Below are 115,343 nucleotides of genomic sequence, written 5' to 3' on the forward strand. Positions count from 1 at the left end.
GAGGGTTTCGCCGCTTCGAGCCTGTGGTTCAAGGTCTCAATGTTCATGCCAGGCTCCAGACAGCACGGATATTCGGGTCAACAGCGCAGGGCAGGTCCCAAGCCTGGTACAAGCGAGAAGTGCTCAGGGTCTTGGTCAGGTTCTGGTAGTGGTGTGGAAAGCTCATTGTTGTTTGCTCTGCAGCGTGTGGTAACCGAGTGCGGCACGAGCCTCTTTCAGACTTTTGCCATCAGCGATTTGGTCGCGGATCTGCGCTTCGATGTGTTCGATGCGGCGAGCGGTTTCAGCAACCTCCTGGCAACGTGCGCGCGGCACGATAACAACGCCGTTAGCGTCCGCCACGACGATATCGCGGGCACACACCCGTGCGTTACCCACCGAAATCGGCTGGTTGAGCGCAACGACTTCCACACGGTCTTTTCCGGTACGCATAAAGCGGCCCTTGCTGAACAATGGGTAGCCTTCACTGAGCGCCTTATTGACGTCTCGGCACACACCATCAATGACCGTACCGGCAATACCGCGAGCCAAGGCGTACTGGGTCATGATGTCGCCCCACACGGTGCAGTCGGTACGCCCTTCATTGGCGATCACCACAACATCCCCAGGGGCAACGTCATCAATGAAGTCGCCCACCGTGCCTGGGGGCGTGCTGGCACTGACGTACTGCACCGTGAATGCCGGCCCCACTATGACCTGGGGGTAGTTGGCCAGCGGGGCAATATCGAATGCTTGACCTGCAAGTCCCAGTTTGTCCATGGCGTCGGATACGCCAGGGGTGTCCAGGCCTTCGAACAAGGCCACAAGTTCTTTATCTGTCAGGCTCATATCAGTGCTCCACCTTGATGGCTTCGAATTGGGTGTCATGCATGACTTCTTCCACAGAACGGCCTGCGCGGACGGCCTCGACCATGCCGGCCTGGCGTCGGTCAATGCGTTCGGCCAGTTCCAGTACCTTTTCGATGGCCGCTGCCGGGATGAATACCGTGCCGCATTCATCAGCAATCACATAATCGCCTTCGTCGACGTCCACCCCGGCCATGCGCACTTTGACAGCCGCGTCAGTCTGGATCAGTCGATTGCGGGCACTGATCATGGTGATCCCACGCCCAAAGACCGGATAACCAATATCGGCACTGCCCCGGATGTCACGGCTGAACCCATCGATGACCGAACCACGGATCCCTTTGCGCTGGGCGGCATTGGCCAGGATGTCGCCCCAGCTCGAAATGCCGGCGACCCCACCGGCAATCACCAAGACGCGGTCGTCAGTGGTGACTTTCTCGATAACCGGGGTAATCAAGTGAACGGTAGGTGCACTGTCCTGCTTCGGACCCAGTTGCACGGTACTGGCACGGCCAACGATTTTCGGGCAGTTCCACAGGGCGTGCAGGCCGTTGGTAGCGCCGGGCAGGTTCAAAAAATCCAGAGCATCGGAAATCGTGTTGGTATCCAACGCTGCCAGGCGATCAAGCGGGGCTTTCAAGCTCATCGGTTGCAGACCTCGTGTAGGTGAGACACGAGTATCAGCAAACCTTTTTCATACGTATATTACTAAGAAGCTAACCTTGTCATATCCAAAACCTATGGAAGCTAACCGTGATCAACTTCCGTCTGATACGCCATTTGTGGTTGTTCCTGGCCGTTGCCGAGGACCAGAATTTCAGCCGCGCCGCCAAACGTCTGGGCATGTCACAGCCGCCCTTGACCGAGCAGATCCAGGCACTTGAGCAGTCGTTGCGCGTGCAGTTGTTCACCCGTTCTCGTCGCGGCGCACAATTGACTGCTGCCGGAAGTGCAATCCTTCCTGCCGTCCGCAAATTTGCGGAGCAGCTGGAACGACTCGAGCTTGCAGTCCATGAAGCCGTCGCCGGGCACGCTGGGGTGCTCACAATTGGCGCCATCACCTCGGCAATGATTGACGTGCTGCCGCCTTTAATCGAGCGGTTCAAGCAAGATCATCCGTTGATCACTGTATCGATACGCGAGATTGACAGTGCCGATGCCGTTCCAGCGTTGGAGGCGGGGGACATTGACGTCGCTTTGGCACGTCTGGAAGGAAATCTGGGCCGGCATCTACAGTCGATACCGTTGGCTGAAGAGCGGCTGGCAGTGGCGCTACCTAACGATCATCCGCTCGCTGCGCACGAAGCAATCGGGCTATCGGCACTGGCTGACGAAACACTGGTCATGGCTTCAAGGGATGTGAGCCCGGTGTATTTTGACTATCTGGTAGGGCTGTGCAAAGCCAGTGGGTTTGCTCCGCGCATTGTGCATCAAGTTCGCTCTGTTGCTACTCAGGTAGCGTTTGTCAGTTGTGGGCAGGGCGTCGCATTGGTGCCCGCGTCAATGGGCAAACTTGCCCCCAACAACGTGCTGGTTCGCCCGCTCGACCCGGAAGTGAAAGTGGTTACAACCGCTATTGCCTGGCACGCCGGGCATAACAACCCGTTAGTTGAGGCGGTCATTGATCTGGCCAAGCAACGTTCAGCCATAGCTTGAGGATATGACAGAGTTCCTGTTTTCGTACTTTACAAATAGCCGGTCGGGTTCACTATGAGCCGGTCTATAAACAGGAACAATGACCGTGGCTTATTCCGCTCGTTTCACTCACGAAAAATTACCGCTGAACATCGACGGTGTGCAGATTGATTTAGCGGTCATACACCGATCGGGGCCCAAAGCGCCGATCCTGTTCCTGCACGGTTTTGGCTCTACCAAGGAAGATTATGCAGATATCACTTTGCAACCCGCGTTCGAAGGCCATCCCTTCATTGCCTACGATGCGCCTGGTTGCGGCGCGACAGAGTGCCACGATCTCTCGCGCGTCGGCATTGCGTTGTTGGTCAGAACGGCCGAAGTGGTACTGAAACATTTCGATATCGACCGGTTTCACCTGGTAGGGCACTCAATGGGGGGCCTGACCGGTTTGATGCTTGCGCATAATGAGCCTGGGCGAGTGCTCAGTTTCGTAAATATCGAAGGTAATATTGCGCCTGAGGACTGCTTTCTCAGCCGCCAGATCCACGACCACCCGCGCGAGGATGACGAGCGCTTTTTCCATGACTTCATTGAGCGCACCCGTTTGGCAACTGACCCGGCCAGCGCACTTTACGCCGCCAGCCTTGCACATAAAGTGCGACCTGGGGCGGTGCGTGGGATCTTCGAATCAATGGTCGAGCTGTCTGACAATGCGGAGCTGATGAGCAAGTTTCTGGCGCTGCCATTTGCGCGGCAATACATGTACGGCGTCAGCAACTCCCACCTGTCTTACCTTGCCGACATCGCTGCGCAAGGTGTCGATCTGGCGTGCATTCCGGATTGCGGCCACTTTCCGATGTATTCCAACCCAACGCTTATGTGGCAACACATCAAAAGGCTGCAGGACCGCGTTTGAGGCGGCCTATGTTTAATTGACTTCAGCGGGCCGGGTAAGTGAGGCCCGTATGGCCCTTGCCAGAACAATGCGGGACCTCTCACCGCCGCCGCATGTCCCAAATCATCAGCCCTTGCGCGTTGCAACCTCAGTTTGCTGCAGCGCCGCCAGCGTCGCTTCGATCAATACCCGCGCCATATCCAGTTGATGGACCACCGAACGCGCCATTGCCCGGCATTCGATACTTTGGCTGTTGGCGACTTCATCAGCAGCGGCCGAGGCGCATTCCAGATAATCGGCAGCGGCGATTAGCGCATCCTCGGCGTGGATGCCGGGGTTGACGCTGAACAGGCCGGGGCCGGCCAAGGGTAAGGGCAGGGCGAGGGTGGGTATTGGCGGTGGGTGGGGTGTAGATAAGATCATGATAGATAGTCCTCGATGTGGATGAGTGGCCCGCACACCTCGCGACTAAACAAAGGGGTGGTAGCCATGCACGGTTTAGTCGCCGGTACCGAGGACCCGGTGCGCCCGAAAGCACTCCGTGCACAGCCACCATAAAACGACGTCATAGCACCTACGGCGCATAACGGTCATGGGACTTGCTTGTTCGGTACGGAGCGACTAAACCCCATCGCTGCGATGAGCGACGGACAGGACATTAGCGACCGATGGACACCGTCACAAGCGGGGGCGGAGGATAACGCGAAAATTCAGAAGCGTCCTACAGGCTTGGGGTGATTTGGCTGTAGTGCGCTTGTGAATGTGTAACCGACTGTTCTTGAGCTTATCCAAAGCGAGAGTCCATGGCCCGGAAATGCTTCAGGCGGGAAGAGATGGTATCGGTACCCTGCACCATGCCGATCAACGATATCGAACGTGCCCGGTAACCTGCAGAGATGGTGCTTGTATCTTTGCCAATAGGGCGAAGTGAATTGGTCTGTCGTAGACCGGGTAGGGCAATTTGGGAAGCAAAATCGATTTGGATCAGTCTTCGTGGTGTGCTAGTCTTGCCTCGCTTGTGGCATTTGGCCACAAGGTGAATCACAGATTGTCAAGTTCGCATTGGTTCGCCGCGAAGGCTACCAGCAAACTCAACAATGATGCACGGAACCTCTTCATCGAGCACCTCCTAGCATTATACAAACAGTGATACTGACATTATACGTCATCCCTAGCAGTAGCGGCCTAGTTTATATAGCTAACACACGTATATGAATGGATAGTGTGGGGAACATTTAAGATTAGCCGGTGAGGCGCTCAGGACTGTCGCAATCCGAGTCTCACCGGTTGGCTTGAAGAGAAATCATGGAAGACAATACTTGGTTCAAAGCTCGTCACTACCTACATTTTGACCGCCCTGTTGGCGAGAAAACTGCGTGCAGCTATGCGACTGACCCTCGCAAGGTAAGTCGCCACTCTTTTTATCCCTTTATCCGTAATGCCACAGTCACGTCAAAGACCAAACACCACCCGCATTTACGGATGTTTGAAGTGGTCGAAAAAGTTAGGCCGATCTCTTACGCCGCACATATGGACTCCCATATATATGCCTATTACTCTTCAATTCTATCGCGACGGTACGAGAAAAAGCTGGAACGGCTTGGCCTTAGCACTTCCGTACTGGCGTTCCGAGCTTTAGGTGGTCAGAGCAATATTCATCATGCGCACAACGCCTTCCAGGAAATAAAAGCGCGAACTGAATGCAGTGTATTATGTTTTGATATCGAAAAGTTCTTCGACAGATTAAATCATCAGCTTCTGAAGGAAGCTTGGAAAGAAATTTTGGATGTTGCGGCTTTACCGGCTGATCATTACGCAGTCTTCAAGGCTATTACTAAGCATTCTTATGTGGAACGCAAACTGGTTTATGATGCGCTGGGTATTTCTTTGCATAACCCTGTGGTTGCTAATAAACGTCTTTGTGATGCCTTCGACTTCAGAAATATCGTTCGGGGCCAAAGCCTTGTCACGTCCAACTTGATGAAATATGGTATTCCCCAAGGTTCTCCGATAAGCGCAATCCTTTCCAATATGTACATGCTCGACTTTGATCGCGCGATGCTTCATTTCCTCTCCCGCACTGAATCTGTCTATTACCGATATTGTGATGACATCATGATCATCTGTCCAATCCAAGCCCAGAAAAGCATTGAGGCTGAGGTAGTGACTGAGATCAATAAGCTGCTTTTGAATATTCAAGAAGCGAAAACTGACATTCAGCGGTTCACGCGTGATAAATCGGGAAAGCTTTCTTCTGAAAGACCTATTCAGTACCTAGGATTTATGTTCGATGGTGAGCGGGCATTTATTCGACCAGCTTCGCTCACTCGCTATTACCGAAAAATGAAGGTCAGGGTGCGCTTGGCTAAGAAGGCCAAAGATCGTATTAACGGACTTCGTCGCTCGCGGGGAGAGGCAGACAAAGGTCTATTCCTCAGAGCGCTTTACAAAGGATACACCCATCTAGGGAGACGAAATTTCATAACATATGGGTATCGTGCAGCAAAAATTATGGACTCCAAAACCATCAGGCAACAGCTGCGTGCTCACTGGCGCAAGCTCCAGCAGGAGATCAATCTATAGGGCACCTCTAAAAACGTAAGCGAGGCAACGCAGGTAGTTTTTAGAGGTGCCCTATAGCGAGCAGAATCACTCTACGAGCTTCGGTGCTAGTCTATGAGGGGGCTACGGTAAAACCGTTAATCCACTGTTGGACGGTGGTTTTGTAGATTGCACACATTTCAAATATGCCAACTGGGTAGACGAAGGTAAGCCTTTGAATTCAACGTCAAGAGGTAATCGTGGGCGCGTGGGTATCGGCTGTCAGTGGTTGTTGATAGCAGATGGTAGCGAGCTCTTATAAATACGTTATTTAACATAATATACATTATGCGTAACAATGCATTGCCCGTTGTAACCAAGTCCCCAGCACAATCCACCACAGCGAAATCGGATACCTTCGCCTGAACACCGTTTCCAGTCACCAACCTTGCAAGCCTCCCAGACAGCTGCCTGTCTCCACAATCACCAGCATCACCTCATCTGCCATCGAACCAATCGCGCTTGATCGAATCGAAACCGGCTCGGCAGTTCCAATTTCGGATGGATGCCGTCTGTTCAAGTTTTTAAGGACGCAATTCGATGCACAGAAAAATTTTCCCCTTGGTAATTTTGGCCACTGCACTGGTCGGCTGTTCTGATCCCAAGAAAGCATCCGAGAGCAACTTCGAGAAAGCCACACAGGCCTGGCTCGATACGGCGTATCCGAAGTGCTTTCTGATGTCGGCATTCCCGACCGAGTCCAAGGAGTTCGATATCGGCAACAGCAATAAGATGTTGCATGCACTGGCGGGCGCTGGCGTGCTCAAGGAAGTTGAGTTATCCCGCAAAGAGATTCCAGCCTCGATCTTTCAGTCGGCGCGTACCCAGGTGCAATACTCCTATGATCTGACCGACGAAGGTCGCAAGTACTACAAGGCTGATGCCCAGAAGCTGCGTGATGGCTCCACGGCCCCTGGCCTGTGTATTGGCAAGGCCAAAGTCACCAAGATCGAGCAGTTCAGCGAGCCAGGCGACATGATGGGCCAGAAGATCTCCCGCGTGACTTATACCTACCGGGTGGACGATCTGCCCAAATGGGCGAGTGATCAGGCTGTTGTCGAGACGAATCGCGAGCTGGGCCCGATGGTTTCGAGCAAAGACACGCCGATCAAGGAGACCCGTGCGTTTATCTTGACCAACAATGGCTGGGTTCACGAAAGGCTGTTTGGCAAGTAAGATCGACAGATGCAGGGGGTTGCCCCCTGCCCTCTGAAAATATGCGTACGACACATAACTCAACTAAAGAAACATTTAGTTGAGTTATATTAAGCAGCATTCAGCGATGAGTTTCGAGTCTGTCCTCTACTCCTCATACGCCGTCCAACTCAAGCGCTTTCAGGCACTTTTCCAGCCTCAGCCTCCTGAATCACCACCACTCGCTGGCCGGCACGGATCGCACTACCAGGGCTCACCAGCACCTCCCGCACGATTCCGGCGCAGCTTGCCAGCACCGGTATTTCCATTTTCATCGACTCCAGAATCACCAGCACGTCCCCTGCTTCCACGTGCGTTCCCGGTGTGGCTTGCACTTGCCAGAGGTTGCCGGCTATCGGGCTTTCGACGCCTGAGCAGCCTTGCTCCAGGACGTCGTCCTGAGTGAGTTCGGCCACCTCCTCCTGGCTGTCGAAATGCGCCTGGCCGCTGGCGATCCAGCGTTCGCGCTCGGCGCGGAAGGCGGCCTGTTGTTGCTCGCGGAACGCTTCAATGCCGTCGGCCTCTTTCGCCAGGAAGTCCTGGTAATCCGACAGGCGCAGCTCCCCTTCTTCGATCTGCAGGTCAAACCTGCCGAGCGGGAAGTCACGCCGGATGGTGAGCAACTCGTCAGCCGTGACCGGGTAAAAGCGAATCTGGTCAAAGAAGCGCAGCAGCCAGGGCTTGCCGTTGAACGCGGCGACTTGCCGGTAGCGGTTCCACATCTGCAGGGTTCGCCCGACGAACTGATAGCCCCCCGGCCCTTCCATGCCGTACACACACATATAGGCACCGCCGATTCCGACCGAGTTTTCGGCGGTCCAGGTGCGGGCCGGGTTGTATTTGGTGGTCACCAGCCGGTGACGTGGGTCCAGCGGTGTGGCCACCGGCGCGCCGAGGTACACATCGCCCAAGCCCATGACCAGGTAACTGGCCTCGAAGACTGTACGCTGCACGGCGTCCAGATCCGGCAGGTCGTTTATGCGGCGGATGAATTCCAGGTTGCTGGGGCACCATGGGGCGTCCTTGCGCACCGTGGTCATGTATTTCTCGATGGCCAGCTGGCACGCCGGGTCATCCCAGGACAGCGGCAGATGCACAACGCGCGAGGGCACTTGCAGGTCGTCAGCGGCGCAGACCGCGTCCCACTCGCCAGCCACTGCACTCAGCAGTTGCTCCAGGCTTACCTGCTCTGGCTGGTAGTGCACTTGCAGTGAACGGATACCGGGGGTGAGATCGATCACACCATCCAGCGCCAGGCTTTCAAGTGCCTGCATCAGCGCATGGCCGCGAAAGCGCAATACCAGATTGAGTTCCGGGCCGCCGATTTCCAGCAGCAGATGGGTATCGCCGGCCAGCCGGGCGACCAGGCGGGTGTCGGACTCACCAATGTCGAGCACAATCGGCGATGCCAGCACGGCGGTCGCCACCTCGCCGATAACGGCCGGCGGCACCTCCAGCAATTCGCGGGTTGCCAGCTGGCGGGCCTGCACAACGTCGGTCGGGATGAAACGCAGCTTGTCACCGGCCTTGAGCTGGCCCAGTTGCCAGAGGTCAGCTTCGATGACGGTCACCGGGCAGACGAAGCCACCCAGGCTCGGACCGTCCGGGCCGAGGATCACCGGCATGTCGCCGGTGAAGTCCACTGCGCCGATGGCATATGGGTTGTCGTGGATATTGGAGGGGTGCAGGCCCGCTTCGCCGCCGTCGCTGCGCACCCATTCAGGCTTGGGGCCGATCAGGCGTACGCCGGTGCGGCTGGAGTTGAAGTGCACTTCCCAGTCGGTGGCGAAGAACCGGTCCATGTACGACTCGGTGAAGTACTCCGGCGCCCCATGCGGACCATAGATCACCCGGATGGCACGGACCGCAGGCAAGGCGGGTTGTCGCGGCAGAGACGCGCCGGCACTGGAGTCGCTCAGCTCCGTGATGTGCAGTACATCCCCTGCCCGCAACGCACGCCCCCCGTGGCCGCCAAACTGGCCGAGGGTGAAGGTACTTTTGCTGCCCAAGTAGTCCGGCACGTCAATTCCGCCGCGCAGGGTCAGGTAGCTGCGCGCGCCCGCCCCGCTGACGGCGCCCAGGGTCAGCACCGCGCCGGCCTTGACATGGATGGTCGTGTTCATCGGCGCCGCTTCGCCATCCAGGGTAACCGGCAGTGGCGCGCCAGTGACGGCCACCACCGCCTCGGTGTTGAAGCGCAGTACCGGGCCATTGATGGTGATCTCCAGACCTGCCAGCCCCTCCGGGTTGCCGAGCAGGCGGTTGCCAAGGCGCAAGGCGCGGCTGTCCATCGGACCGGAAGGCGGCACGCCCACCGCCCAATAGCCCAGCCGGCCGGGATAGTCCTGCACGCTGGTCTGGGTACCGCCGACCATCACTTCGAAGGTGTGCGGGTGGTAAACAAGCGCTTCCAAGCATCGCGTCCATGGCTGGCCCGTCACAAACGGCCGGCTGGCGAGGATTTCGCCCAGATAGCCACAGTTGGTTTCTACCCCATACAGGCGGGTATCGCCGAGCGCACGTTGCAGGCCGGTACGTGCCTGTTCGCGGTCCGGGGCCCAGGCGATGAGTTTGGCAATCATGGGGTCGAAAAACGGCGGGATTTCGCAGCCAGCCTCGACCCAGGTGTCGATCCGCAAGGCGCGCCCGTGCGCCGCAGGAAAGGCCACCGAGGTGAGCAAGCCAGGGCTTGGCTGAAAGTCTTTGCCAGGATCTTCGGCATACAACCTTGCCTGAATGGCGTGCCCGGTCGGCGTCAGTTGCTCGCGCAGTTCGCTCAGGGGCGGCAGTTCGCCGGCGGCCAGTTGCACCATCCAGCTCACCAGGTCGATGCCCCATACTTGCTCGGTGACGCCATGCTCGACCTGCAGCCGGGTATTGACCTCCAGAAAGTAGAAGCAGCCGGCATCGCTGTCATAGACGAACTCAACCGTGCCGGCACTGCGGTAGTTAACGGCCTTGGCCAGTTGCGCAGCGGCTTCACACAGTGCCTGCTCCATGCCCTGCGGCAGGTTGGGCGCCGGGGTTTCTTCGATGACTTTCTGGTTGCGGCGCTGAATGGAGCAGTCACGCACCCCCAGGGTCAGCACATCACCCTGACCGTCACCGAACACCTGAACCTCAAGGTGCCGCGCACGCTCGATGTATTTTTCAAGGAACACACCGGCGTCACTGAAATTGTTCTGGCCCAGGCGTTTGACTGTCTCGAACGCCTCGCTCAGTTGCTGGCTGTCGCGGCACACACGCATACCGATGCCGCCGCCACCGGCGGTGCTTTTGAGCATGACCGGGTAGCCAACCGCCTGCGCCTCAAGCAGTGCCTGCTCCAGCGTGTCCAGCAGTTCGGTGCCTTCGAGCAGCGGCACGCCCTGTTCGCGTGCCAGCGCGCGTGCGGTGTGCTTGAGGCCGAACAGCCGCAATTGCTCAGGCGTCGGCCCTACAAAGGCAATGCCAGCCGCTTCGCAGGCTTCGGCGAAGGCGGCATTTTCGGAAAGAAAACCGTAACCGGGGTGGATCGCGGTGGCGCCACTCGCCTGCGCGGCCGCCAGGATTTTATCGACGGCCAGATAAGTAGTGGCCGCTGCGCCCTCCCCCAGGCTCAAGGTCTGGTCAGCCTCCAATACATGGCGGCTGGCGAGGTCAGCCTCTGAATAGACAGCGACGCCTTTGACATTCAGTTCACGCAAGGTGCGCAGGATACGGCAAGCGATGGCGCCACGGTTGGCGATGAGCAACGATTCGAACATGACAACGTCCCCTGGAGGTCCATAAGCGCCTCGACTGGGTTGCGGGCCGTCCCGCAGTTGTAAGAAGTCCTGGGGTCGTCCCCGGACAGAAGGTCTTTAGCCACTCAGCGATGGTTGTCGGGGGCCTTGGGCGGCTCGCCTCGATACTGGCCGGCGCGGATCTCACAGGCCTTGAACAGCCACTGGCGGATACGCTCAAGCAGTGGCTTCAGTTCCATATCAGCACCTGCGCAGGGGTCGGGTTGTAGCCGTTGCAGGGGTTGTTGAGCTGCGGGCAGTTGGAAATCAGCACCATCACATCCATTTGCGCCGTCAGTTGCACGTACTTGCCTGCCCCCGAGATGCCGTCTTCAAACGTCAGGCCACCGTCAGGTGTCACCGGCACGTTCATGAAGAAGTTGATGTTCGGCGCGATGTCGCGCTTGCCAAGCCGGCCATCGTGGCAGCAAGCACGCAGGTAGTTGTCGCGGCAACTGTGCATGTGGCGTTTTTCCAGGGCATAGCGCACCGTGTTGCTCTCTTGGGCGCAGGCGCCGCCAAGGGTATCGTGGCGACCGCAGTTGTCCTGGGTGATGGTCAGCATCGGCCGGCCCAGGTTGGAGTAGAGCACGCTGCCCTCGCCCAGATAGACGTTTGCCTGCTTGCGCAGCGTGCGCTGCACGTCGTAGCGCTCGCGGGGGTTGGCCGTACTGTAGAACAGCGTATCGATTGCCTGATTGCCTTCCAGGTCAAGAATGCGCAGGGTCTGCCCGGCCTTGACTTCGCCAAGCCATGGCTCACCGGCCGCAATGGTTGCCCTGAAAGCAGCGGTGTCGGGTTGCAGGTTACGGGTCATGGCAAGTCCTCAAGCAAACAGGCGATGGGTATTGATAAAGCCGCGCTCGTTCTCTGGACGCGAGGTGCGGCAATGCTCGGCCACCGACTCGTCAGCGTTGGCGAACGTGAGCTGGACCGGCTTGGGCGCGTACACAGGTGCCGGGTCCATCGGGTGTTGCAAGGCGGTCACCACAAACAGCGTGTCCATGGGCGCATACAGTTCGATGACATCGCCGGCTTGCGAATGCCCTTGGGCGAAGTGCAACCCGCCCTGCTCGTCCACCTCAACACGACTGAACAGGTTCAGCGGCATGGTCAGATCGGTCAGTTGCAGGTCCCATTTGCCCATTTCCACCAGCAGGTTGTCGGTCCCGTTGCGGTAAAAACCGTTACGCAGTTCCTGGTAGCGGCCGACGCCATATTTCTCTTGCACCTCGTCTGCGTTGAGCACGCCACCGATGCTGTCGCTCCAGCCGGTGCTGTCCTGAGTGATCGCCGCCAGTACCCGGCCCATGTCTGAATACAGGCAATGGCCGCGGGTCAGCTTTGCGGTGTGCTGGCATTTGAGGGAATCGGGCAGGTTCAGCCGCTCGCTTTTCTCATGGGCGTTGAACAGCATCAGGCTGACATTGGCGCCACCCTCAAGGTCGGTAAACCGCACGACTTGCCCGCGTTTGAGCACAAATGACAGATGCCCGCCGCCTGGCAGCAGGTCTTCTGCGATGGTCTGTGTGTAAGACATGATTAGCTTCCTGTGTGCAGCGATAAGGATTCAGGGATAAAGCCCGACATGGCGCTGGTGCGTTGGCTGTTAAGCGGCAGGTCATACGTCACCCGCGAGCCGAAGGCCGTGGGCGCATGTGGGTCCAGACGCACCTTGTCAAAGACCAGCAGGCGGGTGCCGAGGCTGAACCCTTCACTCAGGTCATGGGTCACCATAAACACCGTCAGCCCGGTCTCTTGCCACAGCTCCAGCAGCAAGGCATGCATGTCCTTGCGAATGCCTGGGTCCAGCGCGCCGAACGGCTCGTCGAGCAGCAGCACCTTGGGTTTCATGATCAGCGCCTGGGCAATCGCCAGACGCTGCTGCATGCCGCCGGACAACTGGCTGGGGTACTTGTCTTGGGCATGGGCCAGCCCCACCCTGGCCAGCAGTTGCGCAGCCTGCTCACGGGCTTCACGCTTTGCCCGCCCCAGCAGGCGGCCCAGCCAGGGCGCACGGGGCAGCTCAAGGCCCAGCGCCACGTTGTCCAGCACACTCAGATGCGGGAACACCGAATAGCGCTGGAAAACCACGCCCCGGCTGGAATCGGGCTCGGCCACCAGCGGTTGGCCGTTGAGCAGGATCTGCCCCCGGCTCGGCCGTTCCTGGCCCAGCAGCATGCGCAGGAAGGTCGACTTGCCACAGCCCGAGGCGCCCACCATGGTGCAGAACTCACCTTCGGCAATACTGAGGTTCAGGCCTTCGAGCACGACATGCTCACCGTATTGCTGCCAGACATTGCTGACTTCGATAAAGCTCATGGGCGTGCCCCTTCATACCAAGGGAAAGCCCGGCGTGTGAGGGTCTTGAGCAGCCAGTCGGTCAGCCAGGCCAGCAGCGTGATCCACACCACGTAGGGCAAAATCACGTCCATCGCCAGGTAGCGCCGTACCAGAAAAATCCGGTAACCCAGGCCATCTTCCGAGGCGATCGCTTCAGCGGCGATCAGAAACAGCCAGGCCGAGCCCAGTACCAGCCGCAGCGAAATGAGCAGCCGGGGTAACAGTTGCGGCAAGACCACTCGCAGGATCAGCGTCCAGCTGGTCGCCCCCAGGGTTTGCGCCTTGATCAGTAGCTCCGCCGGGATTTCGCGGACCCGCTGCTCCAGATCCCGGGCCAGGATCGGGGTGATGCCGATCACGATCAGCATCACCTTCGACAGCTCGCCCAGGCCAAAGACAATGAACAGGATCGGCAGGATCGCCAGCGGTGGCACCATCGACAGCACCACCAGCAGCGGCGACAACGATGCGCCGAAGATGGGCAAGGCCCCGGAGGCAATCCCCAGGCACAGCCCCAGCGCCGCACTGATCGCCAGGCCTGTGGCCAGCCGCTTGAGGCTTGAACCGGTGTCCTGCCAGAGCAGGTACTCACCGCTGCGTTTGTCCTCGACAAAAGCCACCCGCTCGATCGCTGCGCCCATCTGCGCTGCGCCAGGCAGTAATTTGTCATTGGGATTGTCAGCCAGCCGCTGGGCTGAACTGACAAAATAGGCAAACAGCACCAACACGAAAGGCAGCAGCATCAGCAGCATGCGTGAGGGGCGGTCCGGGTGGCGATTGATCAAACGCATGATGTGCCCCTTTTCAAAGCGAACCGTCAGCAGCCATCTGCACGTAGGCCGGATCGAACCTCAGCTTGAGGTTGGCCTGGTTGCCAAGCACCTGGCCGCTGGCAAAGCTCATCCCCACGGCGCCGCTGTCTGCGGCGCCGTCGCCCAGCAAACCATGGTCAAAGGAGAATGCAGCAACCTTGTGCATGGTGTTGGCGAGTTCCGGACTGCGCACGAATGCCAGGGCCGACTGGGGGGTGGCGAACAAGTGGGTGGTGGCAAGCTGGCTCTTGAAGCCGTCCAGGCTGGTGCCGGAGGCTTTGGCCATGTGTTCCAGGGCGCGTTGCTGCTCTGCTGACTGGCTGGCCATCAAGGCCATGACTTCATACCAGGCGCCGGTAAGGGCCTTGCCCAGCGCGGGGTTGTCTTGCAGGGTCTGGGTATTGACGACCAACAGGTCAAGAATCTCGCCGGGGATCTTGCTGGAATCGAACACCTGGGTGACATCCGGCTTGGCGGTGATCTCGGCCAGCATCGGATTCCAGGTGGTCACCGCCTGCACATCAGGGGTATCGAAGGCAGCGGCAATATCGGCATCGGAGGTATTGATGACCTTCAGGTCACGCTCTTTGAGCCCGACAGTGTCCAGGCCCCGGGCGAGCAAGTAATGGGAAACCGACAGCTCGACCAGATTGACGTTCATGCCCTTGAGGTCTTGCAGCGTCTTGCCCTTGCCCTTGAGCACCACACCGTCGTTACCATTGGAATAGTCGCCGACGATCAACGCGGTGCTGTCAACGCCGCCCGCGGCCGGAATGGTCAGTGCGTCCATATTGGTCATCGAGCAGCCATCGAACTGGCCAGCCGTGTACTGGTTGATCGACTCTACGTAATCGTTAACCTGAGTGAGCTTGATGTGGATGCCGTATTTGTCGGCCCACTTTTTGATGATGCCCTCAGAGGCGGCATATTCCCAAGGCATCCAGCCTGCATAGATCGTCCAGCAGATGTCGAAGTCGGTTTTGACTGCGGCTTTGGAATGAGGGCTGGCGAACAGCACAAGGCTTGCGGCCAGGACAGCGCTAACAAATGACTTTCGCATGGAGGGACTCCAGTTGACTGTGGACGGACAAGGAGCAGCGCGACACCCGTTGCATCAGGTGGTCTGTCTCCCGGGCTTTTATCCCGCCGTGTAACCTCAACTGGAGGTCGTCAGCTCTCGGACCTGACGCTCGCTTTCGCAAGCCGGAACCCTAGCCAACCATTTTCAGATTTTGGTGCTATAGCTCGCGCTACTCCCGCACACCAAGGCTAATGCCAGAGGCGTGCCAACATGTCGGGCAGGCGCTTTGATCAGCCTGGCAGCCTTGCCAGTCGGCCCTCACGGGCCAACACGAGCGTCGCTGCGCGGTTTTCTGGCAAGCGATCACGCAGGGCCTGTGCGCTCGTGTGGGGCGCACCGCACTCCATTAGGGCGTTGCTTGGCCTGAGTGCTGCGCCGCGCTACAAGACAATACCGCCCATCACAATCTATGCTTGGCTCACACTGCTGAATCAGGGATGTCGCATCATGAATATTCGCCAGAAGATTATCGGTTTCGGCCTGGTCGGCACTCTCGCCGTCTGGTTACTCGGTGCCGCCGGGCTGCTCGGGCAGCATGTCCAGAACACCGCTCTGACCCGCAATGACGACAGCCTGACCGCGATTCGTAATCATATGGAGGGCGACATGATGCACGATGCCCTGCGTGCCGATGTGCTGGCGGCGCTGCTGGTCGATCGTCAGGACAAGGCCGAAGTGCAGCAGGTGCTGGCCGACCTCGATGAGCATGCGAAGTGGTTCCGTACCGTGGTCCGGAACAACCTCGCCCTGCCCCTTGATGCCGATCTGAAGCAGGCGATCGGTGACCTGCAACCGCTCCTTGAAGCGTATATAAACAGTGCCTCTTCGATCATTCGTCTGGCACTGGAGTCGCCTGAGCAGGCACGCGCGCAACTGCCAGCGTTTTTGAATACGTTCAAGGAGCTTGAAGAGCGCAATTCAGCACTCAGCGACCTGATCAGCAACAATGCCGACGCCACCCGGCAACAAAGCCGCGCTGCGCTGCAGCAGAACGTCACCGTCCTGAGCGGCGGGATCGCTCTGGTCACTGTGGTGATGTTGCTGTGCACGCTACAACTGCTGCGTTCGGTGCTGCGGCCACTGGGCAGCACCATGCGTATTGCCGAACGCATTGCCCAGGGCGACCTCACCGGCGAAATTGACGCACACGACCGCGATGAAACCGGACGGCTGCTGCGTGCATTGGCTGAGATGCGCGATAACCTGCGGCAGATGATCCAGGCAATTCAGCAGGAAAACCAGCTGCTGCACAGTGTCGTCCAGGAGTTGGGACAGTCCTCTACCAGCCTGGTACAGCGCGCCAGCCAGCAGTCGCAAAGCGCTTCAAGCATGGCCGCGGCAACTGAACAGATGATCACCAACATCACCAGGATCGCTGAGCATGCCCGGGATGCACAGTCGTTCTCCAGCCAGTCTGAACGCCTGGCCAGTGACGGCGGCGACGTGATTCTCAACGTGGTGGACGGCATGCAGGGTATCGACGTAGCGGTCAACCGTTCTTCAGAAGCCATCACGGCGCTGGGCCAGAGTTCGGAAGAGATTCACTCGATCATCCAGGTGATTAACAGCATCGCCGAACAGACCAACCTGCTCGCGCTCAATGCCGCCATCGAAGCGGCCCGCGCCGGTGAAGCCGGCAGAGGCTTTGCCGTGGTGGCGGACGAAGTGCGCGGTCTGGCTGCACGTACCGCACAATCGACCCGGGAAATCACCGCAATGATCGAGCGCATCCGGCAAAGCACCGGCCAGGCGGTCGACAGCATGCAGACCGGCGTCTCTCGGGTACGTGAAGGTGTGGCACTGGCCACGCAGGCAGGCGATTCGATCAGGCAGATTCGTCAGGGCGCGCGCCAGTCGGCGACGGTGGTCGAAGAAATCTCCCAGACCATCACCGAACAATCCCGGGCCAGTCAGGAGGTTGCGCAACAGGTCGAATTGATCGCCCGCATGGCACACGACAACACCCAGGTCATGAATGACCTGGCTGCCGCTGCCCAGCGGCTGGGCAATATTGCTGAGGGGATGCAGGCAAGCGTGATGCGTTTCCGGCTTTGAATGGTCCGGCGACGCCGTGCGCCGGGGGTAAGGCCAAAAGGCTCAGGCAAAAAGATTCAGCGCCTCGTCATCCCAATCGTGCCCCTTCTGCGACCAACCGTTACCCGCCGGCTCCGGGAAACCGCTGCGGCAATAACCCTGTTTGCTGTCGAAATCGAAAATCGCGTGAGGATAATCATTGATCAGCAGCACCGCCTTGCGATGGTCGGTGGACCAGCCGATTTTCACTGTCGATGGCTGATTACGGTCAGATACATTGCTGACGTTATAGATATGCAAGGCATCCTGAATCGGATTGCCGTCAGCACTGGTGTCCAAGGCGTAGAAGTAGCCTGTGTCCTCATCGTCTTCAAATACCACCACATACGGCCCCTCCTGCGCTGGCGCTTCAAGGACCAAAGGGGTTCCAACCTGCAAGGTGCTTTCGCCAGCCAGGTAGATCGTCATGAGACTGTTCCTTCGAAAATGTCAGTGACATGCTGACCATCGGCGGAGGATTTTTATCCCTTACTGGCCCTTTCGCGACCAGGGTCGCTGCCACAGCGGTGCAGTGCTTATGATCTGCGACTGAACCGCGGAATTTCCAGCCCCAGGCTTTCGCGCAATGTGCTGCCTTCATATTCGCGGCGATACACCCCGCGCTCCTGCAACAGCGGAATCACCTCCTGAGTGAAGCGCTTGAACTGTCCCGGATGGCCGATATAGATGTTGTAGCCATCCACCGCACGCGCCTCGAACCATTCGGTCAATTTCGCCGCCACGGTTTCAGCCGAGCCAACAAACGCCCCCGGCCGCAGTTGTCGGCCAAACTCCACAGCCTGGCGCAAGCTGAAGCCCTTTTCCCGAGCCTGATCGGCAATGCGTTTGGCGTTGGTGAAGAAGCTGCTACGCGCATATTCCAGGCTCTCTTGCGGGAATGGCGCGTCCAGGTCGTATTGGCTGAAATCGTGCCAGCCGAAGTTACGCCCGAACTCTTTGAGCGCCAGTTCGAAGCTGTGGTCTTGCTGATGGTAGTGGCGCTCGATTTCCCGGGCGTGTTGGTCGGTATCGCCCACGTAAATCTCCGCGCCCGGCAGAATCAGGATCTGCTCGGGGTCACGCCCCAGGCGCCGGGCACGTTCTTTTATATCGCGGTAGAACGCCTGGCCCTGCTCGATGCTGGCGGCGTGGGTGAAAATCACATCCGCCGTGGCGGCGCCCAGCTCGCGGCCCTGCTGCGAGTCACCGGCCTGGAAAATCACCGGCTGGCCCTGCGGCGAACGCTGGATGTTCAGCGGTCCGGCCACCGAGAAATGTTCGCCTTTGTGATGCAGGGCGTGCAGCTTGCTGGTGTCGAGAAACTCGCCTGTGCTGCGGTCACGGGTGAAGGCATCGTCCTCATAGGAGTGCCACAGCTTTTGCACCACCTCGACGTGCTCTTGGGCGCGGCTGTAGCGGGTGTCGTAGTCGTAGTGCTCGTCCAGCCCATAGTTGCCTGAGGTGCCGGCGTCGCCGCTGGTGACCACATTCCAGCCAGCGCGGCCCTTGCTGATCAGGTCCAGCGACGCCAGACGCCGGGCGACGTTGAACGGCGCGTTATAGGAAGTGGTCAGGGTGCCGACCAGGCCGATGTGTCTGGTGCTGACCGCCAGCGCTGATAACAGGGTCAGCGGTTCCAGCCGATTGAGGTAATGCGAGGGCGAGCCGGGAGTGATGAACTGGCTGTCGACGATGAAAATCAGATCGAACAGTGCGGCTTCTGCCTGGCGGGCGATGTCGATGTACCAGTCGATGTTCACACTGGCATCGGCCGGCAGCTGCGGATCAAGCCACAGGTTGTGCTTGCCCGGCCCGCCGCAACCCATGGTCAGGGCGCCGAGTTTGATCTGTCGCTTGCTCATTGTGTCCGATCCCTTGCGTCTGGCGATCTATTGGATCGCTCTGAATAACCGATATGGTTATAAGCTAACCACTTGCCGGGATCGTGTGAAATTCGCTTTGGACATAATCTAATTCCAAATCATGCGAATGATTGATTATTTGATTTCCATCAAATGATTGGCGCCACCTCGTAGGAGCGGCCAAGCGGCTATACGCTTGAGCTTTGAGGCCTTCGCGGCTGAAGCCGCTCCTACGAGAAATCTACTGAAGATCAGGTATACACCCGGTCCAGGCGATGTTGGTGGGTGTCGAACTGATCGAGTACGTCCTGGGTGATCTGCTCCTGGGTAAAGCCCATCAGGTCGTACTCCTGGCTGCCGGTAAACAGATACACCTCGGCCCGGTAGAAACGCCTGCGTGGCTCACTGTCGCCGTCACTGCCGAGGTCATTCGGTGCCGCCAGATAACCGTCCAGGCTGACTTCGTAAACGAACGGGTTGCCCTCCTCCAGATCAATGCGCAAACCCATCATCGAGCGCGACTGTCCTACCCGACTGACCACCTCAAAACCCCGCTCCTGCAATTGCAGCACGGCGTCCTTCAGCGCGGGACTGACGTGTTGATCCATGAAGCGCTGCACCGTGGCCTGGTTAGGTTGCAGGTCCATCTGGCCCAACCGCTCGGCAAAACCGCGCCGCCCGCGAGCGGCCAGTTCGGCTTTGGTCTGTTCCTGCAACTGGTCCTGCTGCATGGCCTTGTACAAACCATACATAAACACCGCCAGTACCACCGAGAACGGCAGCCCCGCCAGCACGACCATGGTCTGCATCGCCTCGAAGTTACCCGCCAGCAACAGCCCGATGGTCACCAGAGTGATGATCGTCGACCAGACGATGCGCATCCAGTGCGGTGCGTCTTCGTCCACATCGCCGCCCTTGCAGGAAAGGTTGGCCATCATCACCGCACCGGAATCGGCCGGGGTCAGGAACAGCACGAAACCGACGAAAATTGCCACCCCGACCACCACCTTGGCGGCCGGGAAGTACTCCAGCAGTTTATAGATCGACATGGCCGGCTGTTCCACGGCGATCTTGCCCAGCTCCGCAGCGCCGCCGTTGATCACCAGGTCCAGTGCGGTATTACCGAAAATCGACAGCCAGGCCAGGGTGAAGCCCAGCGGGATCAACAGCACACCGGCGACCAGCTCGCGTACCGTGCGGCCACGGGAGATTCGGGCGATGAACATGCCCACGAATGGCCCCCAGGAAATCCACCACGCCCAATAGAACACGGTCCACAGCCCCAGCCAGCGCTCCGAGCGCGCGGCGGCGTTCTCGTACACGTAGAGATCGAAGGTCTTCAGCACCAGGCCATTGAGGTAGTCGCCGATATTCTGCACAAAGCCGTTGAGCAGGTACTGGGTGGGGCCGGCCAACAGCACGAACAACAACAGGCTGCTGAACAGCACGATGTTCAGGTTCGACAGGCGGCGAATACCGTTTTCGACACCGGAAACCGCCGCAATGGTCGCCACAGTGCTCATCACCAGAATGACGATCAGCAGGTTGCTGTTGCTGTGCTCGATGCCAAACAGATACTCCAGCCCTGAGGCCACCTGCATCGAACCGATGCCCAGGTTGGTGACCAGGCCCAGCAGGGTCACGAACATGCCGAAGATGTCGACGGTGTCTCCCGCCACGCCCTTGACCCAACGTTCACCCATCAGCGGGTACAGCGCCGAGCGCAGTGCCAGCGGCTGGTTGTGCCGGTAGGCGAAGTACGCCACCGCCAGCCCGACCAGCGCGTAGATCGCCCAGCCATGCAGCCCCCAGTGCAGAAAGGTCAATTGCAGCCCCTGCCGCGCCGCCTCCAGGCTGGCCGCAGGGCCCTCGGGCGGATTGAAGTAATGGTCCAGCGGCTCGGAAGCGCCGAAGTACAACAATGAAATGCCGATGCCGGAAGAGAACAGCATGCCGGCCCAGGCGCCGTAGCTGAAATCGGGCTGATCATCCTTGCTGCCCAGTTTGAGTTTACCGAACGAGCTGAACGCGATACCGATCACGAACACCAGGTAAGCGGCAATCATCAACATGTAATACCAGCCGAAATTGCGCGACAGCCAGGCCTGGGCCTGCCCCAGCACACGGCCAGCGGTTTCGGGTGCAGCGATCAGCAAGGCAGTCAATAGCAGGACCAACAGCGCCGAAGTGAAGAACACCACGCGGTTGACCCTTGGCTTCTCGGTGGAAGCCTTTATCAGGGAGGCAGAACTCATTGCACGGCTCCAAGGCAGAGCGAGGTGAATAACGCCGCAGGCTAAAGCCGGCAGCCCATGTGTGCCGGCATCCATGAGTCAGGGCGCATCAGGCGGCGCACGGCTCCCACCTGTCTGCGCAGGTATCGGGAATAGGGAGCCGCTGGCAGGGTTTGAGCGAACGTGCAGCGAAATATCGCGAACGTCTGGCGTCATGCCCTGTCACAAACTTTACGGAATGCCTCTCTGCGACTGCTTGACTGTTCAAGGAAACAGCCAGCAGCGGCAGATTGTCGCAGAGCTTATTTGTTATTGATTGATTGTTCAATATAAAAAAGGTAGGCTGAATTTCGTTAATCACGGCCAGCCATGGCCTGACCTTTGGCGGCCCTATGCGCCGGTGCACTGCACCGCACGAATGAGAAATCGCGCCTGAGTCCTGGCTCCTTGCATCTGGATCAAGACGCGAATCGCCAATCAACCATTTGCCTTGCGAGAACCCTATGGCCCGTTTTGAAACGCAAAAACTCTATATCGATGGCGGTTATGTCGACGCCAGCGGCACCGAGACCTTTGACGCCATCAACCCAGCCAACGGTGAAGTCCTGGCCAAGGTGCAGCGCGCCACTGCCGCTGACGTTGACCGCGCGGTAAAGAGCGCCGAGAAAGGCCAGAAAATCTGGGCCGCGATGACCGCGACAGAACGCTCGCGGATTCTGCGCCGCGCCGTGGACATCCTGCGTGAGCGCAACGACGAGCTGGCTAAGCTCGAAACCCTGGACACCGGCAAGGCCTATTCGGAAACCCGCTACGTCGACATCGTCACCGGTGCCGATGTGCTGGAGTACTACGCAGGCCTGGCGGTCGCCATCGAAGGTGAGCAAATCCCGCTGCGTGACACATCCTTTGTCTATACCCGCCGCGAGCCACTGGGCATCACCGCCGGTATCGGTGCATGGAACTACCCGATCCAGATCGCCCTGTGGAAGTCGGCCCCGGCCCTGGCCGCCGGCAACGCGATGATCTTCAAACCGAGTGAAGTCACCTCCCTGACCACCCTGAAACTGGCCGAGATCTTCACCCAGGCCGGCCTGCCCGATGGCGTGTTCAACGTCCTGACCGGCAGCGGTCGGGATGTCGGTAGCGCACTGACCGAGCACCCGCAGATCGAGAAGGTCTCGTTCACCGGTGGCACCAGCACCGGTAAAAAAGTCATGGCCAGCGCGTCGGCTTCGAGCCTCAAGGAAGTGACCATGGAACTGGGCGGCAAGTCGCCGCTGATCATTTTCGCCGACGCCGACCTGGACAAGGCCGCCGACATCGCAATGATGGCCAACTTCTACAGCTCCGGTCAGGTGTGCACCAACGGTACTCGCGTATTTGTACCGACCGCGCTCAAGGCCGAGTTCGAAGCGAAGATCGTCGAGCGCGTCAAACGCATCCGGGTTGGCGATCCGACCATCGAGACCACCAACTTCGGCCCGCTGGTCAGCTTCGCGCACATGGAAAGCGTGCTGGGCTACATCGCCAAGGGTAAAGAAGAAGGCGCACGGCTGCTGATTGGCGGCGAGCGCCTGACTGAAGGTGCACTGGCACAGGGTGCCTACGTGGCGCCGACCGTATTCACCGACTGCAGCGACGAGATGACCATCGTGCGCGAAGAAATCTTCGGCCCGGTGATGAGCATCCTGACTTACGACAGCGAAGAAGAAGTCATCCGCCGCGCCAACGACACCGACTACGGCCTGGCTGCCGGTATCGTCACCCAGGACCTGACCCGCGCCCACCGCGTGATTCACCAGCTGGAAGCCGGTATTTGCTGGATCAACGCCTGGGGTGAGTCGGCCGCGCAAATGCCTGTAGGTGGCTACAAACAGTCCGGCGTCGGTCGTGAAAACGGCATTTCGTCCCTGGCGCAGTACACCCGCATCAAGTCGGTGCAAGTCGAGCTGGGCGACTACGCGTCCGTCTTCTGAACAACGAGATATTGAGTAAACGCGGTAGGAGCGACCTTGGTCGCGAAGGGGCCGTATCAGGCGCTACATCTCTAGCGCCTTCAAGTCCGTCTTCGCAAGCAAGCTCGCTCCTACAATTGCCCCATGATAGAGGACGCATTTTATGTCCCAAGAATACGATTACATCATCATCGGTGCCGGCTCGGCCGGTAACACCCTCGCCGCTCGCCTGACCGAAGACCCTGGTGTCACGGTCCTGCTGCTCGAAGCCGGCGGACCTGACTACCGCCTCGACTTCCGCACCCAGATGCCGGCAGCACTGGCCTTTCCGCTGCAGGGCCGACGCTACAACTGGGCCTATGAAACCGATCCTGAGCCACACATGAATAACCGGCGCATGGAGTGCGGTCGCGGCAAGGGCCTGGGTGGCTCGTCGCTGATCAATGGCATGTGCTATATCCGTGGTAACGCCATGGACCTCGACCGCTGGGCTCAGCTGCCGGGCCTGGAAGACTGGAGCTACCTGGACTGCCTGCCCTACTACCGCAAGGCCGAAACCCGCGACATCGGCGCCAACGACTGGCACGGTGGTGAAGGTCCAGTGAGCGTGGCGACGCCCAAGCCCAACAACAACCCGCTGTTCGCCGCGATGGTCGAAGCCGGCGTGCAAGCCGGTTACCCGCGCACCGAAGACCTCAACGGCTACCAGCAGGAAGGCTTCGGTCCGATGGACCGCACCGTGACCCCGAAAGGTCGTCGTGCCAGCACCGCCCGCGGCTATCTGGACACCGCCAAACAGCGCGACACCCTGACCATCGTCACCCACGCCATGACCGACCGCATTGTGTTCAACGGCAAACGCGCCAGTGGCGTGCGTTACCTGATCGGTGACAGCAGCGCTGTTCATGAAGCCTGGGCACGCAAAGAAGTGCTGCTGTGCGCTGGCGCGATTGCCTCACCGCAGATCCTGCAGCGCTCCGGCGTCGGCCCGGCCGAACTGCTGGAAAAACACAATGTACCGGTGGTCCACGACTTGCCGGGGGTCGGCGAAAACCTGCAAGACCACCTGGAAATGTACATCCAGTACGCCTGCACCCAGCCGGTCTCGCTGTACCCTTCGCTGTTGTGGTGGAACCAGCCAGCCATTGGCGCCGAATGGCTGTTCAACGGCACCGGTATCGGCGCCAGCAACCAGTTCGAGGCCGGCGGTTTTATCCGTACCCGTCCCGAGTTCGAATGGCCGAACATCCAGTACCACTTCCTGCCCGTCGCGATCAATTACAACGGCACCAACGGCGTCAAGGAACATGGCTTCCAGGCCCACGTCGGCTCGATGCGCTCGCTGAGCCGTGGCCGGGTGCAGATCAAGTCAAAAGACCCGCACGAGCATCCAAGCATCCTGTTCAACTACATGGCGACCGAGCAGGACTGGCAGGAATTTCGTGATGCGATCCGGATTACCCGCGAGATCATTGCCCAGCCGGCACTGGACGCTTACCGTGGCCGCGAGATCAGCCCGGGCCTGGAGGTCAAGACCGACGAGCAGCTCGATGCGTTCGTGCGTGAACACGCCGAAACCGCGTTCCACCCGTCCTGCTCGTGCAAGATGGGCACCGACGACATGGCAGTGGTCGATGGCCAGGGCCGTGTCCACGGCCTGCAAGGCCTGCGGGTCGTCGATGCGTCGATCATGCCGGAGATCATCACCGGCAACCTCAACGCCACCACCATCATGCTCGCCGAGAAGATCGCCGATCGCATCCGTGGTCGTCAGCCGCTGCCGCGCAGCAACGCCAAGTACTTCAAGGCCAACGGCGCCCCGGTACGTCGCGCGCCTATGCGCAAGACTGAACACACCGACGGCATCCCGGCCCTGGAGGCGGTGCAGGAAGCTGTTGTAGCGCCAGAGCCGGTCGCCCACTAAACCCTGGCATCGCGTAGCAAACACGGCCCCCCGTAGGAGCAGCTTCAGCTGCGAAAGGCTTCGCAGCTGAAGCAGCTCCTACGGGAAGGCCTATACCGCCCCCTTCGTCGGTATGCCGCCCAGACCAAGGTCGCTCACAGAATGTCTACGCCACTGCGGCCGTGGCAATCCCAGATGCTCGCGTAACGTCCGCCCTTCATATTGCTCGCGGAACAGCCCGCGCTGGCGCAGGATCGGCAGCACCCCTTCGACAAACGCATCCAGCCCTTCAGGAAAATGCGCCGGCATCAGATTGAAGCCGTCGGCGGCTTCGTTCTCGAACCAGGCAATCATCTCGTCCGCCACCTGTTGCGCGGTGCCCACCACAATCCGATGCCCTCGTGCCCCGGCAGCCAGGTGACAGACCTGACGCAGGGTCAAACCGTCCTTATGGCTCATGTCGAGCAGCAACTGCGCCCGGCTTTTCATGTTTTCCGGTAGCGGCTGGTCCAGGTCGAAACCGCGCACGTCATGCCCCAGCCGATCGCTGACCAGCGCCAGCGCGGCGTCCAGGTCATTCCACTGCTGCAGCCGTTCGAAATGCTCCAGCGCCTCACTCATGGTGCGGCCGATGATCGGCATGATGCCGGGCATCACCACACAATGCGCGGGGTCACGGCCCTGCCCGGCCGCCTGGCGTTTAAGGTCACGGTAGAAAGCCTGGCCGCTCGGCAGGTCCTGCTGGGCGGTGAATACCACCTCGGCAATGCGCGAAGCCAGCGCCATGCCCGGCCCTGACGAACCGGCCTGAACCAGCACCGGATGGCCCTGCGGCGCACGGGTCAGGTTCAACGGACCCGCAATATTGAAGAACTCGCCCTGGTGATCCAGGCGGTGCATCCTATTGGTGTCCAGATACACACCGCTTTGCGCATCGCGCACATAGGCGTCGTCCTCGAAGCTGTCCCACAAGCCGCGCACCACATCAACGAACTCTTCGGCCTGGGCATAACGCCGCTCATGGTCAGGGTGCTTGCCCAGGCTGAAGTTCGCCGCGCTGTCGTAGCCGGTGGTCACCACGTTCCAGCCGGCCCGGCCGTTGGAAATATGGTCCAGCGTGCCGAACTGCCGGGCAATATTGTAAGGCTCGCCATAGGTCGTGGAGGCGGTGGCGACCAGGCCAATACGCTCGGTGACCATCGCCAGCGCACCGAGCAGGGTCAGCGGCTCGAAGCGCACGATCATTGAGGGCGGCTCCTGCGGGCCGGTGACCAGCTTGTCGCCGAAAAACACCAGGTCCAGGCAGGCCCGCTCGGCGCTTTCGGTCAGACGCCGGACCAGCGCGAAGTTTTCGCTGCCGCTCTGCGCGCCAGGGTAGCGCCAGCCAGAGGCGTGATGACCGGCGGCCTGAATGAACAGGCCCAGTCGCATGTGTTTGGGGGTATGGCTCATAAGGTGTTCCGCAGCGATGTGACCCAGGTCAGCCGGCTATATCCTTAGCACTCAAGGTTATAACAGAGCCAAATATATAAAGCCTGCAATGATAAATAAACGTGATGATTCTGGCTATTGGGGGGGCCTTCATCGCAGCCTCGCTGCCTGGCATCCGCGGGCCAGAGCCCGGGCAGCTGAACTTTCTAAGCTAATTCCAATTAATTATTGGATTGGCATTTTTTATAACTTCAATATCTCTTCACCGGATCCTGGCAGCGTGCCCAGCCCTCCGTGATTGCCCTGCATTTCATCTTTACATGCAGCGGCGCCAGCCAAATTCATGAATTGAAGAAGACTCGTCATGGCTCATAAAACGTTCATTCGTCCTTTGCTCACCGCGCTGGCAGCTTCTCTGCTGGCCTTGAATGTTCAGGCAGCTCCACTGGTGGTCGGTTACCAGACCGGTGTCGACCCCAGCAAGGTGCCGCAGGCTGACGGCGTCTATGAAAAAGCCATTGGCGAGAAGATCGACTGGCGGCGCTTCAACAGCGGCCCGGAAGTGGTGACCGCGCTGGCCTCCGGCGACGTCCAGATCGGCAACCTGGGCTCCAGCCCGCTGGCCGCCGCCGCTTCACGCAAGCTGCCGATCGTGGCCTTCATCGTCTCGGCACAGATCAACTCCGCCGAAGCGTTGGTGGTCCGTAATGGCAGTGGTATCAACAACCCGCAGGAACTGGTCGGCAAGACCATAGCCACCCCGTTCGTGTCCACCTCGCACTACAGCCTGCTGGCCGCCCTCAAGCAATGGGGCCTGGAAGGCAAGGTCAAAGTGGTCAACCTGCAGCCGCTGCAAATCGCCGCCGCCTGGAAACGTGGCGACATCGACGGTGCCTTTGTCTGGTCGCCGGCCCTTGGTGAAATTCGCAAGACCGGCAAGGTACTGACCGATGCCGCAGAAGTGGGCCGTTGGGGCGCACCCACCTTCGAAGTCTGGGTGGCGCGCAAGGACTACGCCGAAAAACATCCAGAAGTGGTGGCCAAATTCGCCAAAGTCACCCTCGACTCTTTCGCTGACTACGCCGCCAACAAGGCCAAATGGACCGCTGATTCAGAACAGGTGAAAAAGATCGCCAAACTGACCGGCTCCAACGCCGAAGACGTGCCCGATCTGCTGGCCGGCTCTGAATACGCCGACGCCCAGACCCAGCGCTCTGCCGCATTGCTCAGTGGCGGCACGGTCGACGCCGTGGCCAAGACCGCCGCGTTCCTCAAGCAACAAGGCAAGGTCGAGACCGTACTCAGCGACTACAGCCCCTACGTCAGCGACAAATACATCCAGTAGGAGCGGCTTTAGCTGCGAAGCTTTAGCTGCGAAGCTTTAGCTAAGAAGCTTTAGCCGCGAAGCTTCAGCCGCCAAACCAGTCGATCACAAGGGAGGCCCCATGGCCCTGCTGCAACTTGAACGCGTCAGCGCCCATTATCCTGGCGCTGCCGAGCCGGTGCTGGCCGACATCTCGCTCAACCTCGGTCCTCAGCAGTTGCTGGTGGCCCTTGGGCCATCGGGCAGTGGCAAGACGTCCCTGCTGAACCTGATCGCCGGTTTCGTAGCGCCCAGCAGCGGGCGGATCACGCTCGATGGCGTCCCGGTACAAGGCCCCGGCGCCGAGCGCGGTGTGGTGTTCCAGGATGACGCCCTGCTGCCCTGGCTCGATGTGCTGGCCAATGTCGGCTTTGGCCTGCAACTGGCCGGCGTGGAACGCACCCAGCGCGAGCAGACCGCCCGGCAGATGCTGGCACTGGTGGACCTGGCTGGTTTCGAAACGCGGCAGATCTGGGAGCTGTCCGGCGGTCAACGCCAGCGCGTTGGCCTGGCCCGCGCACTGGCGGCTGATCCACGGGTGTTGCTGATGGACGAGCCATTTGGTGCCCTCGACGCGTTCACCCGCGAACAGGTTCAGGAATTGCTGCTGACCATCTGGCAACGCACCCACAAGCCGGTGCTGCTGATCACCCATGACATTGAAGAAGCGGTGTTCCTGGCGACTGACCTTATTCTGCTGGCGCCTTCGCCTGGCCGGATTGATGAACACCTGAAACTCGACTTTGGCCAGCGCTACGCCGCTGGCGAGCCGGCCCGGGCGATCAAGTCCGACCCTGCCTTCATTGCCACCCGCGAGCACGTGCTTGAGCGGGTGTTTTCACAACGCAGCGCCAGCGCGCGCAAGGAGCTCGTATGAGTGGCGCGCAGATCAGCCAGCAAAGTCTGGCCCGAGCCTCCACCCAGTCGGCAGACAATCCACCCCGCGCACGCGCAAGACTGGGCATCCGGACCATTTCGGCGTTGACCTTCAGCGCACTGTTGGCGCTGTGGTGGGCGGTCACTGCCGCACAGTTGATCGAGCCGCTGTTTTTACCCTCTCCTGCTGCCGTGCTGCAAAAAGCCTGGTTGCTGGCCACCGAGGGATACATGGAGTCGACCCTTTGGCAGCATTTGGGCGCCAGCCTGCAGCGTATCGGCCTGGCGCTGGTGGCAGCGGTGGTGTTTGCCATCCCGGTGGGCATCGCCATCGGCCATAACCGCGTAGCACAGGGCATTCTCGATCCGTTGATCGAGTTCTACCGGCCTATTCCGCCACTGGCTTACCTGCCGCTGATCGTGATCTGGTTCGGTATCGGCGAGTTCTCCAAAGTGCTGTTGATCTATCTCGCGATCTTCGCGCCGATTGCCATTGCCACGGCCACCGGCGTGCGCAACGTCGACCAGACCAAAGTGCGTGCCGCGCAGTCATTGGGCGCCACCCGCCGGCAGTTGATCCGCCATGTGATCCTCCCGGCCGCCTTGCCAGACATTCTGATCGGCATCCGGATCGGTCTGGGGGTTGGCTGGTCGACACTGGTGGCCGCCGAGCTGATTGCCGCCACCAACGGGCTGGGCTTCATGGTCCAGTCGGCTGCGCAGTTTCTGGTCACGGAAGTGGTCGTGCTGGGCATCCTGGTGATCGCCCTGATCGCCTTCGCCATGGAACTGGGCCTGCGTGCCCTGCAACGCAAGCTGGTGCCCTGGCATGGGCGCGGCCATTGAACGAGAGAACCTGCATGAGCCTGCAAATCACCCCCATCAGCCCGGCCCTGGGCGCCCGTGTCACCGGTGTCGACCTGAGCTTGCCATTGAGCGCCGACCATCACCAGCAGCTGCATCAGGCATTGCTTGACCATCAGGTGCTGTTTTTCCGTAATCAGCCGCTGCAGCCGGCTTCCCAGGCGCGGCTGGCCGCGTATTTCGGCGATCTGCATATCCACCCGATCTACCCCAATGTGCCTGAGCAACCTGAAGTGCTGATCCTCGACACCGAGCGCAACGACCTGCGTGACAATGCGCTCTGGCATTCGGACGTCAGCTTTCTCAAAACGCCGGCGCTTGGTGCCGTGCTCAGTGCCAAACAGGTGCCGCCTTATGGTGGCGACACGCTATGGGCCAGCAGCAGCGCGGCGTATGACGGTTTGTCCGAGCCACTCAAGCGCTTGCTCGACGGCCTGACCGCCACCCACGACCTGAGCAAATCATTCCCCGAGTCGCGTTTTGCCGTGACGGATCAAGAGCGGTTGCGCTTCGAAGAGGCCAAACGGCGCAACCCGCCCAGCAGCCACCCGGTGGTACGTACCCACCCGGTCACCGGCCGCAAGGGGCTGTTCGTCAATGAGGGGTTCACCACGCGAATCAACGAGCTGCCTGAGCTTGAAGGCGACGCCATCCTCAGGTTGCTGTTCAGCCACGCCACCCAGCCGCAATACACCGTGCGCTGGCAATGGCAGAAGGATGACGTGGCGTTCTGGGATAACCGGATCACTCAGCATTTCGCCATCGACGACTACCGCCCGCAACGCCGCATCATGCATCGCGCCACGATCCTGGGTGATGCGCCATTCTGAAGGGCACGGTTCTTGTGGGAGCGACCTTGGTCTGGGCGGCACTCCGACGAAGGCGGCGTGAAACCCGCCGCTAGTATGCTGATTTCACCGTCACTTTCGCGAGCAAGCTCGCTCCCACGGGGCAGCAACACGGCAATGAAACAGACCTGAGCCGCCTTAACTGATCGGCATTACCTCTACAGGCCACTAGTTGCCGTCAACCGGCAAGCACTGGCCTGGCATTCATCCATTCTGATCCGCGTGAACGCCAATACCATTGGGGTTGGCCGTGATTGGCATGAAAGCTGCTCCCTCCCCCTCGGCGATACCACTGCCGATCAAGGACTACAGGGAGTTTCAGATGAATATCAATACCTCGAGCATCGCTGCGGCTTACGCCCCGTCGACCCGGACCAGTTCTGGTAACAACGGCCAGCAGGCCCAGGCGAGCTACGCCGCGCAGGCTGCGACCGTGCAAGCTGCCGCTGTGGCCAGTTCACCTGCCGAGAAGCCGTTGCCAGTCCAGGCTTACGCTTTGCCTGCCTGGATGACGGTTACCAGCGCCTCGGTTATCAAGGCTGACAATACCGGCGCAATCACCATAAGTGTCCAGAACCAGGCTCTGATGAACGCCGACCCACAAGAACAGGCGCAGCTTGATGAGCTTTGGCGTCAGCATGCCAGCCAGGTGTATGCCGACAATGGCCTGAGCGACCTTGGCACCCGCTACGAGGCCACCCGCAACAACCCGGAACTCGACACGAAGCTGCACCGCCAATTCAACCAGTCGGTCACTGCCGATCCGCAACTCATGGCCTTGTTGGACAAGTTCGGCATCGCCCTGCTGCCAGTGGCCTGACCGCCGAGGTGCCCTGCAGACGCTCTGCAGGGCATGATTTCGAGGCCCCGCGTTGAATCGTTTCACCTGTCGGCACCCCACCTGGCGATTGTCCTTGGCATGGTTGCCAGCGTGCAGACCCATTACCTGTGAGAAAACCATCCTGCAAGACCTCCTCAAACCATTGAACCGGGCCAGGGAAGCATTGCGCGAGCGCTGACGATAATGATGGCGGATTTGACAGACGCCTCAGTCTCTTCGAAGCTGCATGGCGTCAAGTACTGGATACCGTAATGCCCAACGACTCACCTCAGCCCTCCCGCCGCGGGCGCCAGGCCCTGATCATCGGTTCGCTGGTAGGCGTCCTGGTCCTGACTTTATGGGCCTGGCGAAGCGAAACCAGCCGCCCCGCCGCGCCGGTACGCCCCAGCCAGAGCTACACGCAAACACTCGAGCTGGCCCGCGACGGCAAGCCGGGTGCCGCGCGCCTGCTGTATCAACAGTTGGCCCGCGACGACCTTGCCGACGAGCGGCGCATTGCGTTGCTGGCCGAACTGCCCAACTACCCTAGCCCGCAAGCGCTGAAACTGCTCAAGGCCCAACTCGACCATGAGTCGCCGGCGGTCAGCCTGGCGGCGGTTGAAAGTGCGGTACGGCTGCTGCCCGGTCATCACCTGGCCGTGGTGCTCGGCCCCTTGCTCAATGCCGATGAACCGGCATTGCGCCTCAGCGCGACCTTGGCCCTGACCCGTTTGTCACCGGATGAACTGGGGCTGTATTTCGCCGCCCTGCAACACAGCGCCGAAGCGTTTCAGCACGACTTGGCGCAACAGCCTCCCACTGTCCAGAACCGCATGCAACTGGGCAGGCTCTATCGCCAGACCGGCGATAACGCCTTGGCGCTCAGTGCGCTGGAAGACGCCGTGAAGCTGGCGCCGGACAACGTGCTGGCAGCCCTGGCGCGCATAGAGCAGCTTGATGATAACCAGCAGGCAGACCAGGCCCGACAACTCATGCGACAGTTGCTCGAAAAACACCCCGACTCCGCCCTGCTGCAGCATGCTCTGGGCATCTGGTTGCGCGATCATGGGCAGGCCGAGTTCGCCCTGCTTAGCCTGGCCCGTGCGGCGGAACTGGCGGCGGATAACAATGATTATCGGTATGACCTGGCCGTGACGCTGCACACGCTAGAACAACTGGAGGCCGCACAGAAGCAACTGCAGCAGATTCTGCAGAACCAACCGGCCAACCGACGGGCCAGAGTGCTGTTGATTCAGTACGCCCGCGAAAGTGGTCAACTACAGAATGTTCAGGTCTTGCTGGCGCAACTTGAACAACAGAATCCGGACGATCCGGCCCTGCAACAAGGTCTCTGATACTCGCCCTCAGCTACTGTAAGACGGCGTCGGCGGATACGTCAGCGCGTTACTCGCAACTTTAAAAATCCATACACCAATAACACTCTGCCGACCCTCACCAAGTGCAGCGCACATTAAACAATTGCACAAGATGGTTTTCTAATTGAAAAAAAACGGGCATTATTAATCCGCTACCGATTTAAAACTGCTCGCTGATCAGGTAGTGATGGCTGAAACGGTTAATTCCCCATCGCATCATCGAGCAGAAAACGGAATGAGCGAATCGGTCAAAGTTTTTTGTCTTGTCGCTTTGTTCGGCTGGTAACAGCCAATACACTGTCGGAGTATGTTTTTTGTCCAGACTTGCTGAGTTTCGCGCCGCAGAAAAAGCCCTTCAAGAACAACTGGCTCAGCTGGAAGCCTTGAAGAAAGACGCAGGCCTTCAGAAAGAGATCGAATTCGAGCAGAAGCTCAAGGAGCTGATGGCTAGCTATGGCAAGAGCCTGCGTGATGTCATCGCCATCCTCGACCCTAACAGCGCAACCACCCTGGTTGCTGCGCCTGCGGGTCCAAAGCGCCGCCGCGCCCGTGTCGTCAAGGTTTACCAGAACCCGCACACCGGTGAACTGATCGAGACCAAAGGTGGCAATCACCGTGGCCTGAAAGCCTGGAAAGAACAGTACGGTGCAGACACCGTCGAATCCTGGGTTCGTGCCTGAGACGTGACAGTTCACAAAAGCCCTGCTCTGCAGGGCTTTTTTATTGCCGCCCGAAAGTATAGTCAGCAACCTGTAAACAGCTAAACGAGGCCGTCCGCACAAGGCGAAAAACGTTCGCAATCGCGCTTGGATTTACAGCTTGTAACTGACCATTTTGACCCGGCTGGCTTCCAGTCTGTTTCAACCCGACGATGGCAATGCAAGGAGTTCTTAGAGGTGCCGGTTGGCCTGCAACTCCGTTCGTCGATATACAACTACATCCGGCAAGAATGTCGAACCCGTCACAGATCTGACAGCGTAAGAATACTGACGCCAATAAAATCACATTGCCACTATCGGGATACATGACCCCATACTTCAGCAAGTCCCAGCTTATTATTCTGAAAAATTACAGTCAGATAATTAGTCGTCGCCTGTAGGCTGTTTCCGAATTTTGCTCACCGGCAGTGCCCGCACGACCCGAAAGCACGACGAAAAAAAGCCGCTGGGCTTCACATTTTTTTCACGCAGGATGTTTCAAGCTACACACAGCTAAAGGACTAGCACCCCATGCCCGCACACGCGGGCTTTATTTTGCCCACAGGAAAGCTCAGGGCGCCGTGTCGAGCTTCAGCCCGTCACGAATCTGCTGCACCTGCTGCCTGTTGGCTGCATAGCCTTCTGCCGAGCCCGCATACGAAAGCGACCAGGCCTGCCGGGCATTGGCCGCCGCCACCAGGGTCTGGGTCATGACATGCACGCCGTTCTGGGTCACCGTGCAGGTGCTCTCCATGCCCGGCACACCACCCAGACTGACTTCTCGCACATGAGTGCATGCGCTTTGCAGGCCGCTGCGCGCGAAATTGACCTGCACGGCTTTGCGCATCGCCATCAGCACACCTTGCACATTGACTTCATGACCGGCAACCAGTTGGGAGCGGGTCAACTCCACCACCATGCTTGGCTCGCCTGCGGCATCGTTCTTGATGGCGCGCTGGCGCAGTTGCACCGAAGGCTGCCCTGATGCGCCTTCAACCGTCGGCAATGACTGCACCTCCCAGCCGGGGGGCCAGAGGATCATGGTGTCGTCGGCCTGTGCAGTAGCGGCGGTCAGCAGCAAAGCAGCAACAGGGAGCAAGGGATAGCGAATCATCGGCATGAGCACCGCAGCAGAGAATAAAGATCCAGAACATGAGTCTGCGGCTTTCTGGCAACAATAGGCAAATGCCGGGTTGCATCGACCGCCCTGCCCCGTATCATTGACCGTCTTTGCCCATTCAAGCCGGAGACTTTCATGAGCCTGCACGAACTCAACACTTTCCCGGGCGTGACTGCCGAACCTGACGCCGCCACCCAGGGTTTTGTGTTCAACCACACCATGCTGCGCGTCAAGGACATCACCGCCTCGCTGGATTTCTACACCCGCGTCCTGGGCTTTCATCTGGTCGACAAGCGTGATTTTCCTGAAGCCGAGTTCAGCCTGTATTTCCTGGCCCTGGTCGACAAGGCGCACATTCCGCAAGACGACGCTGCTCGCCATCAGTGGATGAAGTCCATCCCTGGCGTGCTGGAACTGACCCACAACCACGGCACCGAGAACGACGCCGGGTTCTCTTACTACAACGGCAACACTGACTCGCGCGGCTTCGGCCATATCTGTGTGTCGGTGCCTGACGTGGTCGCTGCCTGCGCCCGTTTTGAGCAACTGAATGTACCGTTCCAGAAGCGCCTGCAAGACGGCCGCATGAACCACCTGGCGTTCGTCAAGGACCCGGATGGCTACTGGGTAGAGATCATCCAGCCAACACCGCTGTAAGCACGCAGATTCGCGGCTCAAGCCCGCAAAAAAGCCCCGACTGCGTGAGCAGCCGGGGCTTTTTGTTGGTGCTGCGAATCAGGCTGGCGCGCTGGTGCGGATCAGGTGATCGAAAGCACTCAGCGACGCTTTGGCACCTTCGCCCAGGGCGATGATGATCTGCTTGTACGGCGTGACAGTGACGTCACCGGCCGCAAAAATACCCGGCACCGAGGTTTCACCGCGGGCATCGACCACGATCTCGCCGCGTGGCGACAGCTCGATCACGCCTTTGAGCCACTCGCTGTTAGGCAGCAGACCGATCTGTACAAAGATCCCTTCCAGTTCCACCGCACGCTCTTCGCCGCTGACCCGGTCCTTGTAGCGCAGGCCATTGACCTTCTCGCCGTCGCCGGTCACTTCAGTGGTCTGTGCACTGGTCAGCACGGTGACGTTGGGCAAACTATTGAGCTTGCGTTGCAGCACCGCGTCAGCTCGCAGCTGGCTGTCAAACTCCAACAGCGTTACGTGGGAGACGATACCGGCCAGGTCGATGGCCGCTTCCACACCGGAGTTGCCCCCACCGATCACTGCCACACGCTTGCCCTTGAACAGTGGACCGTCACAGTGCGGGCAGTACGCCACGCCCTTGTTGCGATACTCCTTCTCGCCGGGGACGTTCATTTCCCGCCAGCGCGCACCGGTCGCCAGGATCAGGGTCTTGGCTTTGAGGCTCGCACCGCTGGCAAACTTCACCTCGTGCAGCGCGCCGTCCTTGCCTGGAATCAGCTGGTCAGCGCGTTGCAGGTTCATGATGTCGACTTCGTACTGCTTGACGTGCTCTTCGAGGGCAACCGCCAGCTTCGGGCCTTCGGTGTGCTGGACCGAGATAAAGTTTTCGATCGCCATGGTGTCGAGCACCTGACCGCCGAAACGCTCGGCGGCAACGCCGGTACGAATGCCTTTACGTGCCGAGTAGACCGCTGCGGCGGAGCCAGCCGGGCCACCACCAATCACCAGCACGTCGAAGGCTTGTTTGGCGTTGAGCTTCTCGGCCTGGCGCGCACCGGCACCGGTGTCGATTTTGGCGAGAATCTCTTCCAGGCCCATACGGCCCTGACCAAACAGCTCACCGTTGAGGTAAATGCTCGGCACCGACATGACTTTGCGCTCGGTGACTTCATCCTGGAACAGTGCGCCGTCGATGGCGACGTGCTTGATGTTCGGGTTGAGCACGGCCATCAGGTTCAGTGCCTGGACCACGTCCGGGCAGTTCTGGCAGGACTGGGAAAAATAGGTTTCGAAACTGAACTCGCCTTGCAGGGCGCGCACTTGTTCGATGACCTCATCACTGACTTTGGGCGGGTAGCCGCCTGCTTGCAGCAGCGCCAGAACCAGCGAGGTGAATTCGTGCCCCATCGGGATACCGGCAAACCGCAAGCTGATGTCCTGGCCTGGGCTATTGAGGGTGAACGACGGCCTGCGCGCATCGTTACCGTCAGTGGCCAGGGTAATGTCTTTGCCGACGCTGACTACATCTTGCAGCAGCGCGAGCATTTCCTGAGACTTGGCGCCGTCGTCGAGGGAGGCCTGGATCTCGATGGGGCGAGTGGCCCGCTCCAGATAGGATTTCAACTGGGCTTTAAGATTGGCGTCCAACATGGTTTGGCTTTCCTTTTTTCAGGTAACAGGATTTGTATGAAAAGTCGGCAACCTGGGCCACCTTTCGTACAAAACCTTGAAATAAAAACGCCCAGGCGATGACCGCCCGGGCGTTTGATGGGGCGATGCGGTTTACAGACTTACGCGTGCGGCGCCCCGATCGTTTGCGGCATGCGGATCAGATCTTGCCGACCAGGTCCAGGGACGGAGCCAGAGTGGCCTCGCCTTCCTGCCATTTGGCTGGGCAGACTTCGCCTGGGTGAGCAGCAACGTACTGAGCGGCCTTGATCTTGCGCAGCAGCTCGGAAGCGTCACGGCCTACGCCGCCGTCGTTGAGCTCAACGATCTTGATCTGGCCTTCCGGGTTGATTACGAAAGTGCCACGGTCAGCCAGACCGGCTTCTTCGATCAGCACGTCGAAGTTGCGCGAGATGGTCAGGGTTGGGTCGCCGATCATGGTGTATTTGATCTTGCCGATGGCTGGCGAGGTGTTGTGCCAGGCAGCGTGGGCGAAATGGGTGTCGGTCGAAACGCTGTAGATTTCTACGCCCAGCTTCTGGAATTCTGCGTAGTTGTCAGCCAGGTCTTCCAGTTCGGTCGGGCAGACGAAGGTGAAGTCGGCTGGGTAGAAGAACACCACAGACCACTTGCCTTTCAGGTCGGCGTCCGAGACGTCAACGAATTTGCCTTCTTTGTAGGCAGTCGCTTTGAACGGTTTGACTTGGCTGTTGATGATAGGCATCGATGAATCTCCATGGTGAGTGAATCGAATGAGTTTGGATTCGATGGAAAGAAGCTTACCCACAATCGGCGCACCAGGCTCATTGGTAAAGTCGATGCTGCTGATTGCTTTTGACTATGGCGGATCATTATTAATAGAAGAAATCTTCAATTCGGTGACAGGCACTGCTGCCTTGCCGAACGGTGAGGTTTCAATGTAGCGCATGGCTGACTTCATGTCCTTCCAGCCGACATAACTCATCAGCGACTTCAGATCCCAGCCATTGTGCTGCGCCCAGGTGGCGAAGCCGCGCCGCAGCGAGTGGCTGCTGTAGGCATCCGCCTTGATTGCGGCGCGCTCGAACGCCTGGCGTAGCAAGGTGATGATGCTGTTGGCGTGCAACCCCTCCTCGCCCAGATTGCCCCAGCGGTCAATACTGCGAAACACCGGCCCGTGCTCCAGTGCGGCGCAGTCTATCCAGTCAAGGTACGCCTGCACTGGGCACAAACGCAGCAGCGCCGGCGTCTGGAAACTGCGCCCGGTGAAATCCCGATCACTTTTGCTGCGCGGCAGGTACAGGGTAATCCCGACTCCGCTCACGGCCTTGACATGCTCAACCTGCAGGCGGCACAGCTCGTCACTGCGAAAGCCGCGCCAGAAACCCAGCAGGATCAACGCCGCGTCACGCCGACAACGCATCACCTGCCCATGATCCTGCACCTGGGCGGCCTGACGCGCCTGCTGGTCGAGGCTGTCGACCACCTGTTGCAAGTCTCCCAGCTGCAAAGGCTCGGCCTGCTTTTCCTGGGCCGGGTGCACAGCGCGAATGCCCTTGAGCACCTGACGCACCACCGGCGCCTTGGTCGGATCGACGAAGCCCTGGCTGGTGTGCCACTGCGCTAATGCCGAAAGGCGCAGCTTCAGCGTATTGATCGACAGCACGCCAGCGTAACTGGCCAGGTAGCGCGCCACGCTGTCGCTGGTGGCCGGCAGAAAACCGCCAAACGTCACTTCGAAATGTTCGATGGCCGCCCGGTAGCTGCGCCGTGTGTTGTCGCGCGTGGCGGCAGCGATGTAACGATCAATCTCGCTCATGAGGGTTTCATACCGTACTGAACCGTAAAAAGCCGCCTGACAACGACTGACACGGGATAATACGCCAATATCCCGTGTTAAATAAGATGATATTTACCCTATGAAGATCGTACTATTTAGTATGTAATTACAGGATACATACCACAGTACGAAATCGTAGGAGCAGCCATGGCGCGCGGCGGAATCAATAAGGCCCTGGTGCACAAAGCCAGACAGGCGCTGCTGGCGCGCGGCGACAACCCGAGCATCGACGCAGTACGCGTTGAAATGGGCAATACCGGCTCTAAAACCACCATTCATCGCTATCTCAAAGAGCTGGAGGGGCACGACAGCCCTGCCCCAAGCCTTAATGAAGAGCTGGCCGAACTGGTCGCGGTGTTGGCTGAGCGACTGCAAGGCCAGGCTCAGGAGCGCATTGATGAAGCCGAGCAACACGCAAGTCAGCAGTGCCAGGCTATGCGCGCAGAACTCGCAGGCGTGCAGCAGCAACTGGAGCAATGGCAAACCCGCTTTGATTTGCAAAAAGAAGTGTTGAGCAAAGAAACCCAGGCGCTGGAGCAAACCAAAGACGCTCTGCAGCAGGCCAAAACCGAGAACACTCGGCTGAATCAGGCCAACCAAGACCTGCAATCACGCCTGGAAGATCGCGACCGGCATCTCGAATCGCTGGAAGAAAAGCATCGCCACGCCCGCGACGCCCTGGAGCACTACCGCAACTCGGTGAAAGAACAGCGCGACCAGGACCAGCAGCGCTACGAGGGGCAACTCCAACAGTTGCAAATGGAGCTGCGGCAGTCGCGGCAAACCCTGGCCTTGCACCAGGAATCGATCACCCTGCTCAACCGCGATAACGAGCGCTTGCTGGCTGAGCAACGCGGCACCGCCCGAGAACTGCATGCTTGCCAGACGCAACTGGACAAAACCACCAAGCAGGCTGAAAAAGCCGGCGCCGAACAACACAAAGCCATCAATCGCAGCGCCCAACTGGAAGTACGCCTGCAAACCGCCCAGCAGCAAAGCGCTGCACTCAAGCACAGCCTGAGCGAAGCCACGCAACAAAACCGCATGCTCGAATTACTGCTGAGCAGAAAGGAAGCCGCCCTGGAAACCCTGCAGGCGCAAATTGCCGAACACGACTCGCCCACCCCGTAGGAGCGGCTTTGTACATCAGCCCCTTAAAGGCCCTCATAAACGATCAATGGGGCAGGCTCGACCGACTCTGTGAGCAGTTGGAAATTCCAGTAGTGGCTTGGCACGGCGATATCTCCTCCAGCAGGAAGCACCGATTCCTCAAGTCGCCTGAAGGTGTTCTGCTGATTACCCCTGAATCGCTGGAGGCGTTGTTCGTCAATCGGGGCTCAAGTCTGCCAGGAGTATTTCAGAACCTGCGTTACATCGTGTTGGACGAGCTCCACGCCTTCATAGGCAGTGAGCGTGGTAAGCAACTTCAATCTTTGATGCACCGAGTCGAATTAATCGCAGGTCGGAACCTTCCTCGTGTGGGCCTCTCCGCGACACTTGGAGATATGAGGCTGGGCTCTGAGTTTCTGCGCCCGGGCGCAGCTAATCACGTCACGGTGATTGAGTCGAAAAACTCGAATCAGGAGATCCAGGTACAGGTTCGTGGGTATATCCAGCCACCGATGAGCCATCTGCTCAAAACCGTCCCCCCTGCCCCCGACAGCCAAAATGAAGATCAAGCCAAAGGAGACGGTGAGGCGGATGAGGAAGAAGACAAAGCCAGTCCAGATTTCGCTATCGCCGACCACCTCTACAAAGTGCTGCGCGGCAGCAACAACCTGATTTTTCCAAACAGTCGTGCACAGGTGGAGTGGTATGCCGATCAGTTGCGCCGACGTTGCGAGCACAATGGCGTTCCCAATGAGTTTTGGCCCCATCACGGCAGCCTTTCGAAAGACCTGCGAGAACAAGCTGAGCAAGCCCTGAAGGCTGGAACTCACGCCGCATCCGCTATCTGCACCACCACCCTTGAGCTCGGCATCGACATCGGCAACATCAAGACGGTCGCTCAGATTGGCTCTCCTCCATCGGTAGCCAGTCTAAGACAGCGACTAGGTCGATCAGGAAGACGAGCCGGTGAAAAAGCCACGCTTCGCGTCTACTGCAAAGAATCTCCATTGAAGGATGGATCGAGTCTGTCCGACCAGTTACGCCAAAGTCTTGTTCAGACCATCGCGATGATCAGACTGCTGTCCCGCGGCTGGTTCGAGCCGCCACGGGCTCAGGGCATCCACGCCTCAACACTGGTACAGCAAACCCTGTCTTTCATCGCCCAGTCAGGTGGTGCGTCGGCTGGCGACCTGTGGAAGAGCCTGGTTGCCGAGGGTGCTTTTGAAACCATCGACAAATCGGACTTCATTGCCCTGCTCAAAGCTCTGGGTGAGCACGAACTAATTGTTCAGGACAGCTCAGGGTTACTGCTCCCTGGAGTGATCGGCGAACGCATGATCAACCACTATGAGTTCTACAGTGCGTTTACCAGTGACGAAGAGTTTCGTCTGGTGTGCGAAGGCAAGACCCTCGGATCGGTGCCTGTCAGCCGCCCCCTGACTAAGGATCAGCGCATCATTTTCGGCGGGCGCAGATGGCAAGTCAGGGATGTAGATCTGCAGGCAAAAGTGATCACGGTCTCGGCGGCACGTGCGGGCGCTCCGCCCAGCTTCGATGGCTTGGGTGCCATGGTTCAGGACACTGTACGAGAAGAGATGCGAGCGGTGCTCGCTGAGTCTACGCCCTGCCCGTTCCTCGACTCCGGAGGTCAGCAGCTGCTGAATGAGGCCAGGACACTGTTCGGCGGGCTGGGGCTCGCCGATCGCTATCTGGTCGAAGCTGGGGGCAAGTGTTACCTAGTGAGCTGGTTGGGCGATTATGCAAATGACGCTTTGCGTTTGCTGCTCAACCACGTGGGTACCCCATGTGAAAACGCAGGCTTGTTTCTTGAGATCGGCGCCGAGCTTGATCACGCGAAAGCAGCCCTGGGTACTGTTGCGAATCTAGACATCAGCGATTTGCCCACAATCCTCGCCGACGTCGAAAACATGAACCGAGAGAAATGGGATTGGGCTCTGCCCGAAGCACTGCTTATGAAGTCATTTGCGTCCATATCGCTAGATCTTGATGCTGCAGTTGCATTTGCCCGATCGGTTGGGGCCGCTGAGGCCATCAAGCGCTGAGCCGTCATCTATACGATTTCGTCATCTCGCGTTGCTACCCGATGAGTCTTGCCGCTGCACGTGACGTGTATTGCCGTCAAATCGTTGAGGCTGGAACGGACTGATACCCCGTTACGGGGAAGCGAGCCGCGAGGTAAGTGGGTGTACAGTTGCCCACAAAAATGGACGCCCTTATGGGTAACGAGCCGAGTCTGCTCCTTCGATTTCATGACCGCGTTCCTTTTAAGAATGCATGAGCACAATTTCTCTAATTTAGCGCACGGAATCGGACTTCACACACGGCTACTCCAGACTATGGAGGTGACGGTGAGTAGCGACGCCGGATCATTCAGGGAGCTTCCACAGCTAGGGGCGATTTGGCTTCGCAATGCTGCCGCTTTTAGTACTGCGCCTAGATGAGCTCAAGCGAAATGTCGCACGCCACACCCAAATGGATGCACGACTGTGGCCGCCTCTGAGGGAATTAGTCCGTGCTCAAGATTTTCCTGAAAATGGGCGTAGTAGCGCTGCGATCTTGTCGCTAGCATAGTGCCAGCTTGCTTAACCGGTGAAGAGGATAGGGACGAATGGAATCGAGTGTTGTGACGCGGGCTGAACTGCGAAACTGGCTTCGGGCGTTTTGCAGTGCAAGAGGAGTTGAGCAACCGACAGGTTCCTCACTTTATTCGCTGAAGGTCTCAGATAATGAGTTTGCATCGCTTGGCATTGAGCTCAGACACCATGCCGCAGAGCTCTATCACCTCAGCGAGTCTGCAGCTTACGCAGCATGCTGGTTACTCTATGCTGCCGAATGGTGGAAGCGATGCTATGGCGGCGGCGCCTGGGCATGGAAGCCACTGTTCGATAGCATCAATATGTCCGTACCGTCGCATCAACGTATTCAGCAGCTAGTTGCATCGGGCAGAAAGTATTGGCATCTCACAAGCGAAATGAATGCAGGCAAGCGGTATATTGGTGAGGTAGCCATTCAGGGCGGGCTTCCCCTTCGCTTGATTGAGACTGCGCAAGGAAACGTGTCTCGCCTCCTTCATGCGGTGCTGCGTCAGACTATTTCATTCGACCTGTCCTCAGCCGCAATACGGGCTGAAGTCCAAAGCCTGCACCCTCTTCTTCCTCGAAGCTATCGTCAACCTGCGATCTACGACTTGTTGGGCAAAGTGGTAGAAGTCGTCAAGGATTTGCGCTCGCGCTACGCGCTCAAAGATGCCGATGATCCCATCATGTCTCTTCAGCGAGCCTATCCTGAATGGGCCGACGAATTCCCGCTGCGCATAGACGGGGAAGCAGCATCACAACTGCTTCGTGGCTTGGTACGCGAAGCGGGTGAAACTGAGCGATGTGATCGCCGTATACCCTTTTGGATGCGACGCCAGCTGAGCTTCGATGCTGACGGCTCATGCGTTCTTGAGACCAGGGTAGAAGTACTGCCCACAAGCACGCCCGCCCTAGTCGCGCAGCTGTTCGGATGCGCGCCAGAAGAGCTGCCTGCGTCATTTCAAATCTCGTTGATTTTGGGCGGTAATCGCTTTGCGTTAGCTGAGTGCGTGGTGCGGAGCCAAGGTATACGCATGGCCGTGCAGAACGTTCAGCTTCCCGATGATTGCCATATGTCTTTTGCACAGTTGCAGCTCAGCCGGTATGGAGAAACACTCCACACCGCCATGCTCCCCGGCGGGGAAAGACTGGAAGAAAACGCCCCGTGGGTATTCGAAAACGCATTCCCTGTTGCTAGGTTGCTGAAGGTTGGCAGCTTACGTATTGGCGCACCCTCCGCCCTCGTCTGCATCCCTGACGCCGCATTTTTCTTCAGTGAGGAAGGTGAATGCGAGTCCAGACTCAGCCCCGTGGATGGCAGATCGCTGAAGCTGCTCACTTCTGGCACCTCTCGAATGTCCTACAAGGGGGATGTGTATCGTATCCACTGCGGCGTTCAAAGCAACGAAAGTGAGCTGCTGCAGTGGCGCGGCCGAATTCTCGACGTCCAAGCGGAACCTGCATTTGTATATGCAGGCATGCCAACACTCCACCGCGTTCACAAGGACGGCACCTCCTCGCGCGTAACCGATGGAGAAATAGTGTGGAGCACAGTCGCTGGCGAAGAACGCGTCGTTTCGGACGCACGCCCGGCACTGGGGATGGGTACGTTGTCATGGAAGCTGGATGGGGAAACTCAGATCCGACAGACAGCAGTATGCCTACCCAATAATGCCGTGATCGAATCCGAGGCGGGTTCATCTGCTTCGACCGGACTAATTCACCTGAGAGGCTGGCCAGCACAGGCGGTTATATCGGCAGGGAACGAATGCCATGTTGACGCCGTTCCAGATGGCATGTCCTGGCGAGTGGCAGTGACCGCGCAACCCAACCAGATTCCCTCGCACGTCAGTCTGCAACTGGCGTGGGCGGGTGGAAGAACGCAGAAGATAACCCTGCCGTTTCCTGGAAAAGGCGCCGTATTTCTTGATTCGGCAGGCACGCGCCTTGCGCCTGATGCGGAGTTGGAAGTCAACAACCTCATGGGCTCCCGACTCACACTCATGCCAGGCCGACATGGTGTCGCTTGGAAGGTGTGTTTGTCGTTGAAGTCAAAACGAGGCGGCCAGGAATTGGCAACTCGTGTGTTCAGTTATGGGCGCTCCTGCGAGGTACGCCTCTTTGAGTTCATGAGACCGATCCAACAAATGCTGGCTTGCACCGAAGACCTGGATGCGTATGTTCAGGTAGAAGCCCTGGAGGGCGGCTCCCTGCGTGCGAAGCTGTTGGTCAGACGTTATGCCACACGGCTAGAAGTCGATAGAAGCAGCGGCAGCGTGCACTATCCAGCACATGCACTGGCGCCTGATGAGGATGCGTTGAAGCTGCTTGATGTATTCGCGCTGTGTATTACTCATCCAGAACAAGGGCCCGAAACCCTTACGCGAGCCCGATCCAAAGAAGACAGCCTAGAACGATGGTGGTTTAACCCCCAGACCAAACAAGAAGGCGCATGGCTGATCTATCCGGATACCCAGTCGCGAAATGCGTTCAGGCCCCTCGCCTGGAGTACACATGATCAACCAACCGGGCAACCTGTGATCGCTCATGAAGGGTTGCGCGCAGCACTGGCTATTGAGTCCTCAGGAGCGCGCTTCGCTGCGTTGACAAGTGCCGTGGACACGATGACCAGTAGTCCTGGCCATGCTGACTGGCGGCTGCTGGAGGAATTGCTTATCCATACTTCTCACCTCCCGCTAGCGGGTTTGGATATATGGCGGGTTTTCGCTCGCCGCCCCGCAGCCATGATCACTGCCCTGCTTCACCTGGAAGGATTCGCCGAGCACGTCGCACAGCGGATCACCGAAGAGCTTCCATTCGAATGGGTCTTAGCCTCTCCCCAAGACTGGGTCAGCAGCGTCGCCATACTGAGGCGTTATTACTATCAGGACGACGGCGATCGAGGCGTTCGCGCTCTGAAGCGAAGCCTGGAGGCGATCAAACAAAGCATGAGTATGTCGCAACCTGGCACCGTGCTTGGAATCGACTTGGCCTGTCATGAAGCCATGAGCCTTCCGACTCAGGAAACACGGCTTTTACTAAACCATAACGCTGTACTCGACGACCACCTCTTCCGTGCCTTGGTAGCAATTGAGCACGGCCCGCTCCAATCACTGGTACGTCAGTCTGACCGTGGCGACATGTGGCCTAACGAGCTTCATCAGGACGTTTCCAAATTCATCGGAAGCGCGTCAGGCAAATCGATCCTCTCCAGGTTTCCACCGGTACTGGGAGATTTCAAGAGGCTGACAATCGCCTTTCCCATGTGGGTCGCTTACGAGGTCACCCGGGGAGCTGCCCGCGACTGGTTAGCGCAACCAGACAGGCTGCATGCACTTCGAACCTATCAGAGCTTTGATCCTGCATGGTTCGATGCGGCCTACCACTTCTCGCTCGTTCACTTCTTCAAACCGGCATAACAGCATTCCATCTGGACGGAAAAACCATGGCTTATTTTGAATCGCTGATCACTGAACTCAAGACCCGTAGCACTCGGGCGATCCAGAGTCTTCTCTCGCTCGAAAGCAAACCTCTTCGCGACTTTTTGAGCGAGAAGCTGGCCGCAACACCCGGATCAAAAGATGCTCTGCTGGCCGATTCTGTGTTTGAGCCCACCTTCGGATGGCTCAAGAGCGGCGCAACCTTACAGTCCTTGTCGGGCGGGCTGCTCAGCTCCCAACTGGTAAAGTGCATGCAGCGGCCGCCCGCGGTCTTCGCCGATGAATATACGTTTCCAGGCGATAGGCAGATATTCACCCACCAGCTGGAAGCATGGGAGATCCTAGGTCAAGAAAAACCAGCATCCCTTGTTGTCACCAGCGGCACGGGGTCGGGCAAGTCCGAATGTTTTCTCGTCCCAATTCTGAACAGTCTGGCTCGTGATATCGAACGCAGGGGCAGGCTGCAGGGTGTTCAAGCCCTTTTTATCTACCCGCTTAACGCGCTTATCAACAGCCAGCAGAATCGTCTGGACGCCTGGACAGACGGGTTTAACGGTGATCTGCGCTACTGCCTTTATACCGGTGCTCTAGAGAACGAAGTCAAAAGCACAGCAAAACAGTCTGCGGGCCATGTGGCAGATCGTACCTCCCTTCGCGCCAGCGCTCCTCCGGTTCTCGTCACCAACGCAACCATGCTTGAGTACATGCTGGTTCGTAAGGAAGATGCCCCCATTCTTGAGCAGTCCAAGGGGCAGCTTCGCTGGATCGTTCTAGACGAAGCACACACTTATGTTGGCTCGCAAGCCGCCGAAATGGCGCTCCTGCTACGTCGGGTCATGCTCGCATTCGACGTAGATCCGCGTGACGTCCGTTTCATCGCGACATCCGCAACGTTTGGTTCGGATAAAAAGACCGTCGAGTCGCTGCAGTCCTTCCTTGCTGACATGGCCGGCATTGAACTTGACCAGATCCATGTCGTTCATGGTTCCCGACACGTTCCCGACATTGCGCCGCTACAGACGCAACATTCCTCGAATAAGTCCACAGATGAGCTGATGGAAATAGGGAACGGTCAGGAGATCAGTAGAGAGCGGTATCACGCGCTTACGCAGCATCCAATGGCACGCCAAATCCGAACTGCATTCCTGAAGCCAGGGGGTACTCGCGTAAACACGCTTGCAGATCTTCATCGCTCGCTAAATGGAGATGTAAGCCCCGCTGATATCCTGAACATGCTGGACATACTTTCAGGTACGCGAAGTGGTACCACGGATGATGACCCGTTCTTCCTTCCTCTGCGCGTACATCTGTTTCATAACGTGTTGTCAGGCATTAAGGTCTGCATCGATCCCAAATGCGCTCACAAGCTTCAGACTGTCTTGGACACGCCCGAATGGCCTTACGGAATGGTCTACACCGCCGAGCGGTTGAGCTGCGACTGTGGCTGTCCGTTGATTGGCCTGGTCAGTTGCAACGATTGCAACCAGCCATTTTTGCTTGCGCATCGACGTGGCAATCTTTCACTAACAGCTGCTGACGATCATTCGGAAGATGAGTTTTCCATCAACCTCGATGCAGAAGTCGAGTTGGAGGGGGATGAGACCTCCGGCGCCACTTCGGACGTGCATATGCTGATCGTCAACCGTATCGCTGGCGTTCAGACAGAACGGCTTTGGTTCAATCCCACGAAGAAGCAGGTGGAAGGCCACGCGTCCACACCCGATTCCATCGAGATGAGGGTATTCAATCAGATACAGCGCGACCAATGCCCTTGTTGTACGCAGGAGTCAGCTTCAGGCCGACAATTTCGCAGAGCGTCAATTGGCACCCCGTTCATGCTGAGCACCGTTATCTCGACGGTGCTGGAGTTCTGCCCCGAAGACAAAATTGATCCTCTCAACAAACCCTTCCGCGGTCGGAAAATGATTTCGTTTACCGACAGCAGACAAGGCACTGCCCGCATCGCGGTGAAGCTACAGCAGGACTCGGAACGGAACCGAATCCGCAGTCTGGTGTACCACTCGCTGCTAGGCGCTACGCCATCAGCATCGCTGTCCGAAGAAGACGAGCAGGATTTGCACGATTATCTGGATGAAGAGCGCGCAGGTACCATCCGACCACGTGATGTTCGCCGGCTGCAGGAGTTGAAGGATCGCAAGGCCAGTCTGTCCAAAGGCGTTGAACTGCCTTGGACAGAGATGGTGAGCAGCTTGACCACCAACAAGGATTTGCAGGAGGGATTGCTGCGCTACTACAGCACACTGTCGAAGATCGCATTTCCTGAAACCAGCGGTGCGAGAACCCTTGCAGGGGTGATGCTTGCGAGGGAATTTGTTCGTCGCCCCAAACGACAGAACAACCTGGAAACCATGGGCTTGGTAGAGATCACCTACCCAGCTCTTGCGCACGTCGTCAAAGCCCCCCTGGAGTGGCCCACAGGCAATATTGTGAGCTGGCGAGCCTACCTCAAGATTCTGCTCGACTTTTATGTTCGTGAGAACAGCTTCCTGCACCTTGATCAGGAATGGCAACGTTTCATCGGTGCAAAGATCAGCCCTAAATGGCTCCTCGCGCCAACCTCCAAGGAAAAAAACACCTCTAGGATCAAGACTTGGCCACAGGTTAATCCAGGTTCTAAGCGCCAATCGCGACCAATCCAGCTCCTCTGCAATGCGTTCAGCTGGGACGCGCAAGATAATCAGGACAAGATCAACCACCTTCTTCAAGAGGCCTGGATTGCCCTGACGACGACTTCGACGATTCTGCGAAGCAGTGAAACAGGCTATCAACTGCACCTTGAGTCCCTCCATTTTCGACTGAGCTCAGACGTGTTTCTGTGCCCCATCACCCGCCGACTCCTGGACACCTCGTTCAGCAACCTCTCCCCTTACTCAGCGCCTGGCGGGCAGAATCCTTTGCGGCCGATACGGCCTGTCTCGATGCCTCGATACCCTCAGGCGTTTGGCGGGGATGTGGATGCTTCAGAGAAAATCCTCAACGCCCGCGCCTGGCTAAACTCAGAACCAAAAGTGATCGGACTGCGCGATGAGGGTCTTTGGTCGGACTTGCATGACCGGATTATCGAGGGGGCGTCTTACTTCCGTACTGCGGAGCACTCTGCCCAACAACCGAAAGCGAAGCTCAAGTCCTACGAGACTCAGTTCCGTTCAGGTCACATCAATCTGTTGAGTTGCTCGACCACCATGGAGATGGGGATCGACATCAGCGGTATCACGGCCGTCGCAATGAACAACGTGCCGCCCCAGACGGCAAACTACTTGCAACGGGCAGGCCGGGCGGGACGACGCGGGGAAGGACGCGCCGTTGCGTTAACCATTTGCCGCAAGACACCCCACGACCAGCACGTGTTCGCCAAGCCCCGGTGGCCGTTCGATACAAACATGATCATTCCGGCGGTCTCACTGCGAAGCCCTGATCTGGTCGCGCGCCACGTCAACTCCTACCTTTTGTCTTACTGGCTCAAGACAGTCTTGGGGCGAGAGGAACTCAAAAGCATGACTATAGGCCCCTTCTGCATTGAGGAAGATGGCGATTCCCTGGCGGGTCGATTCGAAGCGTGGTGCACGAATACCGCGGGCAGTTTGCCGGCAGTCATCAAAGGGATCGAGAAGCTGGTTCACCGCAGCCCGCTCGTGGACATGAACCCTGAAACGCTAACCCGCCACACCGCAGCCGCAATGCGAGATGTCGCGCAGAGCTGGAGGGAGGATTACAACAACGCCAGTCAGGAGCTCGGCTACTTCAAAGGCTGCTCAGAAAAGAAGAGCGCGGCATTGCGTGCGCTGAATGCTCAGCTGGAGCGAATCACCGGAGAGTACCTGCTGAGTGAGCTGGCAACTCGCCGGTTCCTGCCAGGTTACGGTTTTCCCACGGACATCGTCAGCTTTAACAACATCATCAGACAGCCCCCAGACAAAGCGCGAGAATACTCGCGCGAAGATAACCGCGGGCGCTATTTGGATCTTGCGACACGAGACCGTGTAACCGGACTGAGGGAATATGCACCCGGCGCCGAAGTGGTCATGGACGGTTTGGTTTATGAGTCGCGGGGTATCTCACTCAATTGGAGGCTTCCCGCGTCCGAAGAAATCCTGCGTGAAGCGCAGCTTTTCAAGTATGCGTGGCGTTGCTCCCATTGCGGCGCAAGCGGGAGTACCTTTGCGCAACAACCGGGCGACTGCGGGCAGTGTGGAAGTCCCTTGGACGAGCAGGAAGATGTTCTGCGCTATCTGGTGCCTTCAGGATTCGCGGTGGACTTCTACGGTAAGGATCCGCACACAGATATCAGTAAGCCTACCTATATCCCCGTCCAGCGGCCTTGGCTAAGCGTAAACGAGCCTTGGTTGACACTCGCCAATCCAGCCAACGGCGCATTCAGAGCAAGCGCTAAAGCTCGCTTGTTCAACCATACCAGCGGGGATGGCGGACAAGGGTTTGCACTCTGCCTGGAGTGTGGTCGTGCCGAGGCAATGCTCAAGGACCCTGACGAGCAAGCTGCCAAGAACGAGAAATTTCTTCCGCACAAGTTTCGCAGCGGCCAACAACACAGAAGGCTCAGGGGGGGCCGCACCGACGATGGTGAGAGCATTTGCGCTGGCAGCTCCGACAGCTGGAAAATCCAACGCAATGTTCATTTGGGACATGACAGTGTCGCAGATGCTTTGGAAGTAATGATCCGGAACCCTGTGACGGGTGAGTATCTCAATGACGAAATTGCCGCCTTCAGCATTGCGGTTGCTCTGCGCGATGCCATTGCCGACCAAATGGGAGTAATGTCCGACGAGCTCGGTTTTGGTACCAAGCACGTTCAGTGGCAACGAGAGCCCGTTCGACTCATTCAAGTTTTCGACCTGCGCAGTGGCGGCTACACGTCCCAAGCTGCTCACCTGATGAACAGTCCAGTTCTGTGGGACAAGGTCTTGGATAGCCTTTCATGCCATTGCACCGGCGCCTGCCAAGAATGCTTGATCGGATTTGACACCCGGTTTGATGGTGAAAAGCTTGATCGCCACAAGGCGTTGGAATGGATATCCAAGGATTGGAGGGCATCCCTCGCCCTTCCCGATGACGAAGCGGTGTTCGGAGCGGACTCTGTCGCTGAAACCTCAACGCTTCTTGAAGCCGTAGAGCGGTATCTTGCTCAGGATAAATACAGTGCAGTCACCCTCTACCTTCAAGGGCCTACTTCACTTTGGGATCTGCCCATGGCCACTGTGCTGAGGGATAAAGTACTCGGTTGGCAATGCCACAGAAGGATCGATGTAACGCTCATTGCCGAAAACGGCACCCTTGCCCATCTCGATGAGGCCAGTCGTTACAGCCTGGCATCGTGGGTCGACGCAGGTATTACCTACGTGGAAAGCGATCCAAGCCGCATGAGTCTTCAGGGCGGCCATCACTTGTTAGTCGGGCTGACTGGTAAAGATGGCGAACTCACCTGGGCAAGCAGGCAAACCCTCATAGGCATAGCCAACCCTCACTGGGGAGAAAGCGATGGGGAAAGCCCACTGGTGCGAGGATTGCTCAGCCGCGGATTCGAACCTACCCGCCCCTACTCCCAGGGTGAAATCAGACCCAAAACCGGTGACATCGAGGTCGATATTCACAAGGATCTGGATGGAACCATCGCGCGATTCGGCGACCGACTCTGGGCACTGCTTTGTGATAAATCGCCGGGACTACGTGCGGCCCTGGAGGGGAACGATCCCCTCCAATCCGTGGCATACACTGACCGCTATGTTGTCTCGCCATTGGCAGCCGCGTTGCTGCTTGAAGCCCTGACAGCCCTGAGAGAACGCGCGACAGTGGAGTCTGGAGCGTTACCTGTCGCAATAACCGGCAGAGAATTTGAATCGAAAAGCCGCGCTCCTCAGCGGATTTGGCACGACTGGCTCAATGATGTCGATCGTGATCACGCGCTTCAGGAAGCTTTGGACTATGTAGGTTTTGAGGCTCAGGTCAGGAGTGAGCCAGGAATCGAACATGGGCGCATGTTGAAGCTGGTTTTCGAGTCTGGCAAACAAATCCGGATTCGTCTCGATCAAGGCTTCTCATATTGGCAGGTGGATCGCAACATGAGCCACCGGCAACAGCAGCTTTTCGACTTTAAGAAAGACTCTGTAACGCAGGGCAAGGCGCTTCATGACGTTGCGGCCGTATTGACTGCCCCGGAGATCGGCAACACGCAGATATTTATTGGACTGTAATCCACGAATTGCCGTTGAAAAGTGGGTTGGTACTCTTCAACGGCATCTCGACCGATCAGCAAGTCTGGCGTGCCGCGGCGAAAGTAAGTAGGTAGTGGCCGTTAGGGTGCTCGAACTACCCGCAGTGCACGCACACCGAAAAATGCTGCGAAAAGTGTGATGCGCCAATGATCCGAGCAGGCCGTTTCAAAATTTGCGTGAATGAGAACTGCAACTGGTGGATTCCGGTCTGCCCGGTAAGTGGTGGTGACATGTCCTATAAGACAGGTTTCTGGGGTTGCTCGCATTACCGTAGCAATGACCCCGGCTCCTGTCGTCATATTGAAAAACGGATCGGTGATCCGCCCTTGAGACCGTCCCATGTGCCCATGACAAGGACGCAGGCCACTCCATGAATCAAACTGCCCTAACCGCGCGAGAAGCCGGCCACGTGCTGCGCGACATTGCGCTGGGTGAACGCATCATGCGTCGCCTGGGTGATCAAAGCTGGCGTACGATCTATTGCGGTCTGATGACCGTCGAAGTCGATGGCTGGGTTATTACGTTCTGCAACGACTGCGACAGCTTGGACTACTGTGACAGTTGCTACAGCCCTTTAGCCGCAATACTGTTCAGATAAGCACTGCATGCCTTTGTGGGAGCGACCTTGGTCGCGAAGAGGCCAGTAAAAAAACTACATCTGCTGCGAATGTGCCGCCGTCTTCGCTAGCAACCGGAGCGCCGGCCGGCTGCTCCCACCGGGGGCATGCAGTACCCCCTTAACTGATCGGCATTAGTCCTACAACAGTATTCAAGCGGCCCTTTCAAGCATCCAGCGCACCCGCGCCGCCAGCTCATCGACATTGAACGGCTTGGTCAGCACGTCTTTTTCGACGGCCTGTGACACCTCGTCGATCTGAGGACTGCCGGCATAGCCCGTCATGAACAGCACGTTGAGCGCCGGCCGGAACTGACGGGCAATCCCGGCCAGCTGACGACCATTGAGGCCCGGCAGGCCGACATCGGTAATCAGCAAGTCGATACGAGCCGAGCCCTGCAGACGTTTGATAGCGCCTGCAGCATCGCCGGACTCCAGGGTTGAGTAACCAAGATCGCGCAACGCATCGACCACCAGCATCCGCACCGCGCTTTCATCCTCAACCACCAGCACGCACTCCCCCGCAACAGCGCGAGGCGCCTGCCGGGCATCACTGACATCGGCCACCCGCTGGCTGACCTGAGCCACACAAGGCAGATACAGCCGGATGCAGGTGCCCTCGCCCTCACGACTGTCGACCCGCACATGGCCGCCGGTCTGCTTCATGAAGCCGTAGACCATCGACAATCCCAAACCCGTACCCTGACCTACTGGTTTGGTGGTGAAAAATGGGTCGAAGACCTTTTCGATGACATGGGCAGGAATACCGCAACCACTGTCCTCGACGCTCAACTGCACATACTCGCCTGGCGCCAGGTCCTGATGCAGGGTGTCGATGGTCGTGACCTGGCTGCGCACCCGCAAACGCCCCCCTTCAGGCATGGCGTCCCGCGCATTGATCACCAGATTGAGTAACGCATTTTCCAACTGGTGCTCATCCGTACAAATGACCCTGTCATGCTCTTCAAGCTCGATCTGCAACTGAATGCTCTCGCCAATCGTGCGACGCAACAGCTCCTCCATGGACAGCACCATAGGATTGACGGGCATGATGCTGTTGCTCAACGACTGACGCCGGGCAAACGTCAATAAGCGCTGAGTCAGGGCCGCAGCGCGATTGGCCGCGGTCGTGGCTGCATCAATGTACTTGTCAACCTCAGCCACACGCCCGGCGGCAATCCGCCGCCGCGTAAGGTCCAGCGCCCCGAGCACACCGGTCAGCATGTTGTTGAAGTCATGGGCAATGCCTCCGGTCAATTGGCCAATGGCGTCCATCTTCTGCGCGTGGCGCAGTGCTTCTTCGGCCTGGGCGCGCTCGGCGATCTCCACCTGCAGGCGCTGATTGGCTTCGGCCAGCTCGCGGGTACGCTCTGCCACCCGCAACTCCAGACTGTCATTGAGTTCGCGCAACGCCTCTTCGGCATTGACCTGTGCGGTGATGTCGGTGTGAGTACCAAGCCAGTGGGTGATATGGCCCTGATCATCACGAATCGGCAATGCCCGACACAAAAACCAATTGAATGTGCCGTCCTTGCTGCGCAGCGGAAAGGTGTCTTCCCAGACCGAGCCCGTGGAGAAGCAATGTTTGAGTCGCGCAGTGACCCGCTGATAATGATCCTGATGATGCACCGCTCGCCAACCCAACGCCTGCATCGACTCCAGCGACGCGCCGGTATAGTCATACCAGCGCTCGTTGTACCAGCGGATACAGCCCTCGGGGTCAGCCGTCCAGGCCAACTGACTCATGTTGTCGGCCAGCGTGCGAAACTGTCGCTCGCTTTCACGCAGCGCATCGATCTGCCGCAGGGCGTTATTGTCGGGCGGCATGCAACTCAGTGGCATGACCGGCGTCGGGGTCTGCTTGCTCAACACAGGACTCCATCCTTGAATGCGGATTTTGCCCGGTTCTCATCCTGAAAACCGGGCATGGTAACAACCGTTAGCGCGCCACCGGACTGCGCATGGTGACGAACTCCTCCGCCGCCGTCGGATGCACGCCCAGGGTATCGTCGAACACCTGCTTGGTCGCACCGGCCTTGAGCGCGACCGCCAGGCTTTGCACGATCTCACCGGCATCCGGGCCGACCATATGGCAACCGAGCACCCGGTCACTGGCGCTGTCGACGATCAGCTTCATGAAAGTCCGCTCCTGATCATCGGTCAGGGTCAGTTTCATTGGCCTGAAACGGCTTTCGAACACCTGTACCGAGTAGCCCTCTTCAATGGCTTGCTCTTCGGTAAGGCCCACGGTGCCAATGTTCGGCAGACTGAAAACGGCTGTCGGGATGTGATTGTAGTCTACCGGGCGAAACTGCTCGGGCTTGAACAGACGACGGGCCACCGCCATGCCTTCTGCCAGCGCCACAGGCGTCAGTTGAACACCACCAATGACATCGCCCAACGCAAGAATCGACGGCTCGCTGCTCTGATAATGCTCATCGACCTGGATATAGCCCTGCTTGTCGAGTTTGACGTCGACAGTCTCCAGCCCCAAATTGTCGAGCATCGGTCGCCGGCCAGTGGCATAGAACACGCAATCGGTGTCCAGCGTGCCGCCATCCTTGAGACAGACCTTCAGACTACCGTCTGGCTGCTTGTCGATCCTTGAGATATCGCAATTGAAACGCACATCCATGCCATGCTTGAGCAATTCTTCATGCAAGTGCTTGCGCACCCCGCCGTCAAAACCGCGCAGGAACAGCTCGCCACGGTACGCCAGGGTGGTCTGCGCACCCAGGCCGTTGAAGATCGAGGCGAACTCGACCGCAATGTAGCCGCCGCCCACCACGATGATGCGTTTGGGCAACTCGGCCAGATGGAAAGCCTCGTTAGAGGTGATCGCATGCTCACGCCCCGGTACATCGGGCACTTGTGGCCAGCCACCGGTGGCGATCAGGATGCGTTCGGCGGTGTATGACGTGCCATCGACCTGCACAGTATGCGGGCCGGTGATCCGCCCATGCCCTTCGAGCAGGGTCACGCCACTGTCGACCAGCAGTTTGCGGTAAATACCGTTAAGACGCTGGATCTCCTTGTCTTTGTTGCCGATCAGGGTGGCCCAGTTGAACTCGGGCTGCCCTACATTCCAGCCAAAGCCTTTGGCATTGTCGAAGTCATCGGCAAAGTGCGCACCGTACACGAGCAGTTTTTTCGGCACACAGCCCACGTTGACACACGTACCGCCCAGATAACGGCTTTCCACAACCGCAACCCGCGCCCCGAAACCCGCAGCAAAGCGCGCTGCCCGTACACCACCGGAACCGGCGCCGATGACAAAAAGATCGAAGTCGTAAGCCATTACTGCCTCCATGAATAGGTGCTCAGCATAACGGCTATGCGAACCCCGCAGAAATGAAAAAGCCACCCCGGTGCGAACACCGGGATGGCTTTGGGTGGACAGGCAGGTGAAGTCAGAACGCTTTGCCGGTCTTGTAGAAGTTTTCGAAGCAGAAGTTGGTCGCGTCGATGTAACCCTCGGCGCCGCCGCAGTCGAAACGCTGGCCTTTGAACTTGTAAGCCAGCACGTTGCCTTGGGCAGCCTGCTTCATCAATGCGTCAGTGATCTGGATCTCGCCGCCTTTGCCTGGCTCGGTCTGTTCGATCAGCTCGAAAATGTCCGGCGTCAGGATGTAACGACCGATGATGGCCAGGTTCGACGGTGCGTCTTCAGGCTTCGGCTTCTCGACCATGTCGTTGACACGGAACAGACCCGGCTTGATTTCCTCACCGGCAATCACACCGTACTTGTTGGTTTCCTGCGGATCGACTTCCTGAATGGCAACGATCGAGCAGCGATACAGTTTGAACAGCTTGACCATCTGTTGCAGCACGCCGTCGCCTTCGAGGTTGACGCACAGGTCGTCGGCCAGTACCACGGCGAACGGCTCGTTGCCGATCAACGGGCGACCGCTGAGGATTGCGTGGCCCAGGCCTTTCATTTCAGTCTGACGGGTGTACGAGAAGCTGCACTCGTCGATCAGGCGGCGGATGCCGACCAGGTATTTTTCCTTGTCGGTGCCTTTGATCTGGTGCTCCAGCTCGTAGCTGATGTCGAAGTGATCTTCCAGCGCGCGCTTGCCGCGACCGGTGACGATGGAGATCTGGTTCAAGCCCGCTTCAAGTGCTTCTTCCACACCGTATTGAATCAGTGGCTTGTTGACCACTGGCAGCATCTCTTTGGGCATGGCTTTGGTCGCTGGCAAAAAGCGAGTGCCGTAACCGGCTGCAGGGAACAAGCATTTCTTGATCATATAAGTCCTTAGTTAAGGGCTGGGGCATTGTCGGCGCAGTCTAATCAGGCGGCGGTCACCTTACAATGCCCCACCACTGGCCTTCCGATGCCATGGTAGAGGAATCCTTGGGCAGATAGTTCCGCGCTGTCGTAGATATTGCGACCATCGAACAATACCGGCATGCGCATCGATGCGCGAATTCGCAGGAAATCGGGCTGGCGAAACTGCTTCCATTCGGTGACCAGCACCACCGCATCGGCGCCCTGCGCACAGCCGTAAAGCGACTCGCACAAGCGTAGCTGACCGCGGCCGATTGCATCGACATAACGCTCGGCCACCGCAACCATCGCGGCAGGATCAGTGGCCTGGACCTGGACACCGGCAGCCAACAGCGCGTCGATCAACACCAGGCTGGGGGCCTCGCGAATATCGTCGGTGCCCGGTTTGAAGGCCAGCCCCCAGACGCCGACCACCCGGCCTTGCAGATAGCCACCGAAATGCTGACGCAAGGCGCTGAACAACAGGGTTTTCTGGGTCGCATTGCGCGCCTGCACGGCTTTGAGAATCTGCGCCTCGAAGCCTTGCTGCTCGGCGGTCTTGATCAACGCCCGCACATCCTTGGGGAAACAGGAGCCACCGTAGCCGCAACCGGCATAAATAAAATGCGTACCGATCCGCTGATCACTGCCAATCGCGCGTCGAACCTGCTCGATATCCACGTCCAGCGCGGCGCACAGCCCGGCCATTTCGTTGATGAACGAAATCTTGGTGGCCAGGAAGGCGTTGGCCGCGTACTTGCTGAACTCTGCGGCGCGCAAGCCCATCACCAGGACACGCTCGCGGTTGCGCAAGAACGGGCTGTACAGCCGTTGCAACAACTCGGCCGACTGCATCTCGGCTGCACCAACGATCACTCTGTCCGGTCTCATGAAGTCGTCGATGGCCGCCCCCTCCTTGAGAAACTCCGGGTTGCTCGCCACCGGGATGCGCAGCTTCATGCCGCGCCGGACCAAGCGCTGATTGATACGCTGGGCAATTTTTTCACAGGTGCCCACCGGCACCGTGGACTTGTTGACCACCAGGCATGGACGAGCAAGGCACTGCCCCAACTGATCGGCCACTGCCAGCACATGGCGCAGATCGGCCGAACCATCTTCCTGGCTGGGCGTACCGACGGCAATGAACACGATGTCTGCCTGGCGCACGCCCTCGACGAGACTGCCAGTGAAACTCAACTGACCGCCGCCAGCGTGCTCTTTGAGCATCACTTGCAGGCCTGGCTCGTGAATCGGGCAATCTCCACGCTGCAAGGCCGCCAAACGAGCCGGCTGATGCTCGACGCAGATCACATGGTTGCCCATTTCGGCAAAACAGGCTGCGCTGACCAGCCCGACATAGCCGGCACCGATGATGCAGAGTCGCATAGTCGTGTCTCCTGACAAGATTTGCGACAATTGCACCGTCAGCCGGTTGCAGCATCGTGACGGGCACAAGACAGCCCTGTGACCGCCGACAACCCGGTAATTTATGGCGGAACGATGGCACCGCACCTCAGTCCAAGTGCATTATCCGGTTTTTAGCGCGCCCCAGACCTCAAGCACTGCGCATTCGAGGCAAGGCGCCGCAACTGAAACCACTCCTTCCAGAGCCAATAGCCGAAGCGACCATCATGATCAGACTGCTGCCCCTTATCGCTGTACTGGGCCTTACCGCGTGCGCCACTGCCTCCCCGACCTACATGAAAAACGGCCAACAGGGGCTGAGCATCGACTGTTCCGGCGAAGCGATGTCGTGGGCCAAGTGCTATGAAAAAGCCGAGGACTCTTGCGCTGGCACCGGTTACGAAATCGTCGGCACCGACGGCACTCCACAGCTTGACGCTGAAGAAAAGACCTTGGGCATGGACGTGGGTAACTTCAAGCACCGCAGCGTGCTGGTGGTCTGCAAGTAGGAGCGACCTTGGTCGCGAAGAGGGCGGTACATCCGCAGCAGATGTAGCGTTTTTATTGGCCTCTTCGCGAGCAGAGCTCGCTCCCACAGAGATACAAGTATTGCCTTAACCGGAGATGCACGCCTCAGCGGCCTTTTGCACGGCACCGCCACGGATCGGCAGGTTGTTGAGGTGTTCATGAACCTTGATCGAGCTGCCGCTGGAACGTTCGTCAATGTCGACAATCGCCGCCGGCGCATCGCTGAGCTTTTGTGCAACGATCAGGCGCACACCGTCGTTACGGGCTTCTTTCATCGGCGGCTGACGGCTGTCACCCAGCTTGTCGATAAAGCAATCGGCGTATTGGTCAGGCTTTTTGCCGGAAATAACGCTCAGGGTCGCGGGTGAATGCTCGATATCCTCGACTGTTGCGCACCCGGCCAATGTCGCCAGGGCCAGGATTACCACGGCCAGTTTCATGCTTTTTTCTCCAAAATAAAGCCGCTATGACCAGCACGGAGCGAATAAGATCCCGAGCGCGAAAACTTTTTGCCATCATAGGCAAATAACTGTGCGCCACTGCTCAAAACCTTTGCCGGGTCGTGTTATCGTCTCGCTTTTGCGATGCCGCCTGTTCCGGAGACACCCATGAAGTTCGTACACCAGCGTGAACACCTCAATGAAGACGATCTGGTCGTCATTGAATGTTCGCGTACCTGCAACATCCGCCTGATGAACGATGCGAACTTTCGCAGCTTCAAGAACGGCGGTCGGCACACCTATCATGGCGGCGCCTTCGACCGGTTCCCGGCCAAGATTACCGTACCGAGCAGCGGCTTCTGGAACATCACCATCGACACCGTCGGGCGCAAACCCGACAAAGACCCGGGCCACAAGCCGACCTTTAGCCACTCGATCAAGATTGTGCGCCGCTCGCCTTCACAGCTGCGCTGAACCCAGATCCGCCCAGGAGTCACCGTGACCAGCCCTGCCCCGACCATCAAGTTCGCCATCAGCTACAAACTCAATGGTGAGCGCCGCTTTGAATTCGCCTATCTACAGTCTGCCTGCGTGGACGAAGCCCGTGCGGCACTGGAAAAAATGCACGACCAGAGCGGCGACGTAATCAGCGACGTCAAGGTCAGCAAGGCGCTCTGACCGGCATCAAAGCCAGCGTGCACCAGGTCAGTCTGGCGGATGCCAGACCGGCCGCGAACCTGCAAAGATCAGCGGCCATGCCGCCCGGCGCTGGCGCCAGGATCCTGCGATGAATTTCGATCTGTTTGCCGACGACACACCCAAGGGCCGCGAAACCATCGGCCCGTCCGCCGTGGTGTTGCGCGGCTTCGCTTTGCCTGAAGCGCAGAGCTGCCTGGCACTGCTGAAGCAACTTCAGGCTGCCGCCCCCCTCCGGCACATGTCCACCCCTGGCGGCTACCGGATGTCAGCGGCGATGACCTGCTGCGGCGCGCTGGGCTGGATCACCGATCAGCATGGCTATCGCTACACCGCTGTCGACCCGTTGACCGGTCAAGCCTGGCCGACGATGCCCGACGCCTGGCGCATTCTGGCTCGTGAAGCCGCCGCACAGGCAGGCTTTGCCGGCTTCGAGCCGGATGCCTGCCTGATAAATCGCTATGTGCCCGGCGCGAAAATGTCGCTGCACCAGGACAAAGATGAACGCGACCACCGCTGGCCGGTGGTTTCGGTCTCGCTGGGGTTACCCGCAGTGTTCCAGTTCGGCGGCCTGAAGCGCAGTGACAAGCCCCTGCGCGTGCCGCTCTTTCATGGCGACGTGCTGGTCTGGGGCGGTGCCGACCGCCTGCGCTTTCATGGCATCCTGCCGGTTGCCGAAGGCGAACATCCGCTGCTGGGCGCGCAGCGGATAAACCTGACATTTCGCAAGGCGGGCTGACACCAAGACTGTTCAGTTGGACCGGTGGGAGCCAGCTTTACAGCTACACCACCTGCGCACAGCTACGCGCCTTTATCGGGCAACGGCTGGCAGCACGGTGCAAATTCAAGGCGGTGTTGATGATGCCGATATGGCTGAACGCCTGCGGGAAATTACCCAGCATGCGCCGGTCTTTGACGTCGTATTGCTCAGCCAGCAGGCCGACGTCATTGCACAACCCGCACAGCCGCTCGAACAATGCCCTGGCCTCATCAACCCGGCCTTGCAACACATACACATCGGCCAGCCAGAACGAGCAGACCAGGAAGGTGCCCTCGCCGCCCTTGACTCCATCGGCCGCCCGTTCACTGTCGTAGCGCAACAGCAAGCCGTCTTGCAGCAGCTTGTTTTCGATCTCGCGCACGGTGCCTATAACGCGCGGGTCGTCAGCAGGCAAAAAGCCGGTCAGGGCGATCTGCAACAAGCTGGCGTCGACCTCTTTGGCACCGTATGACTGCACAAAGCTGTTGAGTTGCTTATCAAAGCCTTTGCTGCAGACATCGGCATGGATTTGATCAGCGACTTCCCGGCAGCGGGTCGCCAGCCGGCGGTCGCGTTCGCTGGTTGCAGTGCTGGTCAATTGCCGGGCGTTACGGTCGAACGCCACCCAGGCCATGACTTTGGAATGGGTGAAATGGCGTGGCTCGCAACGGATTTCCCAAATGCCGGCATCAGGCTGGCGCCAGATCTTTTCCAGGTACGGCATCACCAGCCTGGAAATACCGATACCACGCGGGTGTTGCGCCATGCCGCTGGCCGTAGCCTGGCTCATGGCGTCGGCCACCTCGCCGTAGACGTCGAGCTGCATTTGAGTGGCCGCACCGTTTCCGACCCGCACCGGCCGCGAACCTTCATAACCTGCCAGCCAGGGCAACTCATACTCCTGAAGACGCCGCTCACCGCCCAGGCCGTACATGATCTGGATCTGCTCCGGGTTACCGGCAATCGAGCGCAATAGCCAGTCGCGCCAGGCGGTGGCTTCTTCAAGGTAACCGAGGTTGATAAAGGCCAGCAGGGTCATGGTCGCATCACGCAACCAGCAGTAGCGGTAGTCCCAGTTACGTTCACCGCCCAGTTCTTCGGGCAGCGAGGTGGTCACCGCCGCAACGATGCCGCCGGTAGGTGCGTAAGTCATGGCTTTAAGAGTGATCAGCGAGCGCTTGACCTGTTCACTCCATGGACCAACGTCAGGACAGTGCCCGGAAAAATCACGCCAGAAGCGTGTGGTGGCCTCCAGAGCCTGCTGGGTATCAAGCGCCGGATACAGGCTTTCGTTGGAGGGCTGCCAGCCCAGGCAAAAGGTCAGGACCTCTCCCTCAGTGACGGCAAACCGGCTGCCGGTGTGATGGTCCCTGGGGTGCAGATCGACCGGGCTGCGCAGCACCAGCATTTCCGGGCCGGCAACCGCGGTCAGCGTATGCGGCTCACGCTTTTCAACCCACGGCACGGTACTGCCATAGTCGAAGCGGATCGCCAGGTCCATGACAAACTCCAGCGTTCCTTCGAGCCCCACCACACTGCGCACCACATGACCGGTGGTGTCCATAGGCATGAAGTCGACCAGTTTGGCGCGGCCGCTGGCGGTGCGGAACTCGGTCTCCAGAATCAAAGTACCGTCCTGGTAACGCCGCTCGACGCCTGACACTGCTTCAACCGGCGCAATTTTCCAGCAACCGTTGTCGCTGTCCCCCAGCAACGCGGCGAAACAGGCACCGGCGTCGAAACGCGGAAAACACAACCAGTCCAGTGAACCATCCCGCGACACCAATGCCGCCGTCTTGCAGTTGCCCAACAAGGCGTAGTCTTCGATCAGCGCAGCCATGGTTTTCCCCCGTCTTGCTGACCGGAGGCTCCACAGCCGGAGCACTCCTGTCAGCGGCCTGGCAGCAGATAGCGATCAATCGCCTGCACCACGCCCTCTTCTGTATTACTGCCGGTGACCCGGTCAGCCTGAATACGGACATCCTCCTGCGCCTGGCCCATCGCAATCGACAAACCGGCCACACGAAACATGGCCACATCGTTATGACCATCGCCAATCGCTGCGGTTTGCTCGATGTTCACCCCAATGTGCGCAGCCAGGCTCTGCAAGGCCTGACCCTTGTTGGCCTGTATGGCCGTGATATCGAGGTAGTAGTCCTGTGACCGCGCGGCCAACGCCTGGCCTTGCAACAATTCGCCAAGCTGGTGTTCAAGAGCCTTGAGCAGCTCGAAATCAGCGCTTGAAGCGACCATTTTGTCGATGCGAGGCAGGAAGGGCTCGAAGCTGTCGACCGGGACCGGGTCATAGCCCAATGCGCTGCGCTCGTGCCCGACATAGCTGCCGTTGAGGTCGCGCAGCAACCATTGGTCGTCAGCAAACACCCAGACATCCACGCAGGCCCCGGCAAATACCTGCAAGCAAGTGCGTACCGCATCGGGGTCGATATGATGCGCGGCAAGCACGCGACCGTCCGTACCAATCAGGGTGCCGCCATTGAAGCCGGCATAAGGCACGTCGATGCCGAGCATCTCGACGATCTCGCGCATGGCCCGTGGCGGACGGCTGCTGGCCACACTAAAGGCAATCTCAGCCTGGCGCAGACGTCCGATCGCCGCGATGGTCGCGGCACTCGGGCGGTGGTCAGGCTGCAACAAGGTGCCATCCAGGTCACTGAGCAGCAGGCGGATCGCTGGCTGAAGGTCTTCAGCCATCGATCTGCCGCCATTCACGACCATCGTTGCGCAGCAGCTCATCCGCCGCTTCAGGCCCGCTGCCTCCGGCAATGTAAGGTTGCACTTCAGGGTGCTTGTTCCAGGCATCAAGGAACGGCTGCACCGCACGCCAGCCGTTTTCAATGTTGTCAGCACGCTGGAACAGGGTCTGGTCACCGGTCAGGCAGTCGTAGATCAGCGTCTCGTAGCCAGTGGACGGGTGCATTTCGAAGAAATCCTTGTAGGCAAAGCCCAACGCGATGTCTTCCATGTCCAGGGTTGGCCCGGGACGCTTGGCGAACAGGTCAAACCACATGCCCTCGTTGGGCTGGATCTGAATCCGCAGGAAATTGGGCCGCAGGCGGTCGACGTCGGTGTCGCGGAACTGCGCGTAAGGCGCCGGCTTGAAGCAGATCGCGATCTCGGTGCTGCGGGTGCTCAAACGCTTGCCGGTACGCAGGTAAAACGGCACGCCCACCCAGCGCCAGTTGTCGATCATCACCTTGAGGGCAACATAGGTTTCGGTGTTGCTGTCCGGCTCGATACGCTCTTCTTCGCGGTAACCGACCAGGTCAGCACTCTTGTTGGCGGTGTACTGACCGCGCACCGAGTTGGCCAATGCCTCCATCTCGCTCCAGGGCCGGATAGCGCCGACCACTTTGGCCTTTTCACCACGCACCGCATCGGCGCCGAACGCGGCCGGCGGCTCCATGGCCACCATCGCCAGCAGCTGGAACAGGTGATTGGGCACCATGTCACGCAGTGCACCGGTGTTCTCGTAGAAGCCGGCCCGGGTGCCGACCCCGACCGTTTCAGCGGCGGTGATCTGCACGTGGTCGATGTAATGGTTGTTCCAGAATGATTCGAACAGGCCGTTGGAAAACCGACTGACCAGGATGTTCTGGACGGTTTCCTTGCCCAGGTAATGGTCGATGCGGTAGATCTGCTTTTCGCCCATGACCTTGAGCAGGCACTCGTTCAGCGCCACGGCGCTGGCCAGATCCGAGCCAAAGGGCTTTTCGATCACCACCCGGCGAAACGCGCCTTCACGCTCGTCAAGCAGCCCGGCTGCGCCAAGGCGCTGCGCCACCTCGCTGAAAAAGCGTGGCGCCGTCGCCAGGTAGAACGCCGCGTTGCCGGTCCCGGTACTCTCGATCTTGCTGGCGATATCGCGGTAGGTGGCGTCGTCCAGGAAGTCACCCTGAATGTAACTGATGCGCCCGGCAAGCCGCCCCCACAGTTGCGGGTCAAGGACCTCGCCGCCCTCGGCATTTTTTTTCGCGCCTTCTTCACGGATGAAGGCTTCGAGCTTGGCGGTGTATTGCTGATCGGTCGCGGCGTTGTGGTCAACGCCGACGATGTGCAGGTTGTCATCCACCAGCCCGTCACGGGTCAGGTTATACAGCGCCGGCATCAGCAGGCGCTTGACCAGGTCACCATGGGCACCAAACAGAAACAGCGTGGTTGGCGGTGCGACTTGCGGAGTCTTCTCGGCCTCGGAACGCTGCGTCAAACCCATTTACTTGACCTCCTTGTGACCACCAAAACCAAAGCGCATGGCAGACAGCATCTTGTCGCCATAAGTGGCTTGCTGACGCGAACGGAAGCGCGCGAACAAGGCGCTGGTCAGTACCGGGGCCGGTACCGCCTGCTCAATGGCGGCCTCAATGGTCCAGCGCCCTTCACCGCTGTCAGCGACCGAGCCTGAGTAGGCGTCCAGGTTCGGATCACTGGCCAATGCGTCGGCCGTCAGGTCCAGCAGCCAGGACGAAACCACGCTGCCGCGCCGCCAGACTTCGGCAATGTCAGCCACGTTAAGGTCAAAGCGCTGCTCTTCAGGCAGTTGCTCGGAGTTCTTCTGCTTGAGGATATCGAAGCCTTCGGCAAAGGCCTGCATCATGCCGTATTCGATACCGTTGTGAATCATCTTCACAAAATGCCCGGAACCGGCCGGCCCGGCATGGATATAGCCTTGCTCAGCGCGATGGTCCTCAGCCTTGCGGTCGCGGGTGCGCGGGATATCGCCAATACCCGGTGCCAGGGTGGCGAACAGCGGGTCGAGCCGGTCGACGATGGCTTTCTCGCCGCCGATCATCATGCAGTAACCACGCTCCAGCCCCCATACGCCGCCGGAGGTACCGACGTCCACGTAGTGCAGGTCCTTGAGGGCCAGGCTGGCGGCGCGACGAATGTCGTCTTTATAGAACGTGTTGCCGCCATCAATGATCACATCATCGGGTTCGAGCAACTGGCTCAGGGCTTCAATGGTCTGCTCCGTAGCGTCACCGGCTGGCAGCATGACCCAGACCGCACGTGGTGCCTGCAAGCCCGCCACCAGGCCGGCCAGATCGGCCGCTGCACTGGCGCCTTCGGCGGCCAGGGTCGCGCGCGAGGCCTCGTCACGGTCGTAGACCACGGTGCTGTGGCCATTTTTCATCAAACGTCTGGCGATATTGCCGCCCATGCGGCCCAAACCCACGATCCCGAGTTGCATGAGGTGCTGCTCCTGATACAAATTCAAAGTAAGAATGCTTCACGTTATACGAAGCTTCGAGGCATGCAACTTAGTGTTACAGGCTGATGTATCGGTTCCCGCCAATCAAAAAGCCGGGCTTAGCGGCGTAGTCATTGGGGTTGGTGCCAATAGCGGTAAAAGTCACGCGACAATCAAAAATAAAAAAGTTCCAATCACACGCAAAAGAAATCAGAATCCCGGCCGACAAAGGTGTCAGGCAAGGGCGGATCAGGGAGTTCGACAGTCATTGCCACAAGCCTTTCTGACGTTGAATCCGCCATTTGCGAGGTGAGCAATGGGCACTGTACTTCAAACACTTGCACCACAAACCCTGTACGTCACTATCCGTCGCGACGAGCTGCGCGCCCTGAAAGAAGAACGCGCCCAATTGCAGCACAAGCTGGCGCAAATGACCCGTTTGCTGGAGCAGGCCCAGTTTGGCGGCCAGGGCAAGCAGATCGCCTGATCGCTGACCCGCTGTCGCGGTGGCAGATCCCCTGCGTTGATCTGCCACTGAAGCACTGCCCGCCTCTGCCTCACCCAGCCCTGCCAGCAAGGCGCGCAAGTCTCCGGGTTTGCAGACAGCCTGGCAACCCGAAAAACATCCGTTACAGCACCTTTTGCCAGAACATCGCACGCCCCATCTGCGGATCGAGCTGATACCCGTCAAAACCCTGCTTCTGGTAAGCGGCCTTCGCCACCTCATTGCCTTCCAGCACTTCGAGCGTCAGCTTGCAGCAGCCACGCTGCCGGGCAATCTCCTCGACCTTGGCAAGCATTTTCTGGCTGATGCCCAGGCCACGATGGGAAGACAGCACCACCACATCATGAATGTTCACCAGCGGGCGGCAGACGAAGGTGGAGAAACCCTCGAAGCAATTGACCAGCCCTACCGGCTCACCGGCAATGAACGCCAACACACTGAAGGCATGGGGACGCTTGGCCAGTTCACTGGCCAGTTGCTGACGGGTGTCGAGAGACAAGGATTCACCACCGCCCATGACATCTTCGGCGTAGTGATTAAGCAGCGTGCCGAGCGCTTCGGCATGAACCGGATTGGTATAGCTTGCTTGCAGGACCAGGACCTCTGGGGTTTGCATTGGCATCCTCGTTAAAACAATCGTTCGCGTCTGACAGACGTAGCCGGGGATTCTACCGCTTCGTAGATGAAAGTCGTTCAATCGGTATGCAGGAATTTTCAGACAATGTTCTCGCAGGCCGATTTCGGCGCCAGATGTGCCTCCAGCAACAGGACTTCAACAGCCCGCCTGTTCAACTGCACCAAAGTGAATTAAACAGCGCACCCTCATTTGGCATTCGGGTGCCTGACGGTGCAAACAGGGTCCGAAAACGCCCTGTTAGCAGGCAGCGCGCGGTGCGCCAGCAACTATCCGACGACCGGTAACAAGCCTCTGTTTCTCAGCATCCGGGCGTCTGGCCAATCAGTTTTTCCCCTCTCAATGCCAAAGATGTCGTCAATCTGAATGCGCCGCAGCCTCGGTCCAGACATTTCCCGGTAAAAAAGTCGAAACTTCTGAAAAACGGCCGGGTCATCTGATAAGACCCGCCTATGCTGAGCAATGACCTCATAAACGGCGTCATCACCCTGTCCTTGAAGCTGCGTCAGACAGTAAATGGGTACTGATCTTGCGTGAACTTGTGCGTCCGGCCGCAGGACATGGTCCGGAGCAACTTCAGAACTGCACCGACACTGTATTAATTGGGAGAACACGATGATAAGCGCCGCTGTAAAAACCCAGCAGGGAGAGAGTTTTGGTCAGCCGGCCAGCGAGCTGAATCATCCGGTTCTGAGCCGGTCGCAAATGCCTTTATTGCATTTGCCGACCACACCAGCATTGCCTCAGCACACCATTTCCCAGGTCAACCGCCGCAAGGTGCTGTTTGTGACCTCGGAACTGGCTGATCTGGTCAAGACCGGCGGCCTGGGCGATGTTTCAGCGGCACTGCCGAGGGCCATGCGTCACCTGCACGATGTCCGTGTGCTGATTCCCGGCTACCCGCAAGTGATCAATAGCGGCAACCCGATCCACATCATCAGTGAACTGGGCGGCTATGCGGCACTGCCGCCGTGCAAGGTCGGACGCATGGACATGAAAGACGGTCTGGTCATCTATGTGTTGATCTGTCCCGAACTGTACGAGCGCGAGGGCACGCCCTACGGCGATGTCAACGGCCGCGACTGGTCCGATAACCACATCCGCTTTGCCCGCCTGGGCCTGGCAGCCGCCGACTTCGCCGCCGGTTCAGTCAAGACCCAATGGTGCCCCGAACTGGTGCATGCCCACGACTGGCCGGCAGGCCTGGCGCCGGCCTATATGCGCTGGCGCGGACAGACCACACCGAGCATTTTCACCATCCATAACCTGGCCTACCAGGGCACGGTCAGCCCGACCACGGCACGTGAGCTGGGTTTGCCCGAACAGGCACTGACCCCCGAAGGCATGGAGTTCTACGGCAAGCTGTCGTTCATCAAGGCCGGTATGGCTTATGCCAGCCACATCACCACGGTCAGCGCCACCTATGCCAAGGAGATCACCACGGCCGACTTCGGTTGCGGGCTGGAAGGTTTCCTGCAGAGCAAGGCTGAACAGGGCAAGCTCAGCGGCATCCCGAACGGGATCGATTCGAGCTGGGATGCCGCCACCGATAAACACTTGATCTGCCACTTCGCACCCAATGAATGGCTGCGCAAGGAAATCAACGCCGACTACGTGCGCGAGCTGTTTGAGCTGGAACCCTCCAAAGGCCCGCTGTTTGCCGTGGTCTCCCGGCTGGTTTACCAGAAGGGTCTGGACCTGACCATTGGTGTGGCCGAACACATCGTCGCCAACGGCGGGCAGATCGCAATCATCGGTCGTGGCGAGCCGGAAGAAGAACAGGCCATGCGTGATCTGGCGGCACGCTTCCCCGGCCGGGTCAGTGTCCGGGTGGGCTTTAACGAGACCGATGCACGGCGCATGTTTGCCGGTAGCGATTTCTTGCTGATGCCGTCGCGGTACGAACCTTGCGGCCTGAGCCAGATGTACGCGCAGCGCTTCGGTTCGCTGCCGGTGGCGCGTAACACCGGCGGCCTGGCTGACACCATCGAAGACGGTGTGACGGGCTTTCTGTTCAACGAATCCACGGTCGAGAGCTACACCGACGCCCTGACCCGGGCCTTCAAAGTCTTTGAAAACACCACCCTGCTCAACGCGATGCGCTGCCGCGCCATGGCCGCACCGTTCAACTGGCAGCAGGCGGTCGAACCCTACGCTGAGCTTTATCAGGACCTGTTGAAGAAAAATCTGGGCGTTGCCCTGCACTACTGAGAAATGAGGTCGCGGATGCCTTTGCGTACAGAACCTGCCTGGCGCCACGGCGCCGTTATGCAGGACCGGCAACACACACGATTCGCCCTCTGGGCACCGGATGCACAAAACGTTTCCCTGCTGCTGGACAACGCTCAGGCGCTGGCAATGCCGGCGCAGGGCGATGGCTGGTTCGTACTGGAGACGGCCTGTCCTGCCGGCACCGGTTACCACTACCTGATCGACAATCAACTGCAGGTGCCCGACCCGGCATCGCGCGCCCAGAACGGTGACGTGCACACCTCCAGCCGGGTCGTCGACCCGGCTGCCTATCATTGGCAACACGCCGGCTGGCAAGGCCGCCCGTGGCACGAGGCGGTCATCTATGAACTGCACGTGGGTGCACTCGGTGGCTATGCCGGCGTCGAAAAACACCTGCCACGCCTGGTAGAGCTGGGAGTGACCGCCATTGAACTGATGCCGCTGGCGCAGTTCCCCGGTGATCGCAACTGGGGCTACGACGGCGTGCTGCCGTATGCCCCGCAGACCTCCTACGGCACGCCCGAACAGCTCAAACGGCTGATCGATGCCGCCCACGGCTACGGCCTGATGGTCATCCTTGACGTGGTGTACAACCACTTTGGCCCGGACGGTAATTACCTGGGGCAATACGCCAAAGCATTCTTCCGCGAGGACGTGCACACACCGTGGGGCGCGGCCATCGATTTTCGTCGTCCCGAGGTGCGCAGCTTTTTCATCGACAATGCACTGATGTGGCTTAACGAGTACCGCTTCGACGGCCTGCGCATGGATGCAGTGCATGCCATCAACGACCCGGACTTTCTTCAAGACTTCGCTCGCCAGGTGCGCGCCGGTATCGAACCAGGCCGGCATGTCTGGCTGAATCTGGAAAACGAGTTCAACCAGGCCAGCCTGCTTGAACAGGGCTTTGATGCACAATGGAACGACGACGGGCACAACACCCTGCATGTGCTGCTGACCGGCGAGACCGATGCTTACTATCAGGATTTCGCCGAACAGCCGACCCACAAACTGGTACGCCTGCTCAGTGAGGGCTTTGTCTATCAGGGCCAGACCAACCGGCACGGTGCCGCGCGCGGCGAAGCCAGCGCGCACCTGCCGCCCAGCGCCTTCGTGCTGTTCTTGCAGAACCACGATCAGATCGGCAACCGCGCCCTGGGTGAGCGCCTGCCACGCCTGGCCCCTGCCCCGGCGCTGCGCGCCGCCACCGTGCTGTTGTTGCTGTCGCCGATGATTCCGCTGCTGTTCATGGGGGATGAGTGGGCCGCGCGCGAGCCGTTCCTGTTTTTCACCAGCCATCATGGCGAGCTGGCCGATGCGGTGCGTGAAGGCCGACGCAACGAGTTTGCTGACTTTGCCGCGTTTGCCGACCCGCATCAGCGCGAACGGATTCCGGACCCGAACGACGCGCAGACCTTCGAGGCCTCCAGACCGGCTCTGGCGGCCCTGGAGCTGGACACCGAGCAAGGGCTGGAACACCGCCAATGGCTGGCTTTCTATCAACAACTGCTGGAAACCCGCCACCGCGAGATCGTGCCACGCCTGCCCGGTGCCTTTGCTCTGGGCGCTGAAGTGCTGGCCGACGGGGTGGTCAGTGCACGCTGGAAAATGGCAGACGGTCAGATCCTGCGCATCGACCTGAACCTTGCTGAACAGCCGGTCGAGCTGCCACCGGCCAGCCCTGCCGAGCTGATTTTCGCCAGCACCCCAACGTCGATCGAACCTTGGCATAACGGCAGCCTCGAACCCTGGACAGCCATTGTCAGCCTGTCAGCCCATGACGTTGCGGAGATTCAGGATGAGCAATGAGCAACTGGAAAAATTGGCAACCGAAGTCGGCCTGTCGGTGCATTGGGTCGACGCCAATGCCAGGCCACAGACCGTCAGCCCCGAGGTGTTGCGCAAGGTACTCGACGCCCTTGGTTACCCGGCGCATAGCCGCGAGGCCATTGATGCCAGCCTGCTGCGGGTGCAGACCGAACACCATGGTCGTCAGGCACCGCCGTTATTGACGGTTGATGTCGACAGGCCGCTGGACCTCTCGGCCTGGTTCGAGCCCGAGACCCCTTTTACCCTGCATCTGGAAGATGGCACCTCGATCCAGTCCTGCCTGGACGCGGATGCCAACCTGCCGGCCATTACCCCGGTGGGCTATCAGCAGCTCGATATCGTCGGCCAACAGCTGACGATCGCGGTTGCGCCGTTGACCTGCTACAGCATGGCCATGGCCTGCCAGAATGAGGTGCCGCGCGCTTGGGGCCTGACCACTCAGGTGTACAGCCTGCGCCGCGAGGGTGATGGCGGTTTTGGTGACACCCAGGCGCTGGAAGGCCTGGCCCGCACCGCCGGCGAACGTGGCGCCGATGCGCTGGCGATCAGCCCGCTGCACGCCATGTTTGCCGATGACCCGCAGCGTTATAGCCCCTACTCGCCGTCCAGCCGGCTGTTTTTCAACAGCCTGTATGCCTCTCCCGCCTTGCTGTTGGGCGAGCGCGCCTGGCGCCAGGCCATTGAAGACAGCGGCCAGCGTGAAACCCTGGAGCAGCTTGAGCAACTCACGCTGATCGACTGGCCAGCGGCGGCGAAGGCCAAGTGGCAGGTGCTGCGCAAGCTCTTTGAAGGCTTCAGTGCCGGTGATCATCCGCTGCAGGAAGACTTCAACAGCTTTCGCCATGCCGGCGGTGAAGCGCTGGAGAATCACTGCCGCTTCGAGGCGATCCGCGAAGCATCCGCGCAACTGGGCATCAGCGCCAACTGGCACGAGTGGCCAGAAGATTTCAAGCAGCCGCGCAGCCAGGCAGTGGCCTTGTTTGCCGCGGCCCACGCCCATGACATCAGCTTTCATGCGTTCACCCAGTGGCTGGTGGCAAGGGGTCTGGAGCGTGCCCAGGTCGCGGCCAAAAGCGCAGGCATGCGCATCGGCCTGATTGCCGACCTGGCGGTCGGCGCCGATGGCGCGGGCAGCCAGGCCTGGAGCCGTCAGGATGAACTGCTGTCGGCGCTGACCGTGGGCGCACCACCCGACATTCTCAACCGTGCCGGCCAGAGCTGGGGCATTTCTGCCTTCTCGCCGGAGGGCCTCAAGCGCAACGGTTTTCGGGCCTTTATCGAAATGCTGCGTGCCAACTTTGCCCACGCAGGCGGCCTGCGCATCGACCACGTGATGGGCTTGCAACGCCTGTGGGTCATCCCGCTCGGCGCCTCGCCCAAAGAAGGTGCGTACCTCAACTTCCCGCTAGACGACCTGCTGCGCCTGCTGTGCCTGGAGTCGGTACGGCACCAGGCAATCGTGCTCGGTGAAGACCTGGGTACTGTCCCTGAGGGGCTGTCCGACAAGCTGTCAGCGCGGGCCATTCTGGGCATGCGGGTGCTGTTGTTCGAACAGCACAACGGCCAATTCAAGCCAATTCTCGATTGGTCGCCAGACGCGCTGGCCACCACCAGCACTCATGACCTGCCGACCCTGGCCGGCTGGATCAACGAGCTGGATATCGAATGGCACAGCCGCGTGGGCCATGTCGATGAGCAGGCAGAACATCACTGGCGCGAGGAGCGTGGCCGCGAATACGACGGTCTGCGCCAAGCCTTGAGCCAGAACAATCACAATTTTGCGCCAGACACTGACGACAGCGGCCTGATTATCGACGCCAGTATCCGTTACCTGGGCCATACCCGCGCACCACTGGTATTGCTTCCTGTGGAAGATGCGCTGGGCGTGCTCGAACAGGCCAACCTGCCTGGCACCATCGACAGCCACCCCAACTGGCGACGTCGGCTGGAGCCGCTCAGTAATCAATTGCTGGACCAGCAAGACGCTGCACGCCGCCTTGAACTGTTATCCCAGGCGCGTCAGCAAGCTGCGGAGCGTGACCGATGAACCACCCGATTCCCTTGCGTGCTACCCAACGCTTGCAGTTCCACAAAGATTTCACCCTTGATGACGCGATTGCCCTGGTGCCCTATTTCGCCCGCCTGGGCATCAGCCATATCTACGCATCACCGCTGCTCAAGGCCCGGGCAGGCTCGATGCACGGTTACGATGTGGTCGACCCGACTGTCATCAACCCCGAGCTGGGCGGTGAACCGGCCTTGCGGCGACTGGTTGCCACGTTACGTGAACACCAGATGGGCCTGATCCTCGACATCGTTTCCAACCACATGGCTGTCGGCGGCGCCGACAATCCCTGGTGGCTGGACCTGCTGGAATGGGGGCGCGGCAGCCCGTACGCGATTTTTTTCGATATTCAGTGGCATTCGCCAGACCCGCTGCTCAAGGGCCAGCTGTTGCTGCCATTTCTGGGCAATGACTACGGCCCAGCGCTGCAAGGTGGGGAAATTCCACTGCGCTTCGATGAAACTGATGGGCGCTTCTATATCGAGCATTACCAGCACCACTTCCCGATCTGCCCGACCAGCTATGACGCGATTTTGCAGCATGCCCAGGATCCGCGCCTGGAAGAACTCAGCGAGCGCTTCGCCAAACTTGCGCAGTACCCTCAGGCTTACGAGCGTGCCCGGCAACTGCGTACGCAACTGGTTGAGCTGGTGGCTGATCAGTCCCTGCTCAAAACCATCCACAAGGCGCTGAAAGCCTTCGACTCGACTCAGCCTGATGGTTTTGCGCGTTTGCACGCGCTGCTTGAAGACCAGCACTACCGGTTGGCCAGTTGGCGCACCGCCGGTGACGACATCAACTGGCGGCGCTTCTTCGACATCAATGAACTGGGCGGCCTGCGTGTTGAGCGCCCGGCGGTGTTCGAAGCCACCCATGGCAAGATTTTCCAGTTGATTGCCGAGGGGCTGGTAGACGGCCTGCGTATCGACCACGTCGACGGCCTGGCCGACCCACGCGGCTACTGCCGCAAGCTGCACCGCCGGGTACAGGGCTTGTTGGCGCAGCGGCCCGCCCATGCGCCCCTTGAACACCTGCCGATCTTTGTCGAGAAGATCCTGGGGGCCGATGAGCAACTGCGCCATGACTGGAGCGTCGACGGCACCACCGGCTATGAGTTCATGAACCAGGTGTCACTGCTGCAACATGATCCTGCCGGCGCGCAGCCGCTGGCCGAGCTCTGGAGCCGGATCAGCGAACGTAGCGCGGTATTTGCCGACGAAGAGCGCCTGGCCCGTGACCTGGTGCTGCACGGCAGCCTGGCCGGCGACTTTGAAAATCTCGCCCAAGGGCTGCTGCAACTGGCCCGCAGCGACCTGATGAGCCGTGACCTGACCCTGGGCGCGATCCGCCGCGCGCTGCTGGCGCTCATCTGCCACTTTCCGGTGTACCGCACCTACATCAGCGTTTGCGGGCGCAGTGCTGAAGACGAGCGCTTCTTCGAGCAAGCGATGCAAGGCGCACGCAGCAGCCTGAACGAAGGTGACTGGCCGGTGCTCGACTGGCTGCAACGCTGGCTGGGCGGCACCACATGGCGCTCGCTACCGCGCGGCAAGCTGCGCAAGCTGTACCGCAATGCCTGTGTACGCTTTCAGCAGTTGACCTCACCAGTGGCCGCCAAGTCTGTGGAGGACACCTCGTTTTATCGCTCGGCGGTGCTGCTGTCGCGCAATGATGTGGGCTTTCATCCGGGCCATTTCAGCGCGCCGCCGCAAGACTTCCACCAGGCCTGCCAGCAACGTCACCAATTCTTCCCTGACAACCTGCTGGCCACCGCCACCCACGACCATAAGCGCGGTGAAGACAGCCGGACCCGTCTGGCGGTCTTGAGCGAATGTTCCGGCTGGTACGCCGAACAGGTCGAGCGCTGGCGGCAACTGGCGCAGCCGCTCAAGGACGGCGAGAGCGTTATCAGTGGCGGCGACGAGTTGATGCTCTATCAAGCGCTGCTCGGCAGTTGGCCGCTGGATCTGGAAGGCGAAGAGGCAACCGCTCAGTACCTCGAACGGCTGATACGCTGGCAGGAAAAAGCCCTGCGCGAAGCCAAACTGCAAAGCAGCTGGGCTGCGCCCAACCAGGCGTATGAGAGTGCCTGCCGGAGCTTCCTCGAACGCCTGCTGCTGGCTGACGAGGCGCAGCCGCTGCGCCAGTCGCTGGGTGCCACTGCCCTGCGCATCGCCCCCGCCGGCGCGCTGAACAGCCTTGCCCAAGTGCTGCTGCGCCTGAGCGTTCCAGGTGTGCCTGATTTGTATCAAGGCGCCGAGTTCTGGGACTTCAGCCTGGTCGACCCCGACAACCGTCGTCCGGTGGACTACGCTGCACGAAGCCGGGCATTGACGCAGCAGCCTGGCATCAGTGATTTGCTGCTCAACTGGCGTGACGGTCGCCTCAAACAGGCACTGATCGCCAGGGTGCTGGAGGTTCGCCGCCAGCACTCGGCACTGTTTGCCAGAGGGACTTATCAAGCCTTGCCGGTCAGTGGCCAGCAGGCGGATCGGGTGGTGGCTTTTGTTCGCGAACTGGACGGGGTGCGTGCGATTGTCGTCGTGCCGCGCATCTTCTCTGAACTATTGGGGACCGCACCAACTCCATTCATACAAGCCGGTGATTGGAGCGACACGCGGATCACCCTGCCGTTTGCCGAGCCCGGTCAGACCTGGCAAGGCCTGTTTGGCGAAAGCCTGACACTGGATGGCAAGCAACTGCCAGTCAGTACAGCGCTCAAGGAATTTTCCGTAAATTTGTTTGTTCAAAATTAGTAAAAGCCGGGAGTGTCGAAGAATGAGTGCCGACGAAAAAAGAATCCGCGAGTTTGCCTACCAGATATGGGAGTCCGAGGGCCGGCCCAACGGCAATGACCAGCGCCATTGGGAAATGGCGCGCAAGCTGGCCGAAGCCGAAGCCCTGGCGCCTGACAAAACCGCTGCACGCAGTGCCAGCAAACCGAGGTTGCCCAAAATCGACGGTGCTCTGGATGCCAAGGCAGATGCCAAGCCGGCCGGCAAAGCGTCGGGCAAAGCAGCGCCAGCGAGCAAGCCGGCTGCTAAACCTGCGCCCAAGGCTGGCAAACCCGCTACTGCCAAGCCCGCAGCCAAACCAGCACCCAAGCCAGCACCCGCCGCTACTACGGCGACGCCGCAAAGCGAGCCTGCCAGCAAGCCCGCCGCCGTGAAAAAGCCGCGCAAGCCGGCCGCTTCATAAGCCCATGGCGCGCAGCGTCGAGCACCACCACGGTTGCTCGACGCCTGCGCAGCCTCGGCTACACCCGATAACCCCGACATTTTCACGCGTATCGCAGCTTCTGGTTGCGGTAGCGGCACTGATCGCCCGCAAATCAACGTTTTCAGGAAACAACCATGAGCACGTCGTCGAATAAATCCGCCCCTGACAGCAGCGAGTACAAACCACTGGGCCCACGCATCCGCGAAGGCCTGCCCTTCCCTCTGGGCGCCAACTGGGACGGCCTGGGGGTCAACTTTGCGCTGTTCTCGGCCAACGCCACCAAGGTCGAGCTGTGCCTGTTCGACTCCAGCGGCGAGGTCGAACTCGAACGCATCGAACTGCCCGAGTACACCGACGAGATCTACCACGGCTACCTGCCCGACGCGCACCCCGGGCTGGTCTATGGCTATCGGGTCTATGGTCCTTATGACCCAGGCAACGGTCATCGTTTCAACCACAACAAGCTGCTGATCGACCCCTACGCCAAGCAATTGGTCGGCGAACTGAAATGGTCTGAATCACTGTTTGGTTACACCATCGGCCATCCCGATGGCGACCTGAGCTTCGACGAGCGCGACAGCGCGCCGTTCGTGCCCAAGAGCAAGGTCATCGACCCGGCCTACACCTGGGGCCGCGACCAGCGGGTCAGCACCCCGTGGGACAAGACCATCCTCTATGAGACCCACGTGCGCGGCTACACCAAACTGCACCCGGCGGTCCCGGACGACCTCAAGGGCACCTTCCTGGGCCTCAAGGTCCCGGAGGTCATTGATCACGTGCGCAAGCTGGGCGTGACCTCCGTGGAGTTGCTGCCCATCCATGCGTTCGTCAACGACCAGCACCTGCTGCAAAAAGGCATGACCAACTACTGGGGCTACAACAGCATCGCCTTTTTCGCCCCGGACCCGCGCTACCTGGCCCACGGCAAGATTGCCGAGTTCAAGGAAATGGTCGCCCACTATCACAAAGCCGGCCTGGAAGTGATTCTTGACGTGGTCTACAACCACACCGCCGAAGGCAACGAACTTGGCCCGACCCTGTCGATGCGCGGCATCGACAACGCTTCGTACTACCGTCTGATGCCGGACGACAAGCGCTTCTACATCAACGACTCCGGCACCGGTAACACCCTGGATCTCAGCCACCCTTGCGTGCTGCAAATGGTCACCGATTCGCTGCGCTATTGGGCGTCGGACATGCATGTCGACGGCTTCCGCTTCGATCTGGCAACCATTCTGGGCCGTTACCACGACGGTTTCGACGAGCGTCACAGCTTCCTGGTCGCCTGCCGCCAGGACCCGGTGCTGCGCCAGGTCAAACTGATCGCCGAGCCTTGGGATTGCGGGCCGGGCGGCTATCAGGTCGGTGGTTTCCCGCCGGGCTGGATGGAATGGAACGACAAGTTCCGCGACACGGTACGGGCCTTCTGGAAAGGCGATGAAGGCCAGTTGGCAGACTTCGCCGCACGCCTGACCGCATCGGGCAACATGTTCAACCAGCGCGGTCGGCGGCCACAGGCGTCGGTAAACTTTATCACTGCCCACGATGGTTTCACTTTGCACGACCTGGTGTCGTACAACGACAAACACAACGAAGCCAACGACGAAAACAATCAGGACGGCAGCAACAACAACCTGTCCTGGAACCATGGCGTGGAAGGCCCGACTGACGATCAGGACATCAACACCCTGCGTCTGCGCCAGATGCGCAACTTCTTTGCCACCCTGCTGCTGGCCCAGGGCACGCCGATGATGGTCGCCGGTGACGAGTTCGCCCGGACCCAGCACGGCAACAACAATGCCTATTGCCAGGACAGCGAAATCGGCTGGGTAAACTGGAACCTCGACAGTGATGGCGAGGCCTTGCTCAAGTTCGTCAAGCGCCTGATCAAATTGCGCCAGAGCTATCCGATCCTGCGTCGTAGCCGGTTCCTGGTTGGTGATTACAACGAGGAGATCGGGGTCAAGGACGTCACTTGGCTGGCACCGGATGGCAGTGAGATGAGCATCGAGCAGTGGCATGACCGCCATGGTCGCTGCCTGGGCATGCTCATGGATGGTCGCGCCCAGGAGACCGGTATCCGCCGCCCCGGTGCCGACGACACCCTGCTGCTGGTGGTCAACGCCCATCACGAAGACGTGGACTTTACCCTGCCGGAAGTCCCGCAAGGCACCCACTACACCTGCCTGATCGATACCCGCCAGGACGATGCACCGCGCAAACAACGTCTGGAGTTCGGTACGCAGTATGGCGTCGCCGCGCGGTCGCTGTTGCTGTTCGGCCTGCAGCGTGAAGATCAGGAATGATCGACGCGCTGGAGCGTTTGCTCAGCCAGCATGAGCTCGCCCGGGCCGGCAGTGCCGGGCTGGGCGAGTGCCTGCGAGCGATGGTCAGCCAGGGGCTGGATCAACTGCCCTTGCCTGCCAGCGGCCAGACGCTGGCTCGCTGGCAGGCACTGGCCGAGGTGGCGGGCCATAGCCTGGGTCTGTGCAAGCTGTATGAAGGGCATACCGACGCGCTGGCAATTATCCAGGAGCTGGATGCCCCTGCGGTGCCTAACGGCAGCACTTGGGGCATGTGGGCGGCCGAGCCACCGCAGGCCCGCTTGCGGGTCAGCGCTGCCGGCGCCGGGTTGCGGGTCGACGGCCTGAAAGCCTGGTGCAGCGGCGCTGCGGTGCTCAGCCATGCACTGGTGACCGCCTGGGATGAACAGGATCGCCAGCAACTGGTGGCCGTACCGCTGGCGCAAACGGGTGTACAGGTCACTGAGGATGGCTGGCATGCGGTCGGCATGGCGGCAACAGCAAGTGTCGAGGTGCGCTTCGACCAGGCCAGCGGCTGGGCGGTTGGCGGGCCGGGTGATTATCTGCAACGCCCCGGTTTCTGGCAGGGTGCGATTGGCATCGCCGCGTGTTGGTATGGCGCGGCCAGTGCGCTGGCGTTGTCGCTGCCAGCGCAGTTGAGCAAGCGCCCCGAGCCCCACGGGTTGGCACATCTGGGCGCGGTAGATGCCGCATTGTCCAGTGCCAGCCTAGTTCTGCAAGACGCCGCCAAACAGCTTGACGACCGAACGGTCAATAATTGCGAACTGCTGGCCCGCCGCTGCCGGGCCAGTGTAGAAAACACGGTCGAGACCGTGATCCAGCATGTGGGCCGGGCGCTGGGTGCCGGCCCTTACTGCAAGGACGCCGGGTTTGCCCGGATGGCCGCCGATTTGCCGGTATTCATCCGCCAAAGCCATGCTGAACGTGATCTGGCAACACTGGGTGAACAGGTTGTACAGACCAGAGCGCACCGCGGGTGGCGGTTATGAACGACGGATTTGTGGTCAGCGATGACGCCCAGGGCCGTGGCACTGCGCTGCACGCCTGGCAAGCCTCGGAGAAACTGGCCGCCGTGGCGGCGATCAGTGCCGACCTGCTGGTGCCCTTCGCCCATCGCGCCGTGATCGTCGCGCCCCACCCGGATGACGAGGTGCTGGGCTGCGGCGGGCTGTTGAGCCAGCTACATCAATTGCAGCGTGACCTTTTGCTGGTCTCGGTCACCGACGGCACCGCCAGCCATCCCGGCTCCTCCAACTGGTCGGCCCAGCGCCTGGCCATTGAACGCCCTCAGGAAAGCGTCCAGGCCCTGGCTCGTCTGGACTTGCCCGCCGATCTGGATTGGCAGCGGCTGGGCATCAGCGACACCGCTGTGGCCGAGCAAGAAGCCGACCTGACGAGGTTTTTGACCGATCGGTTGCATACCACCGATGTGGTGTTCAGCACCTGGCGTGGCGACGGTCATGGCGACCATGAGGCAGTGGGTCGCGCCTGCGCAGCCGCCTGCCTGCAAAGTGGCGCCCGCTTGGTTGAAGTGCCGATCTGGGCCTGGCACTGGGCTGAACCGGACGATCAGCGCCTGCCCTGGGAGCGGGCCCGCAAGGTATTACTCGACCCGGCCACCCTGCAACGCAAACGCGATGCTGTCGGCGCGTTCGTCAGTCAACTGCAGGGCGATCCGGCCGTGGGACTTGCGCCCATCCTGCCGGACTGGGCCTTGCAGCGGCTGCTGCAACCTTTCGAACTGGTGTTTATATGAGCGTGACCGACGACTACTTTGAGCACCTGTTTGAAGACAATGACGACCCTTGGGCATTTCGCCAACGCTGGTACGAACAACGCAAGCGCGCCCTGACTCTCGCCGCATTGCCGCACCAGCACTACCGGTCGATCTTCGAGCCCGGCTGCGCCAATGGCGAGTTGAGCGCCCTGCTCGCGACCCGCTGTGACCGCTTGCTGGCCTGCGACACGTCGGCCCGTGCGGTCACCCTGGCTCGTCAGCGCCTGCAGGACAGCCCGCATGCGACTGTCATGCACGGTCGCCTGCCGCAAGACTGGCCATCAGAAAAATTCGATCTGATCGTGTTCAGCGAGGTGGGTTACTACCTTGATGAAGCCGACTTGCGCACCTGCATAAAACGCATGGACGACTCGCTCAGTGACAACGGCCACTTGCTCGCCTGCCACTGGCGCCCGGTTATCGATGGCTGCCCGCTGGATGCTGAGCAAGTCCACCGCCTGGTAGCTGAGCAACTGCCGTTGCAGCGCGTTTGCCTGCACCGCGAAACGGATTTTGTGCTGGAAGTGTTCGCTCGCCGGCAGGATTCAATTGCCCAACAGGAGTTTGACCGTGATCGGCGTGCTGATTCCCGTCCACAATGAAGAGCAGCATCTGGACCAGTGCCTGGCAACGATCCAGCAAGCGGCTCGCCATCCGGGGCTTGAGCATGAGCCGGTGAGCATCATTGTGGTGCTCGACAGCTGCACCGATGGCTCGGCACAGATCGCCCGTGACCGCGGGGTGATGATCCTTGAATTGCAAGCCCGTAATGTCGGCCAGGCCCGCGCTGCCGGTGCGCGGCAACTGATCGGCCTGGGCTCGCGCTGGCTGGCCTGCACCGACGGCGACAGCAATGTCGCCGAGGACTGGCTTTACCAGCAACTGGCGTTACAGGCCGATGCGGTCTGCGGCACGGTGACGCTGGGTCAGTGGTCTGAAGGCTATTGTGAAGCCGCCAGGATCGAGTACCACCGCCGCTATCAGCACCGTGAAGGTCACCGTCATGTACACGGCGCCAATCTGGGAGTCAGCGCGCAGGCCTATCAGCGGGCCGGTGGCTTTCCCGCGCTGGCCTGCCATGAAGATGTGCATCTGGTCCGCGAACTGGAGCTCAGCGGCGCCCGGATCGCCTGGAGCTGCCGCCCCAGAGTGACCACTAGCGCCCGCCTCGACCCCCGTGCCCAAGGCGGGTTCGGCGACTATCTGCGGTCATTGGAAACATCCGCGTAGGAGCAGCTTCAGCTGCGAAGCGGCGAATTCGCAGCTAAAGCTGCTCCTACGGGCATTTGATGATTATTGGTGCCGTGCGGTCTGCATTCCGGAGCTGTCACTGTTTGCCGCGCCCAGTACATCGCTGAAGAACTTCCCGGCCTCGGCACTCAGGGTGCGATGGATACCCTCGCGATCGACCCCGTCGGGGTCGTTGCACAGCACCGGCGTGGTCGCGCGTTGCTCATCGGTGCACGGCGCCATGAACACGAAATGCCCGGCACCGGCCAGGCGCTTGTAATCCGGCGCATTGGGCAGCTTGCGCGCCAGCGCTTCAGCGTTCTTGTCCAGCGGCAACAGGCGGTCCTCTTCGCCGGCATACATCAACACCGGCACATGGACGTCGCTGAGGGTCTGGCGGCCGAACATCAGGCTCAACGGCGCCATCAGCATCAACGCACCGACCCGCGGATCGGCCTCGGCTTGCAGGTCGTCACGGTCCGCCACCAGCCAGCCCTGGGTGCGGCAGGCATCCTGATCATCGGGGCGTTCGAGGCAATAGGTGCGCAAGCGCTGCGGGTCCGGGCGGGCACCGGCCAGAATCAGCGCGGTTTCACCACCGGCAGAATAGCCAATCACCCCAACCTGCTCGGCGCTCAGATAAGGCGACAGCAACGGGTCGTCGAGGGTGGCGGTAATCGCCGCAGAAATCTGCAACGGGCGACCGTACAGATTGCTCAGGCTGCCCAGGCGGCTATGGTCGCGGTCGTTGTCGCCAGGGTGCACCACCGCGACCACCACAAAGCCCTGGCGCGCCAGCGCTGTGGCCAGGTCATGCATCGCCAGTGGCGTGCCGGTATTGCCATGCGACAGCATCAGCAGCGGAAACCGCCCCATGGCGACCGGCGCATCCTTGCTGGCCTGAAGTTGGTAGCCACGCACCGGGCTGACCTGATCGTCCGCACTGGAGGGGTAAAACGCGATGGCCTGCATCGCCTGCTCGTCGAGCGGGTCAGCGATGGTCAGCACGTGAAAGCCCACACTCCAGTCGCTGTCAGCCCTGACCTGCACCGCAACGAGGCCATCGAGCAGACACAGCAGCATTACTGCACACAGACGCAGCATGGTGAACTCCCCCCCTCGTGGCACGTACCCGCCCTCAACGCCGATATAGACGGCAAAACGTGTCATTAAGACACTCAATAGCGAAGATAGTGCACAAGACGGGCCAGATCGGCTTGATCGCCAGCGACCTGGCCGCGACCAGCAGCGTCCGCTCAGCGCGATGCGGTCACAACGCAGGTCCTGAAGGTGCAACACGGTGGTTATCGCCCGGCACTGCTGGTTTGGTTTGCGGGGCCTTGAGTGAGCCGATGTACACCGCCAGCACCGTCAGCAGCGCGCCGCTGATCTGCAACAGCGTGCTTGCCTTGCCCAGCAGGGTAATGTCGATGAAGTAGGTGATCACCGGTTCCAGCAGCAGGATCAACCCGGCCAGCCCCAGGCTCAGCGCACCGATCGAGCGGTTGACCAGCAGCCAACCGATGAACTGCACCAGCACGCCATAGATGATCAGCATCACCAGAGTCTGGGTATCGACGATTGCCAGGCTTTCACCGTTGACCAGCGCATAGGCCAACAGCACCAGGGCCGCCCAGAGACTGAGATTGAGCACCTGCGCGATTGAATCACCGCCGCCGTCGGCCAGCTCCCGGCTGATTTTCAGGAAATACACGCATACGGCATAGGCAAGGCCCGAGAGCACGCCGTACACCACGCCTTTGACACCGGCAGCGCTGGCCATTTCCGGCAGCAACAACAGGTACAGTCCAGTGAAGGCCAGCAGCATCGACAGCACAAACAACCCCGACGGTTTTTCACGCAACAGCAAGAACCCCAACAGGGTCATGAAAAATACCTGACAGTTGGTCAGGATCGAGCCAATGCCTGGGCCGACGATGTAGATACTTTCGTGCCACAGGGCCAGGTCGATGGCCAGAAATATCCCGGCCAGCGCGGTATACAGACGCGCTCTGGGGTTGGCCAGGCGGGCCGGCATGCGCCGCCATTTGAGCAGGATGTAAAACAGTACCGAGGCAATCAGCATGCGGTAGAAGCCCGCCCCGCCGGCGCCGATATTGGCAAATGCGACGGCCAGGGCCGAAAGGCTGAGCATCAGCCCGCCAAGGGTAAGTTCGATAATGGCCCGGTTGCGGGTGCTGGACATGTGAAACCTCATGTTGATCAAAAGCCGAAAAGTCCGTATCAATGCCGGGCCAGCGTATCGCGCTGGCCTTGAGGCGTATTGGACAAAACTGGACTGTTGATGGATGACCTCTGCGCTCAGGCGCAACCGAGCGCCGCGAAGGATTTCATGCATTTCCAACGCCTCCCCGAGGGTGGCTGCGAATTGCTGTCGGCCCGTTTCAGCCGCCAGGCCTTTGGCCGGCACTCACACGACTATTACGCATTCGGGGTGATCAGCAGCGGTGCGGAAAAGCTGTTTTACCGGGGCGCTTATGCACTGGGCGGGCCCGGTAGCGTGGTAACCCTGAGCCCCGGCGAAATTCATGATGGGCTGCCGGGCCACGATAGCGGCTGGGCCTACCGGATGCTGTATCTGGACCCCGCCTGGGTCAGTCGGCACCTGTTGAATGACGCCGGATCCGGTCAAGCCATTCACCTGTTCACCAGCGCCATGCAACACGCGCCCGCACTGGCCCGGCATTTCGTCCAGCAGCACCGCCTGCTGGAGCAGTCAGACAACCCGCTTGAGCGCGAAACAGCCCTGCTCGACCTGCTCAGCCAGTTGTTCGAACGCAACGGCGTCCAGCCTGTTCGAGCAGCCGCCAACGCTGCCGAGCCTTGGGCGGTCAGCCAGGTCCGGCACAAGCTTGACGCCGACTTTGCCCAGGACATCAGCCTGGCGGATCTGGCTGCGCTGGTCGGGCTTGATCCGCTCTACCTGATTCGGGTATTCAAAAAACACACCGGCGTATCGCCGCACAGTTACCAGATCCAGAAGCGCGTGGGCCGGGTCCAGACGCTGCTACGGGCCGGCCTGAGTCTGGCGCAGGCCTCAGCGGCCTGCGGCTTCTGCGACCAGAGCCACATGAATCGGGCCTTTCGCAAGGTTGTCGGCCTGACGCCGGGCAAGTTTCGCTAGGCAGGCGCAACGACACCAATCCGGCCCTCGCGCCTGCTGCTTGGCTCAGTAGCCGGTCAGCAATCGAAGCGCTCGGCCAGACTGCGCAGGGCCAGCAGCTGTTGGCCGATCTGTTGGCTGATCCGCTGACCGTCGACGGCCTTGGCGGCGCTGTGGCGTGACAGTTCGGCCACGCTCATCACCTATTGGTTGAGAGCATCGGCCACCAGGCCCTGCTGCTCCATGGCACTGGCGATCTGCGCGCTCATCGCCGCGATCTGCTCCAGCGCGTGGTTGACACCGCTGAAGCTGTCGTTCACCGAACCCACCGCAGCGGTGCTCTGCGCGGCCAGCCGTTGCCCCTCATGGGCCAGACGGACGCTGAGTTCGGTGCTCTGCCGAAAGCTGTGCAGCAGCGGCTGGATATCTTCAGTGGCCCGCTGGGTGCGACTGGCCAGTTGCCGGACCTCATCGGCGACCACACTGAAACCGCGCCCGGCGTCACCGGCCCTTGCCGCCTCAATGGTAGCATTGAGCGCCAGCAGGTTAGTCTGCGCGGCGATCGAACTGATGGTCCCGGTCATCGCCCCAATGGCCTCGGTGGCCGCGGCCATCTGCCCGGCGGCCGCGCGGATATCCGCCACTGAGGTGACCAAGTGTTGCATCGACTGCAGGCTCTGAGCGGACAATTGCTGGCCCTGGGCAGAGAGCGTTGCCGCCGCAGAAGTCGCGGCGGCACTGTCATGCAGGTTGCGTGACACCTCCTGAATAGTCGCGGCCATCTCGGTCAGGGCCACCACCGACTGGTCCGACTCGCTGCGCTGTCATCGCTGCACTGGACGATATTGCCGGCAAGATCAACGCGGCAGATCAGCGCCGTTGCTGCGGGTTCGGTATTCATCACGGTGCTCCTCACAGTACTTCGCCTGAACAAAAAAGCCCGCCACGAAGGCGGGCAAACCAAGGGAGCGGTATAACGACTGATCGGTCAGAAGTGGTGCACGTAACGCACTTGCAGACGGCTGCCCTCGGGGCGGTTTTCCACGTCCTGCTCGAAATAGGCGTTGGCGAACAAATGGTCATGGGGCGAAAAGCTGTACATCACACCCGGCCCGATGGCCCAGACTTTCTCCCGCCGACCGGAGACGTCGTGGCCGTCGAAACGACTGTCGCTGATCTGCTTGAGCCAATAGCCGTTGATGCCCAGGCGCAGGTGCTCGGTGACCGCATACTCGGTAGTGAAGTTGGCGTGCAGCGCCTGGCCGGCCTGGACATCGTCGATATCCCCCAGCGAACGCACCGGGTCGCTGTTCTTGCCGTTGTACAGGTAGTGCGCCCGCAACGAGGCGGTCCACTTTGGGGTGAACCAGTAAGTGGCGGCCCAGTAGGGGTTGAACGACCAGGCGTTGTTGCCGGGGTTGATGTCGCGGTCGCGGTCATACTCGCCGGTGGGCAGGTTGACCTGCAGTTCGATGCGGTGCACGAAGCGCGGACCGTTGTCGCCCATGATCGGATCGAACTGAATGAACGGCCCGACCAGCAGGTCACCTACCCCGCTCTGGCCCTTGAGCGCCAGATTGTCCAGGCCGTCGTCGACCTTCATCCGGGTAATCACTGGCAGCACCAGGTTCAGGCCCAGATTGCCGTTGCCCAGGCGCAGATCAGACAGGTAACTCAGTTGGCTCAGCCACAGTTGGTAGTCCACGGCATGCTTGGGCAGGCCCAGGTCCTTGCCGTTCTGGTCGCGCAGGTGGTTGGCCGAATAGTTCTGGAAGTACTGCTGCAAGTACCAGCCACCGCCGGCCGGCAGGCCGCCGTCCATGAAGCTGGTCAGGCCCAGGTTGAGGGCCGGCAAGTCGTAGGCACCGGCCAGCGGAGCGCTGGCCAGGCCGACAGCCATTACACAGGTCGAAAGGGTTGTTCTGCTCATCATTGGCGTCCCCGTTACAGCTGAAAATGGAGGCAGTGCTTCACTGACCCAGCGCCGGATGCACTGAGGCGACCCGATACCTGCCAGCGTGAAAGACCAGCGGTTCTGCGCCGCTGTATCGGTATTGCTCGATTTCACCAATGAAAATCAGATGATCGCCGCCTTCATATTGGGTGACGTTACGGCACACCAGCACCGCGACCACGTCGTCGAGTACCGGCATGTCGGCCTTGCCCAGGGCGTAGGGCACGCCGGCGAACTTATCAGTGGCGGGCCTGGCGAACTGGCCGGATATCTCGTGCTGGTCGGCACCGAGGATGTTGATGGCGAAGTGGCTGGCGCCCAGAAAGTCATTCATGCTCAAGGCCGAACGCGCCAGGCTCCAGAGCACCAGCGGCGGGTCCAGCGACACCGAGGAAAACGAATTGGCGGTCATGCCGACGTTGCGCCCGTCGGCGGTGCGGGTGGTGATCACGGTCACGCCGGTGGCGAACTGGCCCAGCAGGTTGCGCAATTCGCGCACATCGCGGCCCTGCACTTCAGTGAGTTCAGCAGGGGTGGTGGCGGCTGCATTCATGGTCGGTGCTCCTCGTTGTTATCGTTGTATTGATCAAGCGGCCTGCTGGCTCATGCTCTGGATAAAGTGCTGGCACTGGCTGGCGTCGAACCACCAGGGCGCGAACCGGCGTGGGTCGTCAAAGCCGTTGGTGATGGCGCTGGCCAGCGGCTGCACCGCGCTGGCAGCGCCGAGCAGTTGCAGCAGGTGCGGCGCCGGCGGTTGCAGCATGCTGTTGGTCCACTCCACGACGTGGCGGGCGTAGCTCCAGTACTGCTCGAAGGTCTGTTCCATCCACTGGCCGCTGAACGGCTGGCTACCCTGGGCAAGAATTGCGTCCAGATAGACCTTGCTGCACTTGGCGGCGTTGTTGGCGCCCTGGCCGGTAATCGGGTCGTTGACCACCAGCGCATCGGCCATGCCGAACACCTGGCGACCGGACGGCAAGGTCAGCACCGGGCGGCGCACCATCGGCGTGAAGCGTCCGGCGAGAAAGCCGTTGTCGTCGGTCAGGCGTAAGTTGGCGCAGCGTTCGGCTTCCCAGGGCAGGTAACGGCGCACCAGTTCCAGGCTCTTTTGCAGATGCTGGTCGGGGTCGTTGATGCCCTGCCAGCAATCCAGCGGGCCGCCGGGGATGCCTTCGAACACCATGATTTCGCAGGGGCCATTGACGGTCAGGGCCGGGAACACAAAGTATTCACCTACCCCCGGAATAAGGTTGAACGCCACCCGCGAGTACGGCGACACCGGGGTCATGCCTTGCACGTAGGTCAGTGCCAGCGCCCGCTGCGGGGTGCTGAATGCGGTGCGCTGCGGGTCCTTGGCGAACAGGTTGACCACCTCACCCTTGCCCGCCGCCAGCAGTACCAGGTCGTGGCTGGCCGACAGGCGCTCCAGCTCAGTGATGCCGACGTCTTCGATCAGCAACTCGCCGCCACGCTTGACGAACGTGTCCATCCACACCGGCATCTTCAGACGCTGGTCCACCGATTGCGCGTAGCGCTCCAGCCGCGCACTCCAGCTGAACAACGACTGGCCCGGCACCTCGGGGTTGAGCACGTTGAGGCCAATGCCTTCTACCGCAGGGCATTGCTCTTCCCAAAAGTTGATACCCAGGTCGCGCTCGGTCTGCAGCGCGGTGTTGAACATGCACTGGCTGGACATCACTTTGCCGGCCTGGATTTGCTCAGCCGTGCGATTGGTGGCCAGGGTTACCTGATATCCCTTGGCCAACAGACCCAAGGCAAGTTGCAGCCCGGCCTGGCCGGCTCCGACGATAGCGATTCGACGCATTGTTATTCTCCACGGCTTATTGGGACGGCGCTGACGGGCGCCGCTGTTGCTGTTTGCGGCTGCTGTTCGCGGCTCAAGCCGCTCCTACATAGCCAGGCGCGCGATGGCCGGGCGGTTCTGTTCCGGGCCCATCACCGAGTAACCACCATCGACGGCGTAATCGGCACCGGTGACGAAGCTGGCCGCAGGCGAACACAGGAACGCCACGACACTGGCGACCTCCTGCGGCTCGCCGAGCCGGCCCAGCAGGTGGTAGTCGGCCGCGACACGGTCGGCCTTGCTGCGCTCGCCACCACTGACCTCGGCGATGACTCGCGACCAGGTCCAGCCCGGCGACACCGAGTTGACCCGGATACCGTCCGCGGCAAAATCCATGGCCATGCTGCGGGTCAGCTGACGCATCGCGGCCTTGGACACCGGGTAGATCCAGCGCCCGGTCTGCGCGCAACTGGCCGAGATCGAGCTGAAGTTGACGATGGCACCGCGGCGCGCCTTGAGGTCCGGGTGCAGTGCCTGCGCCAGCGCCACGGCCGAAACCAGATTGACGTCCAGGGCGCGCAACCAGTCCTGACGCGGCGAAGCAAAGCCGTCGTCCAGATAGGTGCAGGCCAGATTGATCAGCAGGTCCACCGTGCCAAAGCGTTCACGGATATCTGCGGTGGCACGGGCCAGCGCAGCATCATCGGTGATGTCCAGGGCCACAAATGCGCCGCCCTCGCCCAACAGCTCGGCCGCTCGCTCACCGGCGCCGGCATCGATGTCCAGCAGTACCACTCTGGCACCGGCGTCGATCAGTGCGCGGGCCACGGCCATGCCGATCAGGGTTGCGCCGCCACTGACCAGTGCCAGCTTGCCGTTGAGGGCGTCGTTACGAATGAACTCGCTCATCTCAGGCCTCCACACTGGCGGCCCAATTGGGCATCAGGGTGTTGGACGGCAGGCGCTCGTCGCGCAATTTGTCGGCGGTCTCGCGTCCGGCCACCGGCAACCCGGCGGGGTCCAGCAGGCCAATCTGGACCAGCACGCTGGCCTGGTCCCAATAGATGTGCTCATGGCACAGTTTCGGCCCGCGAAACCGCACCACACCCAGCATCGGGATCTCGACCTTGCGCCCGGTGGGCGGCACGCCGGGCAGCATCCAGTCGATGACGCTGTCGTGGGTGAAGGTCATGATGAACTCATCGACGATCTGGGTCTGGCCGACGGTGCGCGAGATCGGCGTCAGGGCCATGTCGGCGGGGTTACCGTGCACAAAATGGTGCTGGTAGAAGCGGCTGAGCTGGGCGTAACCCACCCCGCCGGTCATGGTTGGAATATGGTTGACATAGGGTTCAGCAACCATGGTGGCCATGGTCGCGGGCACGTCGCGGGTATCGAACTCATGGCGAATGTGCTCTTCCCACAGCGCCGACAGGTCGTAATCCGGGCCGATGCTCAGGCGCAGCGCCGCCACGGTACGCTCGTGGGCGATCTGCGCCGCGCCCTTGTCGAAGTGATGACCGGCAGGCCGGGCAAACGCATGGTCGACGCCGGGGTACAGGTGGCAGGTCAGGCCGGTTGTCTGGGCAGCCGCGGCCTGGATCTGTGCCTGCGCCGCTGGCGGGCAAAACTGATCATTGCCGGCCAGGTGCAGCACCAGCCGCCGGCCTTGCAAGCCTTCGAGTTCAGCCAGGGCATTTTCGATGCCGACCCCGTAGTAACCCACTGCGCAGGCCACTTGCGGCAAGCGGCAGGCGGCCAGATAGGCCAGCTTGCCGCCCAGGCAGTAACCGACCACCGCTTGGGCGCCCGGCGTGCACTCCGGCAACTGCACCAGGGCCGCCAGGCTGCTGGCGATATCGTCAACACCAAGGTTTTCAGCAAAGCCCTGGTACAGCGAGTAGGCGATGGCGAAGTCTTTGTCGGTGTAACCCAGCTCGATGCCCGGCACCTGCCGCCAGTACAGATCCGGCACCAGCACCGTATAGCCCTCTTCGGCCAACTGATCGGCCACTTCACGCATGGCCAGGTTGACGCCGAAAATCTCCTGGCACAGCACCACACCCGGACCTTTACCGCCCACCGCAGGCGCCAGGTAACCACTGAACCTTTCGCCGCCTGATGCGCTGATCTCGATATAGCGACCTTTCATGTGCATGTCTCCAACATGGGGAAGTTGGAAACATTCTTGCGGCGGGCGGCTGCGGCTAACTATCCACCCAGCGCAGGGCTGTCCGCTGCGTGCAGGAAACTGAAAATCGACGAACCCCGGCAAAACTGGCGCAGCTATTGCTAATTCTGGTGTAAAGGCCGCTTCAAGTGGTCATAAGAAACAGCAGAAGTGCACCGCTGTCCGCTGGCTGCATGCAGTATCCGGATAGTGCAAAAGCCCGGTAACAGGGTTGCACACTCTGCTCGCAAACCGTGCGTGCGAGAGGTACCCCATGAACTCCGAGACCCGATTGGCGACCGGCAGCGATCGTTTTGCAGACACCCGGCTGTTCACCCCGGCGAACAGGCTGTTTCTGCTTAATGATGCCGACAGCATCCGCAATAACGTCAGCACCGTGTTCAAGGCCCATGAATTGCGCTCGGCCAGGGCGTCACAGGCAATCAGCGCCTCGATGCACCACCTGCGGCGCGGTAGCCTGTCGCTTAGCCGCCTGGAATACGGCGCGCAGGTCATCATCGACCCCGGTCGGCTGGAGAGCTTCTTTTTACTGCAGATGCCGATGCGTGGCAGCGCCGAGATTCACTGTGAAGGCCAGACCTTCACCTCATCGCCCGCCTGTGCTTCGCTGATATCGCCAGACAGCCCGGTGCAGATGCGCTGGGCAGCGGACTCACCGCAATTGACCTTGCGCCTGGAGCGCAGCGACCTGGAACGCCATTGCCGCCAGCACCTGGGCCACCACCTCGATCGCCCGCTGCAGTTTGCCCCGCAAATGTGCCTGGACACGCCTGGGGGCAGTTACTTTCTGCAATTGCTCGCGACCCTGATCGAGGCGCTCAGTTGTGACGCCCACCCGATCCACCAGCCACTGGTGCTCAAGCAGTTCGAGTCGACCCTGCTCAATGCCCTGATCTATGGTCAGCCAAACAACCTGCGCAGCCTGGAGACGCCGGGCGACCGGCGCCGGGTGTCGCCCTGGTTCGTCAAGCGCACCGAGGAGTTCATCCGCGCCCATGCCCACGAGCCGTTGAGCATCGAGCAACTGGCCGAACAGGCGCAGGTCAGTGTGCGCAGCCTGTTCGCCGGTTTTCGCGAGTTCACCGGCACCAGCCCCATGGCGTACCTGCGCGATGTGCGCATGGAGCGGGTGCACAGTGAACTGTGCGCCAACCATGAGGCATCAGTGACCGATATTGCGATGAAATGGGGCTTCGCCCATCTGGGACGCTTCTCGCAGGAGTACCGCAAGCGCTACGGTGAGTTGCCGTCAGCGACCCTGCGTTTTCGCGCCCAGTGACATCAGGCCAGCAGCGTCTCTTCAATGTCTTGCTGCGCCGCGTGCAACGCCTGCGCGCGCGGTTCATCACCGTAAGCCAGGCCATGGGCACGGACGAACTTCACCTCTGTAATGCCAATGAAGCCAAACAGCGCCTTGAGCAGTTCTTCATGACCGACGCCGGTGGGTTGGCCGACATGCAGACCACCGGCGGTAGAAACCACGATCACCTTTTTGCCGGTGCACAGACCTTCAGGCCCGCTCTCGCTGTAACGAAAGGTCTTGCCCGCCACCATGATGCGGTCGAACCAGGCCTTGAGCTGGCTGGGAATGGTGAAGTTGTACATCGGCGCACCGACCACCAGCACGTCGGCGCCGAGGAACTCGTCAAGAATGGCCTGATTGTGCGCGGCCTCTTGTTGCTGCGCCGCGCTACGGCTTTGCTCAGGGGTACCGGCGGCTGCCAGGCTGGCAGCGGAGAAATGCCCCAGTTCATCACGGGCCAGATCGCGGTACACCAGCTGGCTGTCAGGCTCAGCGGCCTGAATTGCCTGGGCGACACGCAGGCTGAGCTGGCGAGAAGCCGAGTGCTCGCCGAGGATGCTCGAATCGATGTGCAGAATAGTCATGATGCCTCCGAAATGAAATTCGCCTGATGGCGATACGTGGGCAGCATCCTAGCGGCAGTAACAATAATTGATTAGTCGGGGTAAATGCGACGCTTCGTTCTACTGCCGGAACAATCAACCTGGATATCGGCAAACACTTGGGCAAAGGCATCCAGCAGCCCCCGAACGGCTGGCAGCAAGCCGCGTCGGGAAGCGAATACGGCATGCACGACGCCGCAGGCAGGTGGATGATCGGCAAACAACTCCACCAAGCGCCCTTGCTCAATGTCTTGTTCGATCATGACTTGCGGCAACTGGGCGATGCCCACCCCCTGCAAAGCCGCATCGCGCAGGATATTCAGGTCCGAGCTGACCAGCCGCGGGCTATGCCGCACCTCGCGGTACCGGCCTGGTCCGGTCTGCAGCCGCCAGCAATACTCATGGCTGGCTGCGCCCTGACTGACACTGGGTAACCCGGACAACGCCTCAATGCCCGCATCGGCCGCCAGCAGGGCGGCCAGATCCGGATGAGCGACCAGCGCCTGGCCGCTGTGGCCGAGGGTCTTGACCACCAGCCCGTCGTCCTCCAATGGCGGGAAGCGCACGCGCAGCGCGATATCCACCTGCTCAGCGAGCAGATCGACGCGCCGGTTAGTGCTTTCGACATGGACCTCGACTTTGGGATGTTCGGCCATAAAGCGCGCAATCGCCTGATTGACCCCGATGGTTGCAAGCATTGGCGGGCAACTGATGTTTACCCGCCCCTGTGGCTCGGCGCGCGAGCGCATGATCGACTCTTCGGCCGCCTCGGCTTCGACCAGCATCGCCAGGCAATGGGCGTGATAACTGCGGCCACTCTCGGTGACCGCGAACTTGCGCGTGGAGCGCTGGATCAGACGTACACCCAAGCGCTCTTCCAGCCCGGCAATGCGCCGGCTAAGCCTGGATTTGGGAATGCCCAGCTTGCGGCTGGCAGCGGCAAAGCCCTGGCAGTCGACCACCTGGACGAAATAGTAGAGATCGTTGAGATCGAACACCGCAGCACCTTGAACAGGTCGAAGCGGCCATTATGCCAGCGGCCTGCCCGGACAGGCAGGCCTGGCGCGCGCGTTCACTGCGCGGTGAGGAACGCCAGCACCGGCTCACTGAATGCCGCACCGGCTTCGACGCTGGACAGGTGCGCGGCATGCAGGTCGACCTGCTGCGCACCGACGATGCGCTCGCTCATGAAGCGGCCATGTTCAGGGGTGGTCACTGCATCCTGAGTGCCACAGACCACCAGCACCGGCAACCTGATCGAGGCGATCTGCTCACGGTAATCGGCGTCGCGTACCGCCGCGCAGTTGGCGGCGTAACCCTGCGGCGAGGTCTGGGCCAGCATGCCGACCACCGGTTCGACCTTGCCCGGCTCACGGCTGGCAAATTGCGCAGTGAACCAGCGGGCAATCGAGGCATCACGTAGCGCAACCATGGCCGCCGGCCCGTCGCGCAACACTGTCTCGATACGCGGATCCCAGATCTCGGCACTGCCGATCTTCGCTGCGGTGTTGCACAGCACCACCCGGTGCAGGCGCTGCGGGGCGTTGATCGCCAGCCATTGGCCGATCAGGCCGCCCATCGACAGGCCACAGAAATACACCTGGCGGATATCCAGCGCGTCAAGCAAGGCCAGTACGTCACGGCCGTTCTGCTCGATGCTGTACGGGCCTTCGGTGACCAGCGAACGGCCGTGCCCACGAGTGTCGTAGCGCAACACGCGAAAGTGCTCGGTGAACGCCGCGATCTGGTTGTCCCACATGTGCAGGTCAGTGCCCAGTGAATTGGACAGCACCAGCACCGGGGCATTGGCCGGGCCTTCGAGCAGGTAGTTGAGTTCGCCATCGGCAAGTTGCACGGCAGACATTCGCGGCTCCAGATCAGTCAAAAGCTGCACACTAGCGAGGGCACCGGGCTGAGACAATCCACGGGGCGATTATTCGTGCGACTATCGAACAGCTTCGACGCCTGGCAGGTCAATCGGCTTCAGACCAGCAAAAACGCCGACAGCTGCCGCTCCAGCAATACCCAGTCAACCCAGAAGATCTGGTGCGCGATCACGATCAGCCAGAATACGATCTGGAAGGACAGTTTGCGGGTCTTGTGTCGATACAGCTGCTGGGCCAGCAACGCACCGGGCCAGCCACCGAGCAGTTCAATGAGGTGCAAGGTATTTTCGGCAACGCGCTGACCGCCCTGCCCGGCCTGACGCTTGTCGTGCCGATACAGCAGCAAGGCAAGCAGGCTCATCAGCAGGTACAGCGCCGCGCAGACCAGCATGGCACTTTGCGGCCACCTGCCGGCGATGCCTACCACCGGCAGCGCACACAACCCCAGCCCCACCAGCAGTTTGATGCGTAGCGCACGCACTGGCTGGTGGGGCTGTTGGCGTGGTTGCTGACGCGCAGGCGCCGGGCTGCGTGTGCGGCTCATCAGCCTTGCGCCGTGGACCAGTCGACCCAGCCGAACAGCCAGGTGGCCAGGATCAGCAGACCAAAGGCGATCCGGTACCAGGCGAACAGCGCGTAGCTGTGAGTGGCGATGAACTTCAACAGACCGCGCACGGCGATCATGGCGAAGATGAACGACACCACGAAACCGATGGCGAACACCGGAAAATCAGCCGGCTGGAACAGGTCACGGTACTTGTAGCCTGAATACACCGCCGCACCGACCATGGTCGGCATGGCCAGGAAGAACGAGAACTCGGTGGCAGCCTTGCGCGACAGGCCAAACAGCAGGCCGCCGATGATGGTCGAGCCGGACCGCGAGGTGCCCGGAATCATCGCCAGGCACTGGGCACAGCCGATCTTCAGTGCGTCGGTCCATTTCATGTCATCGACCTGCTCGACCTTGATCACATGCTCACGGCGTTCGGCCCAAAGCATGACGATCCCGCCAAGCACCAGCGCCACGGCCACGGTAATCGGGTTGAACAGGTAGTGATGGATCAGGTCGGCAAACAGCACGCCCAGCACCACCGCTGGCATGAAAGCAATCAGCAGGTTGCCGGTGAAGCGCTGCGCCTGGCGCTGACGCGGCAGGCCGAGAACCACCTCGAAGATCTTGCTGCGAAACTCCCAGACCACCGCCAGAATCGCACCGAGCTGGATGATGATGTTGAACGCCATGGCCCGTTCACCACCGAAGCCGATCAGGTCAGCCACAATGATCTGGTGACCGGTACTTGAGATCGGCAAAAATTCCGTCAAACCTTCCACAATGCCCAGAATCAACGCCTGGACGGCGGCCCATACATCCATCATTCCCCCATAGCGGCGCCGCCTGTCGGCACGCCGGTCAGTCTTGTGGTTGGTAAGCAATAGGCGAGCGCCGGACTGCCATGGCCGGCGGCGCGCAAAGCGGGCAAATCCTAGCAGAGGCTGAATCAGTTCGCCTGTCGGCTGGCTGTACGACTGTTACCACACATTTGGGTGCGGCAGGCTCCCTCAAAGTCTGACAACGGCTTACAATCGCCGCCCGTTTCCATTTACCCGCCTTCTGCAAGGAGCCTGCATGTCCGGGATTGAACTGTTCGCTGCCGCACTGGGCGCGCTTGCGGTCTGGCTGACCGTGCGGCAAAACCCGCTGTGCTGGCCGATCGGCCTGGTGATGGTGCTTATCTACAGCTGGATCTTTTTCGATGTGAAGCTGTACTCGGACATGCTTTTGCAACTGGTGTACGCCGTACTTCAGGTGTATGGGTTCTGGCAATGGACCCGGCATGGCGAGGGGCTGCCGGTGCGTGCAGTCACTGCGCTGGGTAATGGCGCCGTGTGGACGGGCTTGGCAATCGGGGCGTTGATCAGCGCCGCACTCGGCGCCGGCATGGCCCACTTTACCGACGCTGCCCAGCCGTGGCTGGACGCTGCGCTCACCGGCTTCAGCCTGGTGGCACAAGTGTGGATGGCCCAGAAGCGCCTGCAATGCTGGCCATTGTGGATCGTCCTTGATGTCATTTTCGTTGGTTTGTTCCTTTATAAAGCGCTGTACCTGACCGCAGCGCTGTACGCACTGTTTACCTTGCTGGCCATCCAGGGCTGGCGTGAGTGGCGCATTGCGATGGTGCCGGCGCGATGAAGGTTCTGGTATTGGCAGGCCCCGAGTCCAGCGGCAAAAGCTGGCTGGCCGGTGAAATTCACGCGCGTTTCGGCGGTGTACAGGTGGGCGAGTACGTGCGCCACTTCATCGACCGCGAAGGCCGTGACACGGTTTATGCCGACATCACGCCCATCGCGCAAGGCCAGCTGGCCTGGGAGGATGCCGCCCGCGCCAGTGCCCCGGCGCTGTTGATTCTCGACACCCACCTGCTGAGCAACATGCTCTGGAGCCGCACGATCTTCAATGACTGCCCGGCCTGGCTGGAAGCTCAGTTGCTGGCCCGCCAGTACGATCTGCACCTGCTGCTCAGCCCCAAGGATGTGCCCTGGTGTGACGATGGTCAGCGCTGCCAGCCCGACCTGAACGAGCGCCTGGCATTCTTCGAGGCCAGCCGCCAGTGGCTGCACGCCAACGACCAGCGTTATCAAGTGATTGAAGGTGACTGGCAACTGCGCCATGAGCGGGTCATGCAGGCCGTCAGCGAACTGCTGGGACGCTGATCAGCGAATCTGGTGCTTGTGCAGCAACCGGTAGAAGGTCGGTCGCGAAATGCCCAACACCTTGGCCGCCACGCTGAGATTGTCACTGTGGCGGGTCAGCACATCGCACAGCGCCTGACGCTCGGCCCGTGACTTGTAATCATCAAGGGTGCCCATGGTGCTGGAGATCTCTTCCTCGCCCAGCAGCCCCAGGTCGCTGGCCTCTACCTGCCGCCCTTCGGCCAGCACCAGACCCCGTCGCACCCGGTTGGCCAGCTCACGAACATTGCCCGGCCAGTCATGCTTACCCATTGCGATCAATGCGTCCTGACTGAAGTTACGCGCCCGACGCCCGGTTTCCTGGCTGTAGAAGTGCGCAAAGTAGTTGGCCAGCATCGCCAGATCGCCATGCCGCTCGCGCAACGGCGCGGTGCCGACCTGCAGCACATTGAGCCGGTAGTAGAGATCTTCGCGAAAGCGCTTCTTGCGAATCGCGGCTTCCAGGTCGACATGGGTAGCGGCAATCACTCGGACATCCACCGCGACCGGTTCGCTGGCACCTATCCGCTCGATCTGCCGGTCCTGAAGAAAACGCAGCAACTGCCCCTGCGCCTCAAGCGGCAGGTCGCCAATTTCATCCAGAAACAGCGTGCCGCCATTGGCCGACTCGATCTTGCCGATCTTGCGCTCTTGAGCGCCGTTGAAGGCGCCCTTCTCGTGGCCGAACAGTTCGGCATGCACCAGATGCTCGGCAATCGCCCCGCAATGCACGGCCACAAACGGCTGGTTACGGCGTTGTGACTGGTTGTGCAGGGTTCGCGCCACCAGCTCCTTGCCGGTCCCGCGCTCACCGCGCACCAGCACCGGAGAGTCGGTCGGTGCCAGCTTGCCGAGCAGCCGCCGCAACTCGCGAATCGGCCGGCTTTCGCCAAGCATTTCCTGGTCAGAAACCTGAACCTGCGCCGCGCCCTGCGCACGCAAGCGGGCCATCCCGTATGCCCGCCCCAAGGTAACCTGCATCCGGGTAATGTCGAACGGCAAGGTGTGGAAGTCGAAAAACCATTCGCAGACGAAATCACCGACCTTCTCGCGGCGCAGATCTTCGGCGGTCAGCACCGCGATCCATTCGGTATTGCTGCGGGTAATCAGCTCCCGCACGGCTTCAGGATGTTCAAAGTGATATGGCATCAGGCGGATCAGGCCGACATCACAACCCAGGTTCAGCGCAGACTCCAGTGAACTGCTGTCAACCGCCCAGCCCGCCGCGTGCAGCACTGGAATCAGCTGATGACAATCGTCACAGGGATCTACGATCAACAGACGTCGCGTAGGGGCCGGTTCATTCATGGGGTGTATTCCTTGGCGCACGGCGTCGCTGAGATTTATCAAAATTCGCTTTGTAAACAGGATGTTGAAGCTTTGGATTGTTACATTAGCAAAAATTTGACAGTGCCTTGTACCGTTTGGATCTAAGCCTCATAACCAGCGACTGTTTGTGCGCTTATACACTTGTGCGGCGGGGAACCTTGCGCGATAGCCACAGTCTTAGTTGCGCCAGCACAAGCGATAAAATTGCGTAGGATTACTACATGACGCTACTCACGTAAAAAATCTGAAAATAAATCGCGAGATGTGTGACTTGTGATGTTCGACAGACATCAACATCAATAAGCAGCCGATTGGTGAGCCCACCGACGAGACTGCATTGGACTGATTGGGCTCTTTTGAGGAATAGACCATGAACGCCCCACTGCGCTTTAATGATGCACTGTTGATTGCTGGCAAAGCCTTCCATCCCTTCAAATGCGTGGCCTGGGGCCCGCAAGATGGCAGCGGCGAAATCAGCCTGACCGTGCTCGACCGCTTCAGCGCACGTATCGGACGCCAACAACTTCCACGCGGCACCTACTCCGATCCCGTGCAACTGGCCAATGCCTTGCAACAGGCTCGTGAAGAACTAAGCCGCGATGGCCACGCACTTCAGCCTTGGACCATGCCAGCCTGAAGTTCAAGTAACTGACGACTCGGTTACTTTAAAAGTGGCGTTTGGCAATGATCAAACGCCACTTTTAGTGCCACGTTTACGCGCCATCAAACAGCACATTGCTGGACAAAAAGTACCCCCCCCATCATCGACAGCACTTATACCTGAGGCGAACCACGCAGCGCGACGGTGAGTCTGCGTTACGATTTCTGATCACGACTGCCTGTGTGCAACAACGTAAAACAGGGCGAACTTGAATCGCATCACCCAAGACGCCTTATCTGCCAGCGCACCATCAAAGGTGCGCTGCAATCATTGCGTATCCTCGGATCTCATCCCATCCAGCAACAGCCAGCTTTTGCAAGACAATCCACTGCCAACACTCAAAACCTGTTGGATCGCGCATTGGCGGCTTGATTGACCTGCTTATCCCTGAGCCCTACAGTGAGAAGCACCTTATGAAGGTCCTCACCGTCAGAGCACGGCGATGATGCAGAAGCCGACTGAAAAACCACTTGCCCGACTGGCACAGTTTTACAAATACACCTCTCATGCCGAGCGCGAAGCGTTTTATGCCGAGGTGCAGCGTCGTGCCGCGGCTGAGCAGCAGCAAATCATCGATAAGGCTAACGCTATCCGCGCAGCACACAACACCAACTCGCCGGTCTGACGCCCTTGTTACATACCCTCGCCATCGAAAACTATCGCTCCCTGCACAGCCTGCAACTCTCGCTGGGCAAATTGACGGTGGTCACCGGAGCCAACGGCAGCGGCAAGTCCAACCTGTATCGCGCCCTGCGCCTGCTGGCAGAGACCGCCCAGGACGGGGTGGTGCAAGGTATTGCTCGCGAGGGTGGGCTGGATTCATGTTTCTGGGCGGGACCGGAGACGTTTTCCAAGGCCGTGTTACGCGGTGAGGCTCCGGTGCAAGGCCTGCACCGCCGTACGCCACAACGCATGCGCCTGGGGTTTGCCGGTGAGGACTTCAGTTACGCGCTAAGCCTGGGTCTGCCGGAGTCCAATTCCGGCGAGGGCCGTCTCAGCCCGTCACTGTTCAGCCGCGACCCACAGATCAAGCGCGAGGTGATCTGGGCAGGTCCCGTGTATCGCCCGGCCGCCGTACTGGTGGAGCGCAAAGGCCCGAACGTGCGGATGCGTGACAACCGCGAATGGCGCAGCTTGAGCAACCGCCTGCCAGAGTTTTACAGCCTGTTCGATACCGGTGGCAGCCTGGACTGCCCGGAGATCGAAGCCCTGCGCAATCAGCTGCGCGACTGGCGTTTCTACGATCATTTCCGCACCGACAACGCGGCGCCGGCACGCCAGCCACAGGTGGGCACCCGCACCCCGGTGTTGCACCACAGTGGCCGCGATCTGGCCGCCGCGCTGCAGACCATTCGTGAGATTGGCGATCCGCAAGCGCTGGATGCCGCCATCAACGATGCGTTTCCCGGCTCCACGATGCAGATCCAGGTGCGCGATGGTCTGTTCATCCTCGCGTTGCAACAACCGGGCATGCTGCGCCCGCTGCTGGTCAGCGAGCTTTCCGACGGCACCCTGCGTTATCTGCTGCTGGTCGCCGCCCTGCTCACCCCGCGAGCGCCCGCGCTAATGGTGCTCAACGAACCGGAAAGCAGCCTGCATCCGGACTTGCTTCCAGCATTGGCCCGGCTGATCGCTCAAGCGGCGACGCGCAGTCAGGTCTGGGTGGTGTCGCACTCCAGCCGCCTGGTAGAGGCGCTGGAGCAATCGCCGGATTGCGTCAGCCTGGTGCTGGAAAAGGAGCTGGGCCAGACCCGAGTGCAAGGGCAGCATGGTTTGCTGGATGGGCCGGCGTGGCTGTGGCCGACCTGAACGCCGGAATGGACCTTGGTGTGGCGGCACTCCGACGCAAAAGCCAGTAAAACCAGGACATTTGCTGTGAATGTCATGCCCCCTTCGCGACCAGGGACGCTCCCACATGTGCACTATCTGATATACGAGGACGCGGTATCAGGCATATCGCAGATCCTCTACGTGCCGGTACTCGACCCTCAATCCATCCGCCAGCGCCCTTGCCCGCCCCAGCCGGATCGGCCCGGTTTCGATATCCACCAGCAACCCCGGGCAATCGAACACCGGCAAGGCTGGCAACTGCGCGAGACGTCCATCGGTCAGCACCAACAACCGTTGCTGCTCTGCAGGATGACGCTTGCGCCGTTGGCTCAGCCACTGCGCCGCTTGGTGTAGCGCTTCAGCCAGCGGGGTACCGCCGCCCGCGCCCAGGCTGTCGAGCCAGGGTTGCAAAGCGCGTGAAGCCTTGAGCCCTTGATGCTGCCAGCGTGGCTGACTGCCGCTGGCGGTAAGCAATGCCAGGCGAGCCCGGCGGCGGTAGGCATCGTCGAAGGTCTGTGCCAGGACGCCTTTGGCCAGGCTCAGCCCCTGATTGCGCCGGGTCGAGGCGGAGGCGTCGACCACCACCAGCAGCAGTTCTTGCGGGCGCTGGCTGCGCGGCTGGCGGATCAGGTCGCGGGCGGCTTTGGGCCGGCCGCGCAGCAACGTCGGCAGCCAGGCAATTGGCCCATGCTGCCCTGCCCGTGCGGCGCCAAGTCGACCACCGGCCAGTGTGCCGCGCCTGGGGCTGGCATCCGCCCCCTTGGCCTGGCGGGGACGAATGCCTAGGGCTTTTTTGGCCAGCTCGGCACTTGCCGGCGCTGCGCGGTGGGCACATTCTGCGCCGGTAATTCACCCCAACTGCCCTGGCCTGAATCCTGCTGTTCTGGCTGATTACCGGGGTTGGAATGCGATCTGGACTCGGTAGCAGAATCTTCGATGGGGGTGGTATTACGACGACGATGACGCAAGGCGAACTCGGCCACTGCGTCGATATCTTCCTCGCTAATCGCCTCGCCGCCGCGCCAGGCGGCGTGAGCGCGGGCAGCGCGCAGCCAGACCAGGTCGGCCCGCAAGCCATCGACCCCGGCGGCAAAACACCGTTGGTTAATCTGGTTCAGGCTCTGTTCGTCCAGCTCAATGCGGTTGAGCCGCTCACGGGCCGTTGCACAGCGTTGTTGCAGCGCCTGTTGCTCGCCTTGCCATTGAGCGCAGAAAGCCTGCGGGTCGCTGTCGAACTGCAAACGGCGGCGGATGATCTGCCCACGCTCGGTCGGTGGCGTCTGGCCACTGAGGGCTACGTTAAGGCCAAAGCGGTCGAGCAGTTGCGGACGTAACTCGCCCTCCTCCGGGTTCATCGTACCGATCAGGATAAAGCGCGCTGCGTGGCGATGGGAAATGCCGTCACGCTCCACCAGGTTAGTGCCACTGGCCGCGACGTCGAGCAGCAAATCCACCAGGTGATCGGCCAGCAGGTTGACCTCATCGACATACAGCACCCCGCCATCGGCCTTGGCCAATACACCGGCAGAGAACTGCGCCCTGCCCTGGCCCAGCGCCGCGTCCAGGTCGAGGGTGCCGACCAGACGCTCTTCACTGGCGCCCAGCGGCAGCGTGACAAACGCACCGCCTGCCAGCAGGTCGGCCAGGCCACGGGCCAGGGTCGATTTGGCCATGCCCCGTGGGCCTTCGATGAGGACCCCGCCGATTTTCGGGTCGATGGCGGTCAGACACAACGCCAGCTTTAGCTGATCGGCCCCAACCACCGCCGCCAGCGGGAAGTGTGGGGCGACATCGGCCAGATCAGTAGGGGTGGTATTAAGCACGATTCAATTCTCTTCAATATCCAGCAGCAAGGTTTCCAGCGCTTCACGATAGTCGCCCGGCGCCTGCCACAGGCCGCGCTGCTGGGCTTCGAGCATGCGCTCGGTCATGTCGCGCAGCGCGTCAGGGTTGTGTTGCTGAATGAACTCACGGGTTGCGCCGTCCAGCAGATAAGCGTCGGCCAGCAACTCGTACTGGTGGTCGTCGATCAGTTCAGTGGTGGCATCGAAACCGAACAGGAAATCCAGGGTCGCAGCCATCTCGAAGGCGCCTTTATAACCGTGGCGCTTCACGCCGTCGATCCACTTCGGGTTAGCCGCCCGAGAACGGATCACCCGGTTCAGCTCCTCTTTGAGGGTACGGATCTTCGGCAAGTCGGGCTGGCTATGATCGCCGTGGTAGCTGGCAGTCTTGGCGCCGCGCAGGGTGTCGGCGGCGGCGAGCATGCCGCCCTGAAACTGGTAATAGTCATTGGAATCGAGCAAGTCATGCTCGCGATTGTCCTGATTTTGCAGCACCGCCTCGACCTGCGACAGGCGTCGGGCAAAATCCTGGCGGGCCGGCGTGCCGTCATCACTGGCGCCGTAGGCGTAACCGCCCCAGTTCAGGTATACCTCGGCCAGGTCGTCACGGCTCTGCCACAGGCGACCGTCAATAGCACCCTGCACGCCTGCCCCATAAGCGCCGGGCTTGGCGCCGAAAATCCGCCAGCCGGCCTGACGTGCAGCCTGCTCGGCATCCATGCCGCTGGCTTGCAGCTCAAGACGCTCCTGGCGCACCCGGGCAGCGAGCGGGTTCATGTCGTCAGGCTCATCCAGCGCCGCCACCGCCTGCACGGCGGCATCGAACAGCTTGATCAGGCTGGCGAACGCATCGCGAAAGAACCCCGATACCCGCAGGGTCACATCCACCCGCGGCCGATCAAGCAAGCTCAGCGGCAGGATTTCGAAGTCATCGACCCGCTGGCTGCCGGTCGCCCACACCGGACGTACGCCCATCAGGGCCATGGCCTGGGCGATGTCGTCGCCACCGGTGCGCATGGTCGCCGTGCCCCATACCGACAGGCCCAGTTGGCGCAGGTAGTCGCCATGGTCTTGCAGATGCCGCTCCAGCAACAGGCTGGCGGACTGAAAGCCGATGCGCCAGGCGGTCGGGGTCGGCAGATTGCGCACGTCGACACTGAAGAAATTGCGCCCGGTCGGCAGCACGTCCAGCCGCCCGCGACTCGGCGCACCGCTGGGGCCGGCCGGCACGAAACGCCCGGCCAGGGCGTCGAGCAGCCCTTGCATCTCGGCAGGCCCGCACGCATCCAGGCGCGGCGCCACCAGCTCGCGCAGGTGCTCCAGAATCAACTGCAGATCTTCGTGCTGCGGCACATCAAGCAGCGCCTGGCCGGCGCTGACCCGCTCGATCAGGCCGGCGGCGTACAATTCGAGCCGCTCGCGACTGTCACCCAAGGTGCGCCATGGATCATCACTGAGCGTCAGCAAGGCGGCCGGGCGCGGATGCTCGCACGGTTCGGCCAACGCACAGTCGAGCGGGTCAAAGCCCAGGCCGAAGGCCTTGGCCAAGGCGCGCAACAGGCTCGAGCGTGCGCCGCGACCGTCACCCCGCGGGATGCGCAGCAAAGCCAGTAAAGTGTCAGTCCGCAGGCGGCCACTGGGCGACTCGCCAAACACATGCAGGCCGTCGCGGATCTGCGACTCCTTCAAGTCACACAGATAAGTGTCCAGCCGCGGCAACCACAGCGCGGCATCCTCTTCGGCGTTGCTCGACGCCTCCAGCCCCAATTCCTGATCCAGACGGGTGTCACGCACCCGTTGCAGAATCTGCTTTTGCAGCTCGCGGGCACGGCGCGGGTCGAGCAGTTGCGCTTCGTAGTATTCGTCAGCCAGCAGCTCAAGGTCGCGCAACGGCCCGTAGGTCTCGGCGCGGGTCAATGGCGGCATCAGGTGATCGATGATCACCGCCTGGGTACGCCGCTTGGCCTGGGCGCCCTCGCCCGGGTCATTGACGATGAACGGATAGATATTGGGCGTAGGGCCAAGAATCGCATCAGGCCAACACTCGGCCGACAGCCCTACGCCTTTACCCGGCAGCCATTCCAGGTTGCCGTGTTTGCCGACATGAATGACCGCATGCATGCCATAGGCCTTGCGCAGCCAGAAGTAGAACGCCAGATAACCATGCGGCGGTGTCAGGTCGGGGTCGTGGTAAACGGCGCTCGGATCGACCTGATAACCCCGCGCCGGCTGAATACCGACGAAGGTCAGGCCCAAGCGGATGCCGGCGATCATCATACGCCCGCTGCGAAACATCGGGTCAGCCTGCGGCGCGCCCCAGCGCTCAGTCACGGCCGCCTGATTGGCGCTCGACAGTTGCGCAAAGGCCTGCAGGTACTCGTCCAGCGCCATGCTTTGCTGGCAGGGGCGCAGGTCCAGGGTTTCCAGGTCGTTGGTCACGCCACCGAGCAACTGCTGGATCAGTTCGGTACCGCTGGCGGGCAGGTCCTGCACCGGATAGCCCTGCTGCTGCATGGCGCGCAAAATATTCAGCGCCGCCGCCGGGGTATCCAGACCGACACCGTTGCCGATACGCCCATCGCGGGTCGGGTAGTTGGCCAGAATCAGTGCAACACGCTTGTCGGCATTGGCCAGCCGGGCCAGTTGCGCCCAGTTGTGCGCCAGGGCAGCGACAAAGTCCATGCGCTCTGGCTGGGCGCGGTAGCAGACCACATCAGACTGGCTGCGCTCACTGCGCCAGGCCAGGTCCTTGAAACTGATCGGTCGGCTGATGATGCGCCCGTCCAGTTCCGGCAAGGCGATGTGCATGGCCAGGTCACGGGACCCCAGGCCCAGCTCGCTGGCCTGCCAGGCCGGCTCGTTGTCTTGTGCGCAAATGGCCTGGATCACCGGGATATTGCGGCGAAACGGGCGCAGATGCGGCGCTTCCGGGCTGGACTGGGCAAACCCGGTGGTGTTGAGGATCAGTGCTGTATTGCTCTCATCGAGCCAGTCTTCGACCACACTCAGGCAGCCAGGCTCCTTCAGGCTGGCGACGGCAATCGGCAGCGGATTCAGGCCCTGGGCCTGTAAACGGGCGCAAAACAGGTCGATAAAACCGGTATTGGCTGCCTGCAAGTGCGAGCGGTAGAACAGCAGCGCCGCCACCGGCGCGTCGCTGTCCCAGTCGGCTTGCCAACCGGCAAGCTCGGTGGTGCCGTGCTGCGGATGATAAATCGCGGTGCGCGGCAAGGCCTGCGGTTCCTGCCAAGGGTAACGGCGCTGCAACCAGTGGCTGGCCACGCAATGGAACAGGTTCAGCGCGTTATCCAGCCCGCCTTGACGCAGGTACTGCCAGAGTCGGTCACGCTCGGCGGCCGGCACCGTGGAAAGATCGGCAAGCTCAGGGTCCGGGCGATCATCACCGGGCACCAGGATCACCTGCACGCCGCGCCCGGCCAGCTCCATCAGCCGCTCGACGCCGTAGCGCCAGTAGCCAATGCCGCCGTGCAGCGAGATCAGGATCAACCGTGCATGCTGCAGCACGTCTTCGACATACAGATCGACCGACGCATGGTTCTGGACCTGCATCGGGTTGGCCAGGCGCAGGCTTGGGTAGTCATCCGGCAGTTGCCGGGCGGCTTCGGCCAGCAGCGCGAGGCTGGAGTCGCCGCTGCAGAGAATCACCAGCTCGGCGGGGGTCTGGCCGAGATCGGCAATGCTGTCGTCGGGTACAAAGCCGCCGGGCTGGGTTCGCAGCAGGTGCATGGGTCAGCCGGCCAGTGCCGCGTTCAGACGCGCTTCAAGCTGAGCGGCGTCCAGTTCCTGACCGATCAGCACCAGTTGCGTGGCGCGCTCTTCATCGGCTCGCCAGGCGCGGTCGAAGTGTTTGTCAAAGCGCGTACCCACGCCCTGAATCAGCAAGCGCATCGGTTTGCCAGGGATGGCCGCGAAGCCCTTGACGCGCAGGATGCCGTATTCGACCACCAGTTGATTAAGGGCACTGAGCAACACAGCCTCTTCGGCTTGCGGCAGCTTGATGGAGATCGAATCGAAAGCGTCGTGATCGTGATCGTCATCCTCCTCACCGTCATGGTGAGAATCATGGTGAGTCTTGCGCCCGTCAATGTGCAGTTCAGACTCGGCGCCAACCCCCAGCAGAACGTTGAGCGGCAGGCGGCCGTTGCTGGCTTCGATGACCTTGACCGCCGGCGGCAGTTCTTCAGCCACTTCGGCGCGCACGGCGGCCAGACCGTCAGCGTCGATCATGTCGGCCTTGTTGAGGATGACCAGATCAGCGCTGGCCAGTTGGTCGGCAAACAGCTCGTGCAGCGGCGACTCATGGTCCAGGTTAGGGTCGAGCTTGCGCTGCGCATCGACCTGATCGGGGTAGGCGGCAAAAGTGCCGGCCTTGACCGCCGGGCTGTCGACCACGGTGATCACCGCGTCAACGGTGCAGGCGTTGCGGATTTCCGGCCACTGGAAAGCTTGTACCAACGGCTTGGGCAGCGCCAGGCCGCTGGTTTCGATCAGGATATGGTCCAGATCGCCACGCCGCTCGACCAGTTCGCGCATCACCGGGAAGAACTCTTCCTGCACGGTGCAGCACAGGCAGCCATTGGCCAGTTCGTAAACCCGACCGCTGGCTTCTTCTTCGGTACAACCGATGGTGCACTGCTTGAGGATTTCACCGTCGATGCCCAACTCGCCAAATTCGTTGACGATCACCGCGATACGGCGCCCTTCGGCGTTGTCGAGCATATGCCGCAGCAAGGTGGTTTTACCCGAGCCGAGAAAGCCGGTAACGATGGTGACGGGGAGCTTGGCCAGTGTTTTCATCGGATGCCCTTTGGCAATACGGCGGGCAAGCAGGACGACAGCGGCGCATGGCTCGCTGGAGATCGCCACCGGATCACCCCGCCCGGTTGTAGTGAGAATGCTTAGAGGCAGGTCTCCTGGCTTGCGGGGAGCCTTGAACTTCAAGGCATTCACTGCGCCTTCCCGCTCGTTGAGCAGTGGCACGGCAGCGAACATGACCGCTTACAGTTGCGGGGGCAGCTGCGGACTTTCCAGATCTGGGACCGCATTCCCGTCTTAGCCTCACTCGCGTAAGGAACCTCAAGGCCGCAAGGCTACGCAGTGGGCACCGACAGGTCAACGCCGAGATTGACGTTACTGAACGCCCATGCTCTGCTACACACCTTGTTACGGGTGCCCCTCACGGGGTGAAACGGGAAACCGGTGCTGCTCAGGTCCATTGACCAGACAAAGTCCGGTGCTGCCCCCGCAACGGTAAGCGAGCGAAAGGTCTATCCACTGTGCATACGCGCGGGAAGGCGATCTTTGTCAGACACCCTGTGTGTCCCTCGCAAGCCCGGAGACCGGCCCGCAATCACTTTATTGGACAACCCCGCGGTGGGCGGGCGCCGTCGATGCCTGCCATTTTCATGGTGGGGTTGGTGCGCATGCCTGCCCGTTTCACAACAAGAGGCCAGTGTCATGTCGAGCATCAGCAGCAGCCAGTCGGTCACCACCCCCGCCACTCTCAGCCAGCGCCTGACAGCCGCCATCGGCGCTGTCGTCATCGGTTGCAGCCTGGTGTATTTCGCCGGTTTCTCGCATATCGATGCGGTGCACAACGCCGCCCACGATACGCGCCACAGCGCCGCCTTCCCGTGCCATTGATCGAGAGCCCGTCATGTTCAAGCGCATCCTGCACACCGCAGGTTTCAGCGGCCTGCTCGCCGCCCTGCTGCTGACCCTGGTGCAAAGCCTGTGGGTCACGCCGCTGATTCTTGAGGCAGAAACCTTCGAGCAAGCCCCAGCCGCCCAAGAGCACAGCCATGCGGGCGAACCAGTGGCGGCCCATAGCCACGAACACGACGCCGAAGCCTGGGAGCCTGAAGACGGCTGGCAGCGGCTGCTGTCGACCACCGGCGGTAATCTGGTGGTGGCGGTCGGGTTTGCCCTGATGCTGGCAGGCCTGTATACCCTGCGCGCGCCGAACAGCACGGCGCAGGGCGCGTTCTGGGGACTGGCCGGCTTTGCCGTGTTCGTCCTGGCCCCGACCCTCGGCCTGCCGCCTGAATTGCCGGGGACCGCGGCGGCCGAACTGGGCCAGCGCCAGACCTGGTGGATCTCCACCGCTGCCGCCACGGCCGCGGGTCTGGCACTGATGGTGTTTGGCCAAAGCCTATGGCTGAAACTGCTGGGCGCTGCCTGGCTGATCGCCCCGCATCTGTTCGGTGCGCCGCAGCCGGTCGAGCATTCGAGCCTGGCACCCGAGGCGCTGGAATCGCAGTTCATCATTGCCTCGCTGGTGACCAACGTAGTGTTCTGGGTTGCCCTGGGCACCGTCAGTGCCTGGCTGTTCCGCCGCGGCCATGCCCGCCAGTCCTGACAGCTGCATGGCGATCGGGCTGGGCTGTCATCAGGACTGCCCGGCCGAGGCGCTGCTGGCGTTGATTGAAGCCAGCCTGGCGCAACACGGCCTGACCCTGGACGCCGTCAGCGGCCTGGCTTCAATCGACAAACGCCGCCAGACCCCAGGCTTATTGCAATTGGCCGGGCAGTTGCAGTTGCCTCTGGTATTTTTCAGCGCTGCGCAATTGCAGGTGTTCGAGCCGCAACTGACTCATCGTTCTGCACTGACCTTGACCCATACCGGCTGTTATGGGGTGGCTGAAAGCGCGGCGCTGGCCCTTGCCAGCCAGCTGGGCAATGCCCCTGCGCGGCTGTTGATCGAGTACCGCAAGACTCGCCAGGCGACATTTGCCTTGGCGATTAGCGCCTTTGACCAGCACCCTTGAATTTCTATAGCCTGTGAGGGCCCTTTCGCGAGCAGAGCTCGCTCCCACAAAGCACTCGCCGTCTTGTTCTGGAGTAACGATTGACTGTCTATTTCATCGGCGCCGGCCCCGGCGATCCGGAGCTGATTACCGTCAAAGGCCAGCGTCTGATTCGTAGCTGCCCGGTCATTATTTATGCCGGCTCACTGGTGCCGGTGGCGGTCCTGGAGGGGCATGGCGCCAGCCAAGTGGTCAACAGCGCCGAATTACACCTCGAACAGATCATTGCCTTGATGAAATCTGCTCATGCACAGGGCCAGGATGTGGCCCGCGTGCACTCCGGCGACCCGAGCCTGTATGGCGCGATCGGCGAGCAGATTCGTTGCCTGCGCGAACTGCAGATTCCATTCGAAATCATCCCCGGCGTCACCGCCACCGCCGCCTGCGCGGCGTTGCTGGAAACCGAGCTGACGCTGCCGGACATTGCCCAAAGCGTGATCCTGACCCGCTACGCCGACACCTCACCGATGCCGGCCGGCGAAGCGTTGGCCGACCTGGCACGCCACGGCACGACCATGGCGATCCACCTGGGGATCAAGAATATCGGGCGGATTGTTGAAGAGCTATTACCGCATTATGGCGTCGACTGCCCGATTGCAGTGGTGCACCGTGCCAGCTGGCCGGACCAGGACTGGGTGCGCGGCACGCTGGCCGATATCGAGGCAAAGGTGCAGGCCAAAGGCTTTCGGCGCACCGCATTGATCGTTGTGGGGCGGGTGCTGGCGGCAGACAACTTTGCCGAATCGGCGCTGTATCGGGCCGGGCATGCGCATCTGTACCGGCCTTGAGGGCACGGAAGTAACGTCAATACTGTTTATTTGGACCGGTGGGACCAGCCGGGGGCATTCAGTGCTTAAGCGAACTGTATTGAGGCTGACGTAGGAGCTGCTTTAGCAGCGAAAACATGCTTAATGCTTCGCGGCTGAAGCCGCTCCTACGAGCATGGGAAACACCAGACAACAATCAGTAGTAGGCGTTTTCTTTCTGGGTGTGGTCGGTCACGTCGCGCACGCCGTGCAGCTCGGGAATGCGCTCGAGCAAGGTGCGCTCGATACCTTCCTTGAGGGTTACGTCCGCCTGGCCACAGCCCTGGCAGCCACCGCCGAATTGCAGCACGGCAATGTTCTGCTCGCCCTCTTCCACCACGTCGATCAGGCTGACCTGGCCGCCGTGGCTGGCGAGCCCCGGGTTGATCTCGGTTTGCAGGTAGTAGTTGATGCGCTCGTTGATCGGGCTGTCGGCATTGACCATCGGCACCTTGGCGTTGGGCGCCTTGATGGTCAGCTGGCCGCCCATGCGGTCGGTGGCGTAATCGACCACCGCATCGTCCAGAAAGGCTTCGCTGAAGCCGTCAATCCAGGCGGTGAAGCGCTTGAGGCCCAGAGCCTTGTCTTCTGGCTTCTCTTCGCCGGGCTTGCAGTAGGCGATGCAGGTCTCGGCATATTGAGTGCCGGGCTGGGTGATGAAAACACGGATGCCTATACCGGGGGTATTCTGCTTTTCCAGCAGATCAGCCAGGTAGTCGTGGGCAGCATCAGTTATGGTTATGGCGGTCATGAACATTCCTCGCAGACTTGCCGGGAGTTTACGCCAATCGAGGGCGGCGCACAAAACCTAGTGCTGTTGTCAGGAAAGCACCGATTCATCAAACGGCCTGCGCCTGGCGCCCGCTGCGCCGTGCATCCAGCCTGGCGCGCATGCGCTGATACAGGCCCTTCTCGACCCACTCGTAGCTCAGCCAGGCCCCCACCGCAATCACCGGCACGCAGCAGGCAAACACCACGTACGGGTTGAGGCTGTAACGCTGGGCCAACAGCAGCCCGCCATACAGCACCAACACGTGCAGCAAGTAGACCGAATAGGAACAGTCGCCCAGGCTCTTGAGCAGCTTGCTGCCGCGAAACAGCGGTTCGAGCGATACGCAACACAGTACGATCAAGGCACTCGGCAGCCCCCAGTGCAGCAGGCGCTGGCTATTGTCGAGGTTCTGGATCAGCAACAGCCCCAGCGCCACACCGGCCAGCGGCAGCCACACCGCCTGGCGAATCCAGCCACGCTGATAGGCCATGCCAATACCGATACCCAGCAGAAATTCATAAACGATGTCGTTGCCGTAGAAGCGGCTGATCAGACCGCTGCGCGCCAGCACCTCGGTCACCACGAACAACGCACTGGCAATGATCAGTGGCCGATGGCGACGCTCGAACAGGAACACCATCGAGAACAACAGGTAGAACAGCATCTCGTAATTCAGCGTCCAGCCGACATTGAGGGTCGGATACAGGCCGTAGCCGCCGGGGTTTTCCGAAGGAATGAAAAACAGCGACAGCAGAAAGTTCTGCCAGCCGATCACCTGATGCGGCAGCCACGGCGCAGCGAACAGCAATAACAGGCCCATGGCCAGGGTGTACAACCAATAGGCCGGCACGATACGTAACAGGCGCAAGGCAATGAAGCGCGAGGCAGGCATGTCCCGCTCGTGGGTCGACAGGTAGATGACCAAGCCGCTGATGACAAAAAAGATATCGACGCCTACCGCGCCCTTGGCGACGAAAAACTCGCCGATCGGCCCGCTGGCCTTGAAATCAAAAAAGATCTGCATGAAGTGATGACATACCACTACCCATGCCGCGACTGCCCGCAGGGCCTGAACCGAAATCAGCATTCCTGAACCTCGTGTGTGCGCTGTGCTCTCACTGAATCGTCCGCACCGGGTTGGCGGGACACGCAGGTTTACTGACAGCCGCAAATCACAAAAGGTCTTGAAAAACCCGTACCGCCGGTCAATCGATAATGGCTGCAGGCCATGTCTGGCAAGGCCTGCAGCTGAAAACCAGCGATCAGAACCGGACCTCAGAGGTTCTCGTAACGATTCATATCCAGCACCCCGAACTCTCGCGGGTCATGCTCCTGAATGTAGCGGCTCAGGTCATGGAACAGGCTCCAGAACTGCGGGTGGGTACGCCTGACACCCCAACGCTCGACCAGCCTCTCGAAGCCTGACTGATCGCTGACCTGGCGCATCGCCTCGACAAAGGCCTCAACCTCGCCGGCCGGCACGTTGAACATGAAGTTCGGGTAGCTGCTCAGTACCCCGGGGTAGATCGTCAGGGTGTCGAGCCTGGGTTGATAGCGATACGATTCCCCCAGCAGGAACGCCACATTACTGTGGGCGCGGTTACGCAGTACGCTGTACACCTCGCGCTGGCCGCTGCTGTCGGCCACCCGCAGCATGGTGGCCTCGGGCATCCACTCGATGACCTTCAGTTGCCCCGCAGGTTTTGCCGCCAGCCGGCTCAGCACCTGCTCGGCATGGGCCAGTTGCGGTGCCAGCCCGGCACGCACACAGGCACCGGAAGCCGGGCAACGGTTGATCGGGTCCGCAGCCGCATTCAGCGGCCCCATGCGCTGGATCAATTGCCGGGCAAAGTCGCGCACCGTGTGCTTTTCATCGAGTTGCAGACGGCTCGGCGTGTCGTCATCGATGCGCTGGTAATCGAGCCACATCTTGATCTTGCCCGAATCCTGATACAGGTCGCTGAGCAACGCTTCACGCCGGTTGGCCGGCATCAGGCGCAGGAAGTTGATTTCCGCGCCGTTGCGGATCAGATCGAAATACAGCCGGGTCTGGGCCTGATGGGCGATATTGCCGTACACATCGAAGTTGACCACCAACTGGTAATAGGTGCGCTCCAGCAGCGGATAGTCGAACAGCCAGGTGGATTTCGGCACATCGCCAATCAGGCCCTTGCTTACCGTGGCACTGTCGAAGTGGCGAAACACCGTCAACAAGGCATTGTCGTTGCCCTTCCACAGCGTCGACCAATCGGCCGGCGGCGCATCGGCGTAGTGATCGCGCCGCAGGTTTTCATAGTCGTTACGCCGATCCTTGTAGGACAGCCACAGACTCAGAACACTGCCGACGTCATCGTTCTGCCCCGGCATGGCCAGCAGCGGTGTAGCTTGCCCCTGATAACGGGCATCGTCGACGTACAGGTCGCTGGCCGGCTCCTGGAACAGCACCCAGAAGTGGTCGCGGATCACATCGGTGGCGATCTGCCCCCGGCATACTGGCCCGCGAATGAAGCTGTTCACAAAGTATTGGGCGTTATCGAGCATGAACTGATAGCGCGCCCTGGCCGGAATTGCCTCGAAGGTCAGGAACGGATTGGCCCGATGCCCTGGGCCGTAACCCGGCACAGCGCTGGCGTGCCAGTCGTTGTTATAGAACAGCTCCTGCACACGCTTGAGCTTCTGCGCACTCAGCGCGTAGGTGATGTGGGTCTTGTGGACGATCACACCCTGCACCGGCACCAGACGGTAGTAGAACTCGGTGCGACCAGGATCGTCGTTGGGCCGCCGGGTAGCGATGATGTCCACCGGTTTGCCGCTTGGGGTGCGCGAGCGCACCCACTGAAAGAAATGTCCGGGGTCGCCATTGTCGAAGTAAATGTGCGCCAGAAACAGATGCTCATACAGCCAGCGGCCGACCAGCGCCTGGCTGGCACCGGGGCGGTTGAGCAGCGCTTCCCACTCTTTGATCTGCGCCGCTTCCACGGCATTGGCCTGCAGCGGCTGCTGGTCTATCGGCGCGCCGGCCGCCAGCCAGCGTTGCAGGGTCTGGTGCTCAGTGGCGGTCAGGCCGGTCACCGCCAGGGGCATGCCCTGGGTCGGGTGCGCGCCAGCGTAGCCGTTGAACTCCTCCGGCGACGGGCAAAGGTTTTCGCGGTTCAGGCCCAACACGATGTCATCCGGAATCTTGCTGTTGGGCGGCAACGGCTTTTGTTGACCCAACTCCAGCATCCGGGTCATCAACGCCGCTTGCCCGCCGTGTGCCTCAAGCACCGAATAAAAGCCCTTGCGCTGCCAGGCCGCCGTGCCATTGGCATCGTAAAACAGCCGGGTCGGGTCAACCGCCCGAGAGCGCTCGCCCTGATACACCGGCACTTTATTGGCCCCGCGCAACACGCCCTCGCCGCTGCCCAGATTAAGCTGGCACGGCGCATCGTTGCAGGCGTGGCAGGCCACACACTTGTCGGTGAGGATCGGCTGGATATCACGGGTGTAGGAAACAGGTGAGGCAGCAGGTGCAGGCAAATCACGCGCCTGGAGCGTGCAGCATGACAGCAACAAGGCAAGTCCTGCCAGCAGACGGTACGGCATATCCGGTTGATTCCCCAAGGCCAATGGCCATCAGTCTATAACGGTTCAAGGTCGCCAAGATGAGCAATTTTCATGTAAATGCCCGAGCAACGCTAAAACGGTCGTGCTTTGGTATTATTTCGGCCTTTCTTTATACGGCCTTTTCATCTGTGGCCTTTGCTAGGTAGCCCTCAATGTCTGATCGCAGCGCCCGCCATCAAGCTCTCCTGAATGCTCTGCAACAGAGGATCCTGAT

Annotated in this window: 93 protein-coding genes, 6 pseudogenes and 3 riboswitches (2 of these 102 cut by a window edge); of the genes and pseudogenes, 47 read left to right on the top strand and 52 right to left on the bottom strand. The window is 60.3% G+C overall.

All coding sequences use genetic code 11. The annotated features are described in order from the left end of the window. The 4 genes in view from NRB16_RS05725 to NRB16_RS05740 are tightly spaced (at most 1 nt apart) and all read right to left on the bottom strand, a layout consistent with a single transcriptional unit that may run on beyond the window. Positions 1-47, bottom strand: partial view of a pyridoxal phosphate-dependent aminotransferase gene (locus NRB16_RS05725; RefSeq protein WP_257105674.1) — the beginning only. Its footprint begins 1,162 nt before the window's first position; only the first 47 of its 1,209 coding nucleotides appear in the window; the start codon lies at positions 45-47; its stop codon lies beyond the left edge, outside the window. After that, on the bottom strand, positions 44-166 hold the full coding sequence (locus NRB16_RS05730) for a hypothetical protein (protein WP_257105675.1): 123 nt from the start codon (positions 164-166) through the stop codon (positions 44-46). The genes NRB16_RS05725 and NRB16_RS05730 overlap by 4 nt, the downstream gene beginning before the upstream one ends. Then, positions 163-828, bottom strand: coding sequence for an RraA family protein (locus NRB16_RS05735; protein WP_257105676.1), 666 nt, complete (start codon positions 826-828; stop codon positions 163-165). Before NRB16_RS05735 ends, NRB16_RS05730 begins: the two co-directional genes overlap by 4 nt. Before the next feature lies 1 nt (position 829). Then, the gene (locus tag NRB16_RS05740; RefSeq protein WP_045491192.1) at positions 830-1,492 is read right to left on the bottom strand and encodes an RraA family protein; all 663 of its coding nucleotides are present in this window, start codon (positions 1,490-1,492) and stop codon (positions 830-832) included. A 107-nt stretch (positions 1,493-1,599) separates the two neighbouring features. On the opposite strand from NRB16_RS05740, the gene NRB16_RS05745 reads away from it, so the two are divergent. Together NRB16_RS05745 and NRB16_RS05750 are read left to right on the top strand one after the other, a co-directional pair. Beyond that, a complete protein-coding gene (locus NRB16_RS05745; protein WP_045491190.1) occupies positions 1,600-2,502 on the top strand; it encodes a LysR family transcriptional regulator in 903 nt (300 codons plus the stop codon). A gap of 85 nt (positions 2,503-2,587) precedes the next feature. Then, positions 2,588-3,397, top strand: coding sequence for an alpha/beta fold hydrolase (locus tag NRB16_RS05750; RefSeq protein ID WP_257105677.1), 810 nt, complete (start codon positions 2,588-2,590; stop codon positions 3,395-3,397). 105 nt (positions 3,398-3,502) lie between these two features. Here the strand turns inward: NRB16_RS05750 and NRB16_RS05755 are convergent, their stop codons facing one another. Continuing rightward, positions 3,503-3,799 carry a DUF6124 family protein gene (locus NRB16_RS05755; RefSeq protein ID WP_144403306.1) on the bottom strand — a complete coding sequence of 99 codons (297 nt, stop codon included), beginning with the start codon at positions 3,797-3,799 and terminating at the stop codon, positions 3,503-3,505. A gap of 882 nt (positions 3,800-4,681) precedes the next feature. On the opposite strand from NRB16_RS05755, the gene drt2 reads away from it, so the two are divergent. Both drt2 and NRB16_RS05765 read left to right on the top strand, forming a co-directional pair. Further along, the gene (gene drt2, locus NRB16_RS05760; RefSeq protein WP_257105678.1) at positions 4,682-5,959 is read left to right on the top strand and encodes an antiviral reverse transcriptase Drt2; all 1,278 of its coding nucleotides are present in this window, start codon (positions 4,682-4,684) and stop codon (positions 5,957-5,959) included. 558 nt (positions 5,960-6,517) lie between these two features. Continuing rightward, positions 6,518-7,153: a hypothetical protein gene (locus NRB16_RS05765; protein WP_045491148.1), complete on the top strand. Its 636-nt coding sequence runs from the start codon at positions 6,518-6,520 to the stop codon at positions 7,151-7,153. Positions 7,154-7,302: 149 nt separating this feature from the next. Here NRB16_RS05765 and uca read toward each other — a convergent pair whose 3' ends face one another. The 6 genes from uca to NRB16_RS05795 form a co-directional block, all read right to left on the bottom strand. Next, positions 7,303-10,917: an urea carboxylase gene (uca, locus tag NRB16_RS05770; RefSeq protein ID WP_257105679.1), complete on the bottom strand. Its 3,615-nt coding sequence runs from the start codon at positions 10,915-10,917 to the stop codon at positions 7,303-7,305. A 208-nt stretch (positions 10,918-11,125) separates the two neighbouring features. After that, on the bottom strand, positions 11,126-11,752 hold the full coding sequence (locus tag NRB16_RS05775; RefSeq protein WP_253140815.1) for an urea amidolyase associated protein UAAP2: 627 nt from the start codon (positions 11,750-11,752) through the stop codon (positions 11,126-11,128). A gap of 9 nt (positions 11,753-11,761) precedes the next feature. Beyond that, on the bottom strand, positions 11,762-12,475 hold the full coding sequence (locus tag NRB16_RS05780; protein ID WP_045491140.1) for an urea amidolyase associated protein UAAP1: 714 nt from the start codon (positions 12,473-12,475) through the stop codon (positions 11,762-11,764). Positions 12,476-12,477: 2 nt separating this feature from the next. Beyond that, positions 12,478-13,257, bottom strand: a complete 780-nt coding sequence (locus tag NRB16_RS05785) for an ABC transporter ATP-binding protein (RefSeq protein ID WP_253112319.1) — start codon at positions 13,255-13,257, stop codon at positions 12,478-12,480. After that, positions 13,254-14,069: an ABC transporter permease gene (locus NRB16_RS05790; protein WP_257105680.1), complete on the bottom strand. Its 816-nt coding sequence runs from the start codon at positions 14,067-14,069 to the stop codon at positions 13,254-13,256. Before NRB16_RS05790 ends, NRB16_RS05785 begins: the two co-directional genes overlap by 4 nt. A 13-nt stretch (positions 14,070-14,082) precedes the next feature. Next, positions 14,083-15,150: a putative urea ABC transporter substrate-binding protein gene (locus tag NRB16_RS05795; RefSeq protein WP_257105681.1), complete on the bottom strand. Its 1,068-nt coding sequence runs from the start codon at positions 15,148-15,150 to the stop codon at positions 14,083-14,085. 65 nt (positions 15,151-15,215) lie between these two features. Further along, positions 15,216-15,316: riboswitch (guanidine-I (ykkC/yxkD leader) on the bottom strand. Positions 15,317-15,618: 302 nt separating this feature from the next. Here NRB16_RS05795 and NRB16_RS05800 point away from each other — a divergent pair. Further along, on the top strand, positions 15,619-17,226 hold the full coding sequence (locus NRB16_RS05800) for a methyl-accepting chemotaxis protein (protein ID WP_257105682.1): 1,608 nt from the start codon (positions 15,619-15,621) through the stop codon (positions 17,224-17,226). A gap of 42 nt (positions 17,227-17,268) precedes the next feature. Here NRB16_RS05800 and NRB16_RS05805 read toward each other — a convergent pair whose 3' ends face one another. From NRB16_RS05805 to NRB16_RS05815, 3 genes are all read right to left on the bottom strand, one after another. Next, a complete protein-coding gene (locus NRB16_RS05805) occupies positions 17,269-17,673 on the bottom strand; it encodes a DUF2251 domain-containing protein (protein WP_045491126.1) in 405 nt (134 codons plus the stop codon). A 107-nt stretch (positions 17,674-17,780) separates the two neighbouring features. Beyond that, the gene (locus NRB16_RS05810; protein WP_257105683.1) at positions 17,781-19,106 is read right to left on the bottom strand and encodes an LLM class flavin-dependent oxidoreductase; all 1,326 of its coding nucleotides are present in this window, start codon (positions 19,104-19,106) and stop codon (positions 17,781-17,783) included. A 251-nt stretch (positions 19,107-19,357) separates the two neighbouring features. Beyond that, positions 19,358-21,304, bottom strand: a complete 1,947-nt coding sequence (locus tag NRB16_RS05815; protein ID WP_257105735.1) for a BCCT family transporter — start codon at positions 21,302-21,304, stop codon at positions 19,358-19,360. Positions 21,305-21,843: 539 nt separating this feature from the next. On the opposite strand from NRB16_RS05815, the gene betB reads away from it, so the two are divergent. Further along, positions 21,844-23,316: a betaine-aldehyde dehydrogenase gene (gene betB / locus NRB16_RS05820; RefSeq protein WP_257105684.1), complete on the top strand. Its 1,473-nt coding sequence runs from the start codon at positions 21,844-21,846 to the stop codon at positions 23,314-23,316. A 142-nt stretch (positions 23,317-23,458) separates the two neighbouring features. After that, positions 23,459-25,138, top strand: a pseudogene (gene betA, locus NRB16_RS05825) (choline dehydrogenase); the annotation flags it as partial. Between the two features lie 171 nt (positions 25,139-25,309). Here betA and NRB16_RS05830 read toward each other — a convergent pair. Next, positions 25,310-26,650 carry an LLM class flavin-dependent oxidoreductase gene (locus NRB16_RS05830; RefSeq protein ID WP_257105685.1) on the bottom strand — a complete coding sequence of 447 codons (1,341 nt, stop codon included), beginning with the start codon at positions 26,648-26,650 and terminating at the stop codon, positions 25,310-25,312. 343 nt (positions 26,651-26,993) lie between these two features. Here NRB16_RS05830 and tauA point away from each other — a divergent pair, with 343 nt between their 5' ends. From tauA to NRB16_RS05865, 7 genes and pseudogenes are all read left to right on the top strand, one after another. After that, positions 26,994-27,974: a taurine ABC transporter substrate-binding protein gene (tauA, locus tag NRB16_RS05835; protein ID WP_045491116.1), complete on the top strand. Its 981-nt coding sequence runs from the start codon at positions 26,994-26,996 to the stop codon at positions 27,972-27,974. Between the two features lie 100 nt (positions 27,975-28,074). Next, positions 28,075-28,869 (top strand): taurine ABC transporter ATP-binding subunit, encoded by a 795-nt coding sequence (gene tauB / locus NRB16_RS05840; protein WP_257105686.1) that lies wholly within the window; start codon positions 28,075-28,077, stop codon positions 28,867-28,869. Between the two features lie 86 nt (positions 28,870-28,955). Then, positions 28,956-29,714: pseudogene (tauC, locus tag NRB16_RS05845) on the top strand (taurine ABC transporter permease TauC); the annotation flags it as partial. A gap of 14 nt (positions 29,715-29,728) precedes the next feature. Next, complete coding sequence (tauD, locus tag NRB16_RS05850; protein ID WP_253112371.1) at positions 29,729-30,562, top strand: taurine dioxygenase; 834 nt, start codon at positions 29,729-29,731, stop codon at positions 30,560-30,562. Between the two features lie 340 nt (positions 30,563-30,902). Then, entirely contained in the window at positions 30,903-31,400 is a 498-nt protein-coding gene (locus NRB16_RS05855; RefSeq protein ID WP_257105687.1) for a hypothetical protein, read from the top strand. A gap of 272 nt (positions 31,401-31,672) precedes the next feature. Beyond that, positions 31,673-32,755 (top strand): tetratricopeptide repeat protein, encoded by a 1,083-nt coding sequence (locus NRB16_RS05860; protein WP_257105688.1) that lies wholly within the window; start codon positions 31,673-31,675, stop codon positions 32,753-32,755. A 335-nt stretch (positions 32,756-33,090) separates the two neighbouring features. Further along, entirely contained in the window at positions 33,091-33,456 is a 366-nt protein-coding gene (locus tag NRB16_RS05865) for a histone-like nucleoid-structuring protein, MvaT/MvaU family (RefSeq protein ID WP_253112380.1), read from the top strand. A gap of 589 nt (positions 33,457-34,045) precedes the next feature. Here the strand turns inward: NRB16_RS05865 and NRB16_RS05870 are convergent. Continuing rightward, positions 34,046-34,594, bottom strand: coding sequence for a DUF4946 domain-containing protein (locus NRB16_RS05870; RefSeq protein WP_045491094.1), 549 nt, complete (start codon positions 34,592-34,594; stop codon positions 34,046-34,048). 135 nt (positions 34,595-34,729) lie between these two features. Here NRB16_RS05870 and gloA point away from each other — a divergent pair, with 135 nt between their 5' ends. Then, entirely contained in the window at positions 34,730-35,251 is a 522-nt protein-coding gene (gloA, locus tag NRB16_RS05875) for a lactoylglutathione lyase (protein ID WP_257105689.1), read from the top strand. Between the two features lie 78 nt (positions 35,252-35,329). Here the strand turns inward: gloA and ahpF are convergent, their stop codons facing one another. From ahpF to NRB16_RS05890, 3 genes are all read right to left on the bottom strand, one after another. Then, positions 35,330-36,892, bottom strand: a complete 1,563-nt coding sequence (gene ahpF / locus NRB16_RS05880) for an alkyl hydroperoxide reductase subunit F (protein ID WP_253140832.1) — start codon at positions 36,890-36,892, stop codon at positions 35,330-35,332. Between the two features lie 178 nt (positions 36,893-37,070). Next, positions 37,071-37,634, bottom strand: a complete 564-nt coding sequence (gene ahpC, locus NRB16_RS05885) for an alkyl hydroperoxide reductase subunit C (RefSeq protein ID WP_045491089.1) — start codon at positions 37,632-37,634, stop codon at positions 37,071-37,073. A gap of 114 nt (positions 37,635-37,748) precedes the next feature. Next, on the bottom strand, positions 37,749-38,708 hold the full coding sequence (locus tag NRB16_RS05890; protein WP_253112390.1) for a site-specific integrase: 960 nt from the start codon (positions 38,706-38,708) through the stop codon (positions 37,749-37,751). A 168-nt stretch (positions 38,709-38,876) separates the two neighbouring features. On the opposite strand from NRB16_RS05890, the gene NRB16_RS05895 reads away from it, so the two are divergent. Together NRB16_RS05895 and NRB16_RS05900 are read left to right on the top strand one after the other, a co-directional pair. Further along, the gene (locus NRB16_RS05895; protein ID WP_257105690.1) at positions 38,877-39,860 is read left to right on the top strand and encodes a DNA-binding protein; all 984 of its coding nucleotides are present in this window, start codon (positions 38,877-38,879) and stop codon (positions 39,858-39,860) included. Then, positions 39,848-41,902 (top strand): annotated as a pseudogene (locus tag NRB16_RS05900) (DEAD/DEAH box helicase); the annotation flags it as partial. The gene NRB16_RS05895 and the pseudogene NRB16_RS05900, both read left to right, overlap by 13 nt. An 8-nt stretch (positions 41,903-41,910) precedes the next feature. Here the strand turns inward: NRB16_RS05900 and NRB16_RS29575 are convergent. Then, complete coding sequence (locus NRB16_RS29575) at positions 41,911-42,111, bottom strand: Mu transposase C-terminal domain-containing protein (protein WP_373568433.1); 201 nt, start codon at positions 42,109-42,111, stop codon at positions 41,911-41,913. A 357-nt stretch (positions 42,112-42,468) separates the two neighbouring features. Here NRB16_RS29575 and NRB16_RS05905 point away from each other — a divergent pair, with 357 nt between their 5' ends. The 3 genes and pseudogenes from NRB16_RS05905 to NRB16_RS05915 all read left to right on the top strand — a co-directional run. Next, entirely contained in the window at positions 42,469-45,855 is a 3,387-nt protein-coding gene (locus tag NRB16_RS05905) for an STY4851/ECs_5259 family protein (protein WP_257105691.1), read from the top strand. Positions 45,856-45,881: 26 nt separating this feature from the next. Then, complete coding sequence (locus tag NRB16_RS05910; protein WP_257105692.1) at positions 45,882-52,103, top strand: DEAD/DEAH box helicase; 6,222 nt, start codon at positions 45,882-45,884, stop codon at positions 52,101-52,103. A 391-nt stretch (positions 52,104-52,494) separates the two neighbouring features. Next, positions 52,495-52,698 (top strand): annotated as a pseudogene (locus NRB16_RS05915) (hypothetical protein); the annotation flags it as partial. A gap of 195 nt (positions 52,699-52,893) precedes the next feature. Here NRB16_RS05915 and NRB16_RS05920 read toward each other — a convergent pair. The 5 genes and pseudogenes from NRB16_RS05920 to NRB16_RS05940 all read right to left on the bottom strand — a co-directional run bounded on the left by NRB16_RS05920 (position 52,894) and on the right by NRB16_RS05940 (position 58,396). Then, a complete protein-coding gene (locus NRB16_RS05920; protein WP_257105737.1) occupies positions 52,894-53,328 on the bottom strand; it encodes a response regulator in 435 nt (144 codons plus the stop codon). Then, positions 53,323-54,609 (bottom strand): annotated as a pseudogene (locus tag NRB16_RS05925) (ATP-binding protein); the annotation flags it as partial. The pseudogene NRB16_RS05925 and the gene NRB16_RS05920, both read right to left, overlap by 6 nt. Before the next feature lie 70 nt (positions 54,610-54,679). Then, positions 54,680-56,038 carry a glutathione-disulfide reductase gene (gene gorA / locus NRB16_RS05930; RefSeq protein WP_257105694.1) on the bottom strand — a complete coding sequence of 453 codons (1,359 nt, stop codon included), beginning with the start codon at positions 56,036-56,038 and terminating at the stop codon, positions 54,680-54,682. 112 nt (positions 56,039-56,150) lie between these two features. After that, positions 56,151-56,990, bottom strand: coding sequence for a UTP--glucose-1-phosphate uridylyltransferase GalU (gene galU / locus NRB16_RS05935; protein WP_045491081.1), 840 nt, complete (start codon positions 56,988-56,990; stop codon positions 56,151-56,153). 44 nt (positions 56,991-57,034) lie between these two features. Next, the gene (locus NRB16_RS05940) at positions 57,035-58,396 is read right to left on the bottom strand and encodes a UDP-glucose/GDP-mannose dehydrogenase family protein (RefSeq protein ID WP_257105695.1); all 1,362 of its coding nucleotides are present in this window, start codon (positions 58,394-58,396) and stop codon (positions 57,035-57,037) included. A 245-nt stretch (positions 58,397-58,641) separates the two neighbouring features. Between NRB16_RS05940 and NRB16_RS05945 the strand changes: the two genes are divergently transcribed. Beyond that, positions 58,642-58,923, top strand: coding sequence for a hypothetical protein (locus NRB16_RS05945; protein ID WP_045491076.1), 282 nt, complete (start codon positions 58,642-58,644; stop codon positions 58,921-58,923). A 105-nt stretch (positions 58,924-59,028) separates the two neighbouring features. Here NRB16_RS05945 and NRB16_RS05950 read toward each other — a convergent pair whose 3' ends face one another. Continuing rightward, positions 59,029-59,382, bottom strand: a complete 354-nt coding sequence (locus tag NRB16_RS05950) for a hypothetical protein (protein WP_045491073.1) — start codon at positions 59,380-59,382, stop codon at positions 59,029-59,031. 168 nt (positions 59,383-59,550) lie between these two features. Between NRB16_RS05950 and NRB16_RS05955 the strand changes: the two genes are divergently transcribed. From NRB16_RS05955 to alkB, 3 genes are all read left to right on the top strand, one after another. Continuing rightward, complete coding sequence (locus NRB16_RS05955) at positions 59,551-59,856, top strand: DUF1883 domain-containing protein (protein WP_045491071.1); 306 nt, start codon at positions 59,551-59,553, stop codon at positions 59,854-59,856. 24 nt (positions 59,857-59,880) lie between these two features. Beyond that, positions 59,881-60,060 (top strand): hypothetical protein, encoded by a 180-nt coding sequence (locus NRB16_RS05960; RefSeq protein WP_045491068.1) that lies wholly within the window; start codon positions 59,881-59,883, stop codon positions 60,058-60,060. A 109-nt stretch (positions 60,061-60,169) separates the two neighbouring features. Continuing rightward, positions 60,170-60,817, top strand: a complete 648-nt coding sequence (alkB, locus tag NRB16_RS05965; RefSeq protein ID WP_253112399.1) for a DNA oxidative demethylase AlkB — start codon at positions 60,170-60,172, stop codon at positions 60,815-60,817. 43 nt (positions 60,818-60,860) lie between these two features. Here alkB and NRB16_RS05970 read toward each other — a convergent pair whose 3' ends face one another. Genes NRB16_RS05970 through gnd form a run of 4 tightly spaced genes read right to left on the bottom strand, consistent with a single transcriptional unit; the run spans position 60,861 to position 66,065 of the window. Next, on the bottom strand, positions 60,861-62,678 hold the full coding sequence (locus NRB16_RS05970; protein ID WP_045491063.1) for a glycoside hydrolase family 15 protein: 1,818 nt from the start codon (positions 62,676-62,678) through the stop codon (positions 60,861-60,863). Positions 62,679-62,728: 50 nt separating this feature from the next. After that, positions 62,729-63,550 carry a Cof-type HAD-IIB family hydrolase gene (locus NRB16_RS05975; protein WP_045491060.1) on the bottom strand — a complete coding sequence of 274 codons (822 nt, stop codon included), beginning with the start codon at positions 63,548-63,550 and terminating at the stop codon, positions 62,729-62,731. After that, positions 63,543-65,069 (bottom strand): glucose-6-phosphate dehydrogenase, encoded by a 1,527-nt coding sequence (gene zwf, locus NRB16_RS05980; RefSeq protein WP_045491057.1) that lies wholly within the window; start codon positions 65,067-65,069, stop codon positions 63,543-63,545. The genes NRB16_RS05975 and zwf overlap by 8 nt, the downstream gene beginning before the upstream one ends. Further along, a complete protein-coding gene (gene gnd, locus NRB16_RS05985) occupies positions 65,070-66,065 on the bottom strand; it encodes a phosphogluconate dehydrogenase (NAD(+)-dependent, decarboxylating) (RefSeq protein ID WP_257105738.1) in 996 nt (331 codons plus the stop codon). A gap of 295 nt (positions 66,066-66,360) precedes the next feature. Between gnd and NRB16_RS05990 the strand changes: the two genes are divergently transcribed. Then, positions 66,361-66,531: a DUF6026 family protein gene (locus NRB16_RS05990; protein WP_144403304.1), complete on the top strand. Its 171-nt coding sequence runs from the start codon at positions 66,361-66,363 to the stop codon at positions 66,529-66,531. A gap of 142 nt (positions 66,532-66,673) precedes the next feature. On the opposite strand, the gene NRB16_RS05995 is transcribed toward NRB16_RS05990, so the two are convergent. Beyond that, complete coding sequence (locus tag NRB16_RS05995) at positions 66,674-67,165, bottom strand: GNAT family N-acetyltransferase (RefSeq protein WP_045491051.1); 492 nt, start codon at positions 67,163-67,165, stop codon at positions 66,674-66,676. Positions 67,166-67,798: 633 nt separating this feature from the next. Here NRB16_RS05995 and glgA point away from each other — a divergent pair. The 10 genes from glgA to NRB16_RS06045 all read left to right on the top strand — a co-directional run bounded on the left by glgA (position 67,799) and on the right by NRB16_RS06045 (position 81,860). Next, positions 67,799-69,394: a glycogen synthase GlgA gene (gene glgA / locus NRB16_RS06000; protein ID WP_257105696.1), complete on the top strand. Its 1,596-nt coding sequence runs from the start codon at positions 67,799-67,801 to the stop codon at positions 69,392-69,394. A 15-nt stretch (positions 69,395-69,409) separates the two neighbouring features. After that, positions 69,410-71,224, top strand: coding sequence for a malto-oligosyltrehalose trehalohydrolase (gene treZ / locus NRB16_RS06005; RefSeq protein ID WP_257105697.1), 1,815 nt, complete (start codon positions 69,410-69,412; stop codon positions 71,222-71,224). Further along, positions 71,214-73,292, top strand: coding sequence for a 4-alpha-glucanotransferase (gene malQ / locus NRB16_RS06010; protein ID WP_045491039.1), 2,079 nt, complete (start codon positions 71,214-71,216; stop codon positions 73,290-73,292). Before treZ ends, malQ begins: the two co-directional genes overlap by 11 nt. Continuing rightward, positions 73,289-76,066 carry a malto-oligosyltrehalose synthase gene (locus tag NRB16_RS06015; RefSeq protein WP_257105698.1) on the top strand — a complete coding sequence of 926 codons (2,778 nt, stop codon included), beginning with the start codon at positions 73,289-73,291 and terminating at the stop codon, positions 76,064-76,066. The genes malQ and NRB16_RS06015 overlap by 4 nt, the downstream gene beginning before the upstream one ends. Positions 76,067-76,088: 22 nt before the next feature. Further along, positions 76,089-76,508 (top strand): DUF2934 domain-containing protein, encoded by a 420-nt coding sequence (locus NRB16_RS06020; protein ID WP_257105699.1) that lies wholly within the window; start codon positions 76,089-76,091, stop codon positions 76,506-76,508. A 155-nt stretch (positions 76,509-76,663) separates the two neighbouring features. Continuing rightward, entirely contained in the window at positions 76,664-78,835 is a 2,172-nt protein-coding gene (gene glgX / locus NRB16_RS06025; RefSeq protein WP_045491030.1) for a glycogen debranching protein GlgX, read from the top strand. Next, entirely contained in the window at positions 78,832-79,842 is a 1,011-nt protein-coding gene (locus tag NRB16_RS06030; protein WP_257105700.1) for an acyl-CoA dehydrogenase, read from the top strand. Before glgX ends, NRB16_RS06030 begins: the two co-directional genes overlap by 4 nt. Next, positions 79,839-80,609, top strand: coding sequence for a PIG-L deacetylase family protein (locus NRB16_RS06035; protein WP_257105701.1), 771 nt, complete (start codon positions 79,839-79,841; stop codon positions 80,607-80,609). Before NRB16_RS06030 ends, NRB16_RS06035 begins: the two co-directional genes overlap by 4 nt. Continuing rightward, positions 80,606-81,232: a class I SAM-dependent methyltransferase gene (locus NRB16_RS06040; RefSeq protein WP_257105702.1), complete on the top strand. Its 627-nt coding sequence runs from the start codon at positions 80,606-80,608 to the stop codon at positions 81,230-81,232. The genes NRB16_RS06035 and NRB16_RS06040 overlap by 4 nt, the downstream gene beginning before the upstream one ends. Next, positions 81,201-81,860: a glycosyltransferase family 2 protein gene (locus tag NRB16_RS06045; protein WP_045491020.1), complete on the top strand. Its 660-nt coding sequence runs from the start codon at positions 81,201-81,203 to the stop codon at positions 81,858-81,860. The genes NRB16_RS06040 and NRB16_RS06045 overlap by 32 nt, the downstream gene beginning before the upstream one ends. A 63-nt stretch (positions 81,861-81,923) precedes the next feature. Here NRB16_RS06045 and NRB16_RS06050 read toward each other — a convergent pair whose 3' ends face one another. Both NRB16_RS06050 and NRB16_RS06055 read right to left on the bottom strand, forming a co-directional pair. Further along, on the bottom strand, positions 81,924-82,964 hold the full coding sequence (locus NRB16_RS06050; protein WP_257105739.1) for a dienelactone hydrolase: 1,041 nt from the start codon (positions 82,962-82,964) through the stop codon (positions 81,924-81,926). A gap of 166 nt (positions 82,965-83,130) precedes the next feature. After that, complete coding sequence (locus NRB16_RS06055) at positions 83,131-84,066, bottom strand: DMT family transporter (protein ID WP_257105703.1); 936 nt, start codon at positions 84,064-84,066, stop codon at positions 83,131-83,133. Between the two features lie 99 nt (positions 84,067-84,165). On the opposite strand from NRB16_RS06055, the gene NRB16_RS06060 reads away from it, so the two are divergent. Then, positions 84,166-85,005, top strand: a complete 840-nt coding sequence (locus NRB16_RS06060; protein ID WP_045491011.1) for an AraC family transcriptional regulator — start codon at positions 84,166-84,168, stop codon at positions 85,003-85,005. A gap of 182 nt (positions 85,006-85,187) precedes the next feature. Here the strand turns inward: NRB16_RS06060 and NRB16_RS29580 are convergent. From NRB16_RS29580 to NRB16_RS06090, 6 genes and pseudogenes are all read right to left on the bottom strand, one after another. Continuing rightward, positions 85,188-85,556 (bottom strand): annotated as a pseudogene (locus tag NRB16_RS29580) (methyl-accepting chemotaxis protein); the annotation flags it as partial. Positions 85,557-85,972: 416 nt separating this feature from the next. After that, positions 85,973-86,914, bottom strand: a complete 942-nt coding sequence (locus NRB16_RS06070; RefSeq protein ID WP_257105705.1) for a transporter — start codon at positions 86,912-86,914, stop codon at positions 85,973-85,975. 40 nt (positions 86,915-86,954) lie between these two features. Continuing rightward, positions 86,955-87,491 carry a flavin reductase family protein gene (locus tag NRB16_RS06075; protein WP_257105706.1) on the bottom strand — a complete coding sequence of 179 codons (537 nt, stop codon included), beginning with the start codon at positions 87,489-87,491 and terminating at the stop codon, positions 86,955-86,957. A gap of 33 nt (positions 87,492-87,524) precedes the next feature. Beyond that, positions 87,525-88,763 carry a styrene monooxygenase/indole monooxygenase family protein gene (locus NRB16_RS06080; protein ID WP_253140860.1) on the bottom strand — a complete coding sequence of 413 codons (1,239 nt, stop codon included), beginning with the start codon at positions 88,761-88,763 and terminating at the stop codon, positions 87,525-87,527. An 84-nt stretch (positions 88,764-88,847) separates the two neighbouring features. After that, a complete protein-coding gene (locus tag NRB16_RS06085) occupies positions 88,848-89,651 on the bottom strand; it encodes an SDR family oxidoreductase (RefSeq protein WP_257105707.1) in 804 nt (267 codons plus the stop codon). A 1-nt stretch (position 89,652) separates the two neighbouring features. Beyond that, positions 89,653-90,894, bottom strand: coding sequence for a dienelactone hydrolase family protein (locus NRB16_RS06090; protein ID WP_045490999.1), 1,242 nt, complete (start codon positions 90,892-90,894; stop codon positions 89,653-89,655). Positions 90,895-91,186: 292 nt separating this feature from the next. Here NRB16_RS06090 and NRB16_RS06095 point away from each other — a divergent pair, with 292 nt between their 5' ends. Beyond that, positions 91,187-92,212 (top strand): AraC family transcriptional regulator, encoded by a 1,026-nt coding sequence (locus tag NRB16_RS06095; protein ID WP_257105708.1) that lies wholly within the window; start codon positions 91,187-91,189, stop codon positions 92,210-92,212. Positions 92,213-92,214: 2 nt separating this feature from the next. Here NRB16_RS06095 and NRB16_RS06100 read toward each other — a convergent pair whose 3' ends face one another. From NRB16_RS06100 to NRB16_RS06120, 5 genes are all read right to left on the bottom strand, one after another. Beyond that, complete coding sequence (locus tag NRB16_RS06100; protein ID WP_045490993.1) at positions 92,215-92,820, bottom strand: FMN-dependent NADH-azoreductase; 606 nt, start codon at positions 92,818-92,820, stop codon at positions 92,215-92,217. A 71-nt stretch (positions 92,821-92,891) separates the two neighbouring features. After that, the gene (locus tag NRB16_RS06105) at positions 92,892-93,836 is read right to left on the bottom strand and encodes a LysR substrate-binding domain-containing protein (protein WP_045490990.1); all 945 of its coding nucleotides are present in this window, start codon (positions 93,834-93,836) and stop codon (positions 92,892-92,894) included. A gap of 74 nt (positions 93,837-93,910) precedes the next feature. Then, a complete protein-coding gene (gene pcaD, locus NRB16_RS06110) occupies positions 93,911-94,702 on the bottom strand; it encodes a 3-oxoadipate enol-lactonase (RefSeq protein ID WP_253112486.1) in 792 nt (263 codons plus the stop codon). A 119-nt stretch (positions 94,703-94,821) separates the two neighbouring features. Further along, the gene (locus NRB16_RS06115) at positions 94,822-95,268 is read right to left on the bottom strand and encodes a DUF1294 domain-containing protein (protein WP_257105709.1); all 447 of its coding nucleotides are present in this window, start codon (positions 95,266-95,268) and stop codon (positions 94,822-94,824) included. After that, on the bottom strand, positions 95,268-96,098 hold the full coding sequence (locus tag NRB16_RS06120; protein WP_045490981.1) for an undecaprenyl-diphosphate phosphatase: 831 nt from the start codon (positions 96,096-96,098) through the stop codon (positions 95,268-95,270). The genes NRB16_RS06115 and NRB16_RS06120 overlap by 1 nt, the downstream gene beginning before the upstream one ends. Positions 96,099-96,351: 253 nt before the next feature. Here NRB16_RS06120 and pnuC point away from each other — a divergent pair, with 253 nt between their 5' ends. Both pnuC and NRB16_RS06130 read left to right on the top strand, forming a co-directional pair. Beyond that, positions 96,352-96,915, top strand: coding sequence for a nicotinamide riboside transporter PnuC (gene pnuC, locus NRB16_RS06125; protein ID WP_257105710.1), 564 nt, complete (start codon positions 96,352-96,354; stop codon positions 96,913-96,915). Then, positions 96,912-97,436, top strand: a complete 525-nt coding sequence (locus NRB16_RS06130; protein WP_045490975.1) for an AAA family ATPase — start codon at positions 96,912-96,914, stop codon at positions 97,434-97,436. Before pnuC ends, NRB16_RS06130 begins: the two co-directional genes overlap by 4 nt. On the opposite strand, the gene NRB16_RS06135 is transcribed toward NRB16_RS06130, so the two are convergent. Then, the gene (locus NRB16_RS06135; protein ID WP_045490973.1) at positions 97,437-98,762 is read right to left on the bottom strand and encodes a sigma-54 dependent transcriptional regulator; all 1,326 of its coding nucleotides are present in this window, start codon (positions 98,760-98,762) and stop codon (positions 97,437-97,439) included. A 391-nt stretch (positions 98,763-99,153) separates the two neighbouring features. On the opposite strand from NRB16_RS06135, the gene NRB16_RS06140 reads away from it, so the two are divergent. From NRB16_RS06140 to NRB16_RS06150, 3 genes are all read left to right on the top strand, one after another. After that, entirely contained in the window at positions 99,154-99,420 is a 267-nt protein-coding gene (locus tag NRB16_RS06140) for a hypothetical protein (RefSeq protein ID WP_045490971.1), read from the top strand. 466 nt (positions 99,421-99,886) lie between these two features. Next, on the top strand, positions 99,887-100,069 hold the full coding sequence (locus NRB16_RS06145) for a hypothetical protein (protein WP_045490969.1): 183 nt from the start codon (positions 99,887-99,889) through the stop codon (positions 100,067-100,069). Positions 100,070-100,074: 5 nt separating this feature from the next. Further along, on the top strand, positions 100,075-101,253 hold the full coding sequence (locus NRB16_RS06150; protein WP_257105711.1) for an AAA family ATPase: 1,179 nt from the start codon (positions 100,075-100,077) through the stop codon (positions 101,251-101,253). 138 nt (positions 101,254-101,391) lie between these two features. Here NRB16_RS06150 and NRB16_RS06155 read toward each other — a convergent pair whose 3' ends face one another. The 4 genes from NRB16_RS06155 to cobW are packed head-to-tail and all read right to left on the bottom strand — an operon-like array spanning position 101,392 to position 107,936. Further along, positions 101,392-102,003: a VWA domain-containing protein gene (locus NRB16_RS06155; RefSeq protein ID WP_253140934.1), complete on the bottom strand. Its 612-nt coding sequence runs from the start codon at positions 102,001-102,003 to the stop codon at positions 101,392-101,394. A gap of 53 nt (positions 102,004-102,056) precedes the next feature. After that, complete coding sequence (locus tag NRB16_RS06160) at positions 102,057-103,073, bottom strand: ATP-binding protein (protein ID WP_257105740.1); 1,017 nt, start codon at positions 103,071-103,073, stop codon at positions 102,057-102,059. A 27-nt stretch (positions 103,074-103,100) separates the two neighbouring features. Then, on the bottom strand, positions 103,101-106,865 hold the full coding sequence (cobN, locus tag NRB16_RS06165; protein ID WP_257105712.1) for a cobaltochelatase subunit CobN: 3,765 nt from the start codon (positions 106,863-106,865) through the stop codon (positions 103,101-103,103). 3 nt (positions 106,866-106,868) lie between these two features. Beyond that, complete coding sequence (gene cobW / locus NRB16_RS06170; protein WP_045494723.1) at positions 106,869-107,936, bottom strand: cobalamin biosynthesis protein CobW; 1,068 nt, start codon at positions 107,934-107,936, stop codon at positions 106,869-106,871. A gap of 88 nt (positions 107,937-108,024) precedes the next feature. After that, positions 108,025-108,233: riboswitch (cobalamin riboswitch) on the bottom strand. 56 nt (positions 108,234-108,289) lie between these two features. Further along, positions 108,290-108,502, top strand: a riboswitch (cobalamin riboswitch). A gap of 94 nt (positions 108,503-108,596) precedes the next feature. Between cobW and NRB16_RS06175 the strand changes: the two genes are divergently transcribed. From NRB16_RS06175 to cobM, 4 genes are all read left to right on the top strand, one after another. Next, positions 108,597-108,782 carry a CbtB domain-containing protein gene (locus tag NRB16_RS06175; protein ID WP_045490958.1) on the top strand — a complete coding sequence of 62 codons (186 nt, stop codon included), beginning with the start codon at positions 108,597-108,599 and terminating at the stop codon, positions 108,780-108,782. 13 nt (positions 108,783-108,795) lie between these two features. Beyond that, a complete protein-coding gene (locus NRB16_RS06180; RefSeq protein ID WP_257105713.1) occupies positions 108,796-109,497 on the top strand; it encodes a CbtA family protein in 702 nt (233 codons plus the stop codon). A gap of 7 nt (positions 109,498-109,504) precedes the next feature. After that, positions 109,505-109,906 carry a cobalamin biosynthesis protein gene (locus NRB16_RS06185; protein ID WP_257105714.1) on the top strand — a complete coding sequence of 134 codons (402 nt, stop codon included), beginning with the start codon at positions 109,505-109,507 and terminating at the stop codon, positions 109,904-109,906. An 80-nt stretch (positions 109,907-109,986) separates the two neighbouring features. Beyond that, on the top strand, positions 109,987-110,733 hold the full coding sequence (cobM, locus tag NRB16_RS06190; RefSeq protein ID WP_253140869.1) for a precorrin-4 C(11)-methyltransferase: 747 nt from the start codon (positions 109,987-109,989) through the stop codon (positions 110,731-110,733). 175 nt (positions 110,734-110,908) lie between these two features. Here the strand turns inward: cobM and nfuA are convergent, their stop codons facing one another. The 3 genes from nfuA to NRB16_RS06205 all read right to left on the bottom strand — a co-directional run bounded on the left by nfuA (position 110,909) and on the right by NRB16_RS06205 (position 115,108). Then, positions 110,909-111,502 carry a Fe-S biogenesis protein NfuA gene (gene nfuA, locus NRB16_RS06195; protein WP_045490950.1) on the bottom strand — a complete coding sequence of 198 codons (594 nt, stop codon included), beginning with the start codon at positions 111,500-111,502 and terminating at the stop codon, positions 110,909-110,911. 88 nt (positions 111,503-111,590) lie between these two features. Next, entirely contained in the window at positions 111,591-112,610 is a 1,020-nt protein-coding gene (locus tag NRB16_RS06200; protein WP_257105715.1) for an acyltransferase, read from the bottom strand. Between the two features lie 188 nt (positions 112,611-112,798). Continuing rightward, positions 112,799-115,108, bottom strand: a complete 2,310-nt coding sequence (locus NRB16_RS06205; protein ID WP_257105716.1) for a fatty acid cis/trans isomerase — start codon at positions 115,106-115,108, stop codon at positions 112,799-112,801. Between the two features lie 173 nt (positions 115,109-115,281). On the opposite strand from NRB16_RS06205, the gene metH reads away from it, so the two are divergent. Then, positions 115,282-115,343: the 5' end (the start) of a methionine synthase gene (gene metH / locus NRB16_RS06210; protein ID WP_257105717.1), read on the top strand. 3,658 nt of this gene lie beyond the right edge of the window; 62 of the gene's 3,720 nt are visible here — the first part of the coding sequence; its start codon is at positions 115,282-115,284; its stop codon lies beyond the right edge, outside the window.

The organism is Pseudomonas sp. LJDD11, assembly GCF_024584215.1.
Classification (GTDB): Bacteria; Pseudomonadota; Gammaproteobacteria; order Pseudomonadales; family Pseudomonadaceae; genus Aquipseudomonas.

Bases quoted from the DNA above. Each gene is read 5' to 3' on its own strand.
- NRB16_RS05730 (WP_257105675.1), bottom strand. From the start codon at position 166: ATGAGCTTTCCACACCACTACCAGAACCTGACCAAGACCCTGAGCACT.
- NRB16_RS05735 (WP_257105676.1), bottom strand. From the start codon at position 828: ATGAGCCTGACAGATAAAGAACTTGTGGCCTTGTTCGAAGGCCTGGAC.
- NRB16_RS05740 (WP_045491192.1), bottom strand. From the start codon at position 1,492: ATGAGCTTGAAAGCCCCGCTTGATCGCCTGGCAGCGTTGGATACCAAC.
- NRB16_RS05755 (WP_144403306.1), bottom strand. From the start codon at position 3,799: ATGATCTTATCTACACCCCACCCACCGCCAATACCCACCCTCGCCCTG.
- drt2 (WP_257105678.1), top strand. From the start codon at position 4,682: ATGGAAGACAATACTTGGTTCAAAGCTCGTCACTACCTACATTTTGAC.
- NRB16_RS05765 (WP_045491148.1), top strand. From the start codon at position 6,518: ATGCACAGAAAAATTTTCCCCTTGGTAATTTTGGCCACTGCACTGGTC.
- uca (WP_257105679.1), bottom strand. From the start codon at position 10,917: ATGTTCGAATCGTTGCTCATCGCCAACCGTGGCGCCATCGCTTGCCGT.
- NRB16_RS05775 (WP_253140815.1), bottom strand. From the start codon at position 11,752: ATGACCCGTAACCTGCAACCCGACACCGCTGCTTTCAGGGCAACCATT.
- NRB16_RS05780 (WP_045491140.1), bottom strand. From the start codon at position 12,475: ATGTCTTACACACAGACCATCGCAGAAGACCTGCTGCCAGGCGGCGGG.
- NRB16_RS05785 (WP_253112319.1), bottom strand. From the start codon at position 13,257: ATGAGCTTTATCGAAGTCAGCAATGTCTGGCAGCAATACGGTGAGCAT.
- NRB16_RS05790 (WP_257105680.1), bottom strand. From the start codon at position 14,069: ATGCGTTTGATCAATCGCCACCCGGACCGCCCCTCACGCATGCTGCTG.
- NRB16_RS05795 (WP_257105681.1), bottom strand. From the start codon at position 15,150: ATGCGAAAGTCATTTGTTAGCGCTGTCCTGGCCGCAAGCCTTGTGCTG.
- NRB16_RS05800 (WP_257105682.1), top strand. From the start codon at position 15,619: ATGAATATTCGCCAGAAGATTATCGGTTTCGGCCTGGTCGGCACTCTC.
- NRB16_RS05805 (WP_045491126.1), bottom strand. From the start codon at position 17,673: ATGACGATCTACCTGGCTGGCGAAAGCACCTTGCAGGTTGGAACCCCT.
- NRB16_RS05810 (WP_257105683.1), bottom strand. From the start codon at position 19,106: ATGAGCAAGCGACAGATCAAACTCGGCGCCCTGACCATGGGTTGCGGC.
- betB (WP_257105684.1), top strand. From the start codon at position 21,844: ATGGCCCGTTTTGAAACGCAAAAACTCTATATCGATGGCGGTTATGTC.
- NRB16_RS05830 (WP_257105685.1), bottom strand. From the start codon at position 26,650: ATGAGCCATACCCCCAAACACATGCGACTGGGCCTGTTCATTCAGGCC.
- tauA (WP_045491116.1), top strand. From the start codon at position 26,994: ATGGCTCATAAAACGTTCATTCGTCCTTTGCTCACCGCGCTGGCAGCT.
- tauB (WP_257105686.1), top strand. From the start codon at position 28,075: ATGGCCCTGCTGCAACTTGAACGCGTCAGCGCCCATTATCCTGGCGCT.
- tauD (WP_253112371.1), top strand. From the start codon at position 29,729: ATGAGCCTGCAAATCACCCCCATCAGCCCGGCCCTGGGCGCCCGTGTC.
- NRB16_RS05855 (WP_257105687.1), top strand. From the start codon at position 30,903: ATGAATATCAATACCTCGAGCATCGCTGCGGCTTACGCCCCGTCGACC.
- NRB16_RS05860 (WP_257105688.1), top strand. From the start codon at position 31,673: ATGCCCAACGACTCACCTCAGCCCTCCCGCCGCGGGCGCCAGGCCCTG.
- NRB16_RS05870 (WP_045491094.1), bottom strand. From the start codon at position 34,594: ATGCCGATGATTCGCTATCCCTTGCTCCCTGTTGCTGCTTTGCTGCTG.
- gloA (WP_257105689.1), top strand. From the start codon at position 34,730: ATGAGCCTGCACGAACTCAACACTTTCCCGGGCGTGACTGCCGAACCT.
- ahpF (WP_253140832.1), bottom strand. From the start codon at position 36,892: ATGTTGGACGCCAATCTTAAAGCCCAGTTGAAATCCTATCTGGAGCGG.
- ahpC (WP_045491089.1), bottom strand. From the start codon at position 37,634: ATGCCTATCATCAACAGCCAAGTCAAACCGTTCAAAGCGACTGCCTAC.
- NRB16_RS05890 (WP_253112390.1), bottom strand. From the start codon at position 38,708: ATGAGCGAGATTGATCGTTACATCGCTGCCGCCACGCGCGACAACACA.
- NRB16_RS05895 (WP_257105690.1), top strand. From the start codon at position 38,877: ATGGCGCGCGGCGGAATCAATAAGGCCCTGGTGCACAAAGCCAGACAG.
- NRB16_RS29575 (WP_373568433.1), bottom strand. From the start codon at position 42,111: ATGAAATCGAAGGAGCAGACTCGGCTCGTTACCCATAAGGGCGTCCAT.
- NRB16_RS05905 (WP_257105691.1), top strand. From the start codon at position 42,469: ATGGAATCGAGTGTTGTGACGCGGGCTGAACTGCGAAACTGGCTTCGG.
- NRB16_RS05910 (WP_257105692.1), top strand. From the start codon at position 45,882: ATGGCTTATTTTGAATCGCTGATCACTGAACTCAAGACCCGTAGCACT.
- gorA (WP_257105694.1), bottom strand. From the start codon at position 56,038: ATGGCTTACGACTTCGATCTTTTTGTCATCGGCGCCGGTTCCGGTGGT.
- galU (WP_045491081.1), bottom strand. From the start codon at position 56,990: ATGATCAAGAAATGCTTGTTCCCTGCAGCCGGTTACGGCACTCGCTTT.
- NRB16_RS05940 (WP_257105695.1), bottom strand. From the start codon at position 58,396: ATGCGACTCTGCATCATCGGTGCCGGCTATGTCGGGCTGGTCAGCGCA.
- NRB16_RS05945 (WP_045491076.1), top strand. From the start codon at position 58,642: ATGATCAGACTGCTGCCCCTTATCGCTGTACTGGGCCTTACCGCGTGC.
- NRB16_RS05950 (WP_045491073.1), bottom strand. From the start codon at position 59,382: ATGAAACTGGCCGTGGTAATCCTGGCCCTGGCGACATTGGCCGGGTGC.
- NRB16_RS05955 (WP_045491071.1), top strand. From the start codon at position 59,551: ATGAAGTTCGTACACCAGCGTGAACACCTCAATGAAGACGATCTGGTC.
- alkB (WP_253112399.1), top strand. From the start codon at position 60,170: ATGAATTTCGATCTGTTTGCCGACGACACACCCAAGGGCCGCGAAACC.
- NRB16_RS05970 (WP_045491063.1), bottom strand. From the start codon at position 62,678: ATGGCTGCGCTGATCGAAGACTACGCCTTGTTGGGCAACTGCAAGACG.
- NRB16_RS05975 (WP_045491060.1), bottom strand. From the start codon at position 63,550: ATGGCTGAAGACCTTCAGCCAGCGATCCGCCTGCTGCTCAGTGACCTG.
- zwf (WP_045491057.1), bottom strand. From the start codon at position 65,069: ATGGGTTTGACGCAGCGTTCCGAGGCCGAGAAGACTCCGCAAGTCGCA.
- NRB16_RS05990 (WP_144403304.1), top strand. From the start codon at position 66,361: ATGGGCACTGTACTTCAAACACTTGCACCACAAACCCTGTACGTCACT.
- NRB16_RS05995 (WP_045491051.1), bottom strand. From the start codon at position 67,165: ATGCAAACCCCAGAGGTCCTGGTCCTGCAAGCAAGCTATACCAATCCG.
- glgA (WP_257105696.1), top strand. From the start codon at position 67,799: ATGATAAGCGCCGCTGTAAAAACCCAGCAGGGAGAGAGTTTTGGTCAG.
- treZ (WP_257105697.1), top strand. From the start codon at position 69,410: ATGCCTTTGCGTACAGAACCTGCCTGGCGCCACGGCGCCGTTATGCAG.
- malQ (WP_045491039.1), top strand. From the start codon at position 71,214: ATGAGCAATGAGCAACTGGAAAAATTGGCAACCGAAGTCGGCCTGTCG.
- NRB16_RS06015 (WP_257105698.1), top strand. From the start codon at position 73,289: ATGAACCACCCGATTCCCTTGCGTGCTACCCAACGCTTGCAGTTCCAC.
- NRB16_RS06020 (WP_257105699.1), top strand. From the start codon at position 76,089: ATGAGTGCCGACGAAAAAAGAATCCGCGAGTTTGCCTACCAGATATGG.
- glgX (WP_045491030.1), top strand. From the start codon at position 76,664: ATGAGCACGTCGTCGAATAAATCCGCCCCTGACAGCAGCGAGTACAAA.
- NRB16_RS06030 (WP_257105700.1), top strand. From the start codon at position 78,832: ATGATCGACGCGCTGGAGCGTTTGCTCAGCCAGCATGAGCTCGCCCGG.
- NRB16_RS06035 (WP_257105701.1), top strand. From the start codon at position 79,839: ATGAACGACGGATTTGTGGTCAGCGATGACGCCCAGGGCCGTGGCACT.
- NRB16_RS06040 (WP_257105702.1), top strand. From the start codon at position 80,606: ATGAGCGTGACCGACGACTACTTTGAGCACCTGTTTGAAGACAATGAC.
- NRB16_RS06050 (WP_257105739.1), bottom strand. From the start codon at position 82,964: ATGCTGCGTCTGTGTGCAGTAATGCTGCTGTGTCTGCTCGATGGCCTC.
- NRB16_RS06055 (WP_257105703.1), bottom strand. From the start codon at position 84,066: ATGTCCAGCACCCGCAACCGGGCCATTATCGAACTTACCCTTGGCGGG.
- NRB16_RS06060 (WP_045491011.1), top strand. From the start codon at position 84,166: ATGGATGACCTCTGCGCTCAGGCGCAACCGAGCGCCGCGAAGGATTTC.
- NRB16_RS06070 (WP_257105705.1), bottom strand. From the start codon at position 86,914: ATGAGCAGAACAACCCTTTCGACCTGTGTAATGGCTGTCGGCCTGGCC.
- NRB16_RS06075 (WP_257105706.1), bottom strand. From the start codon at position 87,491: ATGAATGCAGCCGCCACCACCCCTGCTGAACTCACTGAAGTGCAGGGC.
- NRB16_RS06080 (WP_253140860.1), bottom strand. From the start codon at position 88,763: ATGCGTCGAATCGCTATCGTCGGAGCCGGCCAGGCCGGGCTGCAACTT.
- NRB16_RS06085 (WP_257105707.1), bottom strand. From the start codon at position 89,651: ATGAGCGAGTTCATTCGTAACGACGCCCTCAACGGCAAGCTGGCACTG.
- NRB16_RS06090 (WP_045490999.1), bottom strand. From the start codon at position 90,894: ATGAAAGGTCGCTATATCGAGATCAGCGCATCAGGCGGCGAAAGGTTC.
- NRB16_RS06095 (WP_257105708.1), top strand. From the start codon at position 91,187: ATGAACTCCGAGACCCGATTGGCGACCGGCAGCGATCGTTTTGCAGAC.
- NRB16_RS06100 (WP_045490993.1), bottom strand. From the start codon at position 92,820: ATGACTATTCTGCACATCGATTCGAGCATCCTCGGCGAGCACTCGGCT.
- pcaD (WP_253112486.1), bottom strand. From the start codon at position 94,702: ATGTCTGCCGTGCAACTTGCCGATGGCGAACTCAACTACCTGCTCGAA.
- NRB16_RS06115 (WP_257105709.1), bottom strand. From the start codon at position 95,268: ATGAGCCGCACACGCAGCCCGGCGCCTGCGCGTCAGCAACCACGCCAA.
- NRB16_RS06120 (WP_045490981.1), bottom strand. From the start codon at position 96,098: ATGGATGTATGGGCCGCCGTCCAGGCGTTGATTCTGGGCATTGTGGAA.
- pnuC (WP_257105710.1), top strand. From the start codon at position 96,352: ATGTCCGGGATTGAACTGTTCGCTGCCGCACTGGGCGCGCTTGCGGTC.
- NRB16_RS06130 (WP_045490975.1), top strand. From the start codon at position 96,912: ATGAAGGTTCTGGTATTGGCAGGCCCCGAGTCCAGCGGCAAAAGCTGG.
- NRB16_RS06135 (WP_045490973.1), bottom strand. From the start codon at position 98,762: ATGAATGAACCGGCCCCTACGCGACGTCTGTTGATCGTAGATCCCTGT.
- NRB16_RS06140 (WP_045490971.1), top strand. From the start codon at position 99,154: ATGAACGCCCCACTGCGCTTTAATGATGCACTGTTGATTGCTGGCAAA.
- NRB16_RS06145 (WP_045490969.1), top strand. From the start codon at position 99,887: ATGATGCAGAAGCCGACTGAAAAACCACTTGCCCGACTGGCACAGTTT.
- cobN (WP_257105712.1), bottom strand. From the start codon at position 106,865: ATGCACCTGCTGCGAACCCAGCCCGGCGGCTTTGTACCCGACGACAGC.
- cobW (WP_045494723.1), bottom strand. From the start codon at position 107,936: ATGAAAACACTGGCCAAGCTCCCCGTCACCATCGTTACCGGCTTTCTC.
- NRB16_RS06175 (WP_045490958.1), top strand. From the start codon at position 108,597: ATGTCGAGCATCAGCAGCAGCCAGTCGGTCACCACCCCCGCCACTCTC.
- NRB16_RS06180 (WP_257105713.1), top strand. From the start codon at position 108,796: ATGTTCAAGCGCATCCTGCACACCGCAGGTTTCAGCGGCCTGCTCGCC.
- NRB16_RS06185 (WP_257105714.1), top strand. From the start codon at position 109,505: ATGGCGATCGGGCTGGGCTGTCATCAGGACTGCCCGGCCGAGGCGCTG.
- nfuA (WP_045490950.1), bottom strand. From the start codon at position 111,502: ATGACCGCCATAACCATAACTGATGCTGCCCACGACTACCTGGCTGAT.
- NRB16_RS06200 (WP_257105715.1), bottom strand. From the start codon at position 112,610: ATGCTGATTTCGGTTCAGGCCCTGCGGGCAGTCGCGGCATGGGTAGTG.
- NRB16_RS06205 (WP_257105716.1), bottom strand. From the start codon at position 115,108: ATGCCGTACCGTCTGCTGGCAGGACTTGCCTTGTTGCTGTCATGCTGC.